General features: G+C 35.7%; 113 protein-coding genes, 1 other RNA gene and 2 riboswitches (1 of these 116 only partly in view). Of the genes, 97 read left to right on the top strand and 17 right to left on the bottom strand.

Features of this window, described 5'->3' with window-relative positions:
- Together AC0IXC_RS15500 and AC0IXC_RS15495 are read right to left on the bottom strand one after the other, a co-directional pair.
- A partial coding sequence (locus AC0IXC_RS15500; protein WP_471653029.1) for a collagen-like repeat preface domain-containing protein occupies positions 1-542 on the bottom strand: 542 nt, incomplete at its 3' end.
- Between the two features lie 309 nt (positions 543-851).
- Positions 852-2,102, bottom strand: coding sequence for an ATP-binding protein (locus AC0IXC_RS15495; RefSeq protein WP_002030719.1), 1,251 nt, complete (start codon positions 2,100-2,102; stop codon positions 852-854).
- A 160-nt stretch (positions 2,103-2,262) separates the two neighbouring features.
- Between AC0IXC_RS15495 and AC0IXC_RS15490 the strand changes: the two genes are divergently transcribed.
- Positions 2,263-3,108 (top strand): DUF72 domain-containing protein, encoded by an 846-nt coding sequence (locus AC0IXC_RS15490; protein WP_113770088.1) that lies wholly within the window; start codon positions 2,263-2,265, stop codon positions 3,106-3,108.
- A gap of 368 nt (positions 3,109-3,476) precedes the next feature.
- Here the strand turns inward: AC0IXC_RS15490 and AC0IXC_RS15485 are convergent, their stop codons facing one another.
- The 4 genes from AC0IXC_RS15485 to deoD all read right to left on the bottom strand — a co-directional run bounded on the left by AC0IXC_RS15485 (position 3,477) and on the right by deoD (position 7,155).
- Entirely contained in the window at positions 3,477-3,671 is a 195-nt protein-coding gene (locus tag AC0IXC_RS15485; protein WP_002011737.1) for a DUF3924 family protein, read from the bottom strand.
- Positions 3,672-3,796: 125 nt separating this feature from the next.
- On the bottom strand, positions 3,797-4,327 hold the full coding sequence (locus tag AC0IXC_RS15480; RefSeq protein ID WP_000806230.1) for a tyrosine-type recombinase/integrase: 531 nt from the start codon (positions 4,325-4,327) through the stop codon (positions 3,797-3,799).
- A 107-nt stretch (positions 4,328-4,434) separates the two neighbouring features.
- A complete protein-coding gene (locus tag AC0IXC_RS15475) occupies positions 4,435-6,246 on the bottom strand; it encodes a sensor histidine kinase (RefSeq protein ID WP_002030723.1) in 1,812 nt (603 codons plus the stop codon).
- A gap of 201 nt (positions 6,247-6,447) precedes the next feature.
- On the bottom strand, positions 6,448-7,155 hold the full coding sequence (deoD, locus tag AC0IXC_RS15470; RefSeq protein ID WP_000110704.1) for a purine-nucleoside phosphorylase: 708 nt from the start codon (positions 7,153-7,155) through the stop codon (positions 6,448-6,450).
- 173 nt (positions 7,156-7,328) lie between these two features.
- Here deoD and AC0IXC_RS15465 point away from each other — a divergent pair, with 173 nt between their 5' ends.
- Positions 7,329-8,123: a hypothetical protein gene (locus tag AC0IXC_RS15465; protein WP_044438004.1), complete on the top strand. Its 795-nt coding sequence runs from the start codon at positions 7,329-7,331 to the stop codon at positions 8,121-8,123.
- A gap of 4 nt (positions 8,124-8,127) precedes the next feature.
- On the opposite strand, the gene mprF is transcribed toward AC0IXC_RS15465, so the two are convergent.
- Positions 8,128-10,713, bottom strand: coding sequence for a bifunctional lysylphosphatidylglycerol flippase/synthetase MprF (gene mprF / locus AC0IXC_RS15460; RefSeq protein ID WP_002030726.1), 2,586 nt, complete (start codon positions 10,711-10,713; stop codon positions 8,128-8,130).
- A 186-nt stretch (positions 10,714-10,899) separates the two neighbouring features.
- On the opposite strand from mprF, the gene AC0IXC_RS15455 reads away from it, so the two are divergent.
- The 14 genes from AC0IXC_RS15455 to AC0IXC_RS15390 all read left to right on the top strand — a co-directional run bounded on the left by AC0IXC_RS15455 (position 10,900) and on the right by AC0IXC_RS15390 (position 23,946).
- Entirely contained in the window at positions 10,900-11,289 is a 390-nt protein-coding gene (locus tag AC0IXC_RS15455; protein ID WP_002030727.1) for a hypothetical protein, read from the top strand.
- Positions 11,290-11,311: 22 nt separating this feature from the next.
- Positions 11,312-11,803, top strand: coding sequence for a YpuI family protein (locus AC0IXC_RS15450; protein ID WP_002086668.1), 492 nt, complete (start codon positions 11,312-11,314; stop codon positions 11,801-11,803).
- 106 nt (positions 11,804-11,909) lie between these two features.
- Complete coding sequence (locus AC0IXC_RS15445; protein ID WP_002030730.1) at positions 11,910-12,824, top strand: superoxide dismutase; 915 nt, start codon at positions 11,910-11,912, stop codon at positions 12,822-12,824.
- A gap of 112 nt (positions 12,825-12,936) precedes the next feature.
- Entirely contained in the window at positions 12,937-14,061 is a 1,125-nt protein-coding gene (locus AC0IXC_RS15440; protein WP_002086664.1) for a D-alanyl-D-alanine carboxypeptidase family protein, read from the top strand.
- Positions 14,054-14,650, top strand: a complete 597-nt coding sequence (spmA, locus tag AC0IXC_RS15435; protein WP_002086662.1) for a spore maturation protein SpmA — start codon at positions 14,054-14,056, stop codon at positions 14,648-14,650. The genes AC0IXC_RS15440 and spmA overlap by 8 nt, the downstream gene beginning before the upstream one ends.
- Positions 14,647-15,177 (top strand): spore maturation protein SpmB, encoded by a 531-nt coding sequence (spmB, locus tag AC0IXC_RS15430; protein ID WP_113770085.1) that lies wholly within the window; start codon positions 14,647-14,649, stop codon positions 15,175-15,177. The genes spmA and spmB overlap by 4 nt, the downstream gene beginning before the upstream one ends.
- Before the next feature lie 288 nt (positions 15,178-15,465).
- The gene (gene rluB, locus AC0IXC_RS15425; protein WP_002011753.1) at positions 15,466-16,194 is read left to right on the top strand and encodes a 23S rRNA pseudouridine(2605) synthase RluB; all 729 of its coding nucleotides are present in this window, start codon (positions 15,466-15,468) and stop codon (positions 16,192-16,194) included.
- Between the two features lie 94 nt (positions 16,195-16,288).
- A complete protein-coding gene (gene resA / locus AC0IXC_RS15420; RefSeq protein WP_002141016.1) occupies positions 16,289-16,810 on the top strand; it encodes a thiol-disulfide oxidoreductase ResA in 522 nt (173 codons plus the stop codon).
- Positions 16,811-16,931: 121 nt separating this feature from the next.
- Positions 16,932-18,557, top strand: coding sequence for a cytochrome c biogenesis protein ResB (gene resB / locus AC0IXC_RS15415; RefSeq protein ID WP_061675123.1), 1,626 nt, complete (start codon positions 16,932-16,934; stop codon positions 18,555-18,557).
- 14 nt (positions 18,558-18,571) lie between these two features.
- Positions 18,572-19,729, top strand: a complete 1,158-nt coding sequence (gene resC, locus AC0IXC_RS15410) for a cytochrome c biogenesis protein ResC (RefSeq protein WP_113770084.1) — start codon at positions 18,572-18,574, stop codon at positions 19,727-19,729.
- A gap of 301 nt (positions 19,730-20,030) precedes the next feature.
- Positions 20,031-20,747, top strand: coding sequence for a DNA-binding response regulator ResD (gene resD / locus AC0IXC_RS15405; protein WP_002011758.1), 717 nt, complete (start codon positions 20,031-20,033; stop codon positions 20,745-20,747).
- Positions 20,747-22,522 carry a sensor histidine kinase ResE gene (gene resE, locus AC0IXC_RS15400; RefSeq protein ID WP_085963310.1) on the top strand — a complete coding sequence of 592 codons (1,776 nt, stop codon included), beginning with the start codon at positions 20,747-20,749 and terminating at the stop codon, positions 22,520-22,522. Before resD ends, resE begins: the two co-directional genes overlap by 1 nt.
- Positions 22,523-22,664: 142 nt before the next feature.
- Positions 22,665-23,246 carry a cob(I)yrinic acid a,c-diamide adenosyltransferase gene (locus AC0IXC_RS15395; protein WP_002086651.1) on the top strand — a complete coding sequence of 194 codons (582 nt, stop codon included), beginning with the start codon at positions 22,665-22,667 and terminating at the stop codon, positions 23,244-23,246.
- An 85-nt stretch (positions 23,247-23,331) separates the two neighbouring features.
- Positions 23,332-23,946, top strand: coding sequence for a peptidoglycan DD-metalloendopeptidase family protein (locus tag AC0IXC_RS15390; RefSeq protein ID WP_002141020.1), 615 nt, complete (start codon positions 23,332-23,334; stop codon positions 23,944-23,946).
- A gap of 204 nt (positions 23,947-24,150) precedes the next feature.
- Here AC0IXC_RS15390 and AC0IXC_RS15385 read toward each other — a convergent pair whose 3' ends face one another.
- Positions 24,151-24,837 carry a hypothetical protein gene (locus AC0IXC_RS15385; RefSeq protein ID WP_002030740.1) on the bottom strand — a complete coding sequence of 229 codons (687 nt, stop codon included), beginning with the start codon at positions 24,835-24,837 and terminating at the stop codon, positions 24,151-24,153.
- A 248-nt stretch (positions 24,838-25,085) separates the two neighbouring features.
- A riboswitch (FMN riboswitch) is annotated at positions 25,086-25,225 on the top strand.
- A gap of 163 nt (positions 25,226-25,388) precedes the next feature.
- Between AC0IXC_RS15385 and AC0IXC_RS15380 the strand changes: the two genes are divergently transcribed.
- Positions 25,389-25,967 (top strand): ECF transporter S component, encoded by a 579-nt coding sequence (locus AC0IXC_RS15380; RefSeq protein ID WP_002011769.1) that lies wholly within the window; start codon positions 25,389-25,391, stop codon positions 25,965-25,967.
- A 117-nt stretch (positions 25,968-26,084) separates the two neighbouring features.
- On the opposite strand, the gene AC0IXC_RS15375 is transcribed toward AC0IXC_RS15380, so the two are convergent.
- Complete coding sequence (locus AC0IXC_RS15375; protein WP_001151994.1) at positions 26,085-26,333, bottom strand: ferredoxin; 249 nt, start codon at positions 26,331-26,333, stop codon at positions 26,085-26,087.
- A 297-nt stretch (positions 26,334-26,630) separates the two neighbouring features.
- On the opposite strand from AC0IXC_RS15375, the gene AC0IXC_RS15370 reads away from it, so the two are divergent.
- From AC0IXC_RS15370 to AC0IXC_RS15315, 12 genes are all read left to right on the top strand, one after another.
- Positions 26,631-27,692, top strand: coding sequence for a YpbB family protein (locus AC0IXC_RS15370; protein WP_002086645.1), 1,062 nt, complete (start codon positions 26,631-26,633; stop codon positions 27,690-27,692).
- A complete protein-coding gene (locus tag AC0IXC_RS15365) occupies positions 27,682-29,211 on the top strand; it encodes a RecQ family ATP-dependent DNA helicase (RefSeq protein WP_002188974.1) in 1,530 nt (509 codons plus the stop codon). The genes AC0IXC_RS15370 and AC0IXC_RS15365 overlap by 11 nt, the downstream gene beginning before the upstream one ends.
- Positions 29,211-29,774 carry a CPBP family intramembrane glutamic endopeptidase gene (locus AC0IXC_RS15360; protein WP_002064506.1) on the top strand — a complete coding sequence of 188 codons (564 nt, stop codon included), beginning with the start codon at positions 29,211-29,213 and terminating at the stop codon, positions 29,772-29,774. Before AC0IXC_RS15365 ends, AC0IXC_RS15360 begins: the two co-directional genes overlap by 1 nt.
- 22 nt (positions 29,775-29,796) lie before the next feature.
- Positions 29,797-30,276 (top strand): LysM peptidoglycan-binding domain-containing protein, encoded by a 480-nt coding sequence (locus AC0IXC_RS15355; RefSeq protein ID WP_002030746.1) that lies wholly within the window; start codon positions 29,797-29,799, stop codon positions 30,274-30,276.
- A gap of 71 nt (positions 30,277-30,347) precedes the next feature.
- On the top strand, positions 30,348-31,124 hold the full coding sequence (locus AC0IXC_RS15350) for a metallophosphoesterase (RefSeq protein WP_113770082.1): 777 nt from the start codon (positions 30,348-30,350) through the stop codon (positions 31,122-31,124).
- Positions 31,124-31,999, top strand: a complete 876-nt coding sequence (locus tag AC0IXC_RS15345; protein WP_002166076.1) for a MerR family transcriptional regulator — start codon at positions 31,124-31,126, stop codon at positions 31,997-31,999. The genes AC0IXC_RS15350 and AC0IXC_RS15345 overlap by 1 nt, the downstream gene beginning before the upstream one ends.
- 77 nt (positions 32,000-32,076) lie before the next feature.
- Entirely contained in the window at positions 32,077-32,685 is a 609-nt protein-coding gene (locus tag AC0IXC_RS15340) for a genetic competence negative regulator (RefSeq protein ID WP_002011786.1), read from the top strand.
- Between the two features lie 349 nt (positions 32,686-33,034).
- The gene (gene gudB, locus AC0IXC_RS15335; RefSeq protein ID WP_000225168.1) at positions 33,035-34,321 is read left to right on the top strand and encodes an NAD-specific glutamate dehydrogenase; all 1,287 of its coding nucleotides are present in this window, start codon (positions 33,035-33,037) and stop codon (positions 34,319-34,321) included.
- A gap of 80 nt (positions 34,322-34,401) precedes the next feature.
- A complete protein-coding gene (locus tag AC0IXC_RS15330; protein ID WP_002126403.1) occupies positions 34,402-34,611 on the top strand; it encodes a hypothetical protein in 210 nt (69 codons plus the stop codon).
- Between the two features lie 94 nt (positions 34,612-34,705).
- Positions 34,706-34,942 (top strand): DUF3961 domain-containing protein, encoded by a 237-nt coding sequence (locus tag AC0IXC_RS15325; RefSeq protein WP_002011789.1) that lies wholly within the window; start codon positions 34,706-34,708, stop codon positions 34,940-34,942.
- 79 nt (positions 34,943-35,021) lie between these two features.
- The gene (locus AC0IXC_RS15320) at positions 35,022-35,552 is read left to right on the top strand and encodes a peptidoglycan recognition protein family protein (RefSeq protein WP_002011791.1); all 531 of its coding nucleotides are present in this window, start codon (positions 35,022-35,024) and stop codon (positions 35,550-35,552) included.
- 109 nt (positions 35,553-35,661) lie between these two features.
- Positions 35,662-36,642 carry a YpdA family putative bacillithiol disulfide reductase gene (locus AC0IXC_RS15315; protein WP_002030753.1) on the top strand — a complete coding sequence of 327 codons (981 nt, stop codon included), beginning with the start codon at positions 35,662-35,664 and terminating at the stop codon, positions 36,640-36,642.
- A 34-nt stretch (positions 36,643-36,676) separates the two neighbouring features.
- Here AC0IXC_RS15315 and ansA read toward each other — a convergent pair whose 3' ends face one another.
- Positions 36,677-37,651: an asparaginase gene (ansA, locus tag AC0IXC_RS15310; RefSeq protein WP_002030754.1), complete on the bottom strand. Its 975-nt coding sequence runs from the start codon at positions 37,649-37,651 to the stop codon at positions 36,677-36,679.
- Between the two features lie 213 nt (positions 37,652-37,864).
- Between ansA and AC0IXC_RS15305 the strand changes: the two genes are divergently transcribed.
- The 5 genes from AC0IXC_RS15305 (at position 37,865) to AC0IXC_RS15285 (ending at position 42,333) form a co-directional block, all read left to right on the top strand.
- Complete coding sequence (locus AC0IXC_RS15305) at positions 37,865-38,038, top strand: DUF5359 family protein (protein ID WP_002135263.1); 174 nt, start codon at positions 37,865-37,867, stop codon at positions 38,036-38,038.
- 130 nt (positions 38,039-38,168) lie between these two features.
- The gene (gene cmk / locus AC0IXC_RS15300; protein WP_002011798.1) at positions 38,169-38,846 is read left to right on the top strand and encodes a (d)CMP kinase; all 678 of its coding nucleotides are present in this window, start codon (positions 38,169-38,171) and stop codon (positions 38,844-38,846) included.
- A gap of 336 nt (positions 38,847-39,182) precedes the next feature.
- A complete protein-coding gene (rpsA, locus tag AC0IXC_RS15295) occupies positions 39,183-40,331 on the top strand; it encodes a 30S ribosomal protein S1 (RefSeq protein WP_002030757.1) in 1,149 nt (382 codons plus the stop codon).
- Positions 40,332-40,343: 12 nt separating this feature from the next.
- Positions 40,344-41,393, top strand: coding sequence for a type 2 isopentenyl-diphosphate Delta-isomerase (fni, locus tag AC0IXC_RS15290; RefSeq protein ID WP_002030759.1), 1,050 nt, complete (start codon positions 40,344-40,346; stop codon positions 41,391-41,393).
- A gap of 151 nt (positions 41,394-41,544) precedes the next feature.
- On the top strand, positions 41,545-42,333 hold the full coding sequence (locus AC0IXC_RS15285) for a hypothetical protein (RefSeq protein ID WP_471653028.1): 789 nt from the start codon (positions 41,545-41,547) through the stop codon (positions 42,331-42,333).
- A gap of 143 nt (positions 42,334-42,476) precedes the next feature.
- Here AC0IXC_RS15285 and AC0IXC_RS15280 read toward each other — a convergent pair whose 3' ends face one another.
- The gene (locus AC0IXC_RS15280; protein ID WP_000513901.1) at positions 42,477-42,611 is read right to left on the bottom strand and encodes a YpzI family protein; all 135 of its coding nucleotides are present in this window, start codon (positions 42,609-42,611) and stop codon (positions 42,477-42,479) included.
- A gap of 117 nt (positions 42,612-42,728) precedes the next feature.
- On the opposite strand from AC0IXC_RS15280, the gene AC0IXC_RS15275 reads away from it, so the two are divergent.
- The 30 genes from AC0IXC_RS15275 (at position 42,729) to AC0IXC_RS15130 (ending at position 69,014) form a co-directional block, all read left to right on the top strand.
- Positions 42,729-43,340 carry a YphA family membrane protein gene (locus tag AC0IXC_RS15275; protein ID WP_002086626.1) on the top strand — a complete coding sequence of 204 codons (612 nt, stop codon included), beginning with the start codon at positions 42,729-42,731 and terminating at the stop codon, positions 43,338-43,340.
- Positions 43,333-44,226, top strand: coding sequence for a YIEGIA family protein (locus tag AC0IXC_RS15270; RefSeq protein WP_002086625.1), 894 nt, complete (start codon positions 43,333-43,335; stop codon positions 44,224-44,226). The genes AC0IXC_RS15275 and AC0IXC_RS15270 overlap by 8 nt, the downstream gene beginning before the upstream one ends.
- Positions 44,223-44,408, top strand: coding sequence for a capping complex subunit for YIEGIA (locus AC0IXC_RS15265; protein WP_002086624.1), 186 nt, complete (start codon positions 44,223-44,225; stop codon positions 44,406-44,408). The genes AC0IXC_RS15270 and AC0IXC_RS15265 overlap by 4 nt, the downstream gene beginning before the upstream one ends.
- A gap of 124 nt (positions 44,409-44,532) precedes the next feature.
- On the top strand, positions 44,533-45,843 hold the full coding sequence (gene der, locus AC0IXC_RS15260; protein WP_002011811.1) for a ribosome biogenesis GTPase Der: 1,311 nt from the start codon (positions 44,533-44,535) through the stop codon (positions 45,841-45,843).
- An 18-nt stretch (positions 45,844-45,861) separates the two neighbouring features.
- Positions 45,862-46,884 (top strand): NAD(P)H-dependent glycerol-3-phosphate dehydrogenase, encoded by a 1,023-nt coding sequence (locus AC0IXC_RS15255; protein WP_002011813.1) that lies wholly within the window; start codon positions 45,862-45,864, stop codon positions 46,882-46,884.
- A gap of 116 nt (positions 46,885-47,000) precedes the next feature.
- Positions 47,001-47,252, top strand: a complete 252-nt coding sequence (locus AC0IXC_RS15250; protein WP_000369753.1) for a stage VI sporulation protein F — start codon at positions 47,001-47,003, stop codon at positions 47,250-47,252.
- Positions 47,253-47,479: 227 nt separating this feature from the next.
- Positions 47,480-47,683 (top strand): DUF2768 domain-containing protein, encoded by a 204-nt coding sequence (locus tag AC0IXC_RS15245; RefSeq protein WP_002011815.1) that lies wholly within the window; start codon positions 47,480-47,482, stop codon positions 47,681-47,683.
- Positions 47,684-47,748: 65 nt separating this feature from the next.
- Positions 47,749-48,462 carry a hypothetical protein gene (locus AC0IXC_RS15240; RefSeq protein ID WP_002126422.1) on the top strand — a complete coding sequence of 238 codons (714 nt, stop codon included), beginning with the start codon at positions 47,749-47,751 and terminating at the stop codon, positions 48,460-48,462.
- A 242-nt stretch (positions 48,463-48,704) separates the two neighbouring features.
- Positions 48,705-50,183, top strand: coding sequence for a stage IV sporulation protein A (gene spoIVA, locus AC0IXC_RS15235; RefSeq protein ID WP_000416521.1), 1,479 nt, complete (start codon positions 48,705-48,707; stop codon positions 50,181-50,183).
- A gap of 298 nt (positions 50,184-50,481) precedes the next feature.
- The gene (locus AC0IXC_RS15230; protein ID WP_001043860.1) at positions 50,482-50,754 is read left to right on the top strand and encodes an HU family DNA-binding protein; all 273 of its coding nucleotides are present in this window, start codon (positions 50,482-50,484) and stop codon (positions 50,752-50,754) included.
- 121 nt (positions 50,755-50,875) lie between these two features.
- Positions 50,876-51,445 carry a GTP cyclohydrolase I FolE gene (gene folE / locus AC0IXC_RS15225; RefSeq protein WP_002011819.1) on the top strand — a complete coding sequence of 190 codons (570 nt, stop codon included), beginning with the start codon at positions 50,876-50,878 and terminating at the stop codon, positions 51,443-51,445.
- A 271-nt stretch (positions 51,446-51,716) separates the two neighbouring features.
- Entirely contained in the window at positions 51,717-52,469 is a 753-nt protein-coding gene (locus AC0IXC_RS15220) for a heptaprenyl diphosphate synthase component 1 (protein WP_133116699.1), read from the top strand.
- Positions 52,470-52,498: 29 nt separating this feature from the next.
- Positions 52,499-53,212, top strand: a complete 714-nt coding sequence (gene menG / locus AC0IXC_RS15215) for a 2-heptaprenyl-1,4-naphthoquinone methyltransferase (protein WP_063218616.1) — start codon at positions 52,499-52,501, stop codon at positions 53,210-53,212.
- Positions 53,213-53,250: 38 nt separating this feature from the next.
- On the top strand, positions 53,251-54,213 hold the full coding sequence (gene hepT, locus AC0IXC_RS15210; protein WP_471653027.1) for a heptaprenyl diphosphate synthase component II: 963 nt from the start codon (positions 53,251-53,253) through the stop codon (positions 54,211-54,213).
- 124 nt (positions 54,214-54,337) lie between these two features.
- The gene (gene ndk / locus AC0IXC_RS15205) at positions 54,338-54,784 is read left to right on the top strand and encodes a nucleoside-diphosphate kinase (RefSeq protein ID WP_000415879.1); all 447 of its coding nucleotides are present in this window, start codon (positions 54,338-54,340) and stop codon (positions 54,782-54,784) included.
- A gap of 300 nt (positions 54,785-55,084) precedes the next feature.
- Entirely contained in the window at positions 55,085-56,257 is a 1,173-nt protein-coding gene (gene aroC, locus AC0IXC_RS15200; RefSeq protein WP_471653026.1) for a chorismate synthase, read from the top strand.
- Entirely contained in the window at positions 56,257-57,342 is a 1,086-nt protein-coding gene (gene aroB, locus AC0IXC_RS15195) for a 3-dehydroquinate synthase (protein ID WP_002011826.1), read from the top strand. The genes aroC and aroB overlap by 1 nt, the downstream gene beginning before the upstream one ends.
- A 116-nt stretch (positions 57,343-57,458) precedes the next feature.
- On the top strand, positions 57,459-58,571 hold the full coding sequence (hisC, locus tag AC0IXC_RS15190; protein WP_002188988.1) for a histidinol-phosphate transaminase: 1,113 nt from the start codon (positions 57,459-57,461) through the stop codon (positions 58,569-58,571).
- Positions 58,572-58,728: 157 nt separating this feature from the next.
- Positions 58,729-60,003, top strand: coding sequence for a 3-phosphoshikimate 1-carboxyvinyltransferase (gene aroA, locus AC0IXC_RS15185; protein WP_471653025.1), 1,275 nt, complete (start codon positions 58,729-58,731; stop codon positions 60,001-60,003).
- A gap of 107 nt (positions 60,004-60,110) precedes the next feature.
- Positions 60,111-61,373 (top strand): tetratricopeptide repeat protein, encoded by a 1,263-nt coding sequence (locus AC0IXC_RS15180; RefSeq protein WP_002086616.1) that lies wholly within the window; start codon positions 60,111-60,113, stop codon positions 61,371-61,373.
- A 73-nt stretch (positions 61,374-61,446) separates the two neighbouring features.
- Complete coding sequence (locus AC0IXC_RS15175; RefSeq protein WP_002086615.1) at positions 61,447-61,983, top strand: ReoY family proteolytic degradation factor; 537 nt, start codon at positions 61,447-61,449, stop codon at positions 61,981-61,983.
- A gap of 153 nt (positions 61,984-62,136) precedes the next feature.
- Positions 62,137-62,592, top strand: coding sequence for a YpiF family protein (locus AC0IXC_RS15170; RefSeq protein ID WP_002030770.1), 456 nt, complete (start codon positions 62,137-62,139; stop codon positions 62,590-62,592).
- Positions 62,593-62,736: 144 nt separating this feature from the next.
- On the top strand, positions 62,737-63,249 hold the full coding sequence (gene qcrA, locus AC0IXC_RS15165; RefSeq protein ID WP_002030772.1) for a menaquinol-cytochrome c reductase iron-sulfur subunit: 513 nt from the start codon (positions 62,737-62,739) through the stop codon (positions 63,247-63,249).
- Positions 63,250-63,924: a menaquinol-cytochrome c reductase cytochrome b subunit gene (gene qcrB / locus AC0IXC_RS15160; RefSeq protein ID WP_000932700.1), complete on the top strand. Its 675-nt coding sequence runs from the start codon at positions 63,250-63,252 to the stop codon at positions 63,922-63,924.
- A gap of 43 nt (positions 63,925-63,967) precedes the next feature.
- Positions 63,968-64,735 (top strand): menaquinol-cytochrome c reductase cytochrome b/c subunit, encoded by a 768-nt coding sequence (gene qcrC / locus AC0IXC_RS15155; protein ID WP_002011836.1) that lies wholly within the window; start codon positions 63,968-63,970, stop codon positions 64,733-64,735.
- Positions 64,736-65,247: 512 nt separating this feature from the next.
- Entirely contained in the window at positions 65,248-65,838 is a 591-nt protein-coding gene (lhaT, locus tag AC0IXC_RS15150; RefSeq protein ID WP_002086612.1) for a lipoprotein heptaprenylglyceryl N-acetyltransferase LhaT, read from the top strand.
- Between the two features lie 25 nt (positions 65,839-65,863).
- On the top strand, positions 65,864-66,550 hold the full coding sequence (gene lit, locus AC0IXC_RS15145) for a lipoprotein intramolecular transacylase Lit (RefSeq protein ID WP_002030775.1): 687 nt from the start codon (positions 65,864-65,866) through the stop codon (positions 66,548-66,550).
- Between the two features lie 107 nt (positions 66,551-66,657).
- Positions 66,658-67,443 carry a sporulation protein YpjB gene (gene ypjB / locus AC0IXC_RS15140; RefSeq protein ID WP_002141040.1) on the top strand — a complete coding sequence of 262 codons (786 nt, stop codon included), beginning with the start codon at positions 66,658-66,660 and terminating at the stop codon, positions 67,441-67,443.
- 105 nt (positions 67,444-67,548) lie between these two features.
- Positions 67,549-68,229 carry a zinc metallopeptidase gene (locus AC0IXC_RS15135; protein WP_002086606.1) on the top strand — a complete coding sequence of 227 codons (681 nt, stop codon included), beginning with the start codon at positions 67,549-67,551 and terminating at the stop codon, positions 68,227-68,229.
- Between the two features lie 134 nt (positions 68,230-68,363).
- Positions 68,364-69,014, top strand: coding sequence for a uracil-DNA glycosylase (locus AC0IXC_RS15130; protein WP_002188995.1), 651 nt, complete (start codon positions 68,364-68,366; stop codon positions 69,012-69,014).
- A 28-nt stretch (positions 69,015-69,042) separates the two neighbouring features.
- Here AC0IXC_RS15130 and AC0IXC_RS15125 read toward each other — a convergent pair whose 3' ends face one another.
- A complete protein-coding gene (locus AC0IXC_RS15125; protein WP_002011845.1) occupies positions 69,043-69,924 on the bottom strand; it encodes a YitT family protein in 882 nt (293 codons plus the stop codon).
- A gap of 391 nt (positions 69,925-70,315) precedes the next feature.
- Between AC0IXC_RS15125 and AC0IXC_RS15120 the strand changes: the two genes are divergently transcribed.
- The 17 genes from AC0IXC_RS15120 (at position 70,316) to AC0IXC_RS15040 (ending at position 85,380) form a co-directional block, all read left to right on the top strand.
- The gene (locus AC0IXC_RS15120; RefSeq protein WP_002011846.1) at positions 70,316-70,660 is read left to right on the top strand and encodes a nucleotide pyrophosphohydrolase; all 345 of its coding nucleotides are present in this window, start codon (positions 70,316-70,318) and stop codon (positions 70,658-70,660) included.
- Positions 70,657-71,457 carry a dihydrodipicolinate reductase gene (gene dapB, locus AC0IXC_RS15115; protein ID WP_471653024.1) on the top strand — a complete coding sequence of 267 codons (801 nt, stop codon included), beginning with the start codon at positions 70,657-70,659 and terminating at the stop codon, positions 71,455-71,457. Before AC0IXC_RS15120 ends, dapB begins: the two co-directional genes overlap by 4 nt.
- Before the next feature lie 14 nt (positions 71,458-71,471).
- Positions 71,472-71,867: a methylglyoxal synthase gene (gene mgsA, locus AC0IXC_RS15110; RefSeq protein WP_000684753.1), complete on the top strand. Its 396-nt coding sequence runs from the start codon at positions 71,472-71,474 to the stop codon at positions 71,865-71,867.
- Positions 71,868-71,878: 11 nt separating this feature from the next.
- A complete protein-coding gene (gene bshB1 / locus AC0IXC_RS15105; protein WP_002011848.1) occupies positions 71,879-72,583 on the top strand; it encodes a bacillithiol biosynthesis deacetylase BshB1 in 705 nt (234 codons plus the stop codon).
- Positions 72,580-73,725 (top strand): N-acetyl-alpha-D-glucosaminyl L-malate synthase BshA, encoded by a 1,146-nt coding sequence (gene bshA / locus AC0IXC_RS15100; protein WP_002086596.1) that lies wholly within the window; start codon positions 72,580-72,582, stop codon positions 73,723-73,725. The genes bshB1 and bshA overlap by 4 nt, the downstream gene beginning before the upstream one ends.
- On the top strand, positions 73,712-74,905 hold the full coding sequence (locus tag AC0IXC_RS15095; protein ID WP_471653023.1) for a CCA tRNA nucleotidyltransferase: 1,194 nt from the start codon (positions 73,712-73,714) through the stop codon (positions 74,903-74,905). Before bshA ends, AC0IXC_RS15095 begins: the two co-directional genes overlap by 14 nt.
- Entirely contained in the window at positions 74,890-75,870 is a 981-nt protein-coding gene (locus AC0IXC_RS15090; RefSeq protein ID WP_002086594.1) for a biotin--[acetyl-CoA-carboxylase] ligase, read from the top strand. The genes AC0IXC_RS15095 and AC0IXC_RS15090 overlap by 16 nt, the downstream gene beginning before the upstream one ends.
- A 342-nt stretch (positions 75,871-76,212) precedes the next feature.
- Positions 76,213-77,049: a 3-methyl-2-oxobutanoate hydroxymethyltransferase gene (panB, locus tag AC0IXC_RS15085; RefSeq protein WP_002011854.1), complete on the top strand. Its 837-nt coding sequence runs from the start codon at positions 76,213-76,215 to the stop codon at positions 77,047-77,049.
- Positions 77,049-77,897 (top strand): pantoate--beta-alanine ligase, encoded by an 849-nt coding sequence (panC, locus tag AC0IXC_RS15080; protein WP_016101475.1) that lies wholly within the window; start codon positions 77,049-77,051, stop codon positions 77,895-77,897. The genes panB and panC overlap by 1 nt, the downstream gene beginning before the upstream one ends.
- Positions 77,898-77,909: 12 nt before the next feature.
- Positions 77,910-78,293 carry an aspartate 1-decarboxylase gene (gene panD / locus AC0IXC_RS15075; protein ID WP_000490176.1) on the top strand — a complete coding sequence of 128 codons (384 nt, stop codon included), beginning with the start codon at positions 77,910-77,912 and terminating at the stop codon, positions 78,291-78,293.
- Between the two features lie 130 nt (positions 78,294-78,423).
- Complete coding sequence (dinG, locus tag AC0IXC_RS15070; protein ID WP_002189002.1) at positions 78,424-81,228, top strand: ATP-dependent DNA helicase DinG; 2,805 nt, start codon at positions 78,424-78,426, stop codon at positions 81,226-81,228.
- A 250-nt stretch (positions 81,229-81,478) separates the two neighbouring features.
- Complete coding sequence (locus AC0IXC_RS15065) at positions 81,479-81,649, top strand: YpmA family protein (RefSeq protein WP_002086589.1); 171 nt, start codon at positions 81,479-81,481, stop codon at positions 81,647-81,649.
- Positions 81,650-81,656: 7 nt separating this feature from the next.
- Positions 81,657-82,160 carry a cell wall elongation regulator TseB-like domain-containing protein gene (locus AC0IXC_RS15060; protein WP_002030789.1) on the top strand — a complete coding sequence of 168 codons (504 nt, stop codon included), beginning with the start codon at positions 81,657-81,659 and terminating at the stop codon, positions 82,158-82,160.
- A gap of 18 nt (positions 82,161-82,178) precedes the next feature.
- Complete coding sequence (gene aspB, locus AC0IXC_RS15055) at positions 82,179-83,366, top strand: aspartate transaminase AspB (RefSeq protein ID WP_002011860.1); 1,188 nt, start codon at positions 82,179-82,181, stop codon at positions 83,364-83,366.
- Between the two features lie 121 nt (positions 83,367-83,487).
- Positions 83,488-84,195, top strand: a complete 708-nt coding sequence (dnaD, locus tag AC0IXC_RS15050; RefSeq protein WP_000728546.1) for a DNA replication protein DnaD — start codon at positions 83,488-83,490, stop codon at positions 84,193-84,195.
- Positions 84,196-84,210: 15 nt separating this feature from the next.
- On the top strand, positions 84,211-84,858 hold the full coding sequence (gene nth / locus AC0IXC_RS15045) for an endonuclease III (protein ID WP_002030794.1): 648 nt from the start codon (positions 84,211-84,213) through the stop codon (positions 84,856-84,858).
- A gap of 3 nt (positions 84,859-84,861) precedes the next feature.
- Positions 84,862-85,380, top strand: coding sequence for a YpoC family protein (locus tag AC0IXC_RS15040; RefSeq protein ID WP_002030796.1), 519 nt, complete (start codon positions 84,862-84,864; stop codon positions 85,378-85,380).
- Between the two features lie 26 nt (positions 85,381-85,406).
- Here AC0IXC_RS15040 and AC0IXC_RS15035 read toward each other — a convergent pair whose 3' ends face one another.
- Positions 85,407-88,136 (bottom strand): PBP1A family penicillin-binding protein, encoded by a 2,730-nt coding sequence (locus tag AC0IXC_RS15035; RefSeq protein WP_471653022.1) that lies wholly within the window; start codon positions 88,134-88,136, stop codon positions 85,407-85,409.
- Between the two features lie 66 nt (positions 88,137-88,202).
- Positions 88,203-88,805, bottom strand: a complete 603-nt coding sequence (recU, locus tag AC0IXC_RS15030) for a Holliday junction resolvase RecU (RefSeq protein WP_002030800.1) — start codon at positions 88,803-88,805, stop codon at positions 88,203-88,205.
- A gap of 103 nt (positions 88,806-88,908) precedes the next feature.
- On the opposite strand from recU, the gene AC0IXC_RS15025 reads away from it, so the two are divergent.
- Positions 88,909-89,934 carry a DUF2515 domain-containing protein gene (locus AC0IXC_RS15025; protein WP_471653021.1) on the top strand — a complete coding sequence of 342 codons (1,026 nt, stop codon included), beginning with the start codon at positions 88,909-88,911 and terminating at the stop codon, positions 89,932-89,934.
- Between the two features lie 343 nt (positions 89,935-90,277).
- On the opposite strand, the gene AC0IXC_RS15020 is transcribed toward AC0IXC_RS15025, so the two are convergent.
- Positions 90,278-90,424, bottom strand: coding sequence for a phage portal protein (locus AC0IXC_RS15020; RefSeq protein WP_471653067.1), 147 nt, complete (start codon positions 90,422-90,424; stop codon positions 90,278-90,280).
- A 118-nt stretch (positions 90,425-90,542) separates the two neighbouring features.
- Between AC0IXC_RS15020 and AC0IXC_RS15015 the strand changes: the two genes are divergently transcribed.
- Entirely contained in the window at positions 90,543-90,785 is a 243-nt protein-coding gene (locus AC0IXC_RS15015) for a hypothetical protein (RefSeq protein WP_002030820.1), read from the top strand.
- Positions 90,786-90,800: 15 nt separating this feature from the next.
- The gene (locus tag AC0IXC_RS15010; protein WP_002011864.1) at positions 90,801-91,145 is read left to right on the top strand and encodes a YppE family protein; all 345 of its coding nucleotides are present in this window, start codon (positions 90,801-90,803) and stop codon (positions 91,143-91,145) included.
- Positions 91,146-91,170: 25 nt separating this feature from the next.
- Here the strand turns inward: AC0IXC_RS15010 and AC0IXC_RS15005 are convergent, their stop codons facing one another.
- Entirely contained in the window at positions 91,171-91,362 is a 192-nt protein-coding gene (locus AC0IXC_RS15005) for a YppF family protein (RefSeq protein WP_002030817.1), read from the bottom strand.
- Positions 91,363-91,539: 177 nt separating this feature from the next.
- On the opposite strand from AC0IXC_RS15005, the gene AC0IXC_RS15000 reads away from it, so the two are divergent.
- From AC0IXC_RS15000 to pbuX, 13 genes are all read left to right on the top strand, one after another.
- Positions 91,540-92,226 carry a YppG family protein gene (locus tag AC0IXC_RS15000; RefSeq protein WP_471653020.1) on the top strand — a complete coding sequence of 229 codons (687 nt, stop codon included), beginning with the start codon at positions 91,540-91,542 and terminating at the stop codon, positions 92,224-92,226.
- A gap of 156 nt (positions 92,227-92,382) precedes the next feature.
- A complete protein-coding gene (locus AC0IXC_RS14995; protein WP_215591012.1) occupies positions 92,383-92,781 on the top strand; it encodes a spore coat protein in 399 nt (132 codons plus the stop codon).
- Between the two features lie 56 nt (positions 92,782-92,837).
- Entirely contained in the window at positions 92,838-93,392 is a 555-nt protein-coding gene (locus AC0IXC_RS14990; RefSeq protein ID WP_002030808.1) for an SLOG family protein, read from the top strand.
- 97 nt (positions 93,393-93,489) lie between these two features.
- Positions 93,490-93,825: a cell division regulator GpsB gene (gene gpsB, locus AC0IXC_RS14985; protein WP_000622426.1), complete on the top strand. Its 336-nt coding sequence runs from the start codon at positions 93,490-93,492 to the stop codon at positions 93,823-93,825.
- 87 nt (positions 93,826-93,912) lie between these two features.
- An RNA gene (rnpB, locus tag AC0IXC_RS14980) (RNase P RNA component class B) lies at positions 93,913-94,304 on the top strand.
- A gap of 180 nt (positions 94,305-94,484) precedes the next feature.
- Positions 94,485-95,624, top strand: coding sequence for a THUMP domain-containing class I SAM-dependent RNA methyltransferase (locus AC0IXC_RS14975; protein WP_002011868.1), 1,140 nt, complete (start codon positions 94,485-94,487; stop codon positions 95,622-95,624).
- Positions 95,625-95,685: 61 nt separating this feature from the next.
- A complete protein-coding gene (locus AC0IXC_RS14970; RefSeq protein WP_002126488.1) occupies positions 95,686-95,868 on the top strand; it encodes a DUF3921 domain-containing protein in 183 nt (60 codons plus the stop codon).
- Positions 95,869-96,006: 138 nt separating this feature from the next.
- A complete protein-coding gene (locus AC0IXC_RS14965; protein ID WP_471653019.1) occupies positions 96,007-97,944 on the top strand; it encodes an ATP-dependent DNA helicase in 1,938 nt (645 codons plus the stop codon).
- A gap of 118 nt (positions 97,945-98,062) precedes the next feature.
- Positions 98,063-99,580, top strand: a complete 1,518-nt coding sequence (ypwA, locus tag AC0IXC_RS14960) for a carboxypeptidase (RefSeq protein ID WP_002030824.1) — start codon at positions 98,063-98,065, stop codon at positions 99,578-99,580.
- Between the two features lie 48 nt (positions 99,581-99,628).
- Positions 99,629-100,102: a GNAT family N-acetyltransferase gene (locus tag AC0IXC_RS14955; RefSeq protein ID WP_471653018.1), complete on the top strand. Its 474-nt coding sequence runs from the start codon at positions 99,629-99,631 to the stop codon at positions 100,100-100,102.
- Between the two features lie 154 nt (positions 100,103-100,256).
- On the top strand, positions 100,257-101,015 hold the full coding sequence (locus tag AC0IXC_RS14950) for a type I methionyl aminopeptidase (RefSeq protein ID WP_471653017.1): 759 nt from the start codon (positions 100,257-100,259) through the stop codon (positions 101,013-101,015).
- Between the two features lie 104 nt (positions 101,016-101,119).
- A riboswitch (purine riboswitch) is annotated at positions 101,120-101,221 on the top strand.
- Between the two features lie 107 nt (positions 101,222-101,328).
- Complete coding sequence (locus tag AC0IXC_RS14945) at positions 101,329-101,922, top strand: xanthine phosphoribosyltransferase (protein ID WP_002030831.1); 594 nt, start codon at positions 101,329-101,331, stop codon at positions 101,920-101,922.
- Positions 101,923-101,925: 3 nt separating this feature from the next.
- A complete protein-coding gene (pbuX, locus tag AC0IXC_RS14940; RefSeq protein WP_289403529.1) occupies positions 101,926-103,248 on the top strand; it encodes a xanthine permease PbuX in 1,323 nt (440 codons plus the stop codon).
- A 15-nt stretch (positions 103,249-103,263) separates the two neighbouring features.
- On the opposite strand, the gene AC0IXC_RS14935 is transcribed toward pbuX, so the two are convergent.
- On the bottom strand, positions 103,264-103,279 hold the end of the coding sequence (locus tag AC0IXC_RS14935) for a DUF418 domain-containing protein (protein ID WP_471653016.1). Its footprint extends 1,148 nt past the window's final position; only the last 16 of its 1,164 coding nucleotides appear in the window; the start codon falls outside the window, past its right edge; its stop codon occupies positions 103,264-103,266.

The raw sequence follows: 103,279 nt of genomic DNA, 5'->3' as shown, positions 1-103,279 counted from the left end.
TGAGGTCCAGTAGCGCCGGTAGCGCCAGTAACGCCACGAAGTCCTTGAGGTCCAGTAGCGCCGGTAGCACCAGTAGCACCTCCACCAAGGCAACCAGAGCCATATTTAACTAAAATGGTTTGGATTTCTATAATCAGCTTAATAAGTTTGTCTATAGTACAGCAATTAACTTTAAATAACTTAGCGATATACAGTAAAAAATTAAGCAGGCTTTGCAGTTCAACGTATAATGCTCCGCACGAGAAAGGTTTTGTTTTTAGAATAGTTAATAGGTGAGTAATAATAGAAGTTCCGATTTTTTCTTGTGCAGGTGATAAGTCTAAACATTTGAGGGATTTTTCTAGATTATCTAGGGTAGCTATAAGTTTATCAATATTACTTTGAGAAGGATTTTGGAATATATCTTTAATATTTTGTCCAAGAGCTTGAAGGATTTTAATAAATTCTTTAAGTTCAGATTTAGAGATGTTAATAAAACTACAAGCCCGGACTTCGCAACAATCGTTACCGAAGAATACTTTCCCTCTATTTTTATTGTTCATCTTTTCATTCCTTTCTTTTATAGAATAAATAGTCTCAATATAATAAAATGAAAATAAAACTAAATTCGTGATGGACAAACTACTATTTCAAAAAAAATAAGGGTTTTACCTACTTAGTAAGGGGAATTAAAGAGATTGAAAGATTTCTATCTAGCAAAAGGCTGATTAGTTAGGGTTAATAAGCAGTAGGAGATGCAAAAAACGCTGATTAAAGTTTCATTTTGTATAGTTTTTTAGGAAAATGATGAGTTAAACAAAAACAGTGGGGGCAGTTAAAAACTGCCCCCACTGTTTTTGTTTATCGACACTTTAACTATCTCTTTTGGGCAACGATGGGATAGATATTGTAAAAGTTGTCCCACTGTGATTACTAGTAACTTTTAATGTACCGTTATGATTTTGAATAATTTTCTTCGTTACTGACAAGCCCAGTCCTGTTCCTGAATCTTTTGTTGAGAAGAATGGATCAAAGATATATTCTTGAATAGCTGGAGGAACCCCAGTTCCGTTATCTGTGAAAGTAATCCGAACAAAGTTATCTAGGCGATAACTAGAGATTTGAATGGAAAGAGGTCTTTCGCCTCGAGCATCGATAGCATTTTGAAATAAATTTAAAAAAACTTGCACAAGTTCATGACGATCGATATTGACAAGTACACCATCTAATTCCGTAGAAAATTCATAGTCAATAGAAATATTGTGTAAAAAAACTTCACTAGCAAGTAGTTGTTGAATATATTCGCGTAAAAACGTATTGATGGGAAAAGGTTCTCTAGTAAATTCACGTGTTTTTGAAATGGCTAAAAATTTTGTGATAATACTATTTGCACGATCTAGTTCAGGAATGAGTAGACTTTTAAACAATTCTTTATTGGATGGAGAAACGTTATCTTGTAGAAATTGCAAGTATCCACGTACCGTTGTAAGGGGATTTCGTACTTCATGAGCAATCCCAGCTGCGATTCGTCCTGCTAATGAAAATTTTTCTGCATCACGTTCTGTGTTTAAATAATGGAAGACACTAATAACTCTAAAAATCTCTCCGTTATAATCCCGAATAATTCGATTGTTTAAAATACCATAGTTTTTGTCTAACACTTCTTCATTATATATTTCTGTTCCTGTTCTTAATGTTTCAATCGCTTTAATTTGTTCTTCTGGCAAGTTTAGTAATTGTTGAATTGGCTTTCCAATTATATCATTTCGTACTACACCAAAATCATCTGCTGCAGCTTGATTACATAAAGTTATATTTCCTTTACTATCAACAAAGGTGACATGATGTGAAAAAGCATCAAAAATATGAACAAAGTATGTTTCAAGTTGTTCAAATAAAAATAATGAATCGCAAGTAAGTTGAAAATCAGCCTTTTTATTCTCTTTTTGTATGTTTTGAATGGAATGAGTCGTTCTCGTTTTCTTTATTTGTAAACCAATATGTGGATTTTTGTATGTGAAATGATGTGGTAATTGATTCACAAGCTCTTCATATAACCGCACTTTATTTTCTAGTTCTTCTATTCGTTTTTCATGAGATACAATATCATCGTTTGGAAGCATAAATAAATAACCCCTCAATTTAAAAATTCTTCCATTTAGTATATCATATTTTTATACGGATACTCTTAAAGAAGGGGCTACTTAATGAAATTGATTAGCTGAAATGTCCGGGAAGTGAGTAGAATGGATAGAAGGTGAAGTTAAAAAGGGAGGGATATATTTGCTTTTCATTGGAGTGACAGGGTGGGGAGATCATGATTCTTTATATATAAATCCCTATGAAAATAGAAATAAATTGCGAACTTATAGTGAACATTTTCCCATTGTGGAAGTAGATAGTTCATTTTATGCGATACAACCTTCGCGGAATTATACAAAATGGACGATGGAAACGCCGAAAGATTTTTCTTTTATAGTAAAAGCCTATCAAGGAATGACAGGACATATGAAAGGGGAAATCCCTTTTTCTACGTTCGATGAGATGTTTGATGTGTATAAACAATCCATTCTTCCTTTAATAGAAGCAAATAAATTAAAAATGATTTTATTTCAATATCCACCATGGTTTGATTGTAAAGTGAAAAATGTAGATTTACTTCGATACACGAAAGAAAAAATGGAAGATTTACCATGTGCAATAGAATTTCGAAATCAAACATGGTTTTATCCAGAAATGAGAGATAAGACGTTACAGTTTTTAGAAAAAGAAAACTGGATTCATACAATTTGCGATGAGCCTCAGGCTGGAATAGGATCAGTACCGCTTATATTAGAGGCAACAAACTCGGACATGGCGTTAATACGTTTTCATGGCCGAAATGTTCATGGTTGGCTGGATAAAGGAGAAAATTGGAGAGCGGTTCGCTGTTTATATCGTTATAATAGTAAAGAATTGGCGGAATGGGTAGAACGATTAGAGCGATTGAAAAAGAAGACGAAGGATATATTTGTATTGTTTAATAATAATTCGGGCGGAGATGCAGCGGATAATGCGAAACAGCTTATGAAAATGATGAACATTACATATGGTGAGCTGAAGCCTGAGCAATTAAATTTGTTTGAATGATGATAAACAAGAAAGGCACTGTACAAACAGGGGGAATGTACAGTGCCTTTCTATATGAAAAAGAGGGGTAACAATGTTACTGAGCGTTTGGTTGATTCATCAATTGTTGGCTTCATAATAAATGATAATGGTTATCATTATCATTGTCAATGGTTTTTCGGAAAATAAGTAAAAAACTTTTTATCCCGCTATTTGCGGCAGTAAAACTCCTACCTCAAAATTCGGCTGGAGCAAAGAAGTTAGGTGGGAGCCCTGCTGCCCGTAAACGCCCGATTGGTGAAGGCTAATAATCAGTGGGGGATGAACAAAACCCCCACTGATTAAAGTTTCACTTTATATTTTAAATAGTAATAAAAAAAGAACAGCAATTACTGCTGTTCTTTTCCATTGATGATTTGTTGTAAATCAAAAGGAGTTATCGCTTGGATAAATTCCTTTGAGATAAGTGTTTGAACGAGAGTGCTTTCAGAAATTGTAGCACCTGTTTTCTTTTCATAAGATTTCTTTAATAAATCAAGTTTTTCAGCCGTTTCTTTCGGTAATTCAATTGTTAATGTGTTCATAATTTCTCCCCCTTACTATTAGAGTACCACTACAGTATAGGAGAGACAAGACAAGAAAAGAGAATATGAAACATAAAAAAGGTTACCAAATTTACAAATGGTAACCTTTTTATGTATAAGAGTTATTAAGCAATACCGATATACTTTAAAGTTTTGGATGGAGTACTGTGATCAAAGAAGTGTTGTAAAAATGCAATATCAACACCTGATTTGTATGCACAATAGCCCCAAGTTTTTCGAAGTGTATGTGAGCTAATCCCTTCTAATCCAACTTCTTTTGCAGCTTTGTTTAAAATGTACCATGCATGTTGTCTCGTAATAGACTTTGTTCCTTTTTGAGACTTTAATAATGGTTCATTACGTTTCCAAGTTTTACGTTCTTTCATGTAGTCTTCGATTGCGTGCTGTAAGTCTTCATTTACAGCAAACCATTTATGTTTCTTTACTTTTTCATTGTAAAATAAAATGGAATGGCGAACATTTTCGTCTTCATCGATTACATCACTAACTTTTAATTGTAAGATTTCACTTACTTTTAAGCCAGAATTTACAGCTAATACGAATAATAAGCCATCACGTTTCGAAGATTGTAAAAGTATATTTTTGATAGTTTCTAATTGTTTTTCATTTTGAATAGGTTGTCCTGCTTGTTTCATTTCACGCACTCTCCTCTTTTATATGTGTAAAGGAAAGGATTAACTTGTTTCTTACTATAAAGGGAGAGTGTGAATTTCATGTGAACTCCTAGTGAAATTAAGACAAATTATTTGACTTCTTTTACTTTTTGTAAATTAAAATAAAATACAACGCTATTAGTGGTATTATACACGCCGTATTCAGCGTGATGGAGATCTAAAATGTTTTTCACAATGGATAACCCAAGGCCAGTACCTCCAGTATGACGGCTACGAGAAGCGTCTAAACGGTAGAAGCGATCCCAAATTTTTTCAAGGCTTTCTTCTGGAATAGGATTACCTGTGTTTTCAATTTTGATTTTCACTGTATCTTCCGTTTCTATAACAGAGACGTGTATTTTTTCACCATCTGGAGTATATCGAATTGCATTGCTAAGTAAGTTTACAACGACTTGCTCAATACGGCTACGATTTGCTTTAACAAATAGAGAAGAGTCAGCATGGATGTCTACTTGTAAATGTTTTTCCTCCATGCTAAATAATAATTTTGTATAGACTTGTTGAATTAATTCACCGATCGAGAATGTCGACATTTCTAGTTTGTACGTACCTGATTCTAGTTTTGCTAATTCTAACATTTCAACAATGAGCCTGTTCATATTATCTGTCTCTTCCAAAATAACATTTGTATAATATGTCGTATCTTTACTTACGCCATCTTGAATACCTTCAGCGAAGCTACGAATAACACTAAGTGGTGTTTTTAATTCATGAGATACACCAGAAATGAATTCTTTTCTCGTTTTTTCCAATTGACGTTCGCGTTCAATATCTTGTTGTAATTTTGTATTGGCAACATTTAATCGGTCGATTCGATCTTTTAAATTTACAGAGAGTGTATTAATACCACTTGATAACCCGCCAATTTCATCGTCTGCCGTAACAGGTAACTTCTCGCTAAAATCAAAGTTTGCCATTTTTTTTGTAACACGATTTATCTTAATTAATGGTTTAACAATGATTTTTGAGTAGTAGAAGGATAACAAAATAATAACGAGAAACACGATAATTAAGGCATAGACATAATAATCTTTTAAAACGAGCATCGCTTCATTAACAGGTTGTAAAGATGCTATCACAAAAGCGTAATCCTTAATTTTTCCGTTTTCCATAATAGGCTTTACAAAGACACTGTTTTTTATATTTTCCCCACTATCTAAAATATACGTGTTTAATTGATTTGAATTAGAAGTACCTTGTCTAATAGTACTTGCAAAATATTCAACAGCTTGTAATGTTTCAAAATCATTTGCAAGGCGAACCTCAGATTTGGAAGGGATATGTAATTTAGATATCACACCGGTAAAACTGATCTGAGACGTAGTTTTATATCGATTTGTGAGTCTATTTTTAGAGGGGTTACCACTAATTGATTGAAAATCAGAATTGCCATTTTCATTTCGCCATCGATTATAATTAGTCGTCAGTTCTAGTGGCGTTATTATATTATCTTGTAAAAATCCCTCTACGTGAATCATGCCCTCTTTTTTTAAGCCTAAATTTTCGAATTTATTATATTCTTCGGGTGTTAAAAGATTATTAAGTGGGATGGAATAGGTTTTATTGTTATTAGGGTTAATTACCTCAATGTAGTAATTGTTTTCACTTTTAATAATGCCGTTAGAATCTAAAAATTGCATTTCAGCATTCGTTTTATCGTGAAATTCTTGTTTTAGCTTTCTGATTTCCTCAAAACTTTTGTCGCTTTTTTCATAATTATCTACGAATTTTTCAAAAGCCGTTTGAACGGTTTTTATTTTTTTATTAATATAAAACTTCTCTAAAAATAGAGATTGTCCAAGGAAAAAAAGGAGAAATATGATTGTAAATAAAGTTGATGTTAATAAAAATAGTTTAAAGACGATGCTTCTGTTCTTCACTGTTTCACCTCGTATGAAAAATACTGTAATACAAATGATTTCTTAATTATAACAAAGGTTACAAAAAAGTAGAGGAGATAAATCTGTCTCTCTCTAAAGTAGTTTTTTATAGAAAGTCACATAAAGAGAAGGTGCAGTGACTATAGAAGTATTTTAGCATAAAAAAGAACTCGCCAGACGTATGACGAGTTCTTTAGTGTACTATTGCTGAATTGCTGCATCTAAAGCGATTTCAATCATTTCGTTAAATGTAGTTTGACGCTCTTCAGATGTAGTTTCTTCACCAGTGAAGATATGGTCGCTTACTGTTAATACAGATAATGCATTTACACCATATTTAGCTGCTAATGTGTAAAGAGCAGTCGTCTCCATCTCTACTGCTAATACACCGTAATCTGCAAGTTTTTTAACCATGTCCATGCTCTCACGATAAAATACATCTGCTGTTAATACGTTACCAACACGAACGTGTAATCCTTTTTCTGTTCCAGCATCGTAGGCTTTCTTTAAAAGATCAAAGTTTGCAGCAGGAGCAAAATCAAAACCCGGGAATGTTAAGCGATTCATATTAGAATCTGTACAAGCCGTCATCGCAATAATAACGTCACGTACCTTAACATCTTTTTGAATTGCACCACATGTCCCAACACGAATTAAATTTTTCACTCCGTAGCTTTGAATTAATTCGTTTACATAAATAGAAATAGAAGGAACACCCATGCCTGTACCTTGAACAGATACACGCTTTCCTTTGTAAGTTCCAGTGAAACCTAACATGCCACGCACGTTATTATAACAAGTAACATCCTCTAAAAATGTTTCAGCAATATATTTTGCACGTAATGGATCACCAGGTAATAGAATAGATTCAGCAATTTCGCCTTGTTTTGCTTCAATATGTACACTCATGAAAAATCCTCCTTATAATGTATTGATAGAAATCAATATCATTTGCATTATACACTACGACTCCTTTCAATTAAAATCTTTTTTATTTGTAATATGTGCAAAAGAGGAGGATTTCATAAATCATAATCTAGAATATATATTTAAGAGGTTTTGCATGGATAAAGAAAATAAAAATGGTAGGTGATATTTTGAAAAATCTTGTCATTGGGCTTATTGCACTAGTACTTATTGTGGCAGGAGGATTTTACATAAAAAAATATCAAGAAACTGTAGAAACGACCGGAGATGTTCAAGAAGTGAAATGGGATGTGAAAAATAAAAAGGGAAATGAAAAAGCCGATATTTCGTTTCAATTGCTAAATAAAATGAATAATGAAGTTCGTGGTGTGAACGATCAAATTCGAGCAGTGATAGTGGATGGGAATTTGAAAAACATACAACAAACGAAGCCTATATTTGCTGGAAATGGATCGTATAAGCTATCTTCAGATGTAGCAAAAGGTGAAGGGTACACGATATTTTTGTATGAAAATGAAAACAAGTCCGTGGAATCATTTGCTAAGAAAGATTTTGGTGAAGAGAAAAAGGAGACAAACAAGGACAAGAATAAAAAGAAGCTACCTGTCGATACTGTACTTACAAAAAATATAGGAGAGCATCAAGTGTCTCTTTTATTTGGTGCATTACATCCGAATGAGGCAACGACATTAACATTTCAGTTTCAAGCGAAAAAGGGAGAAAAGCTGAAATTAAATTCAGGGAGAGGCGAAGTCAACGCGCTATATATCGTTGATGAAACGAGGGGACATTTTTTATATGCCATTCCTGTTGATACGGATGAGCAATTACAATATCGTATTACATTTCCAGAAGAAGGAACATATAAAATATGGGGGGATTTCTATATAAATGGTAAGAAGTATGAAAAGGAGTTTAGTATACAAGTGCAAAAACGAAAAAACAGCTAAGTACTTAGCTGTTTTTTCGTTTTCCTATTAATTTTGTTACAGAGAGCATTGTAATTGGTAAAGAATGATTCTTTCGAAATGCTAAATACTTTCCACTCCATGCAGGTTTGTATTTTTCTTTAAAATGTCGTAAACCGCTGAAGCTATATGTGTAACGAACGTTATTAAATATTGCAGCAGCAACTCGTTCAGACCAGAACGATTGCGTTGATAAACCGACATTTGAGAGTGGTGCCATACCAATATTAAAGGAATGGTATTCATTTTCTTTTGCCCAGTGGAATAAGTGGATAAAAATTGCATCCATAATTCCGCTAGGGGCATCTGGATAATAACGCATTAAATCAACAGATAATATGCCACTTTGATATACTGGCATAAAGGTTGTGAATGCAATGATTTTTCCTTCTGCATCAGATAATGTAGCGATAGGGGCACGACTAATATACTCACGATCGAAGTACCCAAGTGAAAATCCTTTCTCTTTTTTTCCGCCGAGCCAAGCATCAGAAACTTTCTTTAATTCCTCGTATAATTCGTCTGAGAATGGTGGCTGATGAATAGAGAATGTATAACCTTCTCGTTCAAAACGGTTGAAAGTGGCTCGCATACCAGCACGTTTCTTTCCTGTTATTGTAAACGTATTTAAATCAACGACAGCCTCTTCACCAAGTTTAAAGAAGTTGTAGCCAAAATCGTGGTATAAGCTCATCCATTTGCTTTCAATTTGATAGAATACGCAAATATACCCAAATCGATCAGCTTCAGTTAAAAATTCTTGCAACACAGTGCGGTAGGAGGATGGATCACCAATTGGATCACCTAGTACAACAAGACGCTTTCCAGTAATTGAAAAGAGAAGAAGTGCTTTTCCGTCACTACTGAAGAAGAACTGTTTATCTCCTAAAAAACCTAAATGACTAAGTACATTCCCGCCATGTTCATCTAAGAAGTTTTCTAACCTTTTATCATTAGCTGGTTGCCCGGGAAATTGACTACGGTAACGATTGGCAATTAGTGAGCCGATAAGTAAAAAAGTAGGAACGAAAAAGGCTGCTGCTAATGCACTTCGTTTAACTTGTGTAATATTTCGAACGACAAAATCAGGTTGGAACGCTTCTTTTGCACCCGCAAATAAAATACCTAAGTTTTTATATAAATATAGCGTAAGTAATAAGAAGATAAATACTTTTACGATATCAGAAAGTGAGACTTCCATTTTCTCGCGTATAAATCTTTTACGAAGCATATACAACACAGCAAGTACGATTAATAAAATAAAGGTTTCTTCAATGTCAATTCCTTTTAGGGTATTAAAGATTGCTGCTCCAATTAAAGAAACAATCGTCATATAGTAAGAACGCTTTGTTCCATAATATATGCCTCGCGAAAGAATCAGGAGGAGAATACCGAATGTTAATGATAAGCTAAAAGAAAATTGAATAAGGTGCTTTGGAGCTAAAATATGTAAGGCGTGAGCTCGATTTATACTAGTCGGTAAAATTGTTGATAGAATAACCATTAAGCCAGCGAATACTGTTAAAGCGGCGGATGCCCATGAACCTAATTTCCCTAAAAAATCACGTTGTAAAGTCCAAATTACACCAGTTGTTTCTAACGCAGGTGCAATAAATGGTTTATCTTCAATTTTTTTTATGGCAGCTCCTGTCATTTCAAAGGCTGCAAAAATGAGACCTAGGCAGAATGGTAAGATGTAATAGACAAGTCGGTATAATAACATAGCAGGTAGTAATACGCCTGTATCAACGCCGTATTGTCCTAGTCCAGTTAAGAAAACAAGGTCAAATGAACCAAGGCCACCAGGAACAAGACTTACGACACCAGCTAAAGCAGCAATTACGTAAACACCTAAAAACTTTTGAAATTCGATATCAATTCCAAACAATATTAAAATGACGTACATAACGATACCGGCAGATACCCACTCGACTAATGAAACTAATGAATATAAAACAGTTGGATTTTTCTCTTCTTCTTCTTCCTCTTGTCCGTCTAGCTGTTTTGTTTTTCTATTTTTAATTTTAGAAAACCCAATATATATAGGAACGAAAAGAGCAAAGAAGATAAGAACAGGCCATAACCACGGTTTTTCGTGCAGAATAAAACTAGTGTCTAATATTCCAATAAGGCCGAGGAATGACAGAATGGCTAATCCGTTAATAAAAGCGGTTGTCATCCAAGCAATACTTTTAATAAGTTTTCCATTATCTTTTATATGCGGACGATATAGCATTGTACGTACACCGGCACCAACAAGACCACCAAAACCGATAAATCCATTTAAAGTGTTGGCAATCCATGAGATGCGGAAGATCTTTTGTACAGGTATATCTGCTTTTAAGTAACGAAGCATAACAAAGTCATAAAAGAACATTGTTGAAACGGCAAATGCACCGAGTGTAATCGCTAAAAATACCCCACCAGTTGGAATGTTTTTAATTGTTTCAATTGCTTCTAAAAAAGAAATGCCTGCTAATTCTTTTTTAGCTTGAAAGAAAACAATTGTTAAGACAACAAATGGGAAGATTATTTTCCCGATTTGTAAGAAACGTTTCCATGAAAACGACATAAATACAACTCTCCTTGTGTAAGAAAACTGAGACAATAATATTATTATGACAAACTTCAAGAAAAATAAAAAGGTAAATTCCTGTATAGGGAAGCTATTTTTTATATAGGTTATATTTAAAAGAATATTTCGTTTATTAGAAAATTGAGTTAAGATAAGGTGAAAGAAGGAAGAGAGGGGAAGTAGATGATTATAATAGGTTATGCAGGATATGAGTTAGAAAAAGCAAAACCGAATACATCAGAAGATTTTTTTAATAGATCTGAAGTAACATATATATTAAATAATCAAGAGAAAACCTTTTCTGTCTTATATGTTCGATATTTTGAAGAAATTTTACAAGAAATTATCCCTTTTGAAGGAAATCCAGTTTATAAAGTAGAAGAACAAGACGTATATTTACGAGATATTGTAGCGATCGCTTGTTTAGTGAAGGATAAAGAGCTACGCGCGCAGAAGCGCTTGTATCTCAATGAAGTAACAGACTTTCAACGATACTTTGATGAGGGAACAGTGGTGAAAGTACAAGAAATATTAGCTGAATTACATAAAAATAAAAGAGTAGAAATAGCGTAAAACGGCAAAGGAGAGAGAAGCCATGTCTAATTTGATGGTTGAAAATCAAACAGAACAAGTTTCTATATTTTTAGAAGATGTAATTTCCTTGATAACTAATTATGTAAATTATCATACGTTACCTTCTTTATTGGAGGAGACACCAACAGGAAACGAGCAATACTATAAAGGGATATTAGCATCAATAAGAAGACTTCTTGTTTTTTGTGAAGAAGGACTTGATGCATGTTTTGTTTTGTTGAATAGCCAACCATTTCGAAAGACCGCAGCTGAAACAGTTTTATATAAGATTTACCATCAAGTAATTGCAGAGTTTTTTTCGCCAAAGAATGATCATTGGTATGAAAATAGTCGTTCTGCTTATACAGGGAAAAATTCTATTGTTTTTCAGCAAATCCCCCCTGGATCTATAGAACGAATGATGAAGGATTTAGAAGGGAAATTTCAATTGATGCGTGAAGAACTAGAATATTATGAGACAGATTACCAAACAAAAATGTTGCACAAATATTAATTAAGGAAAAGAAGCTAAGGATACTTAGCTTCTTTTCCTTTTGTCCAGTTATATAAGGGATTTTAATTGAATATAGTTAAAGTGGATAGCATCAAGGAGGTGTGACATGAGTCAGCAAGGTGTATTTACAGATTACTTTCATGAAGTAGAAAGCTGGTGTGAAAGTGTTCTTCAAGTATTAGATAGCCGTGCAATGGAAGTGTATGATGTCCATATGCTTGCTTATAAAATTCAAACGTTATTAGAGCGTATGAAAGAGCATGAATACGACACAGATGCCGAGTTTATGTATGAAATAAGTGATGATGTAGAACATATTCAACACCATTTACAGGAAGTATTTATGCAAGAAGGAGAGGAATATGAACTATGTGAAAGAGGGGATAGCGAACGAGCTGTTCCGATTGGGGGGCATACCCTTCCGCCATTACCTTATCCATATAATGCGCTAGAACCGTACATTTCACGAGAAATTATGATGTTACACCATGATAAACACCATCGTAGTTACGTGGAAGGATTAAATAAAGCAGAGAAGATGATGGAAGAAGCGAGAAAAACAAATCAATTTGATTTAATTAAGCATTGGGAAAGAGAAGCGGCTTTTCATGGATCAGGTCATTACTTACACACGATATTTTGGAATAACATGAAAAAAGATGGTGGTGGAAGTCCGAGAGGGGCTTTTTCACAACAAATTGAGCAAGATTTCGGAAGTTTTTTACGTTTTCAAAAGCATTTCACGGAAGCCGCTTCTAAAGTGGAAGGTTCAGGATGGGCAATTCTTGTATGGGTACCCCGTTCAGGAAGGTTAGAAATTTTGCAAAGCACGCTTCATCAATTGTTTACACAGTGGGATACGATACCACTCCTTGTACTGGATGTATGGGAACATGCGTATTATTTACAATATCAAAATCGAAAAGATGAATATATTAAAAATTGGTGGAATGTTGTAAATTGGCCAGATGTAGAAAAGAGATTTGAAAGTGCGAAGCAAATTGAATGGACACCGTATTAGACGCATATCTCATGCGTCTTTTTTAGTGGAGGTGGAAGGAAGATTTCGTTCATATTTTAAAAGGCCAAGCATACACTTGTACAAAAAGTGCCAAAAGGACGTGGGGGGAAATATGAGACGAATTTGTATAATAATTACGCTAATTATAATGTACGCAAGCGTTATGCCAATTCCTGCATATGCAAAAATGAACGGTGGTGTTAGTGCTCGTAACGCAGTCTTAATGGAACAACAATCCGGTCGTGTGCTATATGGGAAATTAGAACATGAGCCACAAAAAATTGCTAGTATAACAAAAATTATGACAGCATTGTTAGCTGCTGAATCAGGAAAAATGAAAGAGTTAGTATCGGTTAGTAATGAAGCGGTACGAGTAGAAGGATCGGCAATTTATTTAAAACCTGGACAAAAAGTTAAGTTAGAAGATTTAGTTTACGGATTAATGCTTAGATCTGGTAATGATGCAGCACAAGTAATTGCTGAAAATGTGGGAGGGAGTATAGAAGGATTTGTATATTTAATGAATGAAAAGGCGAAAGAAATCGGAATGAAAGATACGCATTTCTCAAACCCGCATGGCTTGGATGGGGATGGATCACATTATTCGTCGGCTTATGACATGGCATTATTAACGAAATATGCAATGGGGAACGAGACCTTTAAGAAAATTTTTGGAACAAAAACGTATAAATCAGATTCTTGGGATTATCCGTGGAAAAATAAACATAAGCTTGTGACATCTTATTATGAATTTGCAACAGGGGGAAAGACAGGTTTTACGAAGAAAGCAGGACGGACGCTTGTCACAACAGCTTCAAAAGATGGACTAGATTTAATTGTCGTAACTTTGAGTGCTTCTAGTGACTGGGATGATCATATGAATTTGTTTGATAAAGGCTTTGAACGCTATAAGCAAGCGAAAGTTTTAGGACAAGGCGCACTCGCTGAAATAAATGAAAAGAAATATGCCAATCATGTTTATACGAAAAATAGTTTTTCTGTACCTTTAACTGAAGAGGAAAGAAAGAGCGTGTTATTGAAAGTTGAGCTCGATAAAAGTGCAAAACTTACGGATGGAGTAAAGATTGGGAAGACAGAAATTTATGTAGGGAACGAGAAAGTTGGAGAACGAAATTTGTTTTACAGTAAACGAAAGTTAGTAGCTACAACGGGAATGTATTGGAATAACGTGAAAGAAATCTTCTCTTACATGATAGGTGTTGGGATAGATGGTTAATCTCGTATGGGCAGCGATGGCAGTTATAGGGATTGTGTATGCCATGATAAATGGAACGATGGAAGAAGTGACCAAAGCAGTGTTTGAAGGGTCAAAAGATGCTGTAACGATTTGTATTGGACTTATTAGTGTTTTAGTATTTTGGCTCGGTTTAATGAAAATTGCTGAGGAAGCTGGATTGTTAAAGAAGTTAGTATCACTTTTTATGCCGATAGTAAAAAGATTATTTCCAGAAATACCGAAGGATCACCCGTCAATGGGATTCATTTTATCAAATATGATGGCGAACTTTTTTGGGTTAGGTAATGCAGCAACACCTTTAGGTATTAAAGCAATGGAACAACTGAAAGAGTTAAATGGTGGAAAGGATTCAGCAAGTCGTTCTATGGTGACGTTTCTAGCATTAAATACTTCAGCGATTACATTAATTCCGACTACTGTCATTTCGATTCGAATGACTTATGAATCAGCAAACCCTACTGAAATCGTTGGCGTAACATTTATAGCACAAGTGTTATCGATGATTGGAGCGATTTGGATTGACCGCTATTTTTACCGGAGAAGGAGTAGAAAGGGGCGGAAAAAATGAGTATTGTAAATACAATTTCATTATGGGTAATTCCTTGTGTAATTGGTTTTATCCTTTTGTATGGCACGATAAAGAAAGTTCCAACGTACGAATCGTTCGTTGAGGGCGGAAAAGAAGGGATTCAAATTGCGGTTTCCATTTTGCCGTTTATGGTTGGAATGCTTGTATCTATTTCTATTTTCCGGGCATCAGGTGCTTTAGATGCGATGATATCGGTAATGAAGCCGGTGTTAGACTTTATTCATGTACCAGCCGAAATCGTTCCACTTGCACTTATACGTCCGATTTCGGGATCTGCTGGTTTAAGTATTACGACCGACTTAATCGCTACATATGGGCCAGACTCGTTTATTGGTAGGTTAGCTTCAACGATGCAAGGTAGCACAGATACGACTTTTTATATATTAACAGTATACTTTGGGGCTGTCGGTATTAGAAAAATGGGAGATGCATTAAAGGTAGGACTTTTTGCAGATTTAATCGGAATTATTTGTTCAATTGTGTTTGTTTCCCTATTGTTTCGGTAATGCTATTCATTTTTTGCGCTATTTAGCTTATAATACGTATACGACCACTATTAACGTGTAGTTTAATAGTGGTTTTTTTATGCGGTGTTTTTGACAAAATGATGAACTTTTAGCGTGGACAACATGAAAAAGTGTAAACAATAATAAAGGGTGAAAACGTGATATGCCTTTAGACGTTTATCATCATTGCTATGTTGTTAAAGATAGGCGAAGTAAATGGCATAAAGCTTAGGCGGTTGCCAAGTCTTTCTAATGTAAGGTAAGATAAATTTGAGGTGAAAAAAAGAAATGGAACGATTACAAAAAGTGATTGCGCAAGCAGGTATTGCATCGAGAAGAAAGGCTGAGGAATTAATTCAGCAAGGGAAAGTGAAAGTTAATGGGAAAATAGTAAAGGAGTTAGGAACAAAAGTAACTCCTCAAGATAAAGTGGAAGTAAATAACATCCCTCTTGAAAAAGAAGAACCTGTTTATTTTTTACTATATAAACCAACTGGTGTAATTTCAAGTGTATCAGATGATAAAGGAAGAAATGTTGTAACAGACTTTTTCCCTGAAATTAGACAACGTTTATTCCCAATCGGACGCTTAGATTATGATACGTCTGGCGTATTATTGATGACAAATGATGGTGAATTTGCAAATGTATTAATGCATCCGAGATATAAAGTTGAAAAAACGTATGTTGCAAAAATTAAAGGGCCATTAACAGGTGAGAAAATTCGCATGTTAGAACGAGGTGTTGCATTAGAAGATGGGAAAACAGCACCAGCACAAGCGAAAATTATTTCTTGGGACAAGCGTAAAGAGATGGCAATTGTACAATTAACGATTCATGAAGGACGTAATCGTCAAGTACGCCGCATGTTTGAAGCGTTAGATTGTAAAGTAGTGAAACTAAAGCGTGAACGCTACGCCTTTTTAGAAGTAGGTAGCTTGCGACCTGGTGATGCAAGAGAATTGACACCACATGAGGTGAAACAATTACGTGCATTGGCTTCTACAAAGCCGCGCTAATCGATAGTGTGAAACTTTCACCAGTGGAATGCTCCGCTGGTGATTTATTAAAAAATACATATATTCATCACTCGTCGAAGAGAGGGGAGACAATATGAAAAAAAATCGCTTATTATTTCGTGTTATTATTCTACTCATTTTATGCGGTGCTGTAGGATTTACACTTTATCAAGGATTTTTTGCTGATAAAGAGAAAATGCAAATTGGAAAAGAAGCACCTAACTTTGTTGTGACAGATTTAGAAGGAAAGAAAATTGAACTGAAAGATTTAAAGGGAAAAGGTGTATTTTTAAATTTTTGGGGCACTTGGTGTAAACCGTGTGAAAAAGAAATGCCTTATATGAACGAATTATATCCAAAGTATAAAGAAAAAGGCGTTGAAATTATTGCGTTAGATGCAGATGAAACAGATATTGCTGTTAAGAACTTTGTGAAACAATATGATTTGAAATTCCCAGTTGCTATTGATAAAGGAACAAAAATCATAAGCACATATGGGGTAGGACCATTACCGACAAGCTTTTTGATTGATAAAGATGGAATAGTAGTCGAACAAATTATAGGTGAACAAACGAAAGAACAGTTAGAAGGATATTTAAAGAAAATTACTCCGTAATAAAGAAAGCCTTTACATATGAGGTGCATCCTTATAGTGCCTCTGATTTAAAAATTCTGAGTATTGCGGTAACTTGAGGTTAGAATATACAATAGTACATATAGATATAGGGGCGGTGAGAGTGTTGAAAGAAATTAAGTGTGAATGTGGACATGTTAATCCGATAGGAACCATTTTTTGTGAAGCATGTGGGAAACCATTTGAAAGTAATGAAAATATAAAATTATTGGATATGAGATATGAGGGGAGTGCTCGGAGATCTCTCACACATACAAAAACGATAGTCGATAAAATTTGGAGTTTTTTCTCTTCTGTAAAAGTAGGTGTATGGTTAATCGTAATAACTTTAGCTGCATCGGCAATAGGAACTATCTTTCCCCAAGAAATGTACATAACTCCAGGAATCGAACCAGCTGAATATTATAAGACCGAGTATGGATTTTTAGGACAATTATACTATCAATTAGGATTTAATAATTTATATGGATCATGGTGGTACATGATTTTAATTGCTTCCATTGGTATTTCACTTGTTATATGTAGTTTAGACCGTGTCATTCCTCTTTATAAAGCTTTAAAAAAACAAGGGGTGAAAAGACACCCAAGTTTTTTGAAAAGACAGAGAGTGCACGGGACTGGTACGCCGCATGAAGGTGACTTAGAACGAGTTCAAATTAATTTAAAGAAACGTAATTATAATGTGAAAGTGGAAGACGGTAACATTTTAGCTGAAAAGGGACGGTTTTCACGCTGGGGTCCATATGTGAATCATATTGGTCTCATTATCTTTTTATTCGGTGCAATGCTCCGTTTTTTACCGAGTATGTACGTAGACGAAGCCCTTTGGTTACGTGACGGTGAAACGAAAGAAATACCAGGAACGGATGGTCAATACTATTTAAAAAACGAGAAATTTATTAAGGAAGTTTATGATAAAAGTAAGGACAAGGAAGTTTTTGATGAAGCGATTGATCGTGTAGGCGATAAAATGATTGCGAAAAACTTCCAAACGAATGCTGTATTATATAAAGCGGTCGGCGAAAATATAGCAGGACAAAAACCGAAATTAGAAAAAGTAAAAGAAGCGGAAATTCGAGTGAATGAACCGCTGAAATTTGATCAATTTGCTGTATATCAAGTGGATTACAAAGAAAGTGAATTTAAAAGCATGTCATTCCATTTGCAAAACAAAGAAAATAATCAAAAGTGGGGACCGATTAAAGTAGATTTAACGAATCCTACAGAAAAATTTGATTTAGGAAATGGTTATTCTTTAGAACTATTAAGCTATTTTCCAGATTTTTATTTTGACGAGAATGGAAGACCAAATACGAAAACGAAATTACCAAACAACCCTGCATTTGTGTTTAAAATGTTTACGCCTGAAACACCAGATGGTGAAGTGAGTTTTGTCGGTATTCAGCAAAATATAGAACCAGATGGGAATAACAAATATAAAATGTCCTTTGCAGGTGTGGAAATGCAAAATGCAACAGCACTTACTGTAAGGAAAGATTTAACGCTTTGGATTCTCGGTATTGGAGGATTTATATTTATGGTTGGTGTGATTCAAGGGATGTATTGGAATCATCGCCGTATTTGGATACAACGCGTTAATGATGAATGGTGGATTGCAGGACATACGAATAAAAATTGGTTCGGTTTAAAGAAAGATATTGAAAGAGTACTAGAAGGTACAGCAATTCCGCAGCCAAGCGATAAAGTAGTGGATAAAAAAATTAGTTAAGGTGGGGAAACGATATGGTGCAAATAAGTAGTAACTTTCTCTTTACCGCATTTATTTTATATTTAATTGCAACTCTATTTTTCGGGGGAGCAATTAAAGAAAAAGGTCATAAATGGGCAAATATAGGAATAACGATTACAATTTTAGGGTTTATTGCACAAACAGTATATTTTGTTACAAGATGGATTGCATCAGGACATGCACCAGTTAGTAACTTTTTTGAATTCGGTACGTTTTTCGGCATGATGCTTGTTGGAGCATTTATTGTCATGTATTTTATGTACCGCGTAAGTATAATTGGACTCTTTGCATTACCAGTTGCGCTTTTATTAATTGCATATGCGAGTATGTTTCCGAGGGAAATATCTCCGCTTATTCCATCTTTAAAAAGTAATTGGTTACATATTCACGTGACGACTGCAGCAGCAGGGCAAGCAATTTTAGCAATTAGTTTTATTACGGGCGTTATGTATTTATTGAAGAATGTAGATCAATCAACGAGAAGCAAACGTACATTTTGGTTAGAAACGGTAGTGTTCACACTTGTTTGTACAGTTGGTTTTATTGGAGTGACAACGGTATTTTCTAGTATGAAATATGAAGCGAAGTTTCAATGGGTTGATAAAAATGAACAACAAGTGGAAATGAAGTACAATCTTCCGGCTTTAGTGGGACCGCACGAAGGAAAGTTATTGTCAGAAAATAAATTAGAGCCGACAGTTGAAGTTCCGGCGATTGTAAATGCGAAAAAATTAAATACAGTAATTTGGTCTGTGTTAGTCGGAACATTGCTATATATCGTATTAAGGCTTACATTACGTAAACGAGTATCAGCGGCGCTTCAGCCGTTAGTGAAAAATACGAATAGTGATTTGTTAGATGAAATTGGATATCGCTCTATTGCAATTGGATTCCCAGTTTTCACATTAGGTGCATTAATTTTCGCCATGATTTGGGCTCAAATCGCTTGGACGCGCTTTTGGGGTTGGGATCCAAAAGAAGTTTGGGCGCTTATTACTTGGCTCTTTTATGCTGCGGTATTACATTTACGTTTATCTAAAGGATGGCATGGAGAAAAATCCGCCTGGCTTGCAGTGATTGGTTTTGCAATCATTATGTTTAACTTTATTGTAGTAAACTTAATTATTGCGGGTTTACATTCATATGCATAGAGAAATAAAATAGGAGAGTGTATGTCACTTTCCTATTTTATTTTTGTCAAATTTTCTTCTTTTTTGAGAAAAACATGACAAAGTAGCGGTTGATTCTGTAAAATGATGTCGAGGACCAAATATACTGTTCAAAAAAAATACATAGTTTTGGAAAAAAAATGAACAAACTTTATTATTCTTGTGAAGCATAATATGGGAAGTGGAACGTTAAAAAATGCTTAATTAAACGAGGATAGGTGCAACATTATATTGTAGAAGGGTAGGTGTAAACCGTTGTGGTAAAAGTACGCAGCGGGTAGAAATGGAAAATGAATCAAGAATTTTAATTGTAGACGATGAGGATCGTATTCGTCGTTTATTAAAGATGTATTTAGAAAGAGAGCAATACACAATTGAAGAAGCGGATAATGGTGATACAGCTTTAGAAATGGCGTTACAAAATGATTATGATTTAATCCTACTGGATATTATGATGCCTGGTAAAGATGGTATCGAAGTGTGTAAAGGGATTCGTGAGAAGAAAGCGACGCCAATTATTATGCTGACAGCAAAAGGTGAAGAAGTAAATAGGGTACAAGGGTTTGAAGTTGGAACTGATGATTATATTGTAAAGCCGTTTAGCCCGCGTGAAGTAGTACTTCGTGTGAAAGCAGTATTACGCCGCGCTGTACCAACGACATTCTTTACACAAGATACAACGACGAAAGATGTTACTGTTTTCCCGCATTTAACAATTGATAATGATGCGCACCGCGTTACAGCGGATGGTAATGAAGTAAACTTAACACCGAAAGAATATGAATTACTATTATTCTTAGCGAAATCCCCGGATAAAGTTTTTGACCGTGAGCAATTGTTAAAAGAAGTATGGCAATATGAGTTCTTCGGAGATTTACGTACAGTTGATACGCATGTAAAGCGTTTACGTGAAAAGTTAAGTAAACAATCACCAGATGCAGCGAAAATGATTGTTACCGTTTGGGGCGTAGGTTACAAGTTTGAGGTTGTGAACGACTGATGCTTTGGAGAAGTGTAGTAGGGAAGTTATGGATGACCATATTACTTCTCGTTTCGTTTGTTCTTGGATTTGTTGCTATTTTACTTTCACAGTTTTTTAGAACGTATTATGTTGATATGAGTGAAGCTAGGCTTCAGAAAGTTGCAACAAGTGTCACGGAATTAATTGAAGAAGGTGCCGATGTAAAAACGATTGAGGATATTGCTTACAAATTTTCTGATCCACTTTCAAGGATTATCATTGTAGAAGACGGTAAGGAAATTTCTTCTTCGCCGAAACAAGAAGGATTAGTTACTCTTACAATAGATGATTTGAAAAATGATAAAGAATTAGCAGCTGTTTTTACAGATAAAAAGGATATTAAGAATAATATTAGAAAAGCTTCTAATAGTAGGAAGAATAAAAATACTGAAAATGATATTATGATCGTCGGGAAACCAGTACAGTCAAAAAATCAAAGTGCAGTGTTTGTATATGAATCATTGCAAGTTCCAATACAAGGTATGGAGAGAACGACTGATTTTATTTTCTTATCAGCCGGGATTGCGATTATTTTAACAACTTTCTTTGCATTTTTCTTATCTACTCGAATTACGGCACCGCTTCGTAAAATGCGTGAGGTTGCATTTGAGGTAGCGCGCGGGAAATTTGATACGAAAGCCCCTATGGTGTCGCAGGACGAAATTGGTGAGCTTGCAACTGCTTTAAATCAAATGGGGAAACAGTTGAAGTTTAATATGAATGCCCTGCAGCAAGAAAAAGAGCAGTTAGCTAGCATTTTGAGTAGTATGGCAGATGGTGTTGTTACGTTAAATCAAGAAGGTGAAGTCGTTGTTATCAACCCACCGGCAGAACACTTCTTACAAGTTTGGCAAGAAGAAAAAGAAGTAGAGTTAATTAAAAAACTGCCTTCTGAACTTGTTGAACTATTCCATCTCGTTGTAGAAAGTGAGCAACAACAAGTTGTTGAAATTAATTTGCAAAAAGGTAACTACGTAGTTCTTATGACACCGCTTTACAATCAAACAAAAATTCGTGGAGCTGTAGCAGTATTGCGAGATATGACGGAGGAGCGTCGTCTTGAGAAAATGCGTCAAGACTTTATTGCGAATGTATCACATGAACTTCGTACACCGATGGTAATGCTTCAAGGATATAGTGAAGCAATTTTAGATGATATTGTGCAAACGAAAGAGGAAATTAATGAGTTTGTTCAAATTATTTATGATGAATCTGTTCGTTTAGGTAAACTTGTAAATGAGTTATTAGATTTAGCCCGTATGGAAAGTGGACATGTAGAGTTACATATAGGTGAAGTAGATATTCATCCATTTGTCGAAAAAATTGGCCGTAAATTCCAGGGGATTGCAAAGGATAAAGAAGTCCAATTAACAGTGGATTTCCAAAGTCCAATTGAACAATATCCGTTTGATGCAGACCGTATGGAACAGGTACTGACGAATTTAATTGATAATGCAATCCGTCATACAAATGCAGGTGGACATGTTACACTTGTAATTAATACGAAAAATAGTGGCCTTACTTTCGAAGTGCAAGATTCAGGTGCTGGTATTCCAGAAGAAGATATTCCGTTCTTGTTCGATCGATTCTATAAAGCTGATAAAGCAAGAACGCGAGGGAAAAAAGTTGGAACAGGACTCGGGCTTGCGATTGCTAAAAATATTGTTCAAGGTCATGACGGGAAAATTTCTGTATCAAGTGTCGTTGGAGAAGGAACTACATTCTCTGTATATTTACCAAATCGTATAATTTAGATATATATGTTTTTTAAAAGTTGATCATGAATAAAAGCTTTACTGTTTTTTTATTTTTTTGTAAGTGCAATTAAATAAAGAATGGTAGAGTTTTTTTCTTTAATAATCAGAATGAAAATAAAAAGAGAGGTGTCATAATGAAATGAAACTTTATACAAAAACAGGTGATAAAGGGGAAACGAGTGTCATAGGTGGCCGAGTGGATAAAGATCATATACGTGTAGAAGCTTATGGAACAATTGATGAGGCGAATTCTCATATCGGATATGCCATGTCTAAATTACAAGAGGAATGTTTTCGTAACATTTATAACGAACTTGAAAATATTCAACATGAACTATTTGATTGTGGAGGGGATTTAGCAATAGTAGAGAAGAAAATCCCTTATAAAGTAACGATAGAGATGGTCGAGTATTTAGAGAGACGAATTGATTCGTATACAGAAGAAGCGCCGCCTTTAGAGCGTTTTATTTTACCAGGCGGTAGCGAGATATCGGCTGCACTACACATTGCACGTACAGTTATAAGAAGAGCAGAACGTTGTATAGTGTCATTGCAAAAAGAAGGAGAAACCAATGAAATTGTTCTAAAGTATATAAATAGGTTATCTGATTATTTATTTGCGCTTGCTAGAGTAATAAATGCGCGTTTACAAGTGAAAGATGTGGAGTATAACCGCAGTGCACTTGTTTTTCGTAATAAAGAAGAGAAGGAAGTGGAGTAATACACTTTCTTTTTTTTGTATACTTTTTTCTGTAATATCCCACAATAGAGAAGGTATGACGGTTATTAGAAAACGGAGGATGTATATGAAAGCGTTAAAATGTGGCGTGGTGATATTGAGTGTATTATTTTTATCTCAATTACATGTTTACGCTGAAGGGAATCAGTGGATATGGCCTGTTGATGGGCAGATAAGTGATTATTTTGGGACAAGACATGGGAAACACTATGGTATTGATATAGCTGCGCCTATTGGAACGCCTGTTGCAGCTATTCAAAATGGTAAGGTGACAAAGTCTTATTTTTCAAGTAGTTATGGAAATGTTGTGTTTATTAAACATGGAGAATATGAGGCTGTTTATGCGCATTTAAATAAGAGATATGTAGTTCAAGGTGATAACATTTCAAAAGGAGAGCTAATTGGAGAGGTAGGGAATACAGGAGAATCGCGAGGAGCGCATTTACATTTAGAAGTGCATCAAGGGAGATGGACGATGGAGAAAAGGAATGCGATGAATCCGTTGCTTGTTTTAAATGAACAAAAAAATCAAGTTGTGTCATCATCACTATATATTGTACAAAAAGGTGATACTTTAGTTGGTATTGCCCGGAAATTTAGTATGACAGTTGAGGAAATTAAAGTGAGGAATGGATTGCGACAAGAGCAAATCTATCCGAACCAACAACTATACGTCAAGTAAAGGCAACGTCTCAAAAGCATAACTTTTGAATAAATTTATTTTTTTCTTATTTAAGATTGCGATAGTAAATGAAATTATATCGAACATAGCTCTTATTATATCGACATTTCGACAAGAAATATCGACTAACAATAAAATGCGACAGTAAGAGCAACCTATTCCTAACGAAAAACCGTCCCAAAAGATCTTTTGGGACGGCTTCTTTTACCAAAAAATAAAGACACATATAAATCCAGTAATAGCTAAGTAGCTATATAAGTAAAAGACTTTTGTTCTTGTTTTTTCTTTTGTCCGAAATAGTACGATAGTTGGTTCGATTAGACCAATTGTAAGACAAAGTAAACCAAGAAGCATAAAGCCAATTGAAAGAGAATACAGGGCGATTTGTGGTGCTTGAAATGGAATCATCCATTTTAATAAAAATGCAATAAGTGCAGTGTAACAAATGCAACCGATGTATTTATTCAATGGTGTATCAGAACGGAAACCAGGAAGTTTCTTGGAAAACGGACGGGAAACAACTTCCGTTTGTAAAGATGTATGTTCTTCAATTATTTTTTGAGCTTCTTTTCCTTTTTGGAAAAGGGATAAAATCCAGTTTCGCTCACCTTGGAAAATAAATTGAGAAGTTGTTAAATAGTGATCAACTTTTACCTTATTCCAACTCTTCCATGGATGACGCTCACACAATTTTAATTTACTTTCTGTTTTTTTATCATACTGATAAATACTTATGCCATCTTGGTCAAAAGTAGCGTAGTATGTCTCTCTTGAGAATGTGCCTAGATCAATTGGACAGTAGAAAAGTAATTCTTTTTTCAAATAAAAGTATTCTTTTCTTAAGTTCTTTTTCATTGCTTCTCGAATAGAGTGTCTTTTATCTTTCTTCATGACATTTCCTCCATAACTCAGAAAATGTTCTTATCTTAACAATTCAACATCTTATCACTTTTGACGACATATGACTAGGGGGATTCATAAGAGAAATACCGAATTATAAAAAATATGGGTTGTATTGTAAAATATAGTGATCGTTTCTTTAATTATATAAAATCAATAACTTATTTTTAGTAAGTTACACTTTTTTTGTTCACAATACGATCATGTTGTTGTATAATGAAGTGGAAAATAGAATATCGGTCTATCTTCGGGGCAGGGTGAAAATCCCGACCGGCGGTGATGAACATTTAATAATTTCGTTCTAAGCCCGCGAGCCGTTAAGGCAGGATTTGGTGTGATTCCAAAGCCGACAGTACAGTCTGGATGGGAGAAGATGGAGGTTCAAGCGTTCAAAAAAGATAAGTATTTGAACGTCTGTTTGATGTGCCTTAAAATTCTCCCTTTGTGTAAATCACAAAGGGTTTTTTCGTTCTATGAAAAAATAGGCATAGCAGAACCTTTCCACTTTCCATGAGAAGATCGATGGAAAAGGAGAGAGAAAGATGAAACAAAAAAACAGTGTAGTGCAGATGGTGAGTGTAGCGATGCTAAGTAGTATTGCGTATTTACTAATGATGTTGGATTTTCCATTCCCAGGGCTTCCGCCATTTTTAAAAATTGATTTTAGTGATGTGCCAGCTTTAATTGCGGCGATAATTTTTAGTCCAATTGCAGGTGTAATTGTAGAAGCGATAAAAAATATTTTGCATTACGGAATTCAAGGAAGTTTAACGGGAGTACCAGTAGGAGAAGTAGCAAACTTTATAGCGGGATGTTTATTTATTGGTCCAGCAGCATTCTTATTCCGAAAGTATCGCACAGTAAAAAGTTTAACGACAGGATTAATGCTAGGTACAATTACTATGACAGTTATTATGAGTGTGTTAAACTACTTTATTATTTTACCAGCGTACACTTGGTTTTTAAATTCACCAGCTATGTCTAGTGATATTATGCGACAAACTATTGTAACGGCGATATTACCGTTTAATGTAATTAAAGGAATTGTTGTAACAATTGTATTTGTAGCACTATTTTCACGCTTGAAAGTATGGGTATTTGCAAAAATGAAAAATGCTTAAAAATATTAAACCATTGGCAGCGTAACTGCTAATGGTTTTTTTGTTAGTGAGAATGAAAAAGAGTGCAAAAAATCCCCCTCATACTTATGAGGGGGATTTTTTGAAGTTAATAAAAGACTATTCGAATTTTAAAGAGTCGCCATCAAATGATTCGTCAGCAACTTTAATTGAGTCAGTTGGACAACCTTCGAATGCATCCATCATATCTTCAATTAATACATCTGGAATTTCAACGATACCTTGGTTATCGTCTAATGTTACAAATGCAATGCCTTCATCATCATAGTCATAAATGTCTGGTGCAGCAGCACCACAAGCACCGCATGCAATACAAGTATCTTTGTCAACGATTGTATATTTTGCCATATTTTTTCCCTCCTGATAATATGTATGTGAAAAGTTCGCCAAAAAATTATAATCTTATTGTAAAACGGTTTTAAAAACTTTTCAACATAAAATTATAATGATAATGCTTATCAATTAGAGTGTCAACTTATTTTTGAATTATTTCATAAGATTTTCAAAATACTTAAATGTTATTTCGTTTGATACAATAGAATATATACAAGCATGTAGTGTGAATATGATAAGTTAAATGAATAGCAGTTAATGTGCAATCGTATTGAAAAAGGAATGAAGTTAGACTGAGAGGTGGAAGCGGTAATGCAGCTACAATATACTTTATTATATTGTTTAAAACAATTGAATGGTGAAAGAACCGTTTCTTCGATTTATTATTTATTAAAAGGAAAGAGATCGTCGCAAACATTACAAGATGGGAATATGTTTCAAATTTCTTTTTTGTTTGGGATTTATAAGTCATTAAATAGAGCTGATTATGATCAAGAAGTTGCAAAGTTGTTACAAACGGATTTAGTTCAAGGTATACATGATAATACATATGTGTTAACGACGGCTGGTAACGTGCAATTAAACAAATGGGAAGGTGACTTTGCCTTTCCGACATATTTAAATGGTTTACACTATGGTGAAATAGGTGAAACGTTTTGGAAGAGGTTATCATTGATCGTTCAAACTATTTCGAATTTACAACAGGCGAATACGAAATTTATTCCAATTCAACAGGATACAGAAATAATGATGTGGGTGAAACGTTTTCTCACTGGAATACCGTATATGAGAAGTGAATTGGCTAAAAGATTATGGAAGGAAATGCATACTCTTTTACAAAAAAATAATCCAGTAGAGGCGACAATCGTAATATATCGGTTAACTGGGTATAAACGTATTGGGTGTACTTTACAACAATTAGCGGAAATTACGAAACAAGATATATTTCGAGTGTATTTTTTATTTTGGGGTACAATCCATTTCCTTATTCAAGAAGTTCGCAATAAAGAAAATGAGTTTCCATTATTAGCTGAAATTATATCTTATCCAAATGAGAAAGCTGATTTATTTAGTTTATCAACGAAAAAAACATATAATCTTTGGAGACAAGGACGCTCTTTAGAAGAAATAGCAACAATTCGGAATTTGAAGGTTGCCACGATAGAAGACCATTTTGTAGAAATTGCTTTACGAGAAAAAGAATTTTCTATTGAAATGTTTATGGAAAAAGAAAAAATGGAAAAAGTAACAAAAGTAATTGAAGCATTACAAACACGTAAATTGCGAGTGTTGAAGCAAGCGGTTGGAGAGGAAATCTCTTATTTTGAAGTACGTCTTGTATTGGCACGGATGGAGGGTATAAATGAAGCTTGAGGAATATTTATATAAGTGGTTTGGATATTCTGAATTTCGTCCGGGGCAAAAAGGAGTTATTACGGACTTATTGGAAGGAAAAGATGTTGTAGCAATGCTTCCGACTGGAAGGGGAAAGTCAATGTGTTATCAACTTCCGGGGCTTCTGCAAGAGGGTACGGTGCTTGTTGTATCACCATTATTATCTTTAATGGAAGACCAAGTTACGCAATTAAAGTATGTCGTGAAAAATCGAGTTATTGCATTGAATAGTTTTCGGACGTTAATTGAAAAAAGAGAAGCAATGAAAAAGCTATCTTTTTATAAATTTGTTTTCGTATCACCAGAGATGTTGCAGTCGGAACTTCTAATAAGAGAATTGAAAAAAATTCATATTTCATTATTTGTCGTAGATGAAGCGCATTGTATTTCACAATGGGGCTATGATTTTCGGCCAGATTATAAAAAATTAGATAAAGTAATTGAGAGTATCGGATCTCCGACAGTATTAGCATTAACAGCAACTGCGACAAAGGATGTATTGCGAGATATAGCGGAAAGTTTAAATCTAAAAAATATTGCTGAGCATGTGTACTCAATTGATCGTCCAAATATTGCGATGGAAGTGCAATTTGTGGAAACAATAGAAGAAAAAAAAGAGGCGCTTTTTGAGCATGTAATGTATTTGCAAGGGCCTGGTATTGTTTATTGTTCAAGTAGGGCCTGGACAGAGCGTTTAACCGAGTATTTAAGAGGAAAAGGAATTACAGGTGTAGCTTTTTATCATGGTGGTATGGAACATGAAGAGCGTATGTTAATTCAACAACAGTTTATGAATGACCAGTTGCAAATTGTAATATGTACAAGTGCTTTTGGGATGGGGGTAAATAAGGCGAATACAAGATATATTATTCATTTTCAATATCCGACAAATGTAGCTTCATATTTACAAGAAATTGGAAGAGCGGGAAGAGATGGAGAATTGAGTATAGCCATTTTATTATGTAGTCCATTGGATCACGATTTGCCAATTTCAATCATTGAAGATGAATTACCAAGTAAATCGCAAATACAATTTTTATTTTCGTTACTACAAGAAAGAATGTTTCAAACGAAAGTATTACCATTAGAAGATGTAGAAGAAATTTGTTATAATGCAGCAAGATTTAATGAACAGTATTGGCGCTTTACACGTTATCATCTCGAACATCTTGGAATCATACAACAGCGAAATCTCATGTTAGAGAGCTTGTCAGATGAAATAATGCACAGATTAATAGCGGAAGTGGAAGTGAGAATGCGTAATAAATATAGTGAGCTAGAAAATATGAAGTCATGGATACAAGTTCAAGGATGTAGACGTGAATATTTATTACAACAATTCGGTTATAGAAAAGAAAAAGAGATAGAAAACTGTTGTGATTACTGTGGTATTACAAAAACGGATTATAAAAAAAGACGAGCGCAACAGTTAGTTTTCGACTATAATTGGGAAACAGAGTTACAAAAGCTTTTCGGCCTAAGAAAGATGGAGGAATGATGAACATTCAAAGGCATAATGTTGAAGATATGAGTCCGAGAGAAATAAGACTGAATCTCTACATAACACAACTAATCATTATTGGTATCGGTTGTTTACTAGCATATATATTATTTCAAGATAAAAGAGAAGTTTATAGTTTATGGAAATGGGAACCGGTTTCTATACTTTTAATAGGTAGCTTGTTAGCGATTTGTATTGTGTTATTAGATTATGTTGCAATGCGAGTGTTTCCAGAATCTTGGTTTGATGATGGTGGCATTAACGATAGAATGTTTCAAGGGATTTCTGTCATGCATTTACTCGTTATCACGTTTATTATTGGCTTTGCGGAAGAGTTTTTATTTAGAGGTGTAGTGCAGACTCATTTCGGAATTGTAATAGCGAGTTTAATTTTTGCTGTGTTACATATTCGGTATATAACGAAGCCTTTTTTGTTTTGTTTCGTCTGCTTTATTAGTTTTGTTTTTGGTTATGTATTCGAGTGGACAGGAAATTTGTTTATAACAATCTTTGCACACTTTCTTGTTGATTTTATAATGGGGCTCCAATTAAGAAAATAAATGGAAGGTGGTGGTGAACAACATGAGAAAACGAATTCCTGATTTTGAAGAGGAGTTAGAAGTTGAGCAAGTGGAAGAAGATGAAAGTTTACCGCCGCGTAGTGAAATTCATAGAAATAAAGAGAACAAACCAAAGTTTAAAATGAATCACATTTTCGTCCGAGTGTTAACATTTTTGTTCATATTGTTACCTATTAGTATCCTATGGTATACAGATAAGTATATACAGGTAAAAAGTGATAGTAATAATGCTGAGAAAAGTGCGTTTGAAGTAATTTTCTTTGATTCCGCTAAGACTGAATCAAAGAAGCAGTCTGAGAAAGTAGCAACTCATGTTGTGAAAGATGGAGAAACTTTAGAAAGTATAGCGAAGCAATATTTCTCAGATGAAGATGGGATAGAAATAATAAAAAAGTATAATGATTTACAAGAAGACGAAGTGAAGGTAGGACAAGAATTGAAAATTCCTATAAAAGATAAGTCCACGAAGTATGAGAGCTAGCTAAATGAGTGATATATAGCTCCACATAAAATTAAGGACTATACTTTACGAGGAAGGAGAGTAAAAAATATATGTCATGGATTATATTATTATGTACTCTCATATGCATTGGTTTTGTATGTCTTCTTGGAATGTATAAAGAAGCGATGCGTAATACAGTGTTGGAACATACTTTAGTATTCGAAGAATTTCCGGAAAGTTTTCAAAAAGTTAAAGTTTTTTTTATTTCGGATATTCATAGAAGGATCATTTCTAGCTCGCTAATTGAACGAGTGAAAGGAAAAGCAGATATCGTAATTATTGGCGGTGATTTAGCTGAAAAAGGAGTACCTTTATCGCAAATCTCTTTAAATATTCAAAAGTTAAGAGAAATAGCCCCTGTATATTTTGTATGGGGAAATAATGACTATGAAATTGAATATCACGAATTAGATGCTTTATTAATAGAAAATAATGTGAAGGTATTAGATAATACAAGAGTTGTATTTGAATCTGAATTAGGAGAGAAAATTTGCTTACTCGGTATCGATGATGTTGGATTAGAACGAGATCGTTTAGATTTAGCGTTGTCTGATTGTAAAGAAGAAGGTTTTCGCATTTTAATTAGTCACAACCCAGATATAATAAAGAAAATGTCTGGTAATGAACAAATTTCGCTCGTATTAAGTGGACATACACATGGAGGCCAGATTCGGTTGTTTCCATCTGAAAAGTATTTAAAGGGTGGCATATATAAGCATTCTAATACGACTCTCTTTGTTAGTAATGGGTATGGAACAACATTGTTCCCTCTTCGTTTTCGGGCACCTTCCCAAACACATATCATTACGTTATGCGGAGGGAAATAATGCCGAATTCAAATGGAAAATATAATATAAAAGCTGTCTCAAATATACTCGGAATTCAACCGAGTACACTTCGCGCATGGGAAAGACGCTATCATATTATTGCCCCAAAGAGAAATCGTGCGGGGCATCGTTTATATACAGAAGAGCATATTCATATTTTGAAATGGTTAATGAACAAAGTTTCTGAGGGGATGATGATTGGACAAGCAGTTCAGTTATTAGAAGGGAATCGGTTGCAGAACAACGTTCAAAAAGAAAAAATTACTGATACAGAAGTTGTTTTAGTGGACGATATACTACAAGCTTTGTTAGAATTTGATGAAATTACAATTTCTGCATTATTAAACGAGGTTTTTAGTATATATTCAACGGAAAAGGTTGTTGCAAGCATCATTCTTCAAGTGGCAAACAAGTTGTTAACTTTAAAAAGTAATAATGAGATTACAATGTCGCAATTCAAATATGTTGTATCATTCTTACAAACACGTTTAGGAATGATCTATCATAATGCGTCGGTGTATTCTTCCGTTAACAAAGTTTTCGTTTTAGAAAATAATATATTAAAAGGATTTATTTTCGCGACGTATTTACGACTAAAAGGATATCAAACAATGTATATGGGGACAAGTTTAGATGAAGAAGGTATTTTACTAGCTATTGAACAATTACAACCTAAATATTTGTTTATATCTTTTGATGATGAACGAGAACTTGAAGAGGCAGTAGAGTTTATTGACTTGTTGCAAGAAAAAAATGAAAACATCTCTGGTGGTTTTATAGGAAGAAAAGGCATTGGAGATCAATTAAATCTTCAAAATATCCTAATTGGTAACACGAAAGAAGAATGGGATGGATGGTTAAAGATGTCGGAATAGTCGTTCGAAAAGAACCATCTATTTTCTATTTCATATAATAAAAATTAGATGCAATGGTTACGTAGGGAGGGTATGAGATGAGACTGGAACGTTTAAATTATAATAAGATTAAAATTTTCCTAACATTTGATGATTTATCTGAACGAGGATTAACGAAAGAAGATTTGTGGAGAAATGCACCGAAAGTACAGCAACTATTCCGTGATATGATGCAAGAAGCAAATACAGAATTAGGGTTTGAAGCGGATGGACCGATTGCTGTTGAAGTATTTTCTCTACAAGCTCAAGGTATGGTTGTAATTGTAACAAAAGAAAATCACGAAGTGGACACAGAAGATGAGTTCCGTGACGAGTTTATTGAAATGCAAGTGACTCTTGATGAAAGTGAACATATACTTTACGAGTTTGCTACATTAGATGATGTAATCAATTTGTCAAATCGCTTATATAACCTTGGTGTAACTGATGGGAAGTTGTATACGTGGGATGATCGTTTTTATCTTTGGATAGAAGAAGAAGAGCAATTTCAATTATTGAAGGCGGATTTTATAGCTATTTTAGCGGAGTACGGTAATCCGTCAACAGCAACAATTTACCGCGTAATGGAATATGGTAAAGAATTAATGGATTCTCAAGCGATTGAACAAATATACAATTACTTTGTGAAAAAACAAAACCTCAGCTAATGTAACGTAGCTTGAGGTTTTATTTTTATTCAGCTGAAAATCTAAAATCTATAAAACGAAGTGTAGGTAACAAGACTAGCCGATCTGTATGTTAAAATGTAATCAGTATTTCTTGATGAAATAATGGTTTTATCGAATGTATTTTGATGAAAATAAAAAAATATTTAAATATTTAAGTATTTTACTTTTCTAAAAGCAATAAAAGGACTATAATAATAGTGAAAACGCTTGCAATACAAAATAGTTTGTATATATTTGTTAGCGTTTTCTATTGCATTCCAAATTTAACGGTGTATACTAGGCAATGAAGGTTTACTAAACAAGTGAAATTACAGGGGGTTTACTTACTATGGTAGCCGAAAAGGGAACTCAAACGAAAACACAACAACAAGGGGAACAACATTTTGAATTGTTAAATTCAACACAAATTGTAATTAATGAAGCATTAGAAAAATTGGGTTATCCAAACGAAGTATATGAATTATTGAAAGAACCAATTCGTATGATGACAGTGAAAATTCCAGTTCGTATGGATGACGGGACTGTTAAAATATTTACAGGATATCGTGCACAACATAATGATGCTGTTGGTCCAACGAAAGGTGGAATTCGCTTCCATCCAAACGTAACAGAAAATGAAGTGAAAGCACTTTCTATTTGGATGAGTTTAAAATGTGGTATTGTTGATTTACCATATGGTGGAGGTAAAGGTGGAATCATTTGTGACCCGCGTGAGATGTCTTTCCGTGAATTAGAAAGATTAAGCCGCGGTTATGTACGAGCAATTAGCCAAATTGTTGGTCCGACAAAAGATATTCCGGCTCCAGATGTATTTACAAACTCACAAATTATGGCATGGATGATGGATGAGTATAGCCGTATCGATGAATTTAATTCACCAGGATTTATTACAGGTAAACCACTTGTATTAGGTGGATCACACGGACGTGAAACAGCGACTGCAAAAGGTGTAACAATTTGTATTCGTGAAGCTGCGAAAAAACGTGACATTGATATTAAAGGTGCACGCGTTGTTGTTCAAGGATTTGGTAATGCGGGTAGCTTCTTAGCTAAATTTATGCATGATGCAGGCGCGAAAGTAATTGCAATTTCAGATGCTTACGGTGCATTACATGATCCGAATGGATTAGATATTGACTACTTACTAGATCGTCGCGATAGCTTTGGTACTGTAACAAAACTATTTAATAATACAATTTCAAATACAGAACTGTTAGAACTTGATTGCGACATTTTAGTTCCTGCTGCAATTGAGAACCAAATTACAGAAGAAAATGCTGATAAGATTAAAGCGAAAATTGTGGTTGAAGCTGCAAATGGTCCAACTACATTAGAAGCAACAAAAATCTTAACAGATCGTGGTATCTTACTTGTTCCAGACGTATTAGCAAGTGCTGGTGGCGTTACGGTATCTTACTTTGAGTGGGTACAAAATAACCAAGGTTACTACTGGACTGAAGAAGAAGTAGAACAACGTTTAGAAAAAGTAATGGTAAAATCATTCGATTCAATTTATGAAACATCACAAGTTCGTAAAGTGAACATGCGCTTAGCTGCATACATGATTGGTGTTCGTAAAATGGCTGAGGCTAGTCGCTTCAGAGGTTGGGTATAATATATAATGTTTTGAGAAAACGTGATTTCCTTTCGAGGGAATCGCGTTTTTTTGTTGAAGTATTAAATGAGGTGTTGTATATGGGGAATGAAATAATGGAACGAGTAGACCAATTAGAAGAAAAGGTTAAGGTGTTAGAGGGTGAACTTGCAAGAGCTAAGAGAGCCCGAAAAACAAGTGTCGTTCGGGTGTTCGGCGAAGGATTATTATTTTTAATATTTGGTGCAGTTGTAGTTGGACCAATTATCGCGTTTATATTCACAATTATTACTTGGTTTGGTGAAAAATAGAATAAAAAATAAAAAAGAACGCTTGTTCTGCACGAACAAACGTGCTATACTTTCCTTAGATAAGCAAAACGGAAATGATTTTAAGGAGAGATAAATGATGAAAATGACAGTAGACCAAAGATTTATGATGCCAGCAGATGTTGTAGAACGAGTGGAAGTATTACGAAACAAACAAAGCAAGCGTGGCACATTATTACAATCGGTAAATAAATTTTTCGGTTTAGATACGAAAGAAGATTGTATTTGGTTTTACGGTTTTTACGGAGTGGCTGTAAGTATTGTATTATTTATGGTATTCACATCAAATATTTTCGATGTTCTCTTCGCATAAGAAATATGCCATAAGGACATTGCCACCGAATACATATATAAGGAAGTAAGGTAATTTTTTAGAGCGGGAGTTGGTAGTAATGGCGATGTTCCCTATAGAGCGTAACTATATTGGGTATGGAAATTCACGACCAGGAATTCCTCTTTCAAAAGTAAGATTTATTGTAAGTCATGACACGGGGAACCCTGGTAGCAATGCGATAGGAAATCGGGATTACTTTAATGAAATACAACCGAAAGCTTCAGCGCATACATTTATTGATGATAAAACAATATTAGAAATTGTCCCTATAAATGAAGTTGCGTACCATGTTCGATACAATGTGCCAACGGATAATGAGTTATTCGGTTATGATGCGAATAAGGCTGCAATTGGGGTTGAACTTTGCTATGGTGGCGACGTAAACTTTTGGGAGGCGTATACTCGTTTTACGTGGTATCACGCTTATTTATGTCAAAATTTCGGTTTAAATCCTAAAAAGGCTATTGTGTCACACAAAACGTTGGATCCTACTCGGAAAATCGATCCTGAGAATGTATTAGGGCAACAAGGAATTAAATTTCAGCAGTTTTTAGCAGATGTCTATCGGATGTATGTTTCGTTTAGATGACAAATATATGAAAAATGAATACAATAAAGATAGATGCCTACTGCTGTAAGTAGGTTTTTTCTTGTTTATATAAATAGAGCAGAGGTAGAAGACTAGGAGTGAACTAAGTATGCAAAAAGAAACAGTTATTATTATCGGAGGCGGTCCATGCGGATTAGCAGCGGCGATTTCGTTGCAAAAAGTGGGGTTAAATCCGTTAGTAATCGAAAAAGGAAACATTGTAAATGCAATTTATAATTATCCAACTCATCAAACATTTTTCTCCTCTAGTGAAAAATTAGAAATTGGTGAAGTTGCTTTTATTACAGAAAATCGTAAGCCATTTCGTAATCAGGCGCTTGCGTATTATCGTGAAGTAGTAAAGCGTAAATCTATACGTGTAAATGCATTTGAACGAGTGGAACAAGTTCAAAAAGATGGTGATGTTTTTAAAGTTGAAACGACGAAGCGTGACGGAAACAAAGAAATATATGTTGCGAAATACATTGTTGTCGCAACTGGATATTATGATAATCCGAATTATATGAATGTACCTGGTGAGAAACTTGAGAAAGTAGCTCATTACTTCAAAGAAGGACACCCTTATTTTGATCGAGATGTCGTTGTAATAGGTGGTAAAAATTCAAGTATAGATGCAGCGTTAGAGCTTGTTAAATCGGGTGCACGTGTAACAGTTCTATACCGTGGTGGGGAATACTCGCCAAGTATTAAGCCGTGGATTTTGCCGGAATTTGAGGCGTTAGTACGAAATGGGACAATTCAAATGCATTTCCATGCGCATGTAAAAGAAATTACTGAGCATACGTTGACGTATACAGTAGATGGTGAGGCAAATACAATTCAAAACGATTTTGTATTTGCTATGACGGGTTACCATCCAGACCACAGCTTCTTAACAAAAATGGGAGTTCGGATTGATGAAGAAACAGGGCGCCCGATTTATATAGAGGGTAGTATGGAAACAAACGCTGAAAATATTTTTATTGCAGGTGTAATTGCTGCGGGAAATAACGCAAATGAAATATTTATCGAGAACGGTAGATTCCATGGAGATGCGATTGCGCAAACCATTGCATCAAGAGAAGAATAAAAAGAAGCTGTCGAAATCTTCGACAGCTTCTTTTTTAATCGTGCATAAACATATGTTGGATTGTTTCGTGAGAGTTTGTGTTTTCTAGTGCGACTAGTAATTTAATTCGCGCCTTTTGAGCGTTTAAACCGTAGGTGAAAACAATGCCCATATCTTTTAATTGTTTTCCGCCACCTTCATAAGAGTATACGTCTTGAACGATACCGTTAAAGCAGCGTGAAACTAATACAATTGGAATGCCTTTTTCTATTAATCGCCCTAGACTAGGAAGTGTTCTTGGAGGTAAATTACCTTGTCCAAGTGCTTCAATAACAATTCCGTCTACTGGTAGTGTTTCGATTGCTGATAATAATGTATCATCCATACCTGCGTATGCTTTTAGAACGACAACGTTTTTAGAAATCTGTCGTACTGTGCATGTTTCGTGATGCACTAAAGCATGATGGAAAACAACACCACGTTTTGTTACCATGCCAATTGGTCCGTACTGTGGACTTTGGAATGTCGCGACATTACTTGTGTGCGTTTTTGTTACATTTGTAGCACAATGTATTTCGTCATTTAATACGACTAGAACGCCTTTTTCAGCAGCTTCATTACTACTAGCAACTTTTACAGCTGATAAGAAATTATATAGACCATCGGCACCTAATTCATTGCTAGAACGCATTGCCCCTGTCACAACGATTGGGATAGTTGCTTGAACTGTTAAATCAAGAAAATAAGCTGTCTCTTCTAATGTATCGGTACCATGCGTGATGACCACGCCATGAATATCGTCTTGTTTTACTCTTTCGTCAATGATGACTTGCAATTGTAGCATTTCGCTAGGAGTCATGTGAGGAGATGGAAGATGGAACACATCTTCGACAATTAAATCAACATCGCCTTCTAAATCAGGAATAAATTTTAAAAGAGGATTCTTTTTACCTGGTTGTACGACCCCAGTTTCTTTATCTTCCTCCATTGCAATTGTTCCACCTGTGTGTAAAACTAGGATTCTTTTCAATGCTTATACCCCTTTCAAGTTGAAAAATACATTTAGAACATAACATGTTTTGAGTAAATTCGACAATGAAAATGTATAAAAGTATGCTTAGAAAATGACAATAAAATAAATTACTTTAAGTGTGCTCCGGTAAGTGGTTATTAGGTTAGGTTTTGTTTATGGAAATTTATGAGAGTAGATGTGTAAGTGTAGAGAGGGAAGGAGTGAGTTTTTTTGAAAAAAGTGGAGAAAATTATAATTCGTATATTACTGATTCAATTTATTTTTCTTTCTGTCGTCCAACTGCTTTTTATACATAAATCTTCAGTGAAATATTTATCGAAAATTGTTTATTACGAAGGTGTCGTCACGAAAAATAAGGCGGAAATCTTACAGGTGAATAAGTAGTTTTCATTTTCTTCTATGATGGATTATGCTACAATTATTGAGGATTTAATGACGTGAGGCAAATGAGAAGAAGCAGGGGGAAAATACCTGCTTTTCGTTTTGTTTTATAAGTGAAAAATGAGGTGTTACAATGGATAAACGAATTTCGATTGCTATAGATGGTCCAGCGGCTGCTGGGAAAAGTACAGTGGCAAAAGTTGTTGCAAAAAAACTTTCATATGTTTACATTGATACAGGCGCAATGTACCGTACTATTACATATGCAGCCCTTGAACAAAAAGTGGATATTGAAAATGAAGAAAAGTTAATGGAAGTTGTAAAAAATGTAAATATTGAATTTCAGCAAGGGGAAAATACACAACTTGTATTTTTAAATGGACAAGATGTTTCTGAAGTGATTCGTACGCCAGATGTGACGAATCGTGTATCTATTGTAGCAAAGCATCGTCTTGTTCGTGAAGAAATGGTACGTCGTCAACAAGGATTAGCTAAAAAAGGCGGCGTAGTAATGGATGGCCGTGATATTGGTACACATGTACTACCAGATGCTGAAGTGAAAATCTTTATGCTTGCTTCTGTAGAAGAAAGAGCGGAAAGAAGACATTTAGAAAATATGAATAAAGGTTTCGATTCTAATTTAGAGCAGTTAAGAGAAGAAATTGCTAGGCGTGATAAATTAGATTCAGAACGCGAAGTTTCTCCTTTGAAAAAAGCTGATGATGCATTGGAATTAGATACAACTTCTTTATCAATTGAAGAAGTTGTCCAAAAAATTATGGGTATTGTTTCAGGAGTATTTGCGAAATAAAGAAAGAGGACTATCCTCTTTCTTTTTTTTTTTTTTTTTTGAAATGTAAAGGATAAGTGAATTATAAGTCTCTTTTCTTGACAAATGGGCTAATTTGTAAGAAGTTAGTTACAGAGGGAAAAAACTGTCAGAATATATTCGCTATTATATTTCAAATCATACTTTCTTCAAGATGATTTTGCTGTATACTATTTATATAGATTTAATATAGTTTCTTGTGAACTGTATTGAAACAGAATATGTGATGATAAATTCTTAAACATGCAAATGAAAACATTTGTTTTCATTTCGTATATACATAAAAATGCTTTGTCAATTCTGTAGGGAGGTATTTCCATGGTAGAGAAAATGAATGAAGAAGTTATGAATTCAAAAGAATTACAAGTTGGTGACGTTGTTACAGGTTCTGTAACGAAAGTTGAAGAGAAACAAGTTCTTGTAAATGTTGGATACAAAACAGATGGCGTAATTCCGATTAGTGAATTAGCTAACGTTCATATTGAAAAAGCAAGCGATGTTGTAGAATTAGATCAAACACTTGAATTGAAAATTATTAAATTAGAAGATGATGATCTTGTTTTATCTAAGAGAGCTGTTGACGCAGAAAAAGCGTGGGTAGAATTACAAGAAAAATTTAATTCTGGTCATGTATTTGATGTTACTGTAAAAGATATCGTGAATGGTGGGTTAGTTGTGGACCTTGGTGTTCGTGGTTTTATCCCAGCTTCACTTGTAGAAGTACATTATGTAGAAGACTTTGCTGACTATAAAGGAAAAACATTAGCGGTGAAAATTGTTGAATTAGATCGTGAAAAAAATCGTGTTATTCTTTCACATAAAGCGGTAGTAGAACTAGAACTAGATTCTAAGAAAAAAGAAGCAATCTCTTCGTTAAAAGAAGGGGATATTGTTGAAGGAACAGTACAACGATTAACGGATTTTGGTGCTTTCGTTAACGTTGGTGGTGTGGACGGTTTAGTTCACATTTCACAAATTTCACACGAACGTGTAGAGCAACCTTCTGAGGTATTAGAGCAAGGTCAAAAGGTAAAGGTAAAAGTGTTATCTGTTGATGCTGATACGCAACGTATTTCTTTATCAATTAAAGCAGCTCAGCCAGGACCTTGGGAAAATGTTGCTGGCGAAATAAAAGCTGGAGATATTCGTGAGGGAGTAGTAAAACGCCTTGTTACATTCGGTGCGTTTGTTGAAATTTTACCTGGTGTTGAAGGGCTTGTACATGTATCTCAAATTGCAAATCGTCACGTGAAAAATCCAAATGAAGTATTGGAAATGGGACAAGAAGTAAAAGTGAAAGTACTTGAAGTCCATGTAGCAGAAAAACGTATTTCTTTAAGCATAAAAGAAACGCTTGAAGAAAATAATGTAACAGAAGATTATAGCCAATATGAGCCAAATGCTGATTCGGCTACTTTCCAGTTAAGTGATATTATTGGTGAACAACTGAAAAAATTAAAGAAATAAAGAGGGGTACAAGTGGTAAGGGCAAAACGTAAATTAGATCATATTGAATATGCTCTTTCTACTGGTCAGTCTCGTACGCATGGCTTTCATGATATTGATTTTGTGCATCAAAGCTTGCCAAATTCAAGTTATGACACTATAACATGTGAAACAAAAATCGGCGAACTTTCACTAAGTTCGCCGATTTTTATCAATGCGATGACTGGTGGTGGAGGAGAGCAAACATTACATATTAATGAGCAATTAGCATATGTAGCGAAACATCATAACCTTGCTATGGCTGTAGGTTCGCAAATGGCAGCTTTAAAAGATGAAAGTGAATCGGCTTCGTATAAAGTTGTTAGGAAAGTAAATCCGAATGGGATTTTTTTCGCAAACTTAGGAAGTGAGGCAACTGTCGAACAGGCAGAGCGTGCCGTTGATATGATTGAAGCGAATGCACTGCAAATTCATTTAAATGTCATACAGGAGTTAACGATGCCAGAAGGAGACCGTGATTTTACTGGTGTACTTCAGCGGATTGAGAAAATAGTTTTAAAAAGTAAAGTACCTGTCATCGTAAAAGAAGTCGGTTTTGGAATGAGTAAGGAAACAGTACAACAGTTAGCGAATATAGGTATAACAGCAATTGATATTGGCGGACAAGGTGGTACGAATTTTGCTGCTGTTGAAAATGAAAGAAGACAGCGAATGCTTTCTTATTTTAATAACTGGGGCATACAAACAGCTACCTCGATTATTGAAGCAACCTCTACAAATAATAACCTCTCTTTTATTGCATCTGGGGGTATACAAACAGCACTTGACGTGGCGAAGGCAATCGCATTAGGGGCGAATACAACTGCGTTTGCTGGATACTTTTTACGTATTTTAATGCAAGATGGTGTTGAGAATTTAGTGGATGAAATTGATCTTTTACATACAGATTTAAAATTTATTATGACAGCTCTTGGCGTGAAGACGATAGAAGAGCTACAATCTGTACCTCTTGTTGTAAAAGGTGAAACGTACCATTGGTTAGCGCAGCGAGGGATTGACACTGCACATTATAGTAGGCGATAAAAAATCAACCATCCGGTTGATTTTTTTGCGTTTTATTTTCGTAAAATGAAGAGGGAGGGCGAGAAGTTATCGTTCTATATAATTCTATAAATGGAAAAAAGAGAGAATTTACATTATAATAAAAGTATATATAAATATCGTGCGGAAAAACATGGTAAAAGTAAGAAAGTATTCTTCTCTATATAGCTGGTTAGCGATAAAACAAGATAAGAGATTGCTATTTAAGAGTCAAAAGAAACAAGGGAAAATTTACGATAATTTAGGGGGTGAGGATGTTAATAAAAAAGGAGATAATGTATCTTCGAATAGTAAAAATACAATAGGACGCATTACATATAATAGTGAAGATGTTAACATCCATGCACGAAATATAAGAGAAGATACAGCGGTTTCTGGATATAATAAAAAGGTTGAAATTTCATTAACTTCAAATGTAAGAGAAGGAGATTCTAGTTCAACAACAGCACAATCAGCAATTAAAACGGCGAATATTGCAATCGCAGTCGGGAATAAATTGTATAGGAATCCAACGGTGAATGCAGGAAGTGGAATAGAAGCACTAATTTTGCCAAGGGAATTAGGAGAAGACAAAAATCCATCGGAAGATTCGTATGCAATTTATTATTTTAATATACCAAATGAAGTGAGTTTAAGTAATGCTGAAGTAGTATTACTTTCTGATCAAGGAAATACCATTGTGAGTAGGGAAATTAAAGGAGAAAAAGAAGATATTGTAGGTGCGAAAAAAGAGGTTGAGCGAAAGTTAAATGAGATAGGAGAGACAGATTATGTACGTGTAGAGGTAAAGAGTAAAAATCCTTCTCTACATACGTATTATGTTATTACATATTCTAAAAAACCAACAGGTGTAGTTACGATTGATGCCTCGTTGAGTGATAGGGTTTATAATGCGAAAACAAAAGAATTATATTACGAGTAGAAATAAATAAAATAATTGTGTAAAAAGACGGTTTCGTACAATATCGAAACCGTCTTTTTGTATTGCCTATTTGAGGGCAACTTGATTGGTGTGAGCTAATAATCAGTGGGGATGGATACCCCCCCACTGAGGTTTCACTTTATTTAATGCTGATTCTGCTTTCGAGCTTGCTCCGGTGTATCAAGACTTGTTGCACCGGGATATTGAAGTGATTGGTCGCGATCAGATTCAACGCGGCGTGATTCTCTTAGCTTTCGTTCTTGGCGATCTTTACCCATTGTGAGTTACACCTCCTTATTAAAAGTTTTGCTGTTATGAGAAAAACTATGCACAAAGAAAAGGAGGATTAACTTTCATAAAAAGTTCCCATAATGGAAATCATAGGAGGTGAAATGATGGATGGGAGTACTTTTTATTTTGTTGCTTGGATAGGGTGGATTGTCGTGACCTTTTTTATGAAAAAGGAATCTATTCGTTGGAAGATAAGTGCTTGTATATTAATTTTTATTATTTGTTCTCCGTTAAATGTGACGATTGCTTCTTTCACGATATCGGTAAATGCCCTTTTGCTTTGTATTATTTCTTTTGTAGGTATCGCGTTATATTCTATTTGGAAAAAATTATATACCTTACTTTCGGCACTTATTATTGCAATGTTATATACAAGCTTTCATTTGTTAGAAGTATATGATCCAATTTGGATTGTGGTTGATAGGTTGTTGCTGTTAAGTGGTGCACTTGTGTATGCATCGGTTTTATTGCACGGGGATCGCATATTACGATTATGCTCCTTATATATAGGGATGTTACAAGGAGAATTATTGGTGACGCTGATTTTTCGTAAATTACATTTTCCTTATGAATACGGCAGTTTAGCTTTTTTAGATGTTGCTGCTGTTTCCACTTTATTTATGGCGATTTTACTTTGGATTACAAAGGCATCGGTATATATGGAACAATTTAAGAGGAAAACACGTAAAAGAAAGGCGAGGGTAATACATGACTGAATATACACCAGCTATTTTATGTGGCGTAATTGCAGGTACAATAACTAGGTTGTTAATGCTTCGTACCGATACGAGGCAATATCCGACGAGGCTTCACGGGAAAATTATTCATATCGCGATGGGATTAATTGCGGCTGCCTTAGGAGCAATTGCGATTCCGTCTGTTTTGAAAAAAGATTTCTCTGCAATTACATTTCTTACGTTAGCAGCGACGCAATTTCGTGATGTGCGCAATATGGAAAGAAATACGCTTCAACAATTAGATGGATATGAGCTCGTACCACGTGGTAATACATACATTGAAGGAATTGCATTAGTATTTGAAAGTCGTAACTACTTGGCGATGTTAACGTCGTTTGTAACAACGTTTGCGTATATAGGATTCGATTCATGGATTGCCGGGGTAATTACTGGTATAGTAAGTTTTTTCATTGCGAAAAAATTAATGTCAGGTAAAAGACTTCATGACCTTGTAGAAATAGAGCACGTTCCACTTCGTTTTGAAGGAGCGGGACTTTATATTGATAATATTTACATTATGAATATTGGATTGCCAGCAAGGCAAGAAGAAATTATGAAATATGGAATGGGATTTATTTTAAAACCGAAATCGATAGATGCGATGGTTACAATCTCAAACTTAGGACAACGGCAAGCTATTTTACATGATGTTTCGGTTGCTTTAGGAATATATAGAGATTCTGGAACGCCGGCACTTGTACCGTTAGCGAAGCGTGATTTAGAGGATGGGAGAGTTGGGATTTTTGTTCTGCCGCAAGATCAAGATGCAGAAAAAGCGATAGGGGTAATCGGAAATGTACCAACATTAGAGAGTGCTGTTCATATGTCATCAGAAGCTCCGAAAGGAAGGGGAGATAAGAGATGATGTTAGAAAGTGTTATTCTCGCAGTCATTACAACAACGCCAGAGAAATTTGCAGGTGGTGCCCCTTTATTTATTTGCGAGTCGACAGAGGAACTGGAATTTGTTGCAAATAATTTAGAGGCTATTTTAGATGGTATTGCACATCGCTTACAAGATAATGTATATATTATTGTGAAACATTAGTAACGTGTGGTATAATGTGAGGTGTTTTGATACGTTGAGAAATATTCTGGAATGCAAATCCCTTCTTGCACAAAGAAGGGTTTTTTACATAATAAACAGAAGCAAGTTGAAAGGATGAAAGTATATGCCGAAACCAGTAATAGCGATAGTAGGCCGCCCGAACGTAGGGAAATCTACTATTTTCAATAGAATTGTTGGAGAAAGAGTTTCAATCGTAGAAGATATACCAGGTATAACGCGAGACCGTATTTATAGTGCGGGAGAATGGTTAAATCATGAGTTTAACATTATTGATACAGGTGGAATTGATATTGGAGACGAGCCGTTCTTGACACAAATTCGTCAACAGGCGGAAGTAGCGATTGATGAAGCAGATGTTATCATTTTTATGACGAATGGTCGCGATGGTGTAACTGCAGCAGATGAAGAAGTTGCTAAAATTTTATACCGTTCTAAAAAACCAATTGTACTTGCGGTAAATAAGGTTGATAATCCAGACATGCGTAGTGATATTTATGATTTTTATGCATTAGGATTTGGCGAGCCATTCCCGATTTCAGGTACACACGGTTTAGGACTTGGTGATTTGTTAGATGAAGCTGCAAATCATTTTCCAAAGATTGAAGAAGAAGCGTATGACGATGAAACAATCCGTTTCTCTTTAATTGGACGTCCAAACGTAGGGAAATCATCACTTGTAAATGCACTTCTTGGTCAAGAACGTGTAATTGTAAGTAATATAGCGGGAACGACACGTGATGCTGTTGATACACCATATAGTAAAGATGATCAAGATTATGTAATCATCGATACAGCTGGTATGCGTAAAAAAGGGAAAGTATACGAAAGTACAGAAAAGTATAGTGTACTTCGTGCACTTAGAGCGATTGAACGTTCTGACGTTGTTTTAGTCGTTTTAGACGGAGAAGAAGGAATTATTGAGCAAGATAAAAAAATCGCTGGATATGCTCATGATTCAGGACGAGCTGTTATTATCGTTGTAAACAAATGGGATGCAGTGAAAAAAGATGAAAAAACAATGAAAGCATTTGAAGAAAACATCCGTGCTCATTTCCAATTTTTAGAGTATGCACCGATTGTATTCTTATCTGCGAAAACGAAAAAGCGTACACAAACGTTATTACCGGTTATCAATGAGGTAAATGAAAGCCATAGCATCCGTGTACAAACGAATGTATTAAATGATGTAATTATGGATGCGGTAGCGATGAATCCAACGCCGACACATAATGGTAGCCGTCTGAAAATCTTCTATGCGACACAGGTTGCGGTAAAACCACCAACATTTGTTATATTTGTAAACGATACAGAATTAATGCACTTTTCATATGAGCGCTTCTTAAAGAACCGTTTACGTGAAGCGTTCGGTTTTGTAGGAACGCCGATTCACATTATCGCTAGAGCAAGAGACTAATGGAGAGGATGTGATTTTATGACAAAAATCACAGTAATAGGAGCAGGTAGCTGGGGAACAGCGTTAGCGATGGTATTAGCTGACAATGGGCATGATGTACGTATTTGGGGAAACCGTCCTGAACTCATGAATGAAATTAATACGAAGCGTGAGAACAGTAGATATCTTCCAGGGATTACATTGCCAAGCACAATCGTAGCCTATTCTTCTTTAGAAGAAGCATTAGTAGATGTAAATACAGTACTGCTAGTAGTACCGACGAAAGCGTACCGAGACGTATTGCAAGAGATGAAAGAAATTGTTACAGAGCCAATTACTTGGATTCATGCAAGTAAAGGAATCGAACCAGGTACGTCAAAACGTATTTCGGAAGTGATTGAGGAAGAAATTCCGGAGAGCTTGATTAAGGATGTTGTTGTACTATCTGGGCCGAGTCACGCTGAAGAAGTTGGATTGCGTCAAGCGACAACTGTTACGTCTGCAGCAAAGCGTATGGAAGCGGCTGAGGGAGTACAAGATTTGTTTATGAATAGCTATTTCCGTGTATATACAAACCCAGATATCGTTGGAGTTGAACTTGGTGGTGCTTTAAAAAATATTATTGCACTAGCTGCGGGGATATCTGACGGGCTTGGATTAGGTGATAATGCGAAAGCGGCATTAATGACACGTGGTTTAACAGAGATTGCTCGTTTAGGAAGAAAAATGGGCGGAAATCCGTTAACGTTTGCTGGTCTAACTGGTATGGGAGACTTAATTGTAACTTGTACAAGTGTGCATAGCCGAAATTGGCGCGCTGGAAATATGCTTGGAAAAGGGCACTCTTTAGAAGAAGTGCTAGAAAGTATGGGTATGGTTGTAGAAGGTGTAAGAACAACGAAAGCTGCTCATGAATTGGCAGAGAAAATGGAAGTTGAAATGCCGATTACAGCTGCTTTATATGACGTGCTGTTCAATGGGAATAATGTGAAAGATGCAGTAGGCTCATTGATGGGACGTGTTCGAAAACATGAAGTTGAAGCGATACCTGATTTGTTATAAAGAAAGCGGTAGAAGTACATTTCGTACTTCTACCGTTTTTTATTTTTTATGGGTCTTTTCACCAATTTTTCATCTCTGCATAGGATGAAGAGTAACTTGAGGAGAGGGTGAAAAGAATGGATAACAACATTTTTAATAACATTGAAAAAGAAGCGAAAGTGAACAAAGAAGATATTTTTAAATTAGCGTCGTCTGTTCAAAATGCGAACTTACGTGATGAGACAGTGCTTCGCCAATTGATTCATCAAGTTGCTCTAATGGCAGGACGCGAAGTGCCGAAAGAGCAAGAGGATCAAATTGTAAAAGCGATTATTAACAATAATATGCCGGCGGATTTTGGTTCGTTAAGTAAAATGTTTAAAAAATAAATTATGAGAAACAAAGAGTTTAGAGAATGCATATGATAGTTATGAAAGAATGGGAATAGAGCTGTTAAGGGCATATTTGGTCAACCGAAGCGCATCATTTCGTGCTTCGGTTTTATTATTTTAAATAAAAATCATCAATTCACGGAAAAATGATGATTTTTATTTGTTTAAAGATTTTAATTTGTTAAAATAGTATAAAAATAGATTGAAAGTAAAGGGGTGTATATATGTCGGAAGGGCTTATGAAAATGTGGTTTGCTTTAGGGGCAATTGGATTTATGTTTCTTGCAGTAAGTTTTATTTTATTGAGTAGGCATAAAATGAAGAATAAATTTTTGAAAGGGATTACAGCTTTAGTAGCGTACACCCTCATGATTGTATCGGGAATTGTTATTTTCCTTGTTGTATTTAGTGGCCCTATTGAGCAATAAAGGATGTGTAGTCGGTAAATGTTACAAAAGCAACAGTCCATACTAGCATGAAAAGGTGATTGTCAGTGAAAAAAATCCATATTATTTTAATATTTTGTTGTATGAGCATTTTAACAGGGTGTATGTATCCAAGAGAAAATATGAAACAAAGTGCTATTCCTTATGAAGACCAGTTGCAAGTTGTACAAAAAGCCATTAATACATATAAGGAGCAAACGGATGGTTTATTACCAATTAAGACGCGTGATATGAGTACGCCGATTTATCAGAAGTATCCAATTGATTTTCAAAAAATTGCTCCAAGGTACATACAAGAGGCACCAGGGAATGCGTATGAAAGTGGTGGAGTATATCAATATGTATTAATAGATGTTGAAAAAAATCCGACAGTAAAGTTAATTGATGTGAGAATGGCGGAACAAATTCAAGAAGTGGCATTGAAGCTAAGAATGTATCGTGATGAACATCAATATCCACCTTTTAAAAAAGTGATCACAGATGGTGTTTATGAATTAGACTTCAAAAAACTAGGATATAAAGATGTACCACAAGTGACAAGTCCGTACTCAGGAAAAGGTCTCCCTCTTGTAATTAATGAAAAAGGAGAATTGTTTGTTGATTATAGAATCGACTTATATGAAGCGTTGAAAAAAAATGAAGGACAATTTAAAGAAGGTGAAGATATCCGGAGTATACTATCGAAGGATTCCCCGTTTGTTCCTGCATATTCTTTGCCGTACACAGTAAAAAATGGAGAACCAATTTTTTTAAAATCATAAGTCATGAACCTTTCTTTTAGTGAATAAGTTCTAGAAGAAAGGTTTTTTATGTTATACAACTTGCGATGCAAACAAAAGGTATTTTTAAATAGTCATATGAAATTGGACAAAATTATATGATATATTGTCCGAACTTCTAGAATACCATTATATTATATCAGATATTATAGGCAACATTAGAGAAGGTATTAGTTGACTATAAACGTGGAATTATTCCCAAAAATATTGAGGGAGGGAATCACTTGGAAAAGGTAGATATTTTTAAAGATATTGCGGAACGCACAGGCGGTGATATTTATTTTGGAGTTGTAGGAGCTGTTCGAACAGGGAAATCAACATTTATTAAAAAATTTATGGAACTTGTTGTTATTCCCAATATTGAAAATGAGTCAGACCGTCAAAGAGCGCAGGATGAACTGCCTCAAAGTGCTGCTGGTCGTACAATAATGACGACGGAACCGAAGTTTGTTCCAAACCAAGCGGTTTCTATCGAAGTAGATGAAGGTCTTGAAGTGAATATTCGATTAGTAGATTGTGTTGGATATACGGTTCCAGGAGCAAAAGGCTATGAAGATGAGAATGGTCCGCGCATGATTAATACTCCTTGGTATGAAGAGCCTATTCCATTCCATGAAGCTGCAGAAATCGGAACACGTAAAGTAATTCAAGAGCATTCAACAATTGGTGTCGTTATTACAACAGATGGAACAATTGGTGAAATTCCAAGAAGAGATTATATAGAGGCAGAAGAACGCGTTGTAAATGAGTTAAAAGAAGTAGGAAAGCCTTTCATTATGATTATCAATACTGTACAGCCATACCATCCAGATACGGAGCAGTTACGTCAAAGTTTATCAGAAGAATATGATATCCCAGTAATTGCGATGAGTGTAGAGAGTTTAAGAGAAACAGATGTGTATAACGTACTGCGAGAAGCATTATTCGAGTTCCCGGTTTTAGAAGTGAATGTAAACCTTCCGAGCTGGGTAATGGTACTAAATGAAGGGCATTGGTTACGCCAAAGTTATCAGGAAGCGGTTCAAGAGACTGTAAAGGATATAAAACGTCTTCGTGATGTGGACCGTGTCGTTTGGCAGTTTAGTCAATATGAATTTATTGATCGAGCGAGTCTAGCTGGCATCGATATGGGGCAAGGTGTGGCAGAGATTGATTTATATGCGCCAGATGAATTGTATGATCAAATTTTAAAAGAAGTAGTAGGAGTAGAGATTCGAGGGAAAGATCATTTATTAAAGCTTATGCTCGATTTATCTCATGCGAAAACAGAATATGACCAAGTGGCGGATGCCTTGCGGATGGTAAAACAAACCGGATATGGAGTAGCAGCGCCTGCATTAGCTGATATGAGCTTAGATGAACCGGAAATTATTCGTCACGGCTCAAGGTTCGGTGTTAAATTAAAAGCGGTTGCGCCGTCTATTCATATGATTAAAGTGGATGTAGAATCAACATTTGAACCAATTATCGGTACTGAAAAACAAAGTGAAGAACTAGTTCGTTACTTGATGCAAGATTTTGAAGATGACCCGCTATCAATTTGGAATTCTGATATATTTGGGCGCTCTCTTAGCTCTATTGTTAGAGAAGGAATTCAAGCGAAGTTATCTCTAATGCCAGAAAACGCTCGTTATAAATTAAAAGAAACGCTAGAAAGAATTATTAATGAAGGATCTGGCGGATTAATTGCGATTATATTATAAGAAAAAAATCCCTCTAATTGCAGAGGGATTTTTTTCTTTTTGAGTACGTAATAGAAAAATAAACAGTCATTATCTAATATTTTGTTGTAAATTGTCAAGTTTCATCAGAATTTCACATTTTTAGAGTAACAATTTCCTTAAAAATATTGAATTATAAAGGAGAATCGTATAATATAGGCGTTGATAATGATTTATCTACATCTTTGTAGTATAGAATTTGTAAAAATTGCCTACAAATGAAAGTAAGACTCATTTTATGATCATTATACAGTCTTATCTTTGGGAGGAGGTGAATGGCATGAACAAGACAGATTTAATCAATGCTGTTGCAGAAGCAAGTTCCCTTTCTAAAAAGGACGCAACAAAAGCAGTGGACGCTGTTTTTGATTCTATCTTAGAAGCTTTAAAACAAGGTGATAAAGTACAACTAATCGGATTCGGTAACTTCGAAGTTCGTGAGCGTGCGGCTCGTAAAGGTCGTAACCCACAAACAGGTGAGGAGATTGAAATCGCTGCAAGTAAAGTACCTGCATTCAAACCTGGTAAAGCGTTAAAAGATGCGGTTAAATAATCCTTACATATTAACAGGGAAGAAGAGTTTCCTTTTTGGAAACTCTTCTTTTTGCTTTTAAAAACATAAATATGCTAGAATGTGTTCGTATCACTTTTAGGTTTTTCGGGAGGGCTAGCGGATGGCAAAAGTTAATTTAGAACAAATTGAACATGCAGTACGTCTTATTTTAGAGGCAATCGGAGATGACCCAAATCGCGAGGGAGTACTTGATACACCGAAACGTGTTGCGAAAATGTACGCAGAAGTATTCTCAGGAATGCATGAGGATCCGAAAGAGCATTTACACAAAGTATTCGGAGAAGACCACGAAGAGCTTGTGCTAGTAAAAGATATACCATTCTATTCGATGTGTGAGCATCATCTTGTTCCGTTTTATGGAGTTGCTCACGTTGCATATATTCCGCAAGGTGGAAAAGTAACGGGACTAAGTAAATTAGCTCGTACTGTAGACACAATTGCGCGTCGTCCGCAACTACAAGAACGTATTACATCAACAGTAGCTAACTCTATTATGGAAGTACTAGAGCCGCATGGTGTAATGGTAGTAGTAGAAGCAGAGCATATGTGTATGACGATGCGTGGTGTGAAAAAGCCTGGTGCGAAAACAGTAACGACTGCAGTGCGCGGCGTGTTAGAAAATGATGCAGCAGCACGTAGTGAAATTTTATCGTTTATTAAGACGAATTAAAGAAGAGCGGGAAACTGCTTTTCTTTTTTTTTTATACAAAAAAATGATATAGTTTTAATGTTAAAGAGCAAGAATATAAAGGTTGAAAATTACTTCTGCCTTTTGTGTAAATGAATGTTTGTAGTTGTTAGAGACGAAGATAACTTGTATGAATAAAAGTTGAGGCTTTATTCGGTAGCAGTTTGGCAGAAGTAGCCAAGTTTTGATTATAGAAAATAGAATGTATGTGTTATAATAAATTTTATGAATTAGAAAACAAGGGTGATTTTTTGTGTGTGACATCTACGGAGGGTATGCGGGTATTAAAGAGAAATTGATGGAGAAATTACGCCATCCTTATTTTATAAACTATATTGAAGAACCATTTATTGATGAAGAAAAAATAGCGCTGTTATACGGTGCATTAAAAAGTGCAAATATACATAAAGAACAAATTGATCATTATGTCGTAACGATTATGCTTGTACAAATTGCTCTTGATACACATGAAAAAGTATCAAATAAAGCAAACGAAGAGACGAGTGGATTCCATAAGCGTCGTCAATTGACAGTTCTTGCAGGGGATTATTATAGTGGTCTATACTATTACTTATTGTCAATGAATTGTGATATTATCTTAATTCGTGCACTTGCTGAAGGAATTAAGGAGATTAATGAACATAAAATTATGCTATATCAAAAAGCACATGTGACGATTCAAGACATAATGGAAAGTGTAGTAATAATTGAATCTGCGCTTTTGCAAAAAACATGTGATCATTTTCAGTTATCTAATTGGAAACCATATATAACTTATGTGTTAGGAAAAAATCGTCTTCAAAAAGAGTGTCAATTGTATGCTGATAAACAAAATTCACCTGTTTTTCAAGCAGTCCAAAAAATCTCATTGGATGATGATAAAAATTTGGAAACAGTTATTAATGAATGGCTTATGGAAATGAGAAAGCAGGAAGAAAAATTTTTAGAGAATCATACAGAAGTTAATGAGATAATTTCTATGTTAAGAGATAAATCAAGGACATAAGCAACTTTACATTGGAAGAAGGTACGAGCATGCAACAATCAAAAGAAGAAAGAGTACATGACGTATTTGAGAAAATTTCTGATAAATACGATGTGATGAATTCTGTAATTAGTTTTCAAAGGCATAAGGCATGGCGCAAAGAAACGATGCGAATTATGGATGTGAAACCCGGGAGTAAGGCACTTGATGTATGCTGCGGGACGGCAGATTGGACAATTGCACTAGCGGGAGCTGTAGGTGAAGATGGGAAGGTTTACGGTTTAGACTTTAGCGAAAATATGCTAGCTGTCGGTAAACAAAAGGTAGAAGCTTTAGAATTAAAGCAAGTAGAACTTATACATGGAAATGCAATGGAACTTCCTTATGAAGATAATACGTTTGATTATGTAACAATTGGTTTTGGGTTACGTAACGTTCCGGATTACATGCAAGTATTAAAAGAAATGACGCGTGTAGTAAAGCCTGGTGGAAAAGTAATTTGCCTGGAAACATCTCAACCAACGATGATAGGTTTTCGTCAAGGGTATGTCTTATACTTTAAATATATCATGCCGTTATTTGGAAAGATGTTTGCGAAAAGTTATAAAGAATATTCATGGCTTCAGGAATCTGCTAGTACATTCCCAGGGATGAAAGAGTTAGCACGTATGTTTGAAGAAGCTGGGCTTAAGAATGTGCAAGTGAAACCATTTACTTTTGGTGTAGCAGCTATGCATTTAGGTATTAAACCAGAATCAAAATAGAAAATAGAAAAAAGACGTTTTAGGTTAAGGTGAACAATATGAAGTTACAACTTATGTACTCTTTTTTACGATCGGATATTAATGTTATAGAAAAAGAATTGAAGAAGACAGTTGCTTCTGAGCAGCCGTTAGTAGAAGAAGCGGCATTACAGCTTATTGAAGCAGGCGGGAAGCGGATTCGCCCTGTTTTTGTTTTGCTTGCAGGGAAATTTGGGGATTATAAGTTAGATGCAATTAAGCATGTTGCGGTTGCATTAGAACTAATTCATATGGCTTCGCTTGTTCACGATGATGTCATTGATGCTGCGTTTTTACGACGCGGTAGCGCAACAGTGAATGCGAAATGGGGAGATCGTATTGCAATGTATACAGGAGACTACTTGTTTGCGAAGTCTCTTGAATGTATAACAAATATAGAAATTCCAGATGCACATCAAGCGTTGTCTCATACAATTTTAGAAGTTTGTAAAGGTGAAATCGAACAAATTAAAGATAAGTATAACTATGATCAAAATTTACGAACGTATTTAAGAAGGATAAAACGAAAAACAGCATTGTTAATCGCCGCAAGTTGTCAGTTGGGAGCGATTGCTGCTGGTGCTAATCGTGATACTGTAAATCGTCTATTTTGGTACGGATATTTTGTTGGTATGTCTTATCAAATTATTGATGATATTTTAGATTTCGTATCGACAGAAGAGAAGCTTGGAAAGCCTGCTGGTGGTGATTTATTACAAGGTAACATTACATTACCTGTTTTGTATGCCATGGAAGATCCAATTCTTCGTCAAAAAATTACATCTGTGCATGAAAATACAACAGCAAGTGAAATGAAAGAAATTATTGATGATATTAAAGCGAGCGAAGCTATTGATAAAGCATTTTCGTTTAGTGAACGTTATTTACATAAAGCATTAGAAATAATAAAACCACTCCCTCGTGGACAGGCGAAGTATGCGTTGCAAAATGTCGCAAAGTATATTGGAAAACGAAAATTTTAGTGTTTTGTCTAAAAAATAAAATAATCTCTCTATTTCAAAACTATTGCGCAATTGTGATAAGGGTGTTAATATGTGTGTGGGGATATACAATTACATACATAATTCAGAAGTGGAGAGATTTTTTATGGAAAAAACATTTCTAATGGTAAAACCAGACGGTGTACAACGTGCCTTCATTGGGGAAATTGTAGCTCGTTTTGAGAAAAAGGGCTTTCAATTAGTTGGTGCAAAATTAATGCAAGTTACTCCGGAAATTGCTGAACAACACTACGGTGAGCATAAAGAAAGACCTTTCTTTGGTGAATTAGTAGACTTTATTACATCTGGTCCTGTATTCGCAATGGTATGGCAAGGTGAAGGTGTAGTAGATACAGCACGCAATATGATGGGTAAAACACGACCACATGAAGCTGCTCCTGGAACAATTCGTGGAGATTTCGGTGTAACTGTTGCGAAAAACATTATCCACGGTTCGGATTCTTTAGAAAGTGCAGAACGCGAGATTGCTATTTTCTTTAAGGAAGAAGAATTAGTAGACTACTCAAAATTAATGAATCAATGGATTTACTAATTATTTTGAAATAATTTGTAAACGCTTTAATAACTGTGATAATAGTAAAAAGTGTGAGAAGAATAGGGGTATTCTTCTTGCACTTTTTTTATTTCGATCAGTTACGAAGTTAGGGCTGTTATGATATATTGGTATGTAAAGTAAAAGGTTTACTATTATGAAAATAATCGAACAATTACAAGTAGGGAAAGCAAACATTCGATTTACTATATAATTTCTTTGTATTTTAAAGAGTGATGGAAGATAATATAGCTGCTTTATGTAGCGGGATAAATACATATGCGAAAAGAGGAATAACGTATGCGATATATTACAGCTGGTGAATCCCACGGTCCGCAACTTACGACAATTTTAGAAGGTGTTCCGGCAGGGGTATCTTTAGTAGCGAATGATATAAATGAAGAATTAGCTAGAAGACAAAAAGGATATGGACGCGGTAGACGCATGCAAATTGAGAAAGACCAAGTGCAAATTGTAAGTGGTGTTAGGCATGGGAAGACGATGGGGTCACCGATTGCACTTGTTGTTGAAAATCGTGATTTTACACATTGGACAAAGGTTATGGGTGCAGAGCCGTTAACTGAGCAGGAAGAGAAAGAAATGAAAAGGCAAGTTACGAAACCTAGACCTGGACACGCAGATTTAAATGGTGCGATTAAATATGGTCATAGAGATATGAGGAATGTATTAGAGCGTTCTTCAGCACGTGAAACGACAGTTCGTGTTGCAGCTGGTGCAGTTGCAAAAAAAATATTAGCGGAATTAGGTATACAAGTAGCGGGACATGTTATCGAGATTGGTGGTGTACAGGCAGCAAATATTAAATATAACTCTATTGTGGAATTACAAAGTACTACAGAAGCATCTCCTGTACGTTGTTTAGATGAAGCGGCCGGTAAAAAGATGATGCAAGCAATTGATGATGCGAAGGCAAATGGTGATTCTATCGGTGGTATTGTTGAAGTAGTTGTAGAAGGAATGCCAATTGGAGTAGGTAGCTATGTACATTATGATAGAAAATTAGATGCAAAATTAGCAGCGGCAATTATGAGTATTAACGCTTTTAAAGGTGTTGAAATTGGAATTGGTTTTGAAGCAGCACATAGACCAGGAAGTGAAGTGCATGATGAAATCCTTTGGGATGAAGTGCAAGGGTACAGAAGACAAACGAACAATGCAGGTGGATTAGAAGGTGGCATGACAACTGGTATGCCGGTTGTTGTGCGCGGTGTTATGAAACCGATACCGACATTATATAAACCGCTTCAAAGTGTTGATATTGATACGAAAGAACCTTTTACAGCGAGTATTGAACGTTCAGATAGTTGTGCAGTGCCAGCAGCTAGCGTTGTGGCTGAAGCTGTTGTGGCTTGGGAGATCGCAACAGCTTTAATTGAACAATTTGGATTAGATCGTATCGATCTTATACGTGAAAATATTGAGAAACATAATGAATATGCGAGGGGATTTTAATGGAGAACATACATATTCAAACGAAATCAAAAGAATATGATGTACATGTTGGAAGGGAGGCGTTGTCACACTTAACAACGCTTATTCAAAAAATGAATCCTGCAGTATCTAACATAATGATCATTTCTGATGAAGCTGTTGCATCACTGCATTTACAGACAGTTGTTGATGCATTGCAAGTAGAGCAAAAAGTATTTTCGTTTGTTGTACCGAGTGGCGAAAAAGAGAAGTCTTTTGAAAATTTCTATGAGGCTCACACTTCGGCTCTTGAAAATAAATTAGATAGAAATTCTTTAATCATCGCACTTGGAGGCGGGATGATTGGAGATTTGGCTGGATTTGTTGCCGCGTCGTTTATGCGTGGTATTCGCTTTGTCCAAGTGCCAACGACTTTATTAGCTCACGATAGCGCAGTAGGCGGGAAAGTAGCAATTAACCATCCACTAGGAAAAAATATGATTGGAGCATTTCATCAGCCAGAAGCTGTTGTATATCATACGCCATTTTTACATTCACTTCCTGAAAAAGAGTGGCGATCAGGTTATGCAGAAGTGATAAAGCATGCTCTTATTGGTGATGTAGAGCTATATCATTGGTTAAAAGAAGAAGTGCAAACGTTAACGGATCTTCGTGATGAAAAGTTAATTCATATATTAACGAAGGCGATTCCTGTGAAAGCGAATATTGTGTCGCAAGATGAAACAGAAAAAGGTGTACGTGCCCATTTGAATTTTGGGCATACGTTAGGACATGCTCTTGAAAAAGAGTTAGGATATGGGAATATTACTCACGGTGATGGAGTAGCGGTTGGCATGCTATTTGCTATGTTTTTAAGTGAGCAAGTGTACAAAGTTGATCTTTCTTATGAAGAAATGAAGCAGTGGTTCTTGAAATACGGTTATCCAAAAATGCCAAGTGACTTGAATGTAGAACGTCTCGTTCAGTTGATGAAACAAGATAAAAAAGCAAATGCTGGAACAATTCATATGGTGCTTATGCAGGAATATGGGGGAGTGAATGTCGTATCTATTTCAGATGAGACTGTTCATATTGCGTTAGAAGCATTTCAAAAGGATATGGTGTAAAAAGTCATAGAACAGGTATGAAATGCATATTTAAAGGTATTCTCGTAATGGTGACGGTTATGATTAAAGATGACAGTAAGACATTATAAATCATATCAATGACTGGGGGAAGAAAAGTGAGAGTAAAAGAGCAATTGTTAACTTTGAGAGCATATGTACCTGGGAAAAATATTGAGGAAGTAAAAAGAGAATACGGATTATCAAAAATTGTAAAACTAGCATCGAATGAAAATCCGTTTGGCTGCTCTGCGCGTGTGACAGAAGCATTAACTTCGTTAGCTAATCAATATGCACTCTATCCGGACGGGGCGGCATTTGAGCTTCGTGAGAAAGTAGCAGAGCATTTAGGTGTAAAAGCGGAACAACTTTTATTTGGTAGTGGGCTAGATGAAGTCATTCAAATGATTAGTCGTGCTTTGCTACATAATGGAACAAATGTTGTAATGGCGAACCCTACGTTCTCGCAATACCATCACCATGCTGTTATTGAAGGAGCAGAAGTTCGTGAAGTACCACTTAAAGATGGCATTCACGATTTAGATGCAATGTTACAACAAGTAGATGAGAAAACGAAGATTGTATGGGTTTGTAATCCGAATAATCCGACAGGTACATATGTAGAAAAACAAAAATTACTTTCATTTTTAGAATCAGTTCCAAAGTCAGCGCTCGTTATTATGGACGAAGCATATTATGAATATGCTGGGGCAGAAGATTATCCGCAAACATTACCTCTTCTTGAAAAGTACGAAAATCTTATGGTGCTACGCACATTCTCAAAAGCATATGGATTAGCTGCTTTTCGTATTGGATATGCGATTGGTGATGCAAAGCTTATTGGGCAGCTAGAGGTAGCAAGACTACCATTTAACACATCAACTATCGCCCAAGCGGTAGCATTAGCGGCAATAGAGGATCAACAGTTTTTACAAGAGTGTGTGAAGAAAAATGCCGGAGGATTAAATCAATATTATGCATTTTGTAAGGAATATAACGTATTCTACTATCCATCTCAAACGAATTTCATTTTCTTGAAACTTGGTATACCTGGTAATGAAGCTTTCGAACGATTAATGAAAAAAGGATATATCGTTCGTTCTGGTGCAGCATTTGGTATGCATGATGGTATTCGTATTACTGTTGGATTAAAAGAAGAAAATGATGAGATTATTGAATTACTTACGGAACTTGTAAAAGAACAAGTGAAGAAAGAAGAAACGTATTCTTAAGAAATGGTGGAGGCTCCTGTTACAGGAGCCTTTTTCATTTGAACTGCAATAAGGGGAGTTGTTTGCACGTTCAAGAAAGAAAACGTTACAATAGAAGTAGACGTATAAGAAGAACTATTGTACATATAACTTATTTAAAATGTGAGGAGGATACAGTTTGAAACTAGTAGGACGAAAAAATAGTTTGAATGGGAAAATTGTTGTTCCAGGAGATAAATCTATTTCGCATCGCTCTGTTATGTTTGGAGCGATAGCGGAAGGGACGACGAAAGTATCAAATTTTTTATTAGGAGAAGATTGTTTAAGTACAATTGCATGTTTTCAAAAACTAGGTGTCCAGATTGAACAGTTTGGTAACGATGTCACGATTTACGGTAAAGGATTACATAATTTACAAGAACCGAAAGAAGTATTAGATGTGGGGAATTCAGGGACGACTATTCGTCTTATGCTTGGGATTTTAGCAAATACGCCGTTCCATAGTACGATAATTGGTGATGCATCAATTGGAAAACGTCCTATGAAACGTGTTACAGACCCGCTTAGTAAGATGAATGCTCAAATTGATGGTAGAGAAAACGGACAATATACACCTTTATCTATTCGCGGTGGTAAGGTAAAAGGTATGCATTACCATTCACCAGTAGCAAGCGCACAAGTGAAGTCAGCAGTTTTACTTGCGGGTTTGCAAGGGGAAGGGATTACTACGGTAACAGAGCCTATGCAATCTCGTGATCATACGGAAAGAATGTTGCGTGCATTCGGTTGTACCGTAGATGTTAATGGACGGACTGTTTCATTACAAGGTGGACAACAACTTAAAGGTGCAGACATAGAAGTTCCAGGAGATATTTCTTCGGCGGCATTTTTCTTAGTAGCTGGTGTAATTGTCCCAAATAGTAAGCTTGTATTGGAAAACGTTGGTTTAAATCCGACGAGAACAGGGGTTTTAGATGTATTAACAAAGATGGGTGCACTTATTTCTATCGATCATATTAGAAATGAAGAGTTTGAACCGTGCGGGGATATTACGATTGAAACATCTAAACTAAAAGGAATAGAAATTGGTGGAACTCTTATTCCAAGATTAATTGATGAAATTCCTGTAATTGCTTTATTGGCAACGCAGGCAGAAGGAATTACTGTTATTAAAAACGCTGAGGAGTTAAAAGTAAAAGAAACAAATCGTATCGATACGGTTGTAGATGAATTAGGCAAATTAGGTGCGAAGATTGAAGCTACACCAGATGGTATGATTATATATGGTAAACAAAGTTTAAAAGGAAATACTGTTAATAGTCACGGCGATCATCGTATTGGGATGATGCTTGCAATCGCATCGTGTATTATAGATGGAGAAGTGAAAATAGAGAATAGTGATGCGGTCGCTGTATCGTATCCGGAATTTTTCGAACAATTAGCTGCGCTATGAGAGAAAGTATAGGAAGAGGTAGCTCACTCAAAAGGTTGCGTTCTTACACCTAGTTGCTTATGATAAATGAACAGAAGAGAATATTTTTTGAATTAAAGGAGACGTTTATGCAAAAGTTTGAACAGGCTGTTTCTTATATTGAAAACGGTGAAGCAGAAAAAGGATTACAATTATTAAAAGAACAACTACGAGTTGCTAATGATGAAGAGAAGTATGATATCGCTCGTTACTATCATACACTTGGGTTTATGGATGAGGCGTTAGCAATTACTGAAGACTTACGCTTGCTATATCCGGAAGAAAGTGAATTTACGGTATTTTTAGCAGAATTATATATTGATTTAGATAAAGAAGATGAAGCGATTGAAGTGCTTCATGATATTCCAGAAAACGATGATTTATATGTTCAATCGTTATTACTTGTAGCGGATTTATTCCAAATGCAAGGTTTTGATGATGTAGCAGAACAAAAACTATTAAAGGCGAAAGAAATGATGCCAGACGAACCTGTTATTACGTTTGGGTTAGCAGAATTATATAGTAGTAAAGGTGAAGAGCAAAAGGCGATCACTTATTATGAATCGTTACTAGCAGAACATAAAGTTATGGGTGGTGTTGTCATTGCGCTTCGTCTAGCAGAAACTTTAAGTGCTATTGGAAACTGGGAAGAGGCAATCTCTTACTATGAAGCGGGGTTAGAAGAGCAAAAAGATATTCACTCATTATTTGGATATGCCTTCACATTATACCAAGGAGAAGAATATCAAAGAGCAATTGGTGCTTGGCAAGAATTAAAAGAATTAGATCCTGAATACGCATCGTTATACATGTATTTAGCGAAAAGCTATGAAAAAGAAGGCATGCTTCAAGAAAGCTATGAAACACTTCAAGAAGGAATTAAAGTAGATGAGCTGTCTGTTCCTTTCTATGTAGAATTAGCGAATATTGCGGCGAAATTAGGTAAAATAGCGGAGGCAGAAGAAGTGCTTCAAAAAGCGCTGGAGCTAGATCCGGGACATTTAGGTGCGATATTAAAATATGCGTATATTTTAAAAGAACAAGAGAAATACGAAGAGCTAATTGCAGTTGTAGAGCGTGCAATTGACAGTGGAGAACCAGATACACAACTACTTTGGGATCTTGCATTTGCAAAAAAACAATTAGAAATGTATTCGGATGCATTAAAACACTATGAAAGTGCATATACTTCTTTTAAGAATCATCCAGATTTCTTGGAAGAGTACGGTTATTTCTTATTAGAAGAAGGAATGCGAAAAGAGGCGAAAGAAGTATTTACGCAGTTAATACAACTAGACCCGACACAAATTCATATTGAAGAATTGTTATATAATTTAGAGGATTTTTCATAAGTTGGAAGGAAACTGAATGCCGCTTCTTGAATCTAAAAAGAAAAGAGAAAGACAGAGGAGGGACTTAATCGCTATGAATACCCCTGTTTCTGTAAACGAGAAGAAGGATTTTGTAAAATGGTTTTTGAATAATTACCAACTGAAACAGCGTGAATGTGTATGGATTTTGAATTATTTAATGAGTCACGATCAATTAATGCATAAAGTCCACTTCGTAGAACATGCAAAATATTGTCCGCGTGGCTTAGTAATGTCAGCAAATTGTGTGAAAGACACACCGTTTCACTTTTTCAAACAAAATGTAATGACAACAGATGCAGAAAAATCGTTTCATGATATTCGTTTGAATCGAGATGAGGATATTTATATTCAGCTTAATTTTAAATCATCGTTCCAAAATGCAAACTATGTAGCTGTATTAGAAGAAAACCCATATTTGCCAAAGCATATTGAAGTGAATGAAAAAGATCGATTGCTTGCAGAACGATTTTTAGAAGAAAGTGTATTCTCATTTAGAAGAGAACGTCTTTTGAAACAAATTGATGAAGCTTTGGATAAGCAAGATAAGGAAGCATTTCATAGGTTAACAGCAGAGTTGAAAATTTTATAGAATTCATTTTGATTATGTAATCTTTACGAAATTCAGACTTTTTAAGAAAAACTACTTAATAATAGGTAGTTTTTCTTTTTTTACCTCTTTTAGTATGGTTTAATATATATAAAGTGAAAGTTCTGTTATTTCGAATGGAGGAGGGGAGAAAAGGTGAAATGGATTGTAAAAGATGTAGAACAGTTTGAGCAAGCGAGGGAGTATGTAGATACAGGGATTATACCCCTTTTGTCTATTTCGGCAGCAAAAGAGATGAAAATGGTTGTAGAGCAAGGTGAATTTATTGAGGCTTTGAGTATGGAGTTGGAAAGGGAGTATAAAGGAAGAGTGCTTTTACTGCCCGCATTTACGTATTTGGTAGAGAGCCAAAAGAATGAAAAAGACCGTTTGCAAGAATGGACAGATCATTTAAAAAGGCAAGGTTTTAAGCATATTGCCTATGTGACAAGTGACTTTTCATGGAAAGAAGATATGAGAGATGTGCAGGGTGATTTATTTTGGTTTCCATCGTTATCATTAGAGCAATTTAGTGACCAAGCGAAAAGGGAAGTTATTCGTGCACACATAAAAAATATTATGGAAATGTTGGAAGAAAGATGGATAAAATAATAATAAACAGAAAGTTCTTATTATTATGAGTAGTATGATATTGACCTATGCAAGAGGGTATTATATCATGATAGTGTCCTAGTTTTTATTTTTTATATAATTTTTTCACGAGGGGACAATTTCTGATAGAGGGGGGAAATTTTCGTGAGCGAGAAAGAACATCGTGTGTCAAGAAGACAGTTTTTAAATTACACACTTACAGGGGTAGGAGGCTTTATGGCGGCGGGTATTTTAATGCCGATGACGAGGTTTGCGCTTGATCCGGTGTTAAGAAAAGAAGTGGGAACAGATATGGTTGCTGTTGGACAAGTAAAGGATATTACAACAGAGCCGAAGCGCTTCGATTTTAAGGTGAAGCAGGTTGACGGATGGTACAAGTCTGAAGAGCCAAAATCTGCTTGGGTGCATAAAGATGAAAGCGGAGACATTGTTGCATTTTCTCCAGTGTGTAAACATTTAGGTTGCACAGTGAACTGGAATTCGGACAAAGCACATCCTAATCAATTCTTTTGCCCATGTCACGGGGGACGTTACACAAAAGATGGGATGAACATTAAAGGCACACCGCCTCTTGCTCCGCTTGATGTATACGAGTCTAAAGTGAAAGATGGAACGCTGTATTTAGGAAAAGCGAAGCCAAGAGGGGGTGCAAAGTAGATGTTAAATAAAATTTATGATTGGGTGGACGAACGTTTAGATATTACACCGATATGGCGTGATATCGCTGATCATGAAGTACCTGAGCATGTTAACCCGGCACATCACTTTTCTGCATTCGTCTATTGCTTTGGAGGACTTACCTTTTTCGTTACAGTAATTCAAATTTTGTCCGGAATGTTTTTGACGATGTATTATGTGCCGGATATTAAAAATGCTTGGGAGTCGGTTTATTATTTACAAAATGAAGTAGCTTACGGGCAAATTGTTCGTGGTATGCATCACTGGGGTGCTAGTCTCGTAATTGTAATGATGTTTTTACATACACTCAGAGTTTTCTTCCAAGGTGCGTATAAAAAGCCTCGTGAGTTAAACTGGATTGTTGGTGTTCTTATTTTCTTTGTTATGTTAGGTCTTGGTTTTACCGGATATTTATTACCGTGGGATATGAAAGCGTTATTTGCTACGAAAGTAGGGATTCAAATTGCAGAGCAAACGCCGCTCATTGGTCCTTATATTAAAACATTACTCGCTGGTCATTCCGAAATCGTTGGCGCTCAAACATTAACTCGCTTCTTTGCTATTCACGTCTTCTTCTTACCAGCAGCACTTCTAGGTTTAATGGCCTTCCACTTCATCATGATTCGCAAACAAGGTATTTCCGGTCCGCTATAAGAGATTGCTAAATTAAAGGGGAAAGAACAAAAGGAGGGAGATTATGCATCGCGGCAAAGGGATGAAGTTTGTAGGAGATTCTCGGGTACCAGTAGCCCGGAAACCAAATATTCCAAAAGATTATTCTGAATATCCAGGGAAAACAGAAGCGTTTTGGCCGAATTTCTTGTTAAAAGAATGGATGGTTGGTGCAGTTTTTTTAGTCGGTTATTTATGTTTAACAGTGGCGCATCCGTCACCGCTTGAGAGAATGGCGGATCCTACAGATGCAGGATATATACCACTTCCAGATTGGTATTTCTTATTCTTGTATCAGTTATTAAAGTATTCGTATGCTTCAGGCTCATTTACTGTAATTGGTGCGTTTATTATGCCGGGGATTGCGTTTGGAGCGTTACTATTAGCTCCGTTTCTAGATCGAGGCCCAGAAAGAGCACCATTGAAGCGTCCTGTAGCAACGGGGTTTATGCTTTTAGCAATTGCATCGATTATTTTTTTAACTTGGGAATCTGTAGCACACCACGATTGGGAAGCTGCAAAAAAACAAGGAGCAATTGTAAAAACAGCACCAGTTGATAAAAATGATGACGGCTACAAGTTGATGCAAAAAAATACTTGTTTAACATGTCATGGTGACAATTTACAGGGCGGAGCGGCAGCACCGGCTTTACAAAACTTAACTTTAAAACCAGAAGAAATCGCTAAAATTGCGAAAGATGGAAAAGGCTCAATGCCTAAAGGTGTATTTAAAGGTACAGATGAGGAACTGAAAAAGCTTTCGGAATTCGTTGCAAAGTATAATAAAAAATAATAGAAAAGCTGACTACAAAATCTGTAGTCAGCTTTTTATTTTGCGTGCCCAGCTAAGCTGGGCACTGTTTGATGGTGAAAGGTTTAAATAGAATTCTACAAGGATTCAAAAATTATTATAGCCTATCTTCAATTGGACAGAAGTGGCTCGGTAAAATAGATTGGTACGTCTTAGAACGGCTTAACCTTTTTTGGAATAAGAAAAGAAATGTTCGAAAGAAACATGGTCGTATCAAGGACTTGATGAAGAAAATAACATACACACTCGTGAAAGTAGGAAGCTAGAACAAACTGAAAGCTAAAGAAGGAAGAGCATCAGAAAGCCGTATGAGGGAAAACCTCACGTACGGTTTGATGAGGGGAAGCTGAAACAGAAAAGGGATAGCAAAGCCATCCCTAAAGAAAATTTAATCTGTTTCAGTTTTCTACTCTACGATGACGGAAAGTTTGCTATATAATAGAGTAGAGTTCGATGAAAGAATTACTTTGTTTGAAAGGTGTTGGACATACAGATTGGCTTACTTGTATGCAATGTTAAGGCAACGTTCGGTACTATTATTTTTATTGGTTGTTAACATATTAGGTACAATTTACGGATTCATATGGTATGGAAATCAATTAAAAGAAACCTCACCTATATTTTGGCCGTTTGTACCAGATAGCCCTATGGCGACTCTCTTTTTTGTCTTTGTTTTAATTGCTTTCTTGATGAAGAAGAACTGGGGGTTAATAGAAGCGCTAGCGATAGTTACTTTAATAAAATATGGTGTTTGGGCTGTTGTTGTAAATGCAATTATGATTTATGTAAAAGGCCCTATTGGCCTTATGGGATATATGTTAATGTTATCTCATTTTGCGATGGCAGTGCAGGGAATGTTATATGCTCCGTTTTATCGGATAAAAAAATGGCACTTCACTGTAGCTGGCATATGGACATTACATAATGATGCAATTGATTATTTATTTTGGCAAATGCCGAGATATGGGATTATGCATTTATTTGTAGAGAAAATTGGTTATTTTACGTTTTGGTTAAGTATTGCTGTACTGTGTATTACATATTATTATTGCTTACGTGAGAACCGAAAACAGTTTTCTTTATGATGGTGAGAACATTTAGGGGGAGAAAATGAAGAAAAATAAGAGCGGTATAAACATATTGGATCGATTGATCACTTTAGTAGTTTCCTATAGCATAGCATTTTCTGTTTTCGCTCTCGCGACAACGGTAGTTATATATGGAAAATGGTTGTATTATTTTGAAATTGATTTTTTAAATATTCCAGATTTAGCGGATATGACGAAAGATGAAATTAAGAGAAACTATGATGTGCTTATTACATATTTATCGCCGTTTTATGAAGGTGCATTACAATTGCCGACATTAGATATGTCCACAAATGGACGCATTCATTTTGTAGATGTTAAAAATATTGTAGTCAAGATTCAATATATAATGTATGGAACGATTGTAATTGCTGTATTAGGAGGAGCGTATTTATTAAAAAAGAAAAAGGAAAAGTTTTTACTTCACGGAGCGATTCTTACAATTATTTTTCCAATAGCTCTTACGTTACCAATTGCTATTAATTTTGAAAAGAGTTTCGTATTATTTCATAAGCTTTTATTTAGCAATGATTATTGGATGTTTGATATTGAAACAGATCCGGTTATTTTAATGTTACCGGAAGAATTCTTTATGCATGCTGCATGTATTATTTTATTATTGATTTTAGGTGGTAGCATGCTTTGTTACGGTGTGTATAAATATTTAGTGAAAAAGAAAAGGGTTTCAAAGAAAAAATTCTCTGTTTAAAGAGAATTTTTTTGTTTTCATAGAGATAATATATTTTTTGGTTTTGTTCTGTTCTATTCTTGTCCAATTCCACATATTTTGTACTAGTAGTTATAGGGGGGACCGGGATGAAGAGAACATTAATTGGACTGATAGCATTTCTAATTATAATGTTTCCAGTACGTATATATGCTGAAGAGTGGAGTGAACTAACTGGATTGCTAGATGACTCTTTGCAGTTAGTGAAGAAAAAAGAAGATGAAAAGGCAATACAAGTACTGTACCATTTCTCAGAGCAATTTCTATCAAAGGAGAATGAAAATAATTCAAAAGTAACTCCGGGACAAATTAGAGTCGTTTCTTTAGCATACGATAAGGCGAAACAATCTCTCGCGGAAGATTCAGATAGGCAAGTTAAAGTGGATAATATGTTAGCGTTACAACTTGCTGTTGATGCACAAGTATCTAAATATCAGCCACTTTGGATGGAAAGAGAAAGAAAGATAATGAATGCTTTTTCTCAAGTAGAAAAGGCGATGGAAAAAGAAGATGATGGACAGTTCCAACAGACGCTAAATACATTTTTAAATGAATTTAATATTATTTATCCTAGTTTAATGATTGCTCTGCCAGAAAACGAAGCGCAGCGTGTAAATGCACATTTATCTTATTTGGATGAATTTCGTAACGTTATGTTAAAAACGAAAGGTGGACAAATGCAACTAGGGATTATTAAAGGTGATTTGCAAAAAATATTTCATACAGTAAAAAAAGATGAGATTGCTCCCTCTCTCATTTGGTTTATGACAATTACTGGAGGACTTATTTTGTTCACTTTAACGTATGTTGGATGGAGAAAGTATAAAGGGGAGAGAGAGAAGCGGAGAAGCAACTTGCATTCTAAAGATAGATAATACGCATAAATAAAGATACGGATTGTAAGGTTTATTTATTGACAACGGTGGAAGAAAAAAATAGAATGAGAAGTACTATAATTAAAACTTCAATGGAGGTTTATGATGTTTTATTTAATTTACTTCGCGATCATTTTGATCATACCGTTGTATGCACAGTCAAAAGTACGTAGTGCCTATAGCAAGTATTCACAAGTTTATTCAACATCAGGTATGACAGGAGCGGAAGTGGCTCGAAAAATTTTAGATGAAAATGGATTGTACAATGTAGCCGTAGAAGAAACGCCAGGTCATTTGTCAGATCATTATGACCCGCGTGTAAAGACGGTTAGATTATCGACAGATAACTATTATGGTCATTCAGTTGCTGGTACAGCTGTAGCAGCACATGAAGTAGGACACGCAATTCAAGATGCGAAAGATTATAACTTTATGCGTGTACGCCATTCGTTAGTGCCAGTTGCTAATTTTGGTTCAAACATGTCATGGGTTTTTGTCCTAATTGGTGTATTTGCACAAATGTCTGGTTTGTTGTTACTAGGAATTATTTTAATGGCAGCAGGTGTTATTTTCCAACTTGTTACATTACCAGTTGAGTTTGATGCATCAAAACGCGCAATGCAACAAATTGAAGCACTTGGTATCGTATCAACAGATGAGTACGGTCAAGCTCGTAAAGTATTAAATGCGGCAGCATTAACATATGTAGCAGCAGCTGCTGTAGCAGTATTTGAATTATTACGTCTCGTATTAATTTATACTGGTATGCAGCGTAGCGACGATTAAAGACTATCAATTTTGATAGTCTTTTTTTTGTTTTGTGGATTGAATCTTATAATATGTTACAAATGGAAATAATAGAGAGAATATGGGGTATAGAACTAGTTAAAATAAAGATAAGTATGGAATGATGAAAGAAGGTGACGGACATAGAATATCCATATCATTTAGTTAAACAAGTGAAGGAGCGTAGTGCTATATACCAATTAGAAGGTTTTTTAAGTGGACAGGGCCCTAAAAACCCGAAATTAATGCTTGTTGGAGAAGCACCTGGTGAAACAGAAATTCATAATGGGATTCCATTTAGTGGGAGAGCGGGAAAACATTTAATGGAATTTTTAGAACGTATTCACGTTACAAGGGAAGAAGTATATATTACGAGTGCGGTCCGGAGTAGACCTTATAAATGGAGAGAGAAAAGGGAACGAAATGGCGAAATAATACAGAAGAAGTACAATAGAACACCGAATCAAGGTGAGATACTTGCCCATGCACCTTTGCTAGATTATGAACTGGAATTTATACAGCAGCCGGTTATTGTCACACTTGGTAATATTGCATTACAGCGTTTAGTTGGTAAAAATAATAAAATTACGGATGTTCATGGAGAATTGTTAAAGCAACCTGTGCAGCGATTGAAAGATAGCAGCAGTACAGAATTTATTTGGTCAGAAAAAGAATATCATATTTTTCCGACCTTTCATCCAGCTTCTATTTTCTATAATCGGAGTTTGTTGGAGCTTATTTATGAGGATTTGGAGAAACTTAAAAGATTTATAATAAAAAACTAGAAAAGCTACAGAGCTTTTCTAGCTGAATTTAATTATGTAACGGTTTTTTATTTTCATCTAATGTAAATCCCTCACCAACAACATCGTGTACATCACTTACAGCGACAAAGGCATGTGGATCTACTGAAATAATGATATTTTTTAATTTTACGATTTCATTTTTAGCAACAACACAATATAGTACATTACGTTCTATTTTTGTATAGGATCCAACTGCTTTTAAAAAGGTTGCTCCGCGCTCCATTTCTGATAAAATTTTTGAAGCAATTTCATCGTTTTTATCAGAAATAATAGTTGCTCCTTTTGCTGCATAAGCACCTTCTTGCATGAAATCAATAACCTTAGCCCCGATAAAAACAGCAACTAACGTATACATGCCCTCGCGATATGATAAATATGTAAGAATAGAGATAATGATAACGACCGCATCAAACATAAACATCGTTTTTCCCATACTCCAGCCAACATATTTGTGAGCTAGCCTTGCGATAATATCAACACCGCCAGTAGTCCCGCCGTATTTGAATATAATTCCAAGTCCTATGCCGATAAATGCCCCAGCGAATAAAGCAGCCAGTGTCATATCATTTTGCAAGTTTAAATGTAAGTTGAGAACCTCGTAGCGCTGAAACACCCAAAGGAATAAAGAGACGCTAAATGTACCGATTAATGTGTATAAAAATGTTGTTCGGCCGAGTAATTTCCAGCCAATGAAAAATAGAGGGACGTTTAAAATTAAGTTTGTATAGGAAGGATCAAGTGAAAATTTAAAATATAATAATAGCGTAATGCCGGTAAATCCACCCTCTGCAAGATGGTTTTCAATATTGATATTCACAATACCGAAAGAAAAAATAGCGGAACCGATTAAAATAAAAATGATATTCCGAATCTTCAAATTTGATGTCATTTAGAAATCCCCCTAATTATGTAATGATTGCATTGCTCCTCTTAAACGATAGAACATAATAATAAGTTATTTCTAGTTGATAGTAAAAATAGAGAATGGTATAAGAGCTTAATTAGTTCGGCCTGATATTGTGCGGAAAAACTGCAAAAGAAAGTTTCACTTTATCCCGTCCCAACGGCTGGTAGAGGGAAAAGCAAAGAAGAAAAGGTCGAACCAGCCGCAGGGACCCGATTGGTTCAGGCTGATCTTTTGCAAAAATCACGCAAAAGAAGTTTCACTTTATTATAGTCTATCCTAAAAAGAGTCGTAAATAGTGATATGAGGGAATAATATTTGTCAAATCGCGATGAATTGGCTAACATGAAAGAGGAAGGAATAAGAGGTGACTAGTATGGAAGCAAAAACGATGAAAGATATGCAGAAAGAAGTAGATGCATATATCGGTCAATTTAAAGAAGGTTATTTTAGTCCGCTTGCAATGATGGCTCGTTTAACTGAAGAAATGGGAGAGCTTGCAAGAGAGGTTAATCATTATTATGGTGAGAAACCAAAGAAAACGACTGAGAAAGAACGAAGTGTTGAGGAAGAGCTTGGAGATGTTTTATTTGTTATGATTTGTATGGCAAATAGTTTAAATATTGATTTAGAAACAGCGCATAACATTGTAATGAATAAATTTAATACACGTGATAAAGATCGTTGGACACGTATTGATGAGGGAGAGAAAGACGCATGAAAGAAATTAAAGTAATTATCGCTGGACCACGAGGACGCATGGGATATGAAGCAGTCCTTCTTATGGAAAGAACAGCGCATTTCAATTTAGTAGCAGCAATTGATTATAAGCATGGCGGAGAAAAAATTTCTGATTTACCGGGAATGCCAGCGCTAGATGCACCTATTTACGCGGATTTACATACTTGTTTAGATGAAGTAGAAGCAGATGTATTGTTAGATTTAACAACACCAGAAATTGGAAAGAAACATGTGACACTTGCAGTTGAACGTGGACTTCGATCAGTTATTGGTACAACTGGATTTACTGAAGAAGAACTAAAGAAATTAACAGAAAATGCAAAAGAAAAAGAAGTAGGAACAATCATTGCTCCAAACTTTGCGATTGGTGCAGTACTTATGATGAAGTTCTCTCAAATGGCAGCGAAGTACTTCCAAGATGTTGAAGTAATTGAATTACACCATGATCAAAAATTAGACGCACCATCTGGTACAGCTGTAAAAACAGTAGAATTAATCCGTCAAAATCGTGTGCCAAAAGAGCAAGGGCACCCTAATGAAACGGAACAATTAGAAGGGGCACGTGGTGCAAATGTAGACGGTATTCACATTCATAGCGTACGTCTACCAGGGCTTATTGCACACCAAGAAGTAATGTTCGGCGGAGATGGACAAATGTTAACAGTTCGTCATGATTCATTCAACCGTGCATCATTTATGTCAGGTGTAAAACTATCAATTGAAACAGTAATGAACCTTGATCATCTTGTGTACGGTTTAGAAAATATTATCGACTAAAGGGGAGACAACGGATGAAAATTGCCTTAATCGCACATGACAAAAAGAAAGATGATATGGTTTCGTTCGCATACGCATATAAACCAATTTTTGAAAAACATGAACTTTTTGCAACAGGAACGACAGGACTTCGTATTATGGAGGCAACTGGTTTAGTTGTAACAAGATATCAATCCGGTCCTCTTGGTGGCGATCAAGAAATTGGTGCAATGATTGCAAAAAATGAGATGGATATGGTGATTTTTTTCCGGGATCCACTAACAGCCCAGCCGCATGAACCAGATGTTAATGCGTTACTTCGTTTATGTGATGTATACGCCATCCCATTAGCAACAAATATGGCAAGTGCTGAAATGCTAATGCATGCATTAGAGCGGGGAGATTTAGATTACCGAAAGTTAAGAAAATGAGGGGAACAATTATGAGTGGATTACATATATTAGCGTTTGGTGCTCATGCCGATGATGTTGAAATCGGCATGGCAGGTACCATTGCAAAGTATACGAAGCAAGGATATGAAGTAGGCATTTGCGATTTAACAGAAGCTGATCTTTCTTCAAATGGAACGGTAGAACTAAGAAAAGAAGAAGCAAAGGCTGCAGCTCGTATTATGGGAGTAAAAACGAGAATTAATTTAGCAATGCCAGACCGTGGTTTGTATATGAAAGAAGAATATATACGTGAAATTGTAAAGATTATTCGTACATATAAACCAACACTAATTTTCGCACCATATTACGAAGATCGTCATCCAGACCATGCTAATTGCGCGAAACTTGTGGAAGAAGCTATCTTTTCAGCGGGAATTCGTAAATATATGCCTGAACTTCCGCCGCACCGTGTAGAGTCTTTTTATAATTATATGATTAATGGTTTTCATAAACCGAATTTTTGTATAGATATTAGTGAATACCTTTCTAAAAAGGTGGAAGCGTTAGAAGCGTATGAAAGTCAGTTTTCAACAGGGAGTGATGGTGTTAAGACGCCATTAACCGAAGGATACGTTGAAACTGTAATCGCTCGGGAGAAGATGTTTGGGAAAGAAGTTGGAGTGCTGTATGCCGAAGGATTTATGAGTAAGAAACCGGTTTTATTACATGCTGATTTAATAGGGGGATGTAAATGAAATTGAAAATAGGTATTACATGTTATCCTTCTGTAGGTGGTTCTGGGGTTGTTGGGACAGAGTTAGGAAAGCAATTGGCGGAACGCGGGCATGAAATTCATTTTATTACATCGGGTGTACCATTTCGGTTGAATAAAGTGTACCCGAACATTTATTTTCACGAAGTAACAGTAAATCAATATTCTGTTTTTCAATATCCACCTTACGATTTAGCATTAGCGAGTAAAATGGCAGAGGTTGCTCAAAGAGAAAACCTTGATATTTTACATGTGCATTATGCAATCCCGCATGCTATTTGTGCATATTTAGCAAAACAAATGATTGGGGAGCGTATTAAAATTGTTACGACCTTACATGGAACGGATATTACTGTGTTAGGTTCCGACCCTTCGTTAAATAATTTAATTCGCTTTGGTATTGAACAGTCTGATGTTGTTACAGCTGTGTCACATTCGTTAATTGAAGAAACAAATGAACTTGTAAAACCAGATAAAGAAATTGAGACGGTATACAATTTTGTAGATGAACGTGTTTATTTCAAACGTGATATGTCTCAATTAAAAAAAGAATATGGTATACGAGAAAATGAAAAAGTGTTGATTCATATTTCAAATTTCCGAAAGGTTAAGCGTGTACAGGATGTTGTGCAGTCATTTGCCAAAATTGTAAAGGAAGTAGATGCGAAATTGCTTCTTGTTGGTGATGGACCAGAGTTCTGTACTATTTTACAATTGGTGAAAAGTTTACATATTGAGGAACGTGTCTTATTCCTAGGAAAGCAAGATAATGTTGCAGAGCTTCTTGCGATGAGTGATTTAATGCTACTTTTATCAGAAAAGGAAAGTTTTGGTCTTGTTATATTAGAAGCGATGGCGTGTGGTGTGCCTAGTATCGGAACGAGGGTTGGGGGCATTCCAGAGGTCATTCAACATGGTGAAACAGGATATATATGTGAAGTTGGAGATACAGACGGAATAGCTAAGCAAGCAATTCAGCTACTAGAAAATGAAGAACTTCACCGTAATATGGGAGAGCGAGCGATGAAATCTGTATATGAGCAGTTTCGTTCGGAAAAAATCGTTTCACAGTATGAGGCGATTTATTATGACATACTAAGGGATGACAAGAATGGAAAGATTTAAAAAAGCTAGTTCAATTATTGAGATGTTAAAACAGCACGGACATGAGGCTTACTTCGTTGGTGGAAGTGTACGCGATCTTATTATCGATAGACCGATTGGAGATATCGATATCGCAACATCTGCTTTACCAGAAGAAGTAATGGCTATTTTCCCAAGACATGTTCCGGTTGGTCTTGAGCATGGAACTGTAATTGTTGTAGAAAATGGTGAACCGTATGAGGTAACTACTTTTCGAACAGAAAGCGAATATGAAGATTTTCGAAGACCTAGTAGTGTTCAATTTGTCCGTTCATTAGAAGAGGATTTAAAACGACGTGATTTCACGATGAATGCAATTGCAATGACAGAGGAAGGCGAAATGGTTGATTTATTTGCTGGGAAAGAAGCGATTCGTCTGAAGGAAATTACAACGGTTGGAGATGCTGCAGACCGTTTTCAAGAAGATGCACTGCGAATGATGCGTGGTATTCGGTTCGTAAGTACGTTAGGTTTCTCTTTGGAAATAAAGACGAAACAAGCAATTGAAACGTATGGGCATTTGCTCGAACATATAGCGATTGAAAGAATTACAGTTGAATTTGAAAAATTGTTGACCGGTACATATTGTGTGAATGGTCTTCAAGAGTTAGTAGAAACTAAGCTATTTTCTCATCTGCCATATTTGCAAATGTCAGAAGAAAGACTCTTGAAAGCTACGCAGTATAAATGGGATTCTTTCGAAACAGACGTTGAGGCGTGGGCATTTTTCCTATATTGTATCGGAGAAGAGCATCCATCTGTCTTTCTGCGTCAATGGAAGTTCTCGAATAAAAAGATTAAAGATATCGTAGCGGTTTTATTAGCAATTCGTTCTAGAAAGGAGAAGGAGTGGGATACAATCCTTCTTTATAAAACTGGGATTCGCATCGCTGAGATGGCGGAAAGAGTATATGAAGCGATAATAGAAAGTTATAATAGTACGTCTGTTAAGCAAGTACAATCATTATTTCATGCATTGCCGATAAAAAATCGTCAAGAAATGAATGTGACTGGTAATGATTTATTAAGCTGGACAGATAAAAAGCCAGGTCCGTGGGTTGCCGAAATGCTTCAAAATATTGAAGAAGCAATCGTACAAGGAGATTTAGTTAATAAGAAAGAGGATATAAGGGAGTGGCTACAAAGATGCAATCTACTATAAGAAAGCAGTTATTACAAGTTTTTTCTGAAGCAGATGGTGCATTTGTATCTGGTCAAATACTTAGTGACAAACTTGGTTGTTCGAGAACCGCTGTATGGAAGCATATGGAGGACCTTCGTAATGAAGGGTATGAACTAGAAGCTGTACGCCGCTTAGGGTACCGAATTGCTAGTAAACCAGATAAAGTAACTGCGAATGAGATTCAATTAGGATTACAAACAGAGCGTATCGGTAGAACGGTTTATTTTGAAGAATCGGTTGAGTCTACTCAGCATATTGCAGCGAGACTTGCTTATGAAGGCGCAGAAGAGGGAACAATTGTCGTTGCTGAAGAACAAACAGCAGGTAGAGGACGTTTAAGTAGAAAATGGTATTCCCCAAAAGGAACAGGAATTTGGATGAGTATTATTTTGCGTCCCTCGATTCCAGTTCATCATGCACCACAGCTTACTTTATTAGCAGCGGTTAGCGTAGCGCAAGCAATTGAAAAATGTACCGGTGTAAACGTAGGGATTAAGTGGCCGAATGATATTTTAATTCAAGGTAAAAAAGCTGTCGGTATATTAACGGAGATGCAAGCTGATCCAGATAAAATTAATGCTGTTATTATGGGAATTGGCATTAATGCAAATCAGAAACAAGAACATTTTGATGAGGAAATTCAGCAAATTGCAACTTCATTAGCAATTGAATCGGGTAAGCCGATTGTTCGTGCGGAACTTATGCAACAAATTTTCTTGCAACTAGAGAAATTGTATGAAGAGTATTTAAAAAATGGCTTCTCTGTTATTAAAATTCTTTGGGAAAGTTACGCAGTAAGTATCGGAAAAGAAATTACAGCTCGAACGATGAAGGAAACTATTAATGGGCTAGCAAAAGGAATTACGGAGGATGGTGTATTGTTACTTGAGGATCATCAAGGACAAGTGCACCACATTCATTCTGCTGATATAGAAATTAAGTAAAAGAAGTTCCTATTTTGGAGCTTCTTTTTGTCATTTAGATACTAATAAATTTCACATACCGTAATAGGGATAAAAAATTATTTTTTCGAAAAAATGTAGCAATTCCTTTTCAGAGTTTGCTATAATTAGTTCGAATATGGGCAGTATCAAAGCGAACTGCACCATTATTTTACGCAGTATGAAAAAATAATAATTTGGATTCTGCCTTGATCCAATAATGGACTGGGACAGAGGGATGAATAATGCCGACTAACACACAACCCTTCTGCCCTTTTATGGCCAGAGGGGTTTTTTATATGATTTCGGCCATCTCCTCTCTCCTGCATAAAGGAGGAGTAGTTTTTGAAAACAAAAACAGATTTTTTGAAAATGAAAGAGCAAGGTGAGCCGATTACAATGCTAACGGCGTATGATTATCCATCTGCTAAATTAGCAGAAGAAGCTAAAGTCGATATGATTTTAGTGGGTGATTCTCTAGGAATGGTTGTACTTGGGTATGATTCAACAGTTCCAGTAACAGTAGAGGATATGATTCATCATACGAAAGCTGTACGCCGCGGAGCGAAAGAGACTTTTATTGTAACTGATATGCCATTTATGTCTTATCATGTCTCATTGCAAGATACGATGATTAATGCACGTCGCATTGTTCAAGAGAGCGGGGCACATGCATTAAAGGTAGAAGGTGCTGGAGAAGTTATATCAACTATTCACTACTTAACGAATGCGGGAATTCCCGTTGTGGCGCATTTAGGTTTAACTCCTCAATCTGTAGGAGTGCTAGGTGGGTATAAAGTACAAGGGAAAGATGCTGAAAGTGCAAAAAAATTAATAGAAGATGCAAAGAAATGTGAGGAAGCTGGTGCGATAGCACTTGTGCTAGAATGTGTGCCAATGCAATTAGCAGAACTTATTTCAGAGCAGTTAACAATTCCTACAATTGGAATTGGAGCAGGACAAAAAGTAGATGGGCAAGTTCTTGTATACCACGATCTTATCTCGTACGGCGTAAATCGTGTTCCGAAATTTGTGAAGCAATATACGTCTGTTCAAGAGGAGATTGTGCGAGGGATTTCGCAATACGTTACTGAAGTAAAGACAGGGCAATTTCCTGAAGAAAAACATTCATTTACAATGAAAGAGGAAGAGTGCTTAGCGTTATACGGAGGAAAACAATAATGAAAATCATAACTACAGTGCAAGAGATGCAGCAAATTACAAACGAACTGCATGCAAGTGGAAAAAGTATCGGTTTTGTTCCAACGATGGGGTATTTACACGAAGGGCATGCTACGTTACTACGTAAGGCAAGGGAAGAAAATGAAATTGTAGTTTTAAGTGTATTTGTAAATCCACTACAATTTGGACCAAATGAAGATTTAGATCGATACCCACGTGATATTGTTAGAGATGAAAATGTAGCAAAAGAAAATGGTGTTGATTATTTATTTTATCCGAGTGTAGAAGAGATGTATCCAGCAGAACAAACGACAACAGTAGAAGTTGTGAAGCGTACCGACGTATTATGTGGCAAACAAAGACCTGGTCATTTCGCGGGTGTGGCGACTGTACTAATGAAACTATTTAATATTACATTGCCAACGCGTGCTTATTTCGGTATGAAAGATGCACAGCAAGTAGCTGTAATTGAAGGATTCGTAACTGATTTTAATATTCCCGTTACGATCGTACCAGTTGATATTGTAAGGGAAGAAGATGGATTAGCGAAAAGTTCTCGTAATGTGTATTTATCACTAGAAGAACGTGAAGAGGCTCCTCATTTATACGGCAGTCTATGTATAGCGAAAGAACGAATTGAGGCAGGCGAACGTAATCCGGAAATCATTATGAATCTTGTGAAAGAGCATATTGAGAAGTATACGAAAGGCACTGTAGATTATGCTGATTTATATGCATATCCTTCATTAAAAGCAATAAATAAAATTGAAGGAAGAATCATTTTAGCGATTGCGGTTAAGTTTGAAAATGTACGATTAATTGACAATATAACATTAATGGGGAAATAAGGGGGAGCATCTATGTTTCGCACAATGATGAGAGCGAAGTTACATCGTGCAACTGTAACAGAAGCAAATTTAAATTATGTAGGTAGTATTACAATTGATGAAGATTTAATGGATGCGGTAAATATTGTAGAAAATGAAAAAGTACAAATTGTAAATAACAACAATGGAGCTCGCTTAGAGACATATGTTATTAAAGGAGAGCGCGGTAGCGGTGTTGTGTGTTTAAATGGTGCAGCTGCAAGGCTTGTACAACCGGGTGATAAAGTTATTATTATTTGCTATGGTTTAGTGGCAGAAGAAAATATTCATAAACAAGAGCCGAAAATTGCAGTATTAGACGATGATAATCAAATTATTGAAATGTTAGGTGCTGAAAAAGCTGGCACGATATTATAAGTAGGAAGGCTATCTCTAATTAAGGAGATAGCTTTTTTGTGCATCTTTTCATTAAGATGAGGTAAAACGTGGTATAGTAACATTATATAATTTTTGTGTTTGATAGGTAAGAAATTGAGGTGTTACATATATGAGTAAGCGTTATGTCGTTGTTGATTTAGAGACGACAGGGAACTCCTGGAAGGATGGGAAGGATAAAATCACCCAAATTGCAGCTGTTGTAGTGGAAGATGGAGAGATATTAGAGATTTTTTCATCTTTTATTAATCCGAAGAGAGAGATTCCCCTATTTATTACAGAATTAACTGGGATTGATGAAGATCTTGTAAAACAAGCCCCGTTATTTCGAGATGTAGCCCCGATGATTGTTGAGCTATTACAAGGTGCGGCTTTTGTTGCACATAACGTTCACTTTGATTGGAATTTTTTAAATGAAGAATTAAGGCAAGCTGGATATACAGAAGTACATTGTCCTAAAATTGATACAGTTGAATTGGCGCAAATTCTTTTGCCGACAGCTGATAGTTATAAATTACGTGATTTAGCTAAGCAGCATGAACTAGAGCACGATCAACCACATCGGGCGGATAGTGATGCTCTTGCAACAGCGGAGTTGTTTTTACAATTTTTAAGTGAAATTGAAAAGTTACCACTTGTCACATTACAATCGCTTTATGAATTAAGTGATGTTTTCCAAAGTGATATAGCTGATGTACTTTCTGAAAATATTTTAAAGAAAATGATGCATGGTAAAGAAGAGGCAGAGGAGTGTGAGGTGTATCGAAATATTGCGCTTCGAAAGCGGAATTATTCTTTAAGCCTCAGTGAAACATACTCATCTAAATTTGATGCTTTCTTACATAAGACAATCGATAAACTTGAATTGAATATGCCAAAGTTTGAAAAAAGAGAAAGCCAACAGATTATGATGAAGGAAATATATACAGCGCTAAGAGATTCTAGGTTTTCACTGATTGAAGCAGGAACAGGTACGGGGAAGACGCTTGCATATTTACTTCCAAGTATTTATTTCGCAAAGAAAAAAGAAGAACCTGTCATTATAAGTACACAAACTGTACAATTGCAACAACAAATACTAGAAAAAGAAATTCCTTTATTAAAGAAAATAATGCCATTTTCATTTGAAGTAGCTCTTCTGAAAGGAAGAAAGCATTATCTTTGTCTACACAAATTTGAATATGCTTTGCAAGAGGAAGAGAAAAATTATGATATGGCGCTCACAAAGGCAAAAATTTTAGTGTGGTTATTGCAAACGGAAACTGGCGATCGTGATGAATTGAATATTCCTGAGGGCGGCAAGTTACTTTGGAACCGTATTTGTAGTGATGTACATAGTCCAGGCGGGATGCAAAGCAACTGGTATAGTCGTTGTTTTTATCAAAGAGCAAAGAATAAAGCATTATTTGCAGATATCGTTATTACAAATCATGCGTTATTATTTCAAGATTTTTCAAGTGAAGAACCACTATTTGCTTCATGTGAACATATTATTTTTGATGAAGCTCATCATATCGAGGAAGCGGCGAGTAGAACATTAGGTGAACAGTTCTCATGCATGTATTTTCAATTAGCATTATCTCGTCTTGGTACGCTAGAAACAGATGATGTACTTTCTAAAGTATATAAAATGATGAAAAAATCAGAGCAAGCATCGCGTTCGACTTTCCGTATGGTGAGTCATAGTTTGAAGGAATTGAAATTTGATGCGGATGAACTATTTCAAATGTTACGGACTTTCGTATTTAAACAAACAAAGCAGGAACAAGGGATGAGCAATATGCCACTCATTTATCGATATAACACGGAAGTAGAGAAAGGTAAGTTATGGGATAGCATTACCGAGTTAACAAATCGATTTGTGTATGATGTAAGAAAGTTATTGACTACACTTGAGAAGCAAGCTGAAATATTGCAAAGTAAATTAGAATGGGAGATGCATGTCGTTACAGGTGAATTTATGCATTTAATTGAGTTGTTGAGAAAGATGGCACAATCTTTACAATTACTCATTTTAGAAAAAAATTCATACGTGACATGGATGGAGACTGAAACGAAGGGAACGATTCATTCAACAGTTCTATATGCGCAGCCTGTTCATATTGGTGAAAGATTTGCTGATGAATTTTTAACCCAGAAAAAGAGTGTTATTTTCACATCAGCAACGTTAACAGTTAATGATTCATTCGACTATATAAAAGAGGAGCTAGGTTTACATGATTTTGCTCCCAATACATTAAAGGTTCCATCACCATTCCGTTTTGAAGAGCAAATGAAATTAATGGTTTCAACGGATGTACCTTTTATTAAGAAAGCAAGTAATGAAGAATATATTGAGTCTATATCGGCACATATTGCGAAAATAGCGAAATCTACAAAAGGTAGAATGCTCGTTTTATTCACTTCGTATGAAATGTTGAAAGAAGCGTATACGAATTTGAAAAATGATGAGACATTAGAAGGATATTTATTATTAACGCAAAGTGTGAATAATAAGAGCCGAAGTCGTCTAATCCGCAAATTCCAGGAGTTCGACAAATCGATTTTGTTAGGAACAAGTAGTTTTTGGGAAGGGATAGATATACCTGGAGATGCCCTAAGCTGTCTTGTCATTGTCCGTCTGCCTTTTACCCCTCCTCATCAGCCGATGATGGAAGCAAAAGGAGAGTGGTTAAAAAATCAAGGAGAAGACGTATTCGATAAGTTGGCGCTCCCGCAAGCAATCTTGCGTTTCAAACAAGGGTTTGGTCGTCTTATTAGAACAAATACAGATACGGGAACTGTATTTGTATTAGATCGTCGTTTGACAAGTTCTTCCTATGGAAAACGATTTTTACAATCAATCCCAACTGTACCGCTCTATGAAGGACCGTTAGAAGAATTGTTAGTACAGTTAGAAGAATCGTCAAATGAATAAAATTGGAAGAAAAATACGCCTGAAGTACATTTAAACTTCAGGCGTAAAAAATGTGGGTAGGAGGAATTTTATTTTTCTTACTTCTTGTATACAAAATATATTGCTTTTCGATTTGAAACCTTTTTTTGCTGTACATGTCCTGCTATAATAGATGGGTGATGAAGCAGGGGTTGTAAAGAATGTACTCTTATTGTAACCGCATTGCGTTCTTCTATAATTAGAAATTTTTGTGTAACGGAGGAGTTTTTTCATGGATAAGAAAATCGAAGTCCTATCAACGACGCGTATTAAATATTCGTCTGACTTGTATAAAATTGTTGATGGTTTGAATCGTACGTTAAAAGAGCAGGACCTCATGTTCGGATTAGCATTAGACGAAAAAGATAAAGAAACAGCTGTATTTACGATTTACAGAACGTAGTGATACAATGAAAAAGTGGATCTTTACAATCATTATCGTTATCGTTGCTAGCGGAATATATGGGGCATATGTTTATAATAAAGCGATGGAAAAGAAAATTCCAAAAGAGTCAAAGTCTGTAGAAATTGCGAAAGAAAAGGCAAAGCTTACAAAGGTAAATACTGTTGATTATTATAATGGGAAATCTTCATATACAGTCGTACAAGGTACAGATGAAAAAGGAGAACAACTTATCGTTTGGGTGCCTGAGAAAAAAGGGGAAACTATAGTAAGGAAAAAGAGCGAAGGTATTTCTGAAAAAGATGCTTTACAAAGAACGATTGAACAAGTCGGAGATGAAAGTAAAGAACCCAAAAGTAAGCCGAAAGAAATTTTAAAAGCAAAATTAGGCTTTGAAAATAATATACCATTATGGGAAGTTACATATATTGATGATGACAATCGTTATAGTTACTACTATCTTGAATTTAAAGATGGGAACTTTTTAAGACGATACAGCATTGAAAAATAGATGTAGGGGGAACTACAAATGAAATTAGCAAAGCGAGTAGCTGCTTTAACACCATCTGCAACTTTAGAAATTACAGCAAAGGCACAAGCATTAAAAGCAGAAGGTCATGATGTAATTGGATTAGGAGCAGGAGAACCTGACTTTAATACGCCAAAACATATTATGGATGCTGCGCATAAAGCGATGTTAGAAGGACATACGAAATATACACCAACAGGTGGATTACAAGCGTTAAAACAAGAAATTGTGAAGAAGTTTACTCGTGATCAAGGAATTGCGTATGATCCATCTGAAATTATTGTATGTAATGGTGCCAAGCATGCATTATATACATTATTCCAAGTGTTACTTGATGAAGGAGATGAAGTTATCATCCCAACTCCTTATTGGGTAAGTTATCCTGAGCAAGTAAAGCTTGCTGGTGGTAAGCCAGTTTATGTAGAAGGTCTAGAAGGCAATGAGTACAAAATTACAGCAAAGCAGCTGCGTGAGGCAATTACAGAGAAAACGAAAGCTGTTATTATTAATTCACCGAGCAATCCAACAGGGATGATTTACAGCAAAGAAGAATTACAACAGCTTGGAGAAGTATGTTTAGAGCATGATATCTTAATCGTTTCAGATGAGATTTATGAAAAATTAATTTATGGTGACGCGGAATATACTTCAATTGCCCAGCTTTCTAATGTATTAAAAGAACAAACACTTATTATTAATGGTGTATCTAAATCGCATTCTATGACAGGTTGGCGTATTGGATATGCAGCAGGAAATAAGCAGCTTATTAAAGCGATGACGAACTTAGCGAGTCATAGTACGTCAAACCCTACTTCAATTGCTCAATACGGTGCAATTGCTGCGTATGCAGGCTCACAAGAACCTGTAGAAACAATGCGTCAAGCGTTTGAAGAAAGATTGAACATTATTTATGATAAATTAATTCAAATTCCTGGTTTCACTTGCATTAAGCCACAAGGTGCTTTTTACTTATTCCCAAATGTAAAAGAAGCCGTAGCGTTAGCTGGGTATGATACAGTTGATGAGTGGGCAAAAGCATTATTAGAAGAAGAAAAGGTGGCTCTTGTTCCAGGTACAGGATTTGGTGCACCAAATAACGTTCGATTATCGTATGCGACATCTCTTGAGCAAGTTGAGAAAGCATTAGAACGAATTCATACGTTCATGAAAAGTAAAGTACAGGCTTAATCGTCTGTTTCTTGTAGTAAATGGCAAAAAACCTCCCTATATATAGGGAGGTTTTTTTGACGAATTGTGGCAAAAAGAAATGGCTAAAGGTGTGTTATACTAGAGAACGAGGTGTTTGGTGATGAAAAAGAAAATGATGTTACAATGGTTTGAACAGGGAAGCATAGCGATTCCTAAATTGCTTATGATGCATTATAAAAAGCTAGGTTTAAATGAGACGGAATTTATGGTAGTACTTCATGTACACACATTTTTAGAATCAGGTAATTCGTTCCCGACTCCTTCAGAGATTTCAGAACGGATGACGATAACAGAAATGAAATGCATGGAAGTGATTCAAACTTTAATCCAAAAAGGTTTTTTAGCACTAGAAGGTGGACGAAGATCTGAAGCGATGATGTGTGAAAGTTATTCTTTACAACCACTGTGGGAAAAAATATTGCACTTTTTAATGAATGAATCTATAGAGGAAGAGCAAAAAGAACAAAAACAAATTCAAGTAAATTTATATACAGTATTTGAAAAAGAATTCGGAAGACCACTTTCGCCATTTGAATGTGAAACATTAGGGATGTGGGAAGATCAAGATCAACACCATCCGAATTTAATTCAAGCGGCTCTTCGTGAAGCTGTTATGAGTGGTAAACTTAATTTCCGGTATATTGATCGTATTTTGTTTGAGTGGAAAAAGAACGGAATTAAAACGGTAGATCAAGCGCAAAATCAAGGCCAGAAATTTAGAGCGAATCAACAACGCACACAACAAACGACAAAACAAGAGACGAAATTTACTGGGAAAGTGCCTTTTTATAATTGGTTGGAGCAGTAGTGTAGGAGGAAAGATATGTTGAACAAAACGCAAATTCGTTATTGTTTAGATACAATGGCGGATATGTATCCAGAAGCGCATTGTGAATTAATTCATGATAATCCATTTGAACTTGTAATCGCAGTGGCATTATCTGCACAATGCACAGATGTACTTGTGAATAAAGTGACGAAAAACTTATTTCAAAAATATAAAACACCAGAAGATTATTTAAGTGTGTCTTTAGAAGAATTACAACAAGATATACGTTCCATTGGATTGTTTAGAAATAAGGCGAAAAATATTCAAAAATTGTGCCGGATGTTACTAGATGATTATAACGGGAAAGTTCCAGAAGACCGTGATGAGCTGACGAAATTACCAGGAGTAGGGAGAAAGACGGCGAATGTAGTTGTTTCGGTAGCGTTTGGGATTCCAGCGATTGCTGTTGATACGCATGTAGAGAGAGTGAGTAAACGGTTAGCAATTTGTAGATGGAAAGATTCTGTGTTAGAAGTGGAAAAGACATTGATGAAGAAAATTCCAATGGATGAGTGGGGAGTTACACACCACCGTATGATTTTCTTCGGACGTTATTACTGTAAGGCGCAGCGACCACAATGTGAAGAGTGTCGATTACTAGAAATATGTCGTGAAGGAAAGAAACGAATGAAGGGGAAATAAAGGATGGAGCGAGTTATAGAAATACCGAAAGAGTTTCGGTGCGTACCATTTTTTAAAGAGAGTGCAAATTCGATTACGTATCACACAGACCAATCTTTTGAAGAGATAATACAAAATACTTACTTTATATTTGATATTGAAAGAAAATATGAGCCATGGAATGAAATTGAAACAAGTATTCCAGCGGTGTTAAATATATGGAAAAGCAAGCATGAAGAAATTGCTATACTATTTCGGAACAGAAAAAAACAAGAAGCTGAGGGTCCGATGATTCTTTTTGCAGCGCACTTTCTATCGGTTATATATTGGTTAAATGAGCAGCCTGTTCATAGTTTGAATGAGATGCAAGTAAATACGAATAAATTGGAAGTACAACCTGTTAATTTTATGGAGCGATATTCATTTATTATAAAGAAACCGAGTAATTACCATTCGTATATTCAATTAGCACAGTTGTATATCGAAATAGAAAAGCTATATGTAAAGAAAATGATAACAAAAAAGAAGTCGGTTTCTCATTAAGAGAAACCGACTTCTTTTTTTGTTTATTAAGACTCTGTTGTAACAACATTTCCGTCCGCGTGAGGTGTATCTTCCCCGGTATTTTGTTGCTGTTGTTGCTCTTCAGCTTTTTTTCTAGCTTCTTCGTCAGCTTTTCTCTTAGCTTCTTCGTCGGCTTTTCTCTTAGCTTCTTCGTCAGCTTTCTTCTTAGCCTCTTCGTCAGCGGCTTTCTTTTGAGCTTCTTCTTGCTGTTTACGTTGTTGTTCTTGTTGCTGCTGTTGTTCTTGTTGTTTACGTTGTTGTTCTTGTTGTTGCTGTTGTTGTTGTTGTTGTTGTTGCTGTTCTTGCTGTTTACGCTGATCTTCATCAGCTTTTTTCTTAGCTTCTTCTTGTTTTAGTTTATCTTCATTGGTCTTTTTCAGGGCTTCTTCGTCAGCTTTTTTCTTAGCTTCTTCATCAGCTTTTTTCGCATCTGGAGTTCCGCCAGGGGCAGTGAAGGATGCACCAACTGCAGGGCTTGTTCCAGTACCCTTTTTCGCTACTACAGAGAAACTGTAAGTAACACCTGGTTTAATACCACCAAGAGTAGCTGTCGTACCGCTTACTGATAAGCTACCACTAGAACCGTCAGTAGCTTTATAGCTTGCTGCGTATGCATCAACATTTGATGATGGTCCAGACCAGTTCAGTGTCACTGTGCTAGCGCCATCGAAAGCGACATTAAGACCACTAGGTGGATCTACTTTAATTTCTTTAACTGCATCTTTTTTCGCACCTTTAATGTACAGTTCTCCATTTAATTCTTGTACAGAAGAAGGGCGCTCGAAACGAGATTTATCCGTAGCAAATTTGCTCATCATTGCTTGGAACATTTGCTGAGCAATTCTAGTAGAACGATCGCTAATGTAATTTTCTGGGCTATCTTTTTCATAACCAGTCCATACAGCCATTGTATATTGTGGTGTATATCCTGCGAACCAACTATCTCTGTTGGCATCTGCTGGAATACCGTATTTTTTAATAACAGATTTATCAAAGTTTTGTGTTCCTGTTTTACCAGCAACGTCGAATCCAGAAACATATGCTGTTGGACCTGTACCGCCAGAACCAGGTTTTACTACGTCACGAAGAACGTCAGTAACCATGTAAGCTGTATAGTCATGCATTGCGCGTTGTTCTTTCGGTTTAAAGCTTTTCTTTTTTCCATCTGGGAAAATAACTTCTTTAACGAAATGAGGTTTATTGTATACACCGTCATTTCCAAATGCTGCATAAGCTCCAGCGACATCTAACGGAGAGCCTTCATTACTACCGATTGCAGTAGATTCATATGCTTTCCCATCTTTAAACGTCATTCCTAAACCTTCAGCAAACTCTTGTGCCTTAGGAATACCGACTGTTTGAGCTGTTTTTAAAGCCGGGATGTTTAATGACTTCTTCAATGCTTCACGAAGTGAAACGTCACCTTTAAAATTACCCGTAGCATTTTTAATCTTTGTGCCATCAGAGTAAGTATATTCAGAGTCATTTAATTGATGATAAGTAGACCATTGAAGGTTTTCAATTGCAGGACCATAGTCGAAAATTGGTTTCATTGTTGAACCAACTTGGCGTTTTAAATCAACTGCCATATTATGACCTTTGAAAGTAGATTTACTTTCTTTACGACCAGCGCCGATTGCTCGAACTTCTCCAGACTGAGTATCCATAAATACGAATGATCCTTGGAATTGATCGTTTGGATACTTGATGAGATTCCCATCCATAATTTTTTCAGCGTAATCCTGAGCATCTTGATCAAGTGTTGTATGAATCGTTAAACCATCTGAACCGATATTTACATCAGGGTATTCTTTTTCAACTTCCTTTACAGCAGCATCTATAAATGCTTGATACTTCATTTCAGTCACTTCTGAAGATGGAAGAAGTCCTTGTGTTACAGAGATTTGCATTGCGTCATTCATTTCTTGTTTCGTTATATACCCGTGTCGGTTCATTAATGTTAATACGATATTACGACGTTTCGTTGCTCTATCAACGTTATCTGGTTTTGTTGGATCATAAATGTTAGGACCTTGGGGTAAACCAGCGAGCATTGCAGCTTCGTGTAGTTGTATGTCTTTTAAATCTTTGCCGTAATATTTTTTTGCTGCTGTTGAAATACCGTAAGAGCGATTACCGAGGTTAATCTTATTTAAGTACATTTCTAAAATTTCATGTTTTGAGTACTGTTGCTCTAACTTATAAGATAAGTACCATTCCTGCACTTTTCTTTTTGCAGTTTTTTCCATCGTTAGAAAATAGTTTTTAACTACTTGCTGTGTAATCGTACTACCACCTTGTGATCCAAAACCACCAGTGACATTTTCCATGACTGCCATTCCAGTACGTCTAAAATCAATTCCATTATGATCGTAGAAACGAGCATCCTCAGTCGCAAGGAATGCACTTTCAATTACTTTTGGAATTTGATCGTATGTAACATGGGTTCGTTTTTCAGCACCGTATTCATAGAAGAAATTCCCGTTTTTATCAAGGAATTTTGTTGATAAAGGATTGACTAGCTTTGATTTGTCTAGTTTTGGAGCGTCCTTTACCATAACAAAGAAGGCCGAAACGCCAGCTACGAGACCGACGATACCAAGAAGTAGACAACCTATAAGAAATCTCTTGAAAAAGGAACCTTTTTTCTTTGGTTTTTCTTCTTTATTATTTGTTTCTTTCGTTTGATTTTTTACATGATTTCGTTCTGTACGAGAACGATAATTATCTGACATTATACTTTCTCCTACCTTTCATTCTCTCCCCCAAAAGTCGAAAAAAGAGCCTTAGTGATGACTCTATCACGAAAAATAAACCGTGTCTAGTACGCGGATATAATCAATTCGAGGGTGATAACCGCATGATAATAAAGACCCATGCTCTTCTATTTCTTGTTTTGTAATCGATTTACGTCCACCAGTATTTTGACGATTCCAAAATGCAATAATATGTTTTGCATCTAATAAATAAAATTCATCAAAAAGTGTAAATTTAATAATAACAAATGCAATTCCATTATGAGCGACTACTTGCTTCATATGTTCAATTTGATGAAGGTGGAAGTTTTGAAGTGGAAAACTGGTTTTATTTTTAGTTTCTTTCGCTTCAAAATCGATGTATTTCCCTTTGTATACACCGTTGTAATCTGTTGTAGAAGGTTGTTTGAAATACGCTTCTTTTACCACTGCAGCACTTCGAGCGGGGTAATCTACTTTTACAATTTGAAGAGGTGTAGGTTTTTTATGTACGCATGCAATATTATGGGTTAAGTAATATTGATTGGTGTCATTCAATTCCTCTTCAAGGGACATACCTCTATTACTGTAAGTATGTTTTTTTATTGGTGTTTTATGAGGTTGTGAAGCTTGATCGTACCTTTTTCCATTTGGGTAACGAATGGTCATATTTTGTCCACTCCCAACTTGATAAGATTTACTTACAAAGGTGATTATATCAAAAAATGAAAAAAGATGTGACCTTTTTCAAGAAAGGTATGGTGACTTACTCATGTTTCGATGGAGTGATTACGAAAAAATTAAACAGACCCGTAATGATATTTTTTGTACAGAAGAGGAAAAAGCTATAGTTCTTAATATTAAGGAGAGCACGGATGTAGCTAACGTAGATAATATTTCACGTACACAATCTTACCAAGAATATTATTTGAGAAATAGAGAAATTAGATGGTCTTTTTTAGCAAGCATGGTTTCAAGGAATGGGGGATGGAACATGACAGATTTAGAAGGAGAATATTATTCTAATCTTTTATCTCAAACAGTTAAGAGACGATTATTTCATTTGTATGAGAAAGCCAATTGGCACATTTTTTTAGATGCATTTCCTCAACTATTACTGTATGAGGAAAGTAAAAAGAGATGTGCGCCGCTCTTTCATTTGTTACAATTTTTCAACATATCAATTTTTATGGAAAAAGAATGGGCCGCGTTTTGGGAGAAAAAAGATATAAATAGGCTTATGACGGCACTTATTATTAATGAACAAAATAAAATTCAAAAACCAGTAATTGAGAATGCATACTTTCAAAAACATGTATTTGATACTGCACTATTCAAATTTCAAGAAATATTTCACGTTAGTGCAGTTATTTTTCCAATGGTGGAAGGGGGAATGTATGGATTTTCAGTTTATCAATTTGAAACGTTGCAAAAACGTATAGAACTGGGGAAGCAATTAGCTTGGTTATTATTTCATTCAAAGTATAAGTCTTCTTTTTATAAATTTGCAGTGCAAACTAGGCATACTGGATCAAGGATGGATTATGAATGTAATATAAGGGGAATTAGAAAATCATGTACGCCGGCTCTTCGGGATGTGTATTCTATTGTCACTCATGAAAAATTAATTGAAAAAGATTGGTTTAGTGAAGGGTTGGAAATAGATTCATTATTTTTACTTGAAAAACCTAAGGGGGAAATTAATATAACAGAATGGTATAGAAAGAAGAGGGAGCAAATACATACTCTTTCTATATTAAGTAGTTTTGTTAAAAGAATGGATGAGTTCATGATATAATAAAGAAGTCCCGCCTTCTTAAATGAGGGCGGGACTTCTTTATTAAAAGTAATATGCTCTACAACAAGTTACTTTCTAATCGGCTATTTGCCGGCAGTACGACTTTAACTTCAACACTTATCGAAAGCGAAGAGGTAAGGTAGACTAGAAAATAGTTGTTTGTAAAAGCCACTTTGGTTAAAGTGTCATTTTATCCCGCTATTTGCGGACAGTAAAACTCCCACCTCAAAATTTGGCTGGAGCAAAGAAGGTAGGTGGAAGCCCTGCTGTCCGTAAACACCCGATTGGTGCGGGCTAATAATCAGTGGGGGATGAATAAAACCCCACTGATTAAAGTTTCACTTTATGTAGCGGGGAAATTTGGACCATCAAGCTTTGGATTACCAGTCTCAGGTTTGTTTTGTTGTTTGTTTTGCTTTTTATTTTTTTCGTTTTTATTTTTTGCCATCGTAATACACCTCCTTTTTGTATTGTTACCATTTCTAATAATGGCATACTAAATGATTTCTTTGACGAATATCAACTAGTTTTGTCATGTGAGAAGGAGTAATTAATCAATCGGCGAAATTACATGACAAAGGAAAGGCAAAGAAGGGGGCGTTTTAAATATGGCGATGGTTCAGAAGGAAGATGTTATGAAAAAAATGGATCAAATGTTAAGTTCTCTCGATTTGCTGGAAATGAAGATTGGGATTAGAATGAATCATGCATTGAAGGATAAAGGTGAAAAAATACGCAATAAGATAGAAATAACAGAAATGCATATAGAACATATGGAAAATAAATTAGTGCATCACGAAGAAAAAGGGAGCTGGGTAAAGACATTTCAAAACGTCGTAGTGAGTGCATAATAAGGTGGGAACAAAATGGGACATGAAGCATTAATCCAGTCTTCGGAGAAGTTAATGCAGTATAATGATGAAGCGAATGTGAAAAAAAGAGAGATGGCTGAATATGATTTTTATAAGGATATGAAGCCATTTGTTGATATTGTAGATGCGGAGTTAGAGATGTGGAAAGAATTAGCTTATAGGTGGATAAAGGAAGAACGACCTAAGTATATACATGTACAACAAATTGATCAAGTGTATGATAATTTACAAACTAATGTGCTACAATGTTTTGTTAATAAGGGAAAAGGCAAACGTTTCTTTGAAACTCATCAAGCTATTTCGTACACTTTGCAAAATATCGTAGATCAATGTAAATAACAAGAGGGAAAACCCTCTTGTTTTTTTATGCCTCTGTCACTGTTGTAGGTTTTGTTGCACCGTTTATTTCTAACTCTCGTATTAATGTTCGGTAATCTGATATGCATACTTTTCCTTCAAGATAACAATGTCTTGCAAAGTCTAACAGTTCATTCGAATTTTCTGTGTAATACCCCTTTTTTTGAGAAAACGCTTGTTTTAAATCCCCTAATACCATGTTGATTCCTCCCCCATGAGAATCTTCTTCCTTATTATCATAGCATGGAAGGGTTTACTTTCTAATTTTTTTAAAAATTTAAACTTCCGACAAAAACAGACAGGTACTCCGTCACACATTTTATTTTATAGGTACATATTCTATATGTAGAAACTTATGCCAAGGAGGAGAGAATGCATGTTTCAACAACCTAATGTATATCAGCAAGCAAATCCATATGCACAGCAAAATATGTACCAATATAATGAGGATACATATTTACGATATAATATGTATCCTTTCGAGCCTCATTATGGAAACCAAAATTATTATCAACCATTTGAAGTGTCGTTTGGGAATCAACCGCAGCAAGCGCATATGAATCAGCCGCAACAAGCATATACGAATCAACCACAGCAAGCGCATATGAATCAACCGCAACAACCGCACATGAATCAACCACAGCAAGCGCATATGAATCAACCGCAACAACCGCACATGAATCAGCCGCAACAAGCGTATATGAATCAACCGCAACAACCGCACATGGATCAGTCGCAACAACCGCATATGAATCAGCCGCAGCAAATGTATACGAATCAACCACAGCAAGCGTATATGAATTCACAAAACTACATGTCGCCAGCTCAATATGTAAATCAACAAGCTATGTTTTATCCACCAAAACAACCATATCCAACGATGAATAAACAAAAGCAACAGCAACAGCAACCAAGTCAGTTTTCTAGTTTTGTTTCACAATTTAAATCATCAGATGGTAACTACGATGTAAATAAAATGATGAACACGGCTGGACAAATGATGAACGCGATGAATCAAGTAACGGGGATTGTTAAGCAAGTCGGGGGCTTTTTTGGTAAATAATAGTAGGGGGTTGTCTATAATAGGTATTACGTATGAAATTGGATACTAGACAAATTTCCATGAAATAAATGGGTATATATAACAAGCGGCTTTAGCCCCTCGCTCATATTGTAAAGTGTAGTCAGATTTTTTTAATGAGAGAGGAGAGAAAAAACTATGCATCATTGTCATCCTTGCTTTGGAGGGCATAAGCCTGTAGGACCTATTTGTACGGCAGCTCCTGTCATTCACCCAACGAAACAATGCGTAACACATTCTTTTTCAACAACGGTGGTGCCACACATTTTTCCAACTCATACAACGCATGTTCATCATCAACAAATTAAAAATCAAAACTTCTTCCCACAAACAAACTCGAACGTAAACGTTGTAGATCCTGGTGATCCAGGATTCGGCGGAGGATGTGGACCATGCGGTCATGGCCATCATCACCATGGGCATCAAATATCACCATTTGGACCAGGACCGAATGTATCACCATTTGGACCAGGACCGAACGTATCACCATTTGGACCAAATATCGGACCAAACGTTGGTGGAATGTTTAAAAAGTAAATGATATGTTAGAACTAGCGAAATGCTAGTTCTTTTTTTGTAATTGGAGTGTTGATATGAAGGTTGTTGCTGTAACAGGATATAAGCCGTTTGAACTTGGAATATTTAAAAATGATCATCCAGGAGTAGAGTGTATAAAAAAGGCGCTGCGTCGTAAATTAACTGTTTTTGTAGAAGAAGGTTTGGAGTGGGTTATTATAAGTGGTCAGTTAGGAGTAGAGCTATGGGCTGCTGAAGTTGTTTTTGAAATTCAAGTAGAATATCCAAATTTAAAATTAGCTGTATTTACTCCTTTTTTAGAACAAGAGGAAAATTGGAAGGAAGATAACCGTGAATATTACGAATTTATTCTTTCACAAGCAGATCACATTGATAGTATTACGAAACGGAAGTACGAAAGCCCAGAGCAATTTAAATTAAAGAATCAATTTTTTATTGAAAAAAGCGATGCACTTTTAGCTGTATATGACGAAGAAAAGTCTGGGAGCCCTAAATATATTGTAGAAGCAGCTAAGAAAAAAGGAGAAATAGAAAATTATCACAGTTATTTCATTCTTTTTTCTGATTTACAAGATATAATGGAAGAGGAACAGTGGAATAATGCAGAGTAATATGTAATATAGTACTCATATATTTGATTGACAAAAGGCGTTGTTTCTGAAAAAATTTAGTTAATGAAAGCTTTGGCAAAAATTTGAGGTGAAGAAAATGATTTCGGATAAAATTAAATTAACAGCGAAAGATATTTTAGAAAAAGAATTTAAAACAGGTATGAGAGGTTATCAACAAGAAGAAGTAGATAAGTTTCTTGATATGATTATTAAAGATTATGAAGCTTTTCATAAGGAATTTGATCAATTAAAACAACAAAATGCTCGTTTGAAACGTGAATTAGAAGAACAAAAAGTAGCGGCAACACAAGTTCCGCAACAACCGGTACAAACACCAGTTGCACAACCAGTGTATAACAATACGAATACGGATATTTTAAAACGTCTATCTAATTTAGAAAAAGCTGTATTTGGAAGTAAGTTATACGAATAAATTAAGGTAACAAAAAGGTTAAAGCATTTTACATAGAAAAAAACATTGCAAAATCTTTTTGTTTCCACTATACTAATGTTTGTCATAACGTTTGGGTAATCGCTGCAACGCCAACGTTGTAGAGGAAAGTCCATGCTCGCACGGCCTGAGATGGCTGTAGTGTTCGTGCCTAGCCAAGTCATAAGCTAGGGTATTCTGGCTGCAAGGCTGGTTTAACGGCAGGGAAAAAACCTAAGTCCTTTCGGATATGGTTTGACTACCTTTAAAGTGCCACAGTGACGAAGTCCTTGAAGAAATGATAGGAGTGGAACGAGGTAAACCCCACGAGCGAGAAACCCAAATAATGGTAGGGGAATCTTTTCCAAGGAAATGAACGACGGAAAAGGACAGGTTTTCGTAACCTGTAGATAGATGATTACCACCGGAGTACGAGGCGTGGGCCGTTTGCAGTACAAAGGAACAGAACATGGCTTACAGAACGTTATGAACCAACTATGAAATAACTCAGCTCTCCTTTGTTAGAGGAGGGCTTTTTATTTGTATGAAGTTATAAGTTGTGAGTTAAAATGGTAAGTGAGAATATTCTTCGTAATATGTGATAATTAATAGGACAACATGTTATTAATTATTGTTTGATTATACATAAGAGGTGAATGCAAATGGGAAAAGTTACTTTAATTGCAACAGCGGCAATGGGTATTGAAGCGTTAGTTGCCCGAGAAGTTCGCGATCTTGGTTATGAATGTGAAGTGGAAAACGGAAAGGTAACGTTTGAAGCGGATGAAAAAGCGATTTGTCGTACGAATTTATGGTTACGTACTGCAGACCGTGTGAAAATTAAAGTCGGCGAATTTAAAGCAACAACATTCGATGAGTTATTTGAAAAAACAAAAGCGTTAAACTGGGGAGATTATATTCCAGAGAATGGAGAATTTCCTGTTATTGGGAAATCTTTGAAATCAACATTATTTAGCGTTTCAGACTGCCAACGTATCGTTAAAAAGGCTGTTGTTGAGAAATTAAAAACAACGTATAGACGCACAACTTGGTTTGAAGAAGATGGACCGTTATTCCGTATTGAAATTGCAATGCTCAAGGATATTGCGACGTTAACAATCGATGCGAGTGGTGTAGGTCTTCATAAACGTGGATACCGTCTTGAGCAAGGTGAAGCGCCTTTAAAAGAAACATTAGCTGCGTCTTTAATTAAGTTAACAAACTGGAAGGCGGATCGTCCTTTCGTTGATCCTTTCTGTGGATCTGGTACAATTCCAATTGAAGCTGCATTAATTGGACAAAATATCGCACCAGGATTTAACCGAGGCTTTGCATCGGATGAATGGGGCTGGGTTGGTAAACAAAATTGGCGCGAAGCTCGTCAAGAAGCTGAAGATTTAGCTAATTATAATCAACCATTGCAAATCATTGGATCAGATATCGATCACCGTATGATAAGAGTTGCCCAAGATAACGCAGAAGAAGTTGGATTAGGGGATCTTATATCATTTAAACAAATGCAAGTAAAAGATTTCACGACAAAAGAGGAATATGGCTATGTTGTAACGAATCCTCCATACGGAGAACGTTTAAGTGAAAGAGCGCTTGTTGAAAAATTATATAAAGAAATGGGAGAGGTATTCCGCCCATTAGATACGTGGTCAATGTATTTATTAACAAGTTATGAAGCATTTGAGAAATGTTATGGGAAAGATGCATCGAAAAAGCGTAAACTGTTTAACGGATTTATCCGTACAGATTACTATCAATACTTCGGAAAGCGTCCACCGCGTAATTCATAGTATAAAACTCCTCCAGCACGCATATACTGGCTATTATGTAATGCGTAAAGGAGGAAGTGATATGGATAGTTTCCAATTATCGATGATTCAAAAAGCTATTCACCGTACGTATGATGAGCTCGGAAAAGAAGTGGATAGTCAAGGTGCAATTGTAGATGGAATACAAAAAGCGCAGGAAGAATATTTGTCAGCTCTTTCACATGAAACAGCGATTGATAAACGTTATTTAAGGTCATTAATATAGAAAAAAATTTTCCTTTTTCGAAAGGAAAATTTTTTTTCGTGTATTTCTATGTATTGTAACAGGGGAAAGTGGCTGCACATATGTGAGTAGCAGTTGCTATATCTTTTTATAGAAAAACTGTTTGGTTGGAGGCTAAGGATGTTTACTGAGAATAGGTTACCATTTGAAGTAGGAAAACAAGATAATTTTTATGATAAGTTGAATGAGTGGATTGGAGATGTGTTTTACGACATTCTTCCGGAAAAAGGCTTTGAAGAGCGTGATGAACAGATTTTTATGGCGTTTCAGTTAGAGCGCGCTTTCCAAGAGAAGAAAGTTATGTTTGCAGAAGCAGGTGTAGGAACAGGGAAAACAATTGTATATCTTTTATATGCAATTTGTTATGCACGTTATACAGGGAAGCCGGCTATTATCGCTTGTGCAGATGAAACGTTAATTGAGCAGCTTGTAAAAGAAGAAGGAGACATTGCTAAGTTATCTGAAGCATTAGGGCTATCTGTTGATGTTAGACTTGCGAAGTCAATGGATAATTATTTATGTTTACGTAAACTTGAAGATGTTATGAGTGGACGAGCTCCAGAAGTAATTGAAGATGTATATTACGAATTACCTCAGTTCGTATTCGATCATGGTACGATGCAGAACTTTACTCACTATGGTGATCGAAAAGAATTTCCACTGTTAAATGACGAGGAATGGTCAAAGGTAAACTGGGATTACTTCCAAGATTGCTTCACTTGTGATTCTCGTCATCGTTGTGGTCAAACTCTTTCGCGCGAGCATTATCGTAAAGCGGCAGATTTAATCATTTGTTCTCAAGATTTCTATATGGATCATATTTGGACGTACGAAGCTCGCAAACGTGAAGGACAAATTCCGTTATTACCAGAAAGTAGCTGCGTTGTATTCGATGAAGGGCATCTTGTAGAATATGCAGCTCAAAAAGCTTTAACGTACCGTTTAAAACAAACGATGATGGAGCAACTTTTAACGAGATTATTACAAAATGATATTCGTGAAGAGTTCGCACATTTAGTAGAAGAAACAATTTGGCAAACTGAACAATTCTTTGGGGTACTACAAGAGAATAAAAAGGAAATTGAAGGTTCTGATCGTTTAGAAATTACTGTGACAGAAAAGGTAACTGCAGAAGCGAAAAGACTTTATGCGAAAATCGGTGAAGTCGGTGATGCATTAGTATTTGAAAGTGAAATGCATACAGTAAACACATACGATTTAAATATTGTTGATGAGCATTTAGATGTGTTAGAGCATTCACTTCGTCTTTTCATGCACGAGAAAAATGTAATTACGTGGGGTGAAGAAGGCGATGGTGCTTTCACATTAGTTATTATGCCGCGTGCAGTTGAAGAAGTGTTACAAGAAAAAGTATTCTCGAAGAAGATTCCATATATTTTCTCTTCTGCGACATTATCTGACAATGATTCGTTCGCATTTACTGCAAATAGTCTAGGGGTAAAAGATTACTTATCATTCTCAGTTGCTTCGCCGTTTGATTATGAAGGGCAAATGACAGTAAACTTACTTCCGTATACGAAAGAAAATGAATGGGAAAGAAAGTGTCAATATACACTTGAAAATATACAAAAAACAAATGGACGTACACTCGTATTATTCCGTACAACGCAAGAACTTGCAGCGTTTAAAGAATATGTAAGTAAAGAGCAAATGTCAGTTCCGTTCCTATATGAAGGAGATCAAGAAATTAGTCAGCTCGTTTCTCGTTTCCAAAATGAAGAAGAGACTGTACTTTGTGCCGTTCATTTATGGGAAGGTTTAGACATTCCAGGTTCATCATTATCACATGTTATTATTTGGTCATTACCATTCCCTCCAAACGATCCTGTGTTTGAGGCGAAGCGTAAACATGTGAATGATCCATTCTGGGACGTAGATGTGCCTTATATGATTTTACGTCTTCGCCAAGGAATTGGACGTTTAATTCGTACAAGTGAAGATAAAGGTGCTATATCATTATTCTTATCAGATAATGAAGATGAAAAAGTGATAGAAGCAGTGAAGAAAGTACTTCCGGTAGAAGGAAAAGTACTTTAAGCGAAAAAATGTTGTAGGGAAAAGTTTGGCATTTGCCAAGCTTTTTTTCTATTAGAAAAGGAATTTATGTTTCAGTGTCGAAATAAGTTTGAGGTAGAAAAAGGAGGTTTTTTATACTATGACAGTTGCTACATATGAAGTGGAAAAACAATTTTTAACATATGTGAAGAAGATAGAGAATTACGGAGAGGCATTAAGTTTAATGTTTTGGGATTTAAGAACAGGTGCACCAAAGCAAGGAGTAGACCAGCGTTCAGAAGTAATTGGAATGCTTTCATCCGAAGTGTTTGCGATGTCGACTTCAGATGAGATGGGGAACTATTTAACTGAACTAGAATCTTTAATTGTTGAAAATAAACTTTCTGAAACGACAAAGAAAATGGTTGAAGAGTGTCGTAAAGAATATGATAGAAATAAGAAAATTCCACAAGCGGAATATGAAGCGTATGTGAAATTAGAAGCGAAAGCGGAAAGTGTATGGGAAGAAGCTCGCGAAAAATCTGACTTCGAAATGTTCCGTCCGTATTTAGAAAAAATTGTTGAATTCAAAAAAAAGTTTATTACATATTGGGGTTACGAAACGTACAAATATAACACGCTATTAGACATGTATGAGCCGGGAATCACAGTAGAAGTGTTAGATCATGTATTTGGTCAACTACGTGAACGTATCGTTCCGCTTGTGAAAGAAATTTCTGAGTCTAAAAAAGAATTAAAAACAAATGCTTTAGCTGAACATTTTTCAAAAGAAAAACAAAAGAATTTTACTTTAGAGTTATTAAAACAATTGAACTATAACTTTGAAGCGGGTCGTCTTGATGAAACGGTACATCCTTTTGAAATTACATTAAATAGAGGGGATGTTCGTATTACGACTCGTTACGATGAGAAAGACTTCCGTATGGCTGTTTTCGGTACGATTCATGAATGTGGTCATGCTGTATATGAACAAAATATTGCAGAGGAATTTGAAGGTACACCGCTATGTAGTGGAACTTCTATGGGTATTCATGAGTCACAATCATTATTCTTTGAGAACTTTATCGGTCGTAATAAATCATTCTGGAAGAAAAATTATGATTTATTAAAAGAGTATAGCGATGGTCAATTCAATGATATATCAGTAGACGAGTTTTATGATGCGATTAACGAATCGAAGCCATCGTTTATTCGTATAGAAGCAGATGAGCTTACATATCCGCTTCACGTCATGGTTCGTTATGAACTTGAGAAAGAATTATTTGATGGTACATTACAAGTGAAGGATTTGCCAGCGGCTTGGAATGATAAGATGGAAGCATATTTAGGAATTCGTCCGGAAAACGATGCACAAGGTGTATTGCAAGATGTTCACTGGGCTGGTGGTTCATTTGGATACTTCCCATCTTATGCGCTTGGTTATATGTATGCAGCGCAATTTAAACATAGGATGCTAAAGGATATTCCAAACTTTGATGCATTATTAGAAGAAGGAAACGTGACACCAATTCGTGAATGGTTAACAGAGAATATTCACCAATATGGCAAAACGAAAAAACCACTTGAAATTTTAAAAGATGTGACAGGTGAAGGTTTAAATGCAAACTACTTAGCAGATTATTTAGAAGCTAAATATAAAGAGATTTATGAGTTATAAAACAGGAGCTGCTTAATTGCAGCTTTTTTTTATGAGGGAGTGAGAGAAATGGGCTATATGTTTACAGTAATGTCGCAAGCGGAAGCAGAAGAAATTGCATATAACTGGCATTATGAAGGGGAGTATTCCTTTTATGATATAGAGGCAGATGAAGAAGATTTAGCTGAGTTTTTAGAGGATGAGAGTAGAGGGAATCATACATTTTCTGTGAAGGAAAATGGTACTTTCATTGGTTTCTTTAGTTTTAGTAGCATAAATAATCAAACGGTTGATATAGGTCTTGGAATGAGACCTGATATAACTGGGAATGGATTTGGTCTACAGTTCGTAAAAGCTGGACTAGCTTTTAGTAAAGAAAAATACGGATGCAATTATATAACACTATCAGTAGCGACATTTAATGAAAGAGCGATTAACGTGTATAAAAGAGCAGGATTCGAAGCTGTTGGAACGTTTATACAGAAAACAAATGGTAGTTGTTTTGAGTTTTTGAAAATGAATTATATATGTAAAAATGATTAAAAAACAGAGAAGAGCTTCTGTTTTTTTATTTTGATGTAGAAATAAATGATGTTTGTTTTTGTACTTGTTGTAATTAGAAGTTTTGAAATTTTGGAAGAGGATGTGTATGATTGAAGTTTAGTAGCAAATAGCAAGTTTAGTAAGGAGAGGTAGTATGATTACAATTAAAACGAAAAATGAAATAGATTTGATGCATGAATCTGGGAAGTTACTAGCTTCTTGTCATAGAGAAATTGCAAAAATGATGAAACCAGGAATAACGACACAAGAAATTGATACGTTTGTTGAAGCGTATTTAGAAAAGCATGGTGCAACATCTGAACAGAAAGGTTACAACGGGTATCCATATGCGATATGTGCATCTGTAAACGATGAAATGTGTCACGGTTTCCCTAGTGATGTACCTTTACAGGAAGGAGATATTGTGACAATTGACATGGTAGTAAACTTAAATGGTGCGCTCTCGGATTCTGCATGGACGTATATAGTTGGAGATATTTCTGATGAAGCAAAAAGGTTATTGTTAGTAGCAGAGAGTGCTTTATATAAAGGGATTGAGCAAGCAATAAGTGGTAACCATGTTGGAGATATTGGATACGCAATTGAAAGTTATGTAGCCTCTGAAGGTTTTTCTGTCGCAAGAGACTTTACGGGACACGGGATCGGTAAAGAGATTCATGAAGAACCAGCGATTTTTCATTTTGGTAAACAAGGACAAGGGCCTGAGTTACAAGAAGGAATGGTAATTACAATTGAGCCCATAGTAAATGTAGGTATGCGATATTCTAAAGTAGATTTAAATGGGTGGACTGCAAGAACGATGGACGGTAAATTATCAGCTCAATATGAGCATACAATTGCGCTTACAAAAGATGGTCCAATCATTTTAACGACGCTTAAATATGAAATGTAAGAGTTTGCAAAACTCGAACGAAAATAGTATTTTCATAAAATTCGTACGTGTTTTTTTAATAAATGCTTTCCAAAATTTAAAAAGTGCGTTATAATCCTTCTATAAAATAAATAGTTAGCTACACTCATATAATCGCGGGGATATGGCCTGCAAGTTTCTACCGAAGTACCGTAAATACTTTGACTATGAGTGAGGACGAATATATTTGCTTGTTTAGCATTCTTTTTTGCGAAACTCCAAAAGCGCGTCTCTCACTTGTAACGAGTGGTGGCGGCTTTTGGAGTTTTTTTATTGCATAAGAGGGGGAACAAACATGAAAGTATTACAAGAAAAGATTTTGAACGAAGGAAAGGTTTTATCTGGTGACGTATTAAAGGTAGATGCATTTTTAAATCATCAAATTGACCCAGTACTTATGCAAGAGATCGGAAAAGAATTTGCTAAACGTTTTAAAGAAGAGAACATTACAAAAATCGTGACGATTGAATCTTCAGGCATTGCACCAGCAGTTATGGCTGCATTAGAGCTTGGTGTAAAAGTAATCTTTGCAAGAAAACGTAAATCGTTAACGTTACAAGATAATATGTACGTTGCAAACGTATACTCATTTACGAAACAAGAAACGAATGAAATTTCATTATCTCGAAATCATATCGATGAAAATGATCGCGTTTTAATTATCGATGACTTTTTAGCAAACGGTCAGGCTGCTTTAGGTTTAATGAGTTTAGTAGAGCAATCTGGAGCAAGTATTGCAGGAATTGGTATTGTTATTGAAAAAGCATTTCAAGATGGAGGAAAGAAGCTTCGCGAACAAGGAGTTCGTGTTGAGTCACTAGCAGAAATTGCATCACTTGATAACGGCACAGTTACATTTGTACAGCAAGAAACTGCGGAGGTGAAATAAACGATGAAGCAACATCCATTTAAAATCGCATCGCTTGGTATGCAGCATATGCTTGCTATGTATGCTGGTGCAATTATTGTTCCTCTTATTGTCGGCGGGGGACTTGGTTTAAATCAACAAGAATTAACGTATTTAGTATCGATTGACTTATTAATGTGCGGCGTAGCAACGATTTTACAAGCATTATCAAATCGCTTTTTCGGTATTGGGCTTCCGGTTGTACTTGGTTGTACATTTACAGCGGTTGGACCGATGATTGCAATCGGAAAACAATACGGGGTGTCTTCTATTTATGGAGCGATTATTGCTGCCGGGTTATTCGTTGTTATTTTTGCGAAATTATTTGGAAAGCTTGTAAAACTGTTTCCACCTGTCGTAACAGGATCAGTCGTTACCGTAATTGGAGTTACACTTGTTCCAGCAGCTATTAATGATATGGCTGGAGGAGTTGGAAGTAAAGATTTCGGAAGTCTAGAAAATTTAGCGTTAGCATTTGGTGTTTTATTATTTATCATTATTATGTATCGTTTCTTTGATGGATTTATCCGTTCAATCTCTATATTACTTGGTCTTTTGTTCGGTACAATCGTCGCAGCATTTATGGGGAAAGTAAGTTTGCAAGCGGTTGGAGAGGCAGATTGGTTCCACGGCATTCAGCCGTTTTACTTCGGTACACCAACATTTGAATTAACGCCAATTATTACGATGATTCTCGTTGCTTGCGTAGGAATTGTGGAAGCAACAGGGGTATATTTTGCATTATCTGATATTTGTAATAAAAAGATCGGTGAAAAAGAATTAACAAAAGGTTATCGCGCAGAAGGATTAGCAATGGTTCTAGGTGGTATTTTTAACGCATTTCCATACACAACATATTCTCAAAACGTAGGACTTGTTCAATTAACTGGAGTAAGAAATCGCGTCATTATCTATACTTGTGGTGGTATGTTAATTGCTCTTGGGTTTATTCCTAAAATCGCAGCCATTACAACAATTATTCCGAAATCAGTACTTGGCGGTGCAATGCTAGCAATGTTCGGCATGGTTATGGCATATGGTATTAAAATGTTAAGCAGTGTTGATTTTGGAAAACAAGAAAATTTATTAATTGTTGCATGTTCTGTCGGAATCGGACTTGGAGTTACAGTCGTTCCAACGTTATTCTCACAGCTTCCGGAAAACATCCGTATTTTAACTGATAACGGAATTGTACTTGGAAGTGCATCAGCAGTACTTTTAAATATCGTATTTAATATGGTGCCGCAGCGTAAAGTGAAAGTAAAAGAAGAGCCAGTTCCGATGCAAAGTGCAGTAAGAGAAGCGTAAAAAAGCAAGGTCTCATTATGAGACCTTGCTT

It is taken from the genome of Bacillus sp. AC266 (assembly GCF_979253805.1).
This window is presented reverse-complemented; position numbering and strand designations above follow the sequence as displayed.

Bases quoted from the DNA above. Each gene is read 5' to 3' on its own strand.
- AC0IXC_RS15495 (WP_002030719.1), bottom strand. From the start codon at position 2,102: ATGCTTCCAAACGATGATATTGTATCTCATGAAAAACGAATAGAAGAA.
- AC0IXC_RS15485 (WP_002011737.1), bottom strand. From the start codon at position 3,671: ATGAACACATTAACAATTGAATTACCGAAAGAAACGGCTGAAAAACTT.
- AC0IXC_RS15480 (WP_000806230.1), bottom strand. From the start codon at position 4,327: ATGAAACAAGCAGGACAACCTATTCAAAATGAAAAACAATTAGAAACT.
- deoD (WP_000110704.1), bottom strand. From the start codon at position 7,155: ATGAGTGTACATATTGAAGCAAAACAAGGCGAAATTGCTGAATCTATT.
- AC0IXC_RS15465 (WP_044438004.1), top strand. From the start codon at position 7,329: ATGGTAGGTGATATTTTGAAAAATCTTGTCATTGGGCTTATTGCACTA.
- mprF (WP_002030726.1), bottom strand. From the start codon at position 10,713: ATGTCGTTTTCATGGAAACGTTTCTTACAAATCGGGAAAATAATCTTC.
- AC0IXC_RS15455 (WP_002030727.1), top strand. From the start codon at position 10,900: ATGATTATAATAGGTTATGCAGGATATGAGTTAGAAAAAGCAAAACCG.
- AC0IXC_RS15450 (WP_002086668.1), top strand. From the start codon at position 11,312: ATGTCTAATTTGATGGTTGAAAATCAAACAGAACAAGTTTCTATATTT.
- AC0IXC_RS15445 (WP_002030730.1), top strand. From the start codon at position 11,910: ATGAGTCAGCAAGGTGTATTTACAGATTACTTTCATGAAGTAGAAAGC.
- AC0IXC_RS15440 (WP_002086664.1), top strand. From the start codon at position 12,937: ATGAGACGAATTTGTATAATAATTACGCTAATTATAATGTACGCAAGC.
- spmA (WP_002086662.1), top strand. From the start codon at position 14,054: ATGGTTAATCTCGTATGGGCAGCGATGGCAGTTATAGGGATTGTGTAT.
- spmB (WP_113770085.1), top strand. From the start codon at position 14,647: ATGAGTATTGTAAATACAATTTCATTATGGGTAATTCCTTGTGTAATT.
- rluB (WP_002011753.1), top strand. From the start codon at position 15,466: ATGGAACGATTACAAAAAGTGATTGCGCAAGCAGGTATTGCATCGAGA.
- resA (WP_002141016.1), top strand. From the start codon at position 16,289: ATGAAAAAAAATCGCTTATTATTTCGTGTTATTATTCTACTCATTTTA.
- resC (WP_113770084.1), top strand. From the start codon at position 18,572: ATGGTGCAAATAAGTAGTAACTTTCTCTTTACCGCATTTATTTTATAT.
- resD (WP_002011758.1), top strand. From the start codon at position 20,031: ATGGAAAATGAATCAAGAATTTTAATTGTAGACGATGAGGATCGTATT.
- resE (WP_085963310.1), top strand. From the start codon at position 20,747: ATGCTTTGGAGAAGTGTAGTAGGGAAGTTATGGATGACCATATTACTT.
- AC0IXC_RS15395 (WP_002086651.1), top strand. From the start codon at position 22,665: ATGAAACTTTATACAAAAACAGGTGATAAAGGGGAAACGAGTGTCATA.
- AC0IXC_RS15390 (WP_002141020.1), top strand. From the start codon at position 23,332: ATGAAAGCGTTAAAATGTGGCGTGGTGATATTGAGTGTATTATTTTTA.
- AC0IXC_RS15385 (WP_002030740.1), bottom strand. From the start codon at position 24,837: ATGAAGAAAGATAAAAGACACTCTATTCGAGAAGCAATGAAAAAGAAC.
- AC0IXC_RS15380 (WP_002011769.1), top strand. From the start codon at position 25,389: ATGAAACAAAAAAACAGTGTAGTGCAGATGGTGAGTGTAGCGATGCTA.
- AC0IXC_RS15375 (WP_001151994.1), bottom strand. From the start codon at position 26,333: ATGGCAAAATATACAATCGTTGACAAAGATACTTGTATTGCATGCGGT.
- AC0IXC_RS15370 (WP_002086645.1), top strand. From the start codon at position 26,631: ATGCAGCTACAATATACTTTATTATATTGTTTAAAACAATTGAATGGT.
- AC0IXC_RS15365 (WP_002188974.1), top strand. From the start codon at position 27,682: ATGAAGCTTGAGGAATATTTATATAAGTGGTTTGGATATTCTGAATTT.
- AC0IXC_RS15360 (WP_002064506.1), top strand. From the start codon at position 29,211: ATGAACATTCAAAGGCATAATGTTGAAGATATGAGTCCGAGAGAAATA.
- AC0IXC_RS15355 (WP_002030746.1), top strand. From the start codon at position 29,797: ATGAGAAAACGAATTCCTGATTTTGAAGAGGAGTTAGAAGTTGAGCAA.
- AC0IXC_RS15350 (WP_113770082.1), top strand. From the start codon at position 30,348: ATGTCATGGATTATATTATTATGTACTCTCATATGCATTGGTTTTGTA.
- AC0IXC_RS15345 (WP_002166076.1), top strand. From the start codon at position 31,124: ATGCCGAATTCAAATGGAAAATATAATATAAAAGCTGTCTCAAATATA.
- AC0IXC_RS15340 (WP_002011786.1), top strand. From the start codon at position 32,077: ATGAGACTGGAACGTTTAAATTATAATAAGATTAAAATTTTCCTAACA.
- gudB (WP_000225168.1), top strand. From the start codon at position 33,035: ATGGTAGCCGAAAAGGGAACTCAAACGAAAACACAACAACAAGGGGAA.
- AC0IXC_RS15330 (WP_002126403.1), top strand. From the start codon at position 34,402: ATGGGGAATGAAATAATGGAACGAGTAGACCAATTAGAAGAAAAGGTT.
- AC0IXC_RS15325 (WP_002011789.1), top strand. From the start codon at position 34,706: ATGATGAAAATGACAGTAGACCAAAGATTTATGATGCCAGCAGATGTT.
- AC0IXC_RS15320 (WP_002011791.1), top strand. From the start codon at position 35,022: ATGGCGATGTTCCCTATAGAGCGTAACTATATTGGGTATGGAAATTCA.
- AC0IXC_RS15315 (WP_002030753.1), top strand. From the start codon at position 35,662: ATGCAAAAAGAAACAGTTATTATTATCGGAGGCGGTCCATGCGGATTA.
- cmk (WP_002011798.1), top strand. From the start codon at position 38,169: ATGGATAAACGAATTTCGATTGCTATAGATGGTCCAGCGGCTGCTGGG.
- rpsA (WP_002030757.1), top strand. From the start codon at position 39,183: ATGGTAGAGAAAATGAATGAAGAAGTTATGAATTCAAAAGAATTACAA.
- AC0IXC_RS15285 (WP_471653028.1), top strand. From the start codon at position 41,545: ATGGTAAAAGTAAGAAAGTATTCTTCTCTATATAGCTGGTTAGCGATA.
- AC0IXC_RS15280 (WP_000513901.1), bottom strand. From the start codon at position 42,611: ATGGGTAAAGATCGCCAAGAACGAAAGCTAAGAGAATCACGCCGCGTT.
- AC0IXC_RS15275 (WP_002086626.1), top strand. From the start codon at position 42,729: ATGGATGGGAGTACTTTTTATTTTGTTGCTTGGATAGGGTGGATTGTC.
- AC0IXC_RS15270 (WP_002086625.1), top strand. From the start codon at position 43,333: ATGACTGAATATACACCAGCTATTTTATGTGGCGTAATTGCAGGTACA.
- AC0IXC_RS15265 (WP_002086624.1), top strand. From the start codon at position 44,223: ATGATGTTAGAAAGTGTTATTCTCGCAGTCATTACAACAACGCCAGAG.
- der (WP_002011811.1), top strand. From the start codon at position 44,533: ATGCCGAAACCAGTAATAGCGATAGTAGGCCGCCCGAACGTAGGGAAA.
- AC0IXC_RS15255 (WP_002011813.1), top strand. From the start codon at position 45,862: ATGACAAAAATCACAGTAATAGGAGCAGGTAGCTGGGGAACAGCGTTA.
- AC0IXC_RS15250 (WP_000369753.1), top strand. From the start codon at position 47,001: ATGGATAACAACATTTTTAATAACATTGAAAAAGAAGCGAAAGTGAAC.
- AC0IXC_RS15245 (WP_002011815.1), top strand. From the start codon at position 47,480: ATGTCGGAAGGGCTTATGAAAATGTGGTTTGCTTTAGGGGCAATTGGA.
- AC0IXC_RS15230 (WP_001043860.1), top strand. From the start codon at position 50,482: ATGAACAAGACAGATTTAATCAATGCTGTTGCAGAAGCAAGTTCCCTT.
- folE (WP_002011819.1), top strand. From the start codon at position 50,876: ATGGCAAAAGTTAATTTAGAACAAATTGAACATGCAGTACGTCTTATT.
- menG (WP_063218616.1), top strand. From the start codon at position 52,499: ATGCAACAATCAAAAGAAGAAAGAGTACATGACGTATTTGAGAAAATT.
- hepT (WP_471653027.1), top strand. From the start codon at position 53,251: ATGAAGTTACAACTTATGTACTCTTTTTTACGATCGGATATTAATGTT.
- ndk (WP_000415879.1), top strand. From the start codon at position 54,338: ATGGAAAAAACATTTCTAATGGTAAAACCAGACGGTGTACAACGTGCC.
- aroC (WP_471653026.1), top strand. From the start codon at position 55,085: ATGCGATATATTACAGCTGGTGAATCCCACGGTCCGCAACTTACGACA.
- aroB (WP_002011826.1), top strand. From the start codon at position 56,257: ATGGAGAACATACATATTCAAACGAAATCAAAAGAATATGATGTACAT.
- AC0IXC_RS15180 (WP_002086616.1), top strand. From the start codon at position 60,111: ATGCAAAAGTTTGAACAGGCTGTTTCTTATATTGAAAACGGTGAAGCA.
- AC0IXC_RS15175 (WP_002086615.1), top strand. From the start codon at position 61,447: ATGAATACCCCTGTTTCTGTAAACGAGAAGAAGGATTTTGTAAAATGG.
- qcrB (WP_000932700.1), top strand. From the start codon at position 63,250: ATGTTAAATAAAATTTATGATTGGGTGGACGAACGTTTAGATATTACA.
- qcrC (WP_002011836.1), top strand. From the start codon at position 63,968: ATGCATCGCGGCAAAGGGATGAAGTTTGTAGGAGATTCTCGGGTACCA.
- lit (WP_002030775.1), top strand. From the start codon at position 65,864: ATGAAGAAAAATAAGAGCGGTATAAACATATTGGATCGATTGATCACT.
- ypjB (WP_002141040.1), top strand. From the start codon at position 66,658: ATGAAGAGAACATTAATTGGACTGATAGCATTTCTAATTATAATGTTT.
- AC0IXC_RS15135 (WP_002086606.1), top strand. From the start codon at position 67,549: ATGTTTTATTTAATTTACTTCGCGATCATTTTGATCATACCGTTGTAT.
- AC0IXC_RS15125 (WP_002011845.1), bottom strand. From the start codon at position 69,924: ATGACATCAAATTTGAAGATTCGGAATATCATTTTTATTTTAATCGGT.
- AC0IXC_RS15120 (WP_002011846.1), top strand. From the start codon at position 70,316: ATGGAAGCAAAAACGATGAAAGATATGCAGAAAGAAGTAGATGCATAT.
- dapB (WP_471653024.1), top strand. From the start codon at position 70,657: ATGAAAGAAATTAAAGTAATTATCGCTGGACCACGAGGACGCATGGGA.
- mgsA (WP_000684753.1), top strand. From the start codon at position 71,472: ATGAAAATTGCCTTAATCGCACATGACAAAAAGAAAGATGATATGGTT.
- bshB1 (WP_002011848.1), top strand. From the start codon at position 71,879: ATGAGTGGATTACATATATTAGCGTTTGGTGCTCATGCCGATGATGTT.
- bshA (WP_002086596.1), top strand. From the start codon at position 72,580: ATGAAATTGAAAATAGGTATTACATGTTATCCTTCTGTAGGTGGTTCT.
- AC0IXC_RS15095 (WP_471653023.1), top strand. From the start codon at position 73,712: ATGGAAAGATTTAAAAAAGCTAGTTCAATTATTGAGATGTTAAAACAG.
- AC0IXC_RS15090 (WP_002086594.1), top strand. From the start codon at position 74,890: ATGCAATCTACTATAAGAAAGCAGTTATTACAAGTTTTTTCTGAAGCA.
- panC (WP_016101475.1), top strand. From the start codon at position 77,049: ATGAAAATCATAACTACAGTGCAAGAGATGCAGCAAATTACAAACGAA.
- panD (WP_000490176.1), top strand. From the start codon at position 77,910: ATGTTTCGCACAATGATGAGAGCGAAGTTACATCGTGCAACTGTAACA.
- dinG (WP_002189002.1), top strand. From the start codon at position 78,424: ATGAGTAAGCGTTATGTCGTTGTTGATTTAGAGACGACAGGGAACTCC.
- AC0IXC_RS15065 (WP_002086589.1), top strand. From the start codon at position 81,479: ATGGATAAGAAAATCGAAGTCCTATCAACGACGCGTATTAAATATTCG.
- AC0IXC_RS15060 (WP_002030789.1), top strand. From the start codon at position 81,657: ATGAAAAAGTGGATCTTTACAATCATTATCGTTATCGTTGCTAGCGGA.
- aspB (WP_002011860.1), top strand. From the start codon at position 82,179: ATGAAATTAGCAAAGCGAGTAGCTGCTTTAACACCATCTGCAACTTTA.
- dnaD (WP_000728546.1), top strand. From the start codon at position 83,488: ATGAAAAAGAAAATGATGTTACAATGGTTTGAACAGGGAAGCATAGCG.
- nth (WP_002030794.1), top strand. From the start codon at position 84,211: ATGTTGAACAAAACGCAAATTCGTTATTGTTTAGATACAATGGCGGAT.
- AC0IXC_RS15040 (WP_002030796.1), top strand. From the start codon at position 84,862: ATGGAGCGAGTTATAGAAATACCGAAAGAGTTTCGGTGCGTACCATTT.
- AC0IXC_RS15035 (WP_471653022.1), bottom strand. From the start codon at position 88,136: ATGTCAGATAATTATCGTTCTCGTACAGAACGAAATCATGTAAAAAAT.
- recU (WP_002030800.1), bottom strand. From the start codon at position 88,805: ATGACCATTCGTTACCCAAATGGAAAAAGGTACGATCAAGCTTCACAA.
- AC0IXC_RS15025 (WP_471653021.1), top strand. From the start codon at position 88,909: ATGTTTCGATGGAGTGATTACGAAAAAATTAAACAGACCCGTAATGAT.
- AC0IXC_RS15015 (WP_002030820.1), top strand. From the start codon at position 90,543: ATGGCGATGGTTCAGAAGGAAGATGTTATGAAAAAAATGGATCAAATG.
- AC0IXC_RS15010 (WP_002011864.1), top strand. From the start codon at position 90,801: ATGGGACATGAAGCATTAATCCAGTCTTCGGAGAAGTTAATGCAGTAT.
- AC0IXC_RS15005 (WP_002030817.1), bottom strand. From the start codon at position 91,362: ATGGTATTAGGGGATTTAAAACAAGCGTTTTCTCAAAAAAAGGGGTAT.
- AC0IXC_RS15000 (WP_471653020.1), top strand. From the start codon at position 91,540: ATGTTTCAACAACCTAATGTATATCAGCAAGCAAATCCATATGCACAG.
- AC0IXC_RS14995 (WP_215591012.1), top strand. From the start codon at position 92,383: ATGCATCATTGTCATCCTTGCTTTGGAGGGCATAAGCCTGTAGGACCT.
- AC0IXC_RS14990 (WP_002030808.1), top strand. From the start codon at position 92,838: ATGAAGGTTGTTGCTGTAACAGGATATAAGCCGTTTGAACTTGGAATA.
- gpsB (WP_000622426.1), top strand. From the start codon at position 93,490: ATGATTTCGGATAAAATTAAATTAACAGCGAAAGATATTTTAGAAAAA.
- AC0IXC_RS14975 (WP_002011868.1), top strand. From the start codon at position 94,485: ATGGGAAAAGTTACTTTAATTGCAACAGCGGCAATGGGTATTGAAGCG.
- AC0IXC_RS14970 (WP_002126488.1), top strand. From the start codon at position 95,686: ATGGATAGTTTCCAATTATCGATGATTCAAAAAGCTATTCACCGTACG.
- AC0IXC_RS14965 (WP_471653019.1), top strand. From the start codon at position 96,007: ATGTTTACTGAGAATAGGTTACCATTTGAAGTAGGAAAACAAGATAAT.
- ypwA (WP_002030824.1), top strand. From the start codon at position 98,063: ATGACAGTTGCTACATATGAAGTGGAAAAACAATTTTTAACATATGTG.
- AC0IXC_RS14955 (WP_471653018.1), top strand. From the start codon at position 99,629: ATGGGCTATATGTTTACAGTAATGTCGCAAGCGGAAGCAGAAGAAATT.
- AC0IXC_RS14950 (WP_471653017.1), top strand. From the start codon at position 100,257: ATGATTACAATTAAAACGAAAAATGAAATAGATTTGATGCATGAATCT.
- AC0IXC_RS14945 (WP_002030831.1), top strand. From the start codon at position 101,329: ATGAAAGTATTACAAGAAAAGATTTTGAACGAAGGAAAGGTTTTATCT.
- pbuX (WP_289403529.1), top strand. From the start codon at position 101,926: ATGAAGCAACATCCATTTAAAATCGCATCGCTTGGTATGCAGCATATG.